The 112,708-nt window shown below is 62.1% G+C and carries 107 protein-coding genes and 3 tRNA genes (1 of these 110 cut by a window edge); 62 read left to right on the top strand and 48 right to left on the bottom strand.

Annotated features, from left to right (window positions below; translation table 11 throughout):
• Window positions 1-434, bottom strand: the 5' portion of a protein-coding gene (locus WBK19_RS04675) for a (2Fe-2S)-binding protein (protein WP_511287413.1). Its footprint begins 25 nt before the window's first position; only the first 434 of its 459 coding nucleotides appear in the window; it begins with the start codon at window positions 432-434; its stop codon lies off the left edge, out of view.
• A gap of 177 nt (window positions 435-611) precedes the next feature.
• Between WBK19_RS04675 and WBK19_RS04670 the strand changes: the two genes are divergently transcribed.
• Together WBK19_RS04670 and msrB are read left to right on the top strand one after the other, a co-directional pair.
• Window positions 612-1,565 carry an AraC family transcriptional regulator gene (locus WBK19_RS04670; RefSeq protein ID WP_511287411.1) on the top strand — a complete coding sequence of 318 codons (954 nt, stop codon included), beginning with the start codon at window positions 612-614 and terminating at the stop codon, window positions 1,563-1,565.
• A gap of 49 nt (window positions 1,566-1,614) precedes the next feature.
• Window positions 1,615-2,013 (top strand): peptide-methionine (R)-S-oxide reductase MsrB, encoded by a 399-nt coding sequence (gene msrB / locus WBK19_RS04665; protein ID WP_511287409.1) that lies wholly within the window; start codon window positions 1,615-1,617, stop codon window positions 2,011-2,013.
• 143 nt (window positions 2,014-2,156) lie between these two features.
• Here msrB and WBK19_RS04660 read toward each other — a convergent pair whose 3' ends face one another.
• The 3 genes from WBK19_RS04660 to WBK19_RS04650 all read right to left on the bottom strand — a co-directional run bounded on the left by WBK19_RS04660 (window position 2,157) and on the right by WBK19_RS04650 (window position 4,627).
• On the bottom strand, window positions 2,157-2,999 hold the full coding sequence (locus tag WBK19_RS04660; RefSeq protein ID WP_511287407.1) for a DUF5677 domain-containing protein: 843 nt from the start codon (window positions 2,997-2,999) through the stop codon (window positions 2,157-2,159).
• A gap of 180 nt (window positions 3,000-3,179) precedes the next feature.
• A complete protein-coding gene (locus WBK19_RS04655; protein WP_511287405.1) occupies window positions 3,180-3,770 on the bottom strand; it encodes a DNA-3-methyladenine glycosylase I in 591 nt (196 codons plus the stop codon).
• 53 nt (window positions 3,771-3,823) lie between these two features.
• On the bottom strand, window positions 3,824-4,627 hold the full coding sequence (locus WBK19_RS04650; protein WP_511287403.1) for an AraC family transcriptional regulator: 804 nt from the start codon (window positions 4,625-4,627) through the stop codon (window positions 3,824-3,826).
• An 88-nt stretch (window positions 4,628-4,715) separates the two neighbouring features.
• Here WBK19_RS04650 and WBK19_RS04645 point away from each other — a divergent pair, with 88 nt between their 5' ends.
• Window positions 4,716-5,924: an MFS transporter gene (locus WBK19_RS04645; RefSeq protein WP_511287401.1), complete on the top strand. Its 1,209-nt coding sequence runs from the start codon at window positions 4,716-4,718 to the stop codon at window positions 5,922-5,924.
• Between the two features lie 113 nt (window positions 5,925-6,037).
• Here WBK19_RS04645 and WBK19_RS04640 read toward each other — a convergent pair whose 3' ends face one another.
• The 3 genes from WBK19_RS04640 to WBK19_RS04630 all read right to left on the bottom strand — a co-directional run bounded on the left by WBK19_RS04640 (window position 6,038) and on the right by WBK19_RS04630 (window position 9,889).
• Window positions 6,038-8,419, bottom strand: a complete 2,382-nt coding sequence (locus WBK19_RS04640; RefSeq protein ID WP_511287399.1) for a phospholipase D-like domain-containing protein — start codon at window positions 8,417-8,419, stop codon at window positions 6,038-6,040.
• A 154-nt stretch (window positions 8,420-8,573) separates the two neighbouring features.
• Window positions 8,574-9,464 (bottom strand): radical SAM protein, encoded by an 891-nt coding sequence (locus WBK19_RS04635; RefSeq protein ID WP_511287398.1) that lies wholly within the window; start codon window positions 9,462-9,464, stop codon window positions 8,574-8,576.
• Entirely contained in the window at window positions 9,464-9,889 is a 426-nt protein-coding gene (locus WBK19_RS04630) for an acyl-CoA thioesterase (RefSeq protein WP_511287396.1), read from the bottom strand. Before WBK19_RS04630 ends, WBK19_RS04635 begins: the two co-directional genes overlap by 1 nt.
• A 174-nt stretch (window positions 9,890-10,063) precedes the next feature.
• Here WBK19_RS04630 and WBK19_RS04625 point away from each other — a divergent pair, with 174 nt between their 5' ends.
• The 23 genes from WBK19_RS04625 to WBK19_RS04515 all read left to right on the top strand — a co-directional run bounded on the left by WBK19_RS04625 (window position 10,064) and on the right by WBK19_RS04515 (window position 40,228).
• Window positions 10,064-12,394, top strand: coding sequence for a penicillin-binding protein 1A (locus WBK19_RS04625; RefSeq protein WP_511287394.1), 2,331 nt, complete (start codon window positions 10,064-10,066; stop codon window positions 12,392-12,394).
• A gap of 64 nt (window positions 12,395-12,458) precedes the next feature.
• The gene (locus WBK19_RS04620) at window positions 12,459-12,824 is read left to right on the top strand and encodes a YajD family HNH nuclease (RefSeq protein WP_511287392.1); all 366 of its coding nucleotides are present in this window, start codon (window positions 12,459-12,461) and stop codon (window positions 12,822-12,824) included.
• An 8-nt stretch (window positions 12,825-12,832) separates the two neighbouring features.
• A complete protein-coding gene (locus WBK19_RS04615; RefSeq protein ID WP_511287390.1) occupies window positions 12,833-13,246 on the top strand; it encodes a secondary thiamine-phosphate synthase enzyme YjbQ in 414 nt (137 codons plus the stop codon).
• Window positions 13,247-13,487: 241 nt separating this feature from the next.
• On the top strand, window positions 13,488-13,829 hold the full coding sequence (locus WBK19_RS04610; protein ID WP_511287388.1) for a hypothetical protein: 342 nt from the start codon (window positions 13,488-13,490) through the stop codon (window positions 13,827-13,829).
• A gap of 600 nt (window positions 13,830-14,429) precedes the next feature.
• A complete protein-coding gene (locus WBK19_RS04605) occupies window positions 14,430-16,712 on the top strand; it encodes a phage tail sheath C-terminal domain-containing protein (protein ID WP_511287386.1) in 2,283 nt (760 codons plus the stop codon).
• A 29-nt stretch (window positions 16,713-16,741) separates the two neighbouring features.
• Window positions 16,742-17,266 carry a phage tail protein gene (locus tag WBK19_RS04600; RefSeq protein WP_511287384.1) on the top strand — a complete coding sequence of 175 codons (525 nt, stop codon included), beginning with the start codon at window positions 16,742-16,744 and terminating at the stop codon, window positions 17,264-17,266.
• Window positions 17,267-17,287: 21 nt separating this feature from the next.
• Window positions 17,288-18,031: a hypothetical protein gene (locus tag WBK19_RS04595; RefSeq protein WP_511287382.1), complete on the top strand. Its 744-nt coding sequence runs from the start codon at window positions 17,288-17,290 to the stop codon at window positions 18,029-18,031.
• Window positions 18,032-18,038: 7 nt separating this feature from the next.
• Entirely contained in the window at window positions 18,039-18,842 is an 804-nt protein-coding gene (locus tag WBK19_RS04590) for a hypothetical protein (RefSeq protein ID WP_511287380.1), read from the top strand.
• The gene (locus WBK19_RS04585; protein WP_511287378.1) at window positions 18,839-20,131 is read left to right on the top strand and encodes a Pvc16 family protein; all 1,293 of its coding nucleotides are present in this window, start codon (window positions 18,839-18,841) and stop codon (window positions 20,129-20,131) included. The genes WBK19_RS04590 and WBK19_RS04585 overlap by 4 nt, the downstream gene beginning before the upstream one ends.
• Window positions 20,128-22,113 (top strand): ATP-binding protein, encoded by a 1,986-nt coding sequence (locus tag WBK19_RS04580; RefSeq protein ID WP_511287376.1) that lies wholly within the window; start codon window positions 20,128-20,130, stop codon window positions 22,111-22,113. Before WBK19_RS04585 ends, WBK19_RS04580 begins: the two co-directional genes overlap by 4 nt.
• Window positions 22,110-22,358 (top strand): hypothetical protein, encoded by a 249-nt coding sequence (locus WBK19_RS04575; protein ID WP_511287374.1) that lies wholly within the window; start codon window positions 22,110-22,112, stop codon window positions 22,356-22,358. Before WBK19_RS04580 ends, WBK19_RS04575 begins: the two co-directional genes overlap by 4 nt.
• Window positions 22,355-24,262 carry an eCIS core domain-containing protein gene (locus tag WBK19_RS04570; RefSeq protein ID WP_511287372.1) on the top strand — a complete coding sequence of 636 codons (1,908 nt, stop codon included), beginning with the start codon at window positions 22,355-22,357 and terminating at the stop codon, window positions 24,260-24,262. Before WBK19_RS04575 ends, WBK19_RS04570 begins: the two co-directional genes overlap by 4 nt.
• The gene (locus tag WBK19_RS04565; protein WP_511287370.1) at window positions 24,259-26,082 is read left to right on the top strand and encodes an eCIS core domain-containing protein; all 1,824 of its coding nucleotides are present in this window, start codon (window positions 24,259-24,261) and stop codon (window positions 26,080-26,082) included. The genes WBK19_RS04570 and WBK19_RS04565 overlap by 4 nt, the downstream gene beginning before the upstream one ends.
• On the top strand, window positions 26,079-26,732 hold the full coding sequence (locus WBK19_RS04560) for a CIS tube protein (protein ID WP_511287368.1): 654 nt from the start codon (window positions 26,079-26,081) through the stop codon (window positions 26,730-26,732). The genes WBK19_RS04565 and WBK19_RS04560 overlap by 4 nt, the downstream gene beginning before the upstream one ends.
• Window positions 26,729-27,046, top strand: coding sequence for a LysM domain-containing protein (locus tag WBK19_RS04555; RefSeq protein WP_511287366.1), 318 nt, complete (start codon window positions 26,729-26,731; stop codon window positions 27,044-27,046). The genes WBK19_RS04560 and WBK19_RS04555 overlap by 4 nt, the downstream gene beginning before the upstream one ends.
• Entirely contained in the window at window positions 27,039-28,166 is a 1,128-nt protein-coding gene (locus tag WBK19_RS04550; protein ID WP_511287364.1) for a hypothetical protein, read from the top strand. Before WBK19_RS04555 ends, WBK19_RS04550 begins: the two co-directional genes overlap by 8 nt.
• On the top strand, window positions 28,163-28,678 hold the full coding sequence (locus WBK19_RS04545) for a phage baseplate assembly protein V (RefSeq protein WP_511287362.1): 516 nt from the start codon (window positions 28,163-28,165) through the stop codon (window positions 28,676-28,678). Before WBK19_RS04550 ends, WBK19_RS04545 begins: the two co-directional genes overlap by 4 nt.
• A gap of 20 nt (window positions 28,679-28,698) precedes the next feature.
• Window positions 28,699-29,022 (top strand): hypothetical protein, encoded by a 324-nt coding sequence (locus tag WBK19_RS04540; protein WP_511287360.1) that lies wholly within the window; start codon window positions 28,699-28,701, stop codon window positions 29,020-29,022.
• Between the two features lies 1 nt (window position 29,023).
• Window positions 29,024-29,383: a GPW/gp25 family protein gene (locus tag WBK19_RS04535; RefSeq protein WP_511287358.1), complete on the top strand. Its 360-nt coding sequence runs from the start codon at window positions 29,024-29,026 to the stop codon at window positions 29,381-29,383.
• On the top strand, window positions 29,380-31,836 hold the full coding sequence (locus WBK19_RS04530; RefSeq protein ID WP_511287356.1) for a putative baseplate assembly protein: 2,457 nt from the start codon (window positions 29,380-29,382) through the stop codon (window positions 31,834-31,836). Before WBK19_RS04535 ends, WBK19_RS04530 begins: the two co-directional genes overlap by 4 nt.
• Window positions 31,833-34,955: a putative baseplate assembly protein gene (locus WBK19_RS04525; protein ID WP_511287354.1), complete on the top strand. Its 3,123-nt coding sequence runs from the start codon at window positions 31,833-31,835 to the stop codon at window positions 34,953-34,955. Before WBK19_RS04530 ends, WBK19_RS04525 begins: the two co-directional genes overlap by 4 nt.
• Window positions 34,952-37,090, top strand: coding sequence for a hypothetical protein (locus tag WBK19_RS04520; RefSeq protein WP_511287352.1), 2,139 nt, complete (start codon window positions 34,952-34,954; stop codon window positions 37,088-37,090). The genes WBK19_RS04525 and WBK19_RS04520 overlap by 4 nt, the downstream gene beginning before the upstream one ends.
• A 30-nt stretch (window positions 37,091-37,120) precedes the next feature.
• Window positions 37,121-40,228 (top strand): DUF6519 domain-containing protein, encoded by a 3,108-nt coding sequence (locus WBK19_RS04515; RefSeq protein WP_511287350.1) that lies wholly within the window; start codon window positions 37,121-37,123, stop codon window positions 40,226-40,228.
• 55 nt (window positions 40,229-40,283) lie between these two features.
• On the opposite strand, the gene WBK19_RS04510 is transcribed toward WBK19_RS04515, so the two are convergent.
• The 4 genes from WBK19_RS04510 to WBK19_RS04495 all read right to left on the bottom strand — a co-directional run bounded on the left by WBK19_RS04510 (window position 40,284) and on the right by WBK19_RS04495 (window position 42,708).
• Window positions 40,284-40,397 carry a lipoprotein gene (locus WBK19_RS04510; protein ID WP_511287348.1) on the bottom strand — a complete coding sequence of 38 codons (114 nt, stop codon included), beginning with the start codon at window positions 40,395-40,397 and terminating at the stop codon, window positions 40,284-40,286.
• Between the two features lie 153 nt (window positions 40,398-40,550).
• Complete coding sequence (locus tag WBK19_RS04505) at window positions 40,551-41,597, bottom strand: serine endopeptidase (RefSeq protein WP_511287346.1); 1,047 nt, start codon at window positions 41,595-41,597, stop codon at window positions 40,551-40,553.
• Complete coding sequence (locus tag WBK19_RS04500; RefSeq protein ID WP_511287344.1) at window positions 41,594-42,517, bottom strand: DUF808 domain-containing protein; 924 nt, start codon at window positions 42,515-42,517, stop codon at window positions 41,594-41,596. Before WBK19_RS04500 ends, WBK19_RS04505 begins: the two co-directional genes overlap by 4 nt.
• Entirely contained in the window at window positions 42,517-42,708 is a 192-nt protein-coding gene (locus tag WBK19_RS04495) for a hypothetical protein (protein WP_511287342.1), read from the bottom strand. The genes WBK19_RS04500 and WBK19_RS04495 overlap by 1 nt, the downstream gene beginning before the upstream one ends.
• Window positions 42,709-42,848: 140 nt before the next feature.
• On the opposite strand from WBK19_RS04495, the gene parE reads away from it, so the two are divergent.
• The 5 genes from parE to WBK19_RS04470 all read left to right on the top strand — a co-directional run bounded on the left by parE (window position 42,849) and on the right by WBK19_RS04470 (window position 47,996).
• Window positions 42,849-44,798, top strand: coding sequence for a DNA topoisomerase IV subunit B (parE, locus tag WBK19_RS04490; RefSeq protein ID WP_511287340.1), 1,950 nt, complete (start codon window positions 42,849-42,851; stop codon window positions 44,796-44,798).
• 8 nt (window positions 44,799-44,806) lie between these two features.
• Window positions 44,807-45,838 (top strand): phospholipase A, encoded by a 1,032-nt coding sequence (locus tag WBK19_RS04485; RefSeq protein ID WP_511287338.1) that lies wholly within the window; start codon window positions 44,807-44,809, stop codon window positions 45,836-45,838.
• A 46-nt stretch (window positions 45,839-45,884) separates the two neighbouring features.
• Window positions 45,885-46,142, top strand: a complete 258-nt coding sequence (locus WBK19_RS04480; RefSeq protein ID WP_511287336.1) for a hypothetical protein — start codon at window positions 45,885-45,887, stop codon at window positions 46,140-46,142.
• A gap of 73 nt (window positions 46,143-46,215) precedes the next feature.
• Window positions 46,216-47,052, top strand: a complete 837-nt coding sequence (locus WBK19_RS04475) for a PA4780 family RIO1-like protein kinase (protein WP_511287334.1) — start codon at window positions 46,216-46,218, stop codon at window positions 47,050-47,052.
• A 62-nt stretch (window positions 47,053-47,114) separates the two neighbouring features.
• On the top strand, window positions 47,115-47,996 hold the full coding sequence (locus tag WBK19_RS04470; RefSeq protein ID WP_511287332.1) for a patatin-like phospholipase family protein: 882 nt from the start codon (window positions 47,115-47,117) through the stop codon (window positions 47,994-47,996).
• A 130-nt stretch (window positions 47,997-48,126) separates the two neighbouring features.
• Here the strand turns inward: WBK19_RS04470 and WBK19_RS04465 are convergent, their stop codons facing one another.
• Window positions 48,127-48,693, bottom strand: a complete 567-nt coding sequence (locus WBK19_RS04465; protein WP_511287331.1) for a CAP domain-containing protein — start codon at window positions 48,691-48,693, stop codon at window positions 48,127-48,129.
• A 158-nt stretch (window positions 48,694-48,851) separates the two neighbouring features.
• On the opposite strand from WBK19_RS04465, the gene argC reads away from it, so the two are divergent.
• Genes argC through WBK19_RS04450 form a run of 3 tightly spaced genes read left to right on the top strand, consistent with a single transcriptional unit; the run spans window position 48,852 to window position 50,541 of the window.
• Complete coding sequence (argC, locus tag WBK19_RS04460) at window positions 48,852-49,790, top strand: N-acetyl-gamma-glutamyl-phosphate reductase (protein ID WP_511287329.1); 939 nt, start codon at window positions 48,852-48,854, stop codon at window positions 49,788-49,790.
• Between the two features lie 11 nt (window positions 49,791-49,801).
• Window positions 49,802-50,248: a hypothetical protein gene (locus WBK19_RS04455; RefSeq protein ID WP_511287327.1), complete on the top strand. Its 447-nt coding sequence runs from the start codon at window positions 49,802-49,804 to the stop codon at window positions 50,246-50,248.
• Between the two features lie 2 nt (window positions 50,249-50,250).
• Window positions 50,251-50,541 carry a DUF1330 domain-containing protein gene (locus WBK19_RS04450; protein ID WP_511287325.1) on the top strand — a complete coding sequence of 97 codons (291 nt, stop codon included), beginning with the start codon at window positions 50,251-50,253 and terminating at the stop codon, window positions 50,539-50,541.
• Here the strand turns inward: WBK19_RS04450 and WBK19_RS04445 are convergent.
• Window positions 50,522-51,361, bottom strand: coding sequence for a type IV pili methyl-accepting chemotaxis transducer N-terminal domain-containing protein (locus WBK19_RS04445; RefSeq protein ID WP_511287323.1), 840 nt, complete (start codon window positions 51,359-51,361; stop codon window positions 50,522-50,524). The genes WBK19_RS04450 and WBK19_RS04445 overlap by 20 nt on opposite strands.
• 99 nt (window positions 51,362-51,460) lie before the next feature.
• Between WBK19_RS04445 and WBK19_RS04440 the strand changes: the two genes are divergently transcribed.
• The 3 genes from WBK19_RS04440 to corA are packed head-to-tail and all read left to right on the top strand — an operon-like array spanning window position 51,461 to window position 55,482.
• Window positions 51,461-53,395: a B12-binding domain-containing radical SAM protein gene (locus WBK19_RS04440; RefSeq protein ID WP_511287321.1), complete on the top strand. Its 1,935-nt coding sequence runs from the start codon at window positions 51,461-51,463 to the stop codon at window positions 53,393-53,395.
• Between the two features lie 22 nt (window positions 53,396-53,417).
• The gene (locus WBK19_RS04435) at window positions 53,418-54,476 is read left to right on the top strand and encodes a DUF1176 domain-containing protein (RefSeq protein WP_511287319.1); all 1,059 of its coding nucleotides are present in this window, start codon (window positions 53,418-53,420) and stop codon (window positions 54,474-54,476) included.
• Window positions 54,477-54,516: 40 nt separating this feature from the next.
• Window positions 54,517-55,482, top strand: a complete 966-nt coding sequence (gene corA / locus WBK19_RS04430; RefSeq protein ID WP_511287317.1) for a magnesium/cobalt transporter CorA — start codon at window positions 54,517-54,519, stop codon at window positions 55,480-55,482.
• Between the two features lie 30 nt (window positions 55,483-55,512).
• Here corA and WBK19_RS04425 read toward each other — a convergent pair whose 3' ends face one another.
• Window positions 55,513-56,844, bottom strand: coding sequence for a leucine-rich repeat-containing protein kinase family protein (locus tag WBK19_RS04425; protein WP_511287315.1), 1,332 nt, complete (start codon window positions 56,842-56,844; stop codon window positions 55,513-55,515).
• Window positions 56,845-56,935: 91 nt separating this feature from the next.
• Between WBK19_RS04425 and WBK19_RS04420 the strand changes: the two genes are divergently transcribed.
• Window positions 56,936-57,280, top strand: a complete 345-nt coding sequence (locus tag WBK19_RS04420) for a hypothetical protein (RefSeq protein WP_511287313.1) — start codon at window positions 56,936-56,938, stop codon at window positions 57,278-57,280.
• A 59-nt stretch (window positions 57,281-57,339) separates the two neighbouring features.
• Here WBK19_RS04420 and WBK19_RS04415 read toward each other — a convergent pair whose 3' ends face one another.
• The 3 genes from WBK19_RS04415 to WBK19_RS04405 all read right to left on the bottom strand — a co-directional run bounded on the left by WBK19_RS04415 (window position 57,340) and on the right by WBK19_RS04405 (window position 58,971).
• Complete coding sequence (locus WBK19_RS04415) at window positions 57,340-57,720, bottom strand: DUF3597 domain-containing protein (protein WP_511287311.1); 381 nt, start codon at window positions 57,718-57,720, stop codon at window positions 57,340-57,342.
• A gap of 229 nt (window positions 57,721-57,949) precedes the next feature.
• Window positions 57,950-58,573, bottom strand: a complete 624-nt coding sequence (locus tag WBK19_RS04410; RefSeq protein WP_511287309.1) for a cysteine hydrolase family protein — start codon at window positions 58,571-58,573, stop codon at window positions 57,950-57,952.
• On the bottom strand, window positions 58,570-58,971 hold the full coding sequence (locus WBK19_RS04405) for a hypothetical protein (RefSeq protein ID WP_511287307.1): 402 nt from the start codon (window positions 58,969-58,971) through the stop codon (window positions 58,570-58,572). Before WBK19_RS04405 ends, WBK19_RS04410 begins: the two co-directional genes overlap by 4 nt.
• Before the next feature lie 87 nt (window positions 58,972-59,058).
• Here WBK19_RS04405 and WBK19_RS04400 point away from each other — a divergent pair, with 87 nt between their 5' ends.
• On the top strand, window positions 59,059-59,976 hold the full coding sequence (locus WBK19_RS04400; RefSeq protein ID WP_511287305.1) for a LysR family transcriptional regulator: 918 nt from the start codon (window positions 59,059-59,061) through the stop codon (window positions 59,974-59,976).
• On the opposite strand, the gene WBK19_RS04395 is transcribed toward WBK19_RS04400, so the two are convergent.
• The 3 genes from WBK19_RS04395 to WBK19_RS04385 form a co-directional block, all read right to left on the bottom strand.
• A complete protein-coding gene (locus WBK19_RS04395; RefSeq protein ID WP_511287303.1) occupies window positions 59,973-62,615 on the bottom strand; it encodes a cation-translocating P-type ATPase in 2,643 nt (880 codons plus the stop codon). The genes WBK19_RS04400 and WBK19_RS04395 overlap by 4 nt on opposite strands.
• Before the next feature lie 214 nt (window positions 62,616-62,829).
• Entirely contained in the window at window positions 62,830-63,648 is an 819-nt protein-coding gene (locus WBK19_RS04390; protein ID WP_511287301.1) for a hypothetical protein, read from the bottom strand.
• A gap of 34 nt (window positions 63,649-63,682) precedes the next feature.
• Window positions 63,683-64,270, bottom strand: a complete 588-nt coding sequence (locus tag WBK19_RS04385; RefSeq protein WP_511287299.1) for a tetratricopeptide repeat protein — start codon at window positions 64,268-64,270, stop codon at window positions 63,683-63,685.
• Between the two features lie 401 nt (window positions 64,271-64,671).
• Between WBK19_RS04385 and parC the strand changes: the two genes are divergently transcribed.
• Window positions 64,672-66,969 carry a DNA topoisomerase IV subunit A gene (gene parC, locus WBK19_RS04380; protein ID WP_511287297.1) on the top strand — a complete coding sequence of 766 codons (2,298 nt, stop codon included), beginning with the start codon at window positions 64,672-64,674 and terminating at the stop codon, window positions 66,967-66,969.
• Between the two features lie 57 nt (window positions 66,970-67,026).
• Here parC and WBK19_RS04375 read toward each other — a convergent pair whose 3' ends face one another.
• The 4 genes from WBK19_RS04375 to WBK19_RS04360 form a co-directional block, all read right to left on the bottom strand.
• The gene (locus WBK19_RS04375; RefSeq protein WP_511287295.1) at window positions 67,027-67,206 is read right to left on the bottom strand and encodes a hypothetical protein; all 180 of its coding nucleotides are present in this window, start codon (window positions 67,204-67,206) and stop codon (window positions 67,027-67,029) included.
• A gap of 108 nt (window positions 67,207-67,314) precedes the next feature.
• Complete coding sequence (locus WBK19_RS04370) at window positions 67,315-67,869, bottom strand: phasin family protein (protein ID WP_511287293.1); 555 nt, start codon at window positions 67,867-67,869, stop codon at window positions 67,315-67,317.
• A gap of 151 nt (window positions 67,870-68,020) precedes the next feature.
• Window positions 68,021-68,815, bottom strand: a complete 795-nt coding sequence (locus WBK19_RS04365; RefSeq protein ID WP_511287291.1) for an NAD-dependent deacylase — start codon at window positions 68,813-68,815, stop codon at window positions 68,021-68,023.
• 7 nt (window positions 68,816-68,822) lie between these two features.
• Window positions 68,823-69,227 carry a flagellar basal body-associated FliL family protein gene (locus WBK19_RS04360; RefSeq protein WP_511287289.1) on the bottom strand — a complete coding sequence of 135 codons (405 nt, stop codon included), beginning with the start codon at window positions 69,225-69,227 and terminating at the stop codon, window positions 68,823-68,825.
• Between the two features lie 224 nt (window positions 69,228-69,451).
• Between WBK19_RS04360 and trmA the strand changes: the two genes are divergently transcribed.
• The 3 genes from trmA to WBK19_RS04345 all read left to right on the top strand — a co-directional run bounded on the left by trmA (window position 69,452) and on the right by WBK19_RS04345 (window position 72,373).
• Window positions 69,452-70,540: a tRNA (uridine(54)-C5)-methyltransferase TrmA gene (gene trmA, locus WBK19_RS04355; protein ID WP_511287287.1), complete on the top strand. Its 1,089-nt coding sequence runs from the start codon at window positions 69,452-69,454 to the stop codon at window positions 70,538-70,540.
• 84 nt (window positions 70,541-70,624) lie between these two features.
• Complete coding sequence (locus tag WBK19_RS04350) at window positions 70,625-70,894, top strand: hypothetical protein (protein WP_511287285.1); 270 nt, start codon at window positions 70,625-70,627, stop codon at window positions 70,892-70,894.
• Between the two features lie 126 nt (window positions 70,895-71,020).
• Window positions 71,021-72,373 (top strand): DEAD/DEAH box helicase, encoded by a 1,353-nt coding sequence (locus WBK19_RS04345; RefSeq protein ID WP_511287283.1) that lies wholly within the window; start codon window positions 71,021-71,023, stop codon window positions 72,371-72,373.
• Between the two features lie 30 nt (window positions 72,374-72,403).
• On the opposite strand, the gene WBK19_RS04340 is transcribed toward WBK19_RS04345, so the two are convergent.
• Window positions 72,404-73,111 carry a hypothetical protein gene (locus WBK19_RS04340; protein ID WP_511287281.1) on the bottom strand — a complete coding sequence of 236 codons (708 nt, stop codon included), beginning with the start codon at window positions 73,109-73,111 and terminating at the stop codon, window positions 72,404-72,406.
• Window positions 73,111-74,265, bottom strand: coding sequence for a GGDEF domain-containing protein (locus WBK19_RS04335; protein WP_511287279.1), 1,155 nt, complete (start codon window positions 74,263-74,265; stop codon window positions 73,111-73,113). Before WBK19_RS04335 ends, WBK19_RS04340 begins: the two co-directional genes overlap by 1 nt.
• Window positions 74,266-74,687: 422 nt before the next feature.
• Between WBK19_RS04335 and WBK19_RS04330 the strand changes: the two genes are divergently transcribed.
• Window positions 74,688-75,326 (top strand): hypothetical protein, encoded by a 639-nt coding sequence (locus WBK19_RS04330; RefSeq protein ID WP_511287277.1) that lies wholly within the window; start codon window positions 74,688-74,690, stop codon window positions 75,324-75,326.
• A gap of 129 nt (window positions 75,327-75,455) precedes the next feature.
• Here WBK19_RS04330 and WBK19_RS04325 read toward each other — a convergent pair.
• A tRNA-Arg gene (locus tag WBK19_RS04325) sits at window positions 75,456-75,532 on the bottom strand.
• Window positions 75,533-75,592: 60 nt separating this feature from the next.
• Window positions 75,593-75,669, bottom strand: a tRNA-Arg gene (locus WBK19_RS04320).
• Window positions 75,670-75,734: 65 nt separating this feature from the next.
• Here WBK19_RS04320 and WBK19_RS04315 point away from each other — a divergent pair.
• Window positions 75,735-76,001, top strand: a complete 267-nt coding sequence (locus WBK19_RS04315) for a biotin/lipoyl-containing protein (protein WP_494649682.1) — start codon at window positions 75,735-75,737, stop codon at window positions 75,999-76,001.
• Between the two features lie 36 nt (window positions 76,002-76,037).
• Here the strand turns inward: WBK19_RS04315 and WBK19_RS04310 are convergent, their stop codons facing one another.
• The 4 genes from WBK19_RS04310 to WBK19_RS04295 form a co-directional block, all read right to left on the bottom strand.
• Window positions 76,038-76,379 carry a BON domain-containing protein gene (locus tag WBK19_RS04310; protein ID WP_511287275.1) on the bottom strand — a complete coding sequence of 114 codons (342 nt, stop codon included), beginning with the start codon at window positions 76,377-76,379 and terminating at the stop codon, window positions 76,038-76,040.
• Between the two features lie 207 nt (window positions 76,380-76,586).
• On the bottom strand, window positions 76,587-77,996 hold the full coding sequence (locus tag WBK19_RS04305; RefSeq protein WP_511287273.1) for a sigma 54-interacting transcriptional regulator: 1,410 nt from the start codon (window positions 77,994-77,996) through the stop codon (window positions 76,587-76,589).
• Window positions 77,996-78,556: a permease gene (locus WBK19_RS04300; protein ID WP_511287271.1), complete on the bottom strand. Its 561-nt coding sequence runs from the start codon at window positions 78,554-78,556 to the stop codon at window positions 77,996-77,998. Before WBK19_RS04300 ends, WBK19_RS04305 begins: the two co-directional genes overlap by 1 nt.
• Window positions 78,546-79,949 (bottom strand): sensor histidine kinase, encoded by a 1,404-nt coding sequence (locus WBK19_RS04295; RefSeq protein WP_511287269.1) that lies wholly within the window; start codon window positions 79,947-79,949, stop codon window positions 78,546-78,548. Before WBK19_RS04295 ends, WBK19_RS04300 begins: the two co-directional genes overlap by 11 nt.
• A gap of 355 nt (window positions 79,950-80,304) precedes the next feature.
• On the opposite strand from WBK19_RS04295, the gene WBK19_RS04290 reads away from it, so the two are divergent.
• From WBK19_RS04290 to ettA, 3 genes are all read left to right on the top strand, one after another.
• Window positions 80,305-80,874: a bactofilin family protein gene (locus WBK19_RS04290; RefSeq protein WP_511287267.1), complete on the top strand. Its 570-nt coding sequence runs from the start codon at window positions 80,305-80,307 to the stop codon at window positions 80,872-80,874.
• A gap of 77 nt (window positions 80,875-80,951) precedes the next feature.
• Entirely contained in the window at window positions 80,952-81,539 is a 588-nt protein-coding gene (locus WBK19_RS04285; RefSeq protein ID WP_511287265.1) for an N-acyl amino acid synthase FeeM domain-containing protein, read from the top strand.
• A gap of 112 nt (window positions 81,540-81,651) precedes the next feature.
• The gene (ettA, locus tag WBK19_RS04280) at window positions 81,652-83,316 is read left to right on the top strand and encodes an energy-dependent translational throttle protein EttA (RefSeq protein ID WP_511287263.1); all 1,665 of its coding nucleotides are present in this window, start codon (window positions 81,652-81,654) and stop codon (window positions 83,314-83,316) included.
• Between the two features lie 510 nt (window positions 83,317-83,826).
• On the opposite strand, the gene WBK19_RS04275 is transcribed toward ettA, so the two are convergent.
• The gene (locus tag WBK19_RS04275; RefSeq protein WP_511287261.1) at window positions 83,827-84,105 is read right to left on the bottom strand and encodes a hypothetical protein; all 279 of its coding nucleotides are present in this window, start codon (window positions 84,103-84,105) and stop codon (window positions 83,827-83,829) included.
• A 110-nt stretch (window positions 84,106-84,215) separates the two neighbouring features.
• Here WBK19_RS04275 and WBK19_RS04270 point away from each other — a divergent pair, with 110 nt between their 5' ends.
• Both WBK19_RS04270 and WBK19_RS04265 read left to right on the top strand, forming a co-directional pair.
• Window positions 84,216-85,037, top strand: coding sequence for a class I SAM-dependent methyltransferase (locus tag WBK19_RS04270; protein ID WP_511287259.1), 822 nt, complete (start codon window positions 84,216-84,218; stop codon window positions 85,035-85,037).
• Window positions 85,038-85,043: 6 nt separating this feature from the next.
• Window positions 85,044-86,936, top strand: a complete 1,893-nt coding sequence (locus tag WBK19_RS04265; protein WP_511287257.1) for a peptidase U32 family protein — start codon at window positions 85,044-85,046, stop codon at window positions 86,934-86,936.
• 20 nt (window positions 86,937-86,956) lie between these two features.
• Here WBK19_RS04265 and WBK19_RS04260 read toward each other — a convergent pair whose 3' ends face one another.
• Window positions 86,957-87,667, bottom strand: a complete 711-nt coding sequence (locus tag WBK19_RS04260; protein WP_511287255.1) for a class I SAM-dependent methyltransferase — start codon at window positions 87,665-87,667, stop codon at window positions 86,957-86,959.
• A gap of 114 nt (window positions 87,668-87,781) precedes the next feature.
• Here WBK19_RS04260 and WBK19_RS04255 point away from each other — a divergent pair, with 114 nt between their 5' ends.
• Together WBK19_RS04255 and WBK19_RS04250 are read left to right on the top strand one after the other, a co-directional pair.
• Window positions 87,782-88,501 (top strand): zf-TFIIB domain-containing protein, encoded by a 720-nt coding sequence (locus WBK19_RS04255; protein ID WP_511287253.1) that lies wholly within the window; start codon window positions 87,782-87,784, stop codon window positions 88,499-88,501.
• Between the two features lie 139 nt (window positions 88,502-88,640).
• Entirely contained in the window at window positions 88,641-89,075 is a 435-nt protein-coding gene (locus WBK19_RS04250) for a CBS domain-containing protein (protein WP_511287251.1), read from the top strand.
• 49 nt (window positions 89,076-89,124) lie between these two features.
• Here the strand turns inward: WBK19_RS04250 and WBK19_RS04245 are convergent, their stop codons facing one another.
• Window positions 89,125-89,598, bottom strand: a complete 474-nt coding sequence (locus WBK19_RS04245; RefSeq protein WP_511287249.1) for an OmpA family protein — start codon at window positions 89,596-89,598, stop codon at window positions 89,125-89,127.
• Window positions 89,599-89,647: 49 nt separating this feature from the next.
• A complete protein-coding gene (locus WBK19_RS04240) occupies window positions 89,648-90,202 on the bottom strand; it encodes a YaeQ family protein (RefSeq protein ID WP_511287247.1) in 555 nt (184 codons plus the stop codon).
• Window positions 90,203-90,293: 91 nt separating this feature from the next.
• Here WBK19_RS04240 and WBK19_RS04235 point away from each other — a divergent pair, with 91 nt between their 5' ends.
• The 4 genes from WBK19_RS04235 to WBK19_RS04220 all read left to right on the top strand — a co-directional run bounded on the left by WBK19_RS04235 (window position 90,294) and on the right by WBK19_RS04220 (window position 92,699).
• Window positions 90,294-90,824: a DUF3617 domain-containing protein gene (locus WBK19_RS04235; RefSeq protein WP_511287245.1), complete on the top strand. Its 531-nt coding sequence runs from the start codon at window positions 90,294-90,296 to the stop codon at window positions 90,822-90,824.
• A 42-nt stretch (window positions 90,825-90,866) separates the two neighbouring features.
• Window positions 90,867-91,307 (top strand): rhodanese-like domain-containing protein, encoded by a 441-nt coding sequence (locus tag WBK19_RS04230; protein WP_511287243.1) that lies wholly within the window; start codon window positions 90,867-90,869, stop codon window positions 91,305-91,307.
• Entirely contained in the window at window positions 91,301-91,516 is a 216-nt protein-coding gene (locus tag WBK19_RS04225) for a hypothetical protein (protein ID WP_511287241.1), read from the top strand. Before WBK19_RS04230 ends, WBK19_RS04225 begins: the two co-directional genes overlap by 7 nt.
• Window positions 91,517-91,622: 106 nt before the next feature.
• The gene (locus tag WBK19_RS04220; protein WP_511287239.1) at window positions 91,623-92,699 is read left to right on the top strand and encodes a GSU2403 family nucleotidyltransferase fold protein; all 1,077 of its coding nucleotides are present in this window, start codon (window positions 91,623-91,625) and stop codon (window positions 92,697-92,699) included.
• 76 nt (window positions 92,700-92,775) lie between these two features.
• On the opposite strand, the gene WBK19_RS04215 is transcribed toward WBK19_RS04220, so the two are convergent.
• The 9 genes from WBK19_RS04215 to WBK19_RS04175 all read right to left on the bottom strand — a co-directional run bounded on the left by WBK19_RS04215 (window position 92,776) and on the right by WBK19_RS04175 (window position 102,046).
• On the bottom strand, window positions 92,776-94,530 hold the full coding sequence (locus WBK19_RS04215; protein WP_511287237.1) for a toll/interleukin-1 receptor domain-containing protein: 1,755 nt from the start codon (window positions 94,528-94,530) through the stop codon (window positions 92,776-92,778).
• A 124-nt stretch (window positions 94,531-94,654) separates the two neighbouring features.
• Window positions 94,655-94,730: transfer RNA gene (locus WBK19_RS04210), tRNA-Asn, on the bottom strand.
• 100 nt (window positions 94,731-94,830) lie between these two features.
• Window positions 94,831-95,754 carry a ribosome biogenesis GTPase YlqF gene (ylqF, locus tag WBK19_RS04205; RefSeq protein WP_226399691.1) on the bottom strand — a complete coding sequence of 308 codons (924 nt, stop codon included), beginning with the start codon at window positions 95,752-95,754 and terminating at the stop codon, window positions 94,831-94,833.
• 17 nt (window positions 95,755-95,771) lie between these two features.
• Complete coding sequence (gene moaD / locus WBK19_RS04200) at window positions 95,772-96,020, bottom strand: molybdopterin converting factor subunit 1 (RefSeq protein WP_511287235.1); 249 nt, start codon at window positions 96,018-96,020, stop codon at window positions 95,772-95,774.
• Window positions 96,017-97,225: a molybdopterin molybdotransferase MoeA gene (locus tag WBK19_RS04195; RefSeq protein WP_511287233.1), complete on the bottom strand. Its 1,209-nt coding sequence runs from the start codon at window positions 97,223-97,225 to the stop codon at window positions 96,017-96,019. The genes moaD and WBK19_RS04195 overlap by 4 nt, the downstream gene beginning before the upstream one ends.
• Window positions 97,219-97,722, bottom strand: a complete 504-nt coding sequence (gene mobB, locus WBK19_RS04190; protein WP_511287231.1) for a molybdopterin-guanine dinucleotide biosynthesis protein B — start codon at window positions 97,720-97,722, stop codon at window positions 97,219-97,221. Before mobB ends, WBK19_RS04195 begins: the two co-directional genes overlap by 7 nt.
• A 17-nt stretch (window positions 97,723-97,739) precedes the next feature.
• Complete coding sequence (locus tag WBK19_RS04185) at window positions 97,740-98,957, bottom strand: hypothetical protein (protein WP_511287229.1); 1,218 nt, start codon at window positions 98,955-98,957, stop codon at window positions 97,740-97,742.
• A gap of 5 nt (window positions 98,958-98,962) precedes the next feature.
• A complete protein-coding gene (gene yoaA, locus WBK19_RS04180; protein WP_511287227.1) occupies window positions 98,963-100,885 on the bottom strand; it encodes a DNA repair helicase YoaA in 1,923 nt (640 codons plus the stop codon).
• A 249-nt stretch (window positions 100,886-101,134) separates the two neighbouring features.
• On the bottom strand, window positions 101,135-102,046 hold the full coding sequence (locus tag WBK19_RS04175) for a LysR family transcriptional regulator (protein ID WP_511287225.1): 912 nt from the start codon (window positions 102,044-102,046) through the stop codon (window positions 101,135-101,137).
• Window positions 102,047-102,173: 127 nt separating this feature from the next.
• On the opposite strand from WBK19_RS04175, the gene WBK19_RS04170 reads away from it, so the two are divergent.
• From WBK19_RS04170 to WBK19_RS04160, 3 genes are all read left to right on the top strand, one after another.
• Window positions 102,174-103,289, top strand: a complete 1,116-nt coding sequence (locus tag WBK19_RS04170; RefSeq protein WP_511287223.1) for an S-(hydroxymethyl)glutathione dehydrogenase/class III alcohol dehydrogenase — start codon at window positions 102,174-102,176, stop codon at window positions 103,287-103,289.
• A 10-nt stretch (window positions 103,290-103,299) separates the two neighbouring features.
• Window positions 103,300-104,163, top strand: coding sequence for an S-formylglutathione hydrolase (fghA, locus tag WBK19_RS04165; protein WP_511287221.1), 864 nt, complete (start codon window positions 103,300-103,302; stop codon window positions 104,161-104,163).
• A gap of 291 nt (window positions 104,164-104,454) precedes the next feature.
• Window positions 104,455-104,946: an RNase H family protein gene (locus WBK19_RS04160; RefSeq protein ID WP_511287219.1), complete on the top strand. Its 492-nt coding sequence runs from the start codon at window positions 104,455-104,457 to the stop codon at window positions 104,944-104,946.
• Between the two features lie 217 nt (window positions 104,947-105,163).
• Here the strand turns inward: WBK19_RS04160 and WBK19_RS04155 are convergent, their stop codons facing one another.
• The 3 genes from WBK19_RS04155 to WBK19_RS04145 form a co-directional block, all read right to left on the bottom strand.
• Window positions 105,164-105,907, bottom strand: a complete 744-nt coding sequence (locus tag WBK19_RS04155) for a phosphate/phosphite/phosphonate ABC transporter substrate-binding protein (protein WP_511287217.1) — start codon at window positions 105,905-105,907, stop codon at window positions 105,164-105,166.
• 418 nt (window positions 105,908-106,325) lie between these two features.
• A complete protein-coding gene (gene ppsA / locus WBK19_RS04150; RefSeq protein WP_511287215.1) occupies window positions 106,326-108,701 on the bottom strand; it encodes a phosphoenolpyruvate synthase in 2,376 nt (791 codons plus the stop codon).
• A gap of 32 nt (window positions 108,702-108,733) precedes the next feature.
• Window positions 108,734-109,510, bottom strand: a complete 777-nt coding sequence (locus tag WBK19_RS04145) for a GntR family transcriptional regulator (RefSeq protein ID WP_511287213.1) — start codon at window positions 109,508-109,510, stop codon at window positions 108,734-108,736.
• A 172-nt stretch (window positions 109,511-109,682) separates the two neighbouring features.
• Here WBK19_RS04145 and WBK19_RS04140 point away from each other — a divergent pair, with 172 nt between their 5' ends.
• From WBK19_RS04140 to WBK19_RS04130, 3 genes are read left to right on the top strand one after another with little or no spacing between them, the layout of a single operon-like run.
• Window positions 109,683-110,465, top strand: a complete 783-nt coding sequence (locus WBK19_RS04140; RefSeq protein ID WP_511287211.1) for a (Fe-S)-binding protein — start codon at window positions 109,683-109,685, stop codon at window positions 110,463-110,465.
• On the top strand, window positions 110,462-111,133 hold the full coding sequence (locus tag WBK19_RS04135) for a LutC/YkgG family protein (protein WP_511287209.1): 672 nt from the start codon (window positions 110,462-110,464) through the stop codon (window positions 111,131-111,133). Before WBK19_RS04140 ends, WBK19_RS04135 begins: the two co-directional genes overlap by 4 nt.
• Window positions 111,130-112,560, top strand: coding sequence for a LutB/LldF family L-lactate oxidation iron-sulfur protein (locus WBK19_RS04130; RefSeq protein WP_511287207.1), 1,431 nt, complete (start codon window positions 111,130-111,132; stop codon window positions 112,558-112,560). The genes WBK19_RS04135 and WBK19_RS04130 overlap by 4 nt, the downstream gene beginning before the upstream one ends.
• The last annotated feature ends 148 nt before the right edge of the window (window positions 112,561-112,708 follow it).

The following is a 112,708-nucleotide window of genomic DNA, read 5'->3' as shown; positions in this document are numbered from 1 at the left end:
TGAATGGCAGCGCGGACGCGCACATAGGTCGCGCAGCGGCACAGGTTGCCCGACATGGCAGTATCGATGTCGGCATCGCTCGGTTTGCGGTTCTGAGTCAGCAAAGCGACGGCGCTCATGATCTGACCGGACTGGCAGTAGCCGCACTGCACGACATCAAGCTTGCGCCACGCTTCCTGCACGACCTTGCCGACGCGCTCGGTATCGACCGCCTCGATGGTCCTGATCTTGCGGCCAACCACCGCCGACACAGGCGTCGAACAGGCGCGTACCGGTTCGCCATCGACATGCACCGTGCAGGCACCGCACAGCGCCTGGCCGCAGCCATATTTCGTCCCGGTCATCTGCAAGGTGTCGCGCAGCGCCCAAAGCAGCGGCGTATCGGGCGCCACATCGAGTTGATGTGCCTTGCCGTTAATAGTCAGTTTGATCATCTGCATACTCCTCGTCGGAAGGGGATCAGCAGCCATCCCGTGGCTGCTGTTTGTGCGAATAGTGTGGGCGAGGCAAGGCGGCAAGCGATAACCCAATCGTGCAGACTTATTGCCTGATCCTCCAGAACATGTCCGCAGCCTCTCGCCGGCCAGCGCCAAAACCGCTACTCTCCGGTCATGGATACTGCCGTTCTGACCACGCCTCGCCCAAATGATTCCAACGCCATGGAAAACGCCGATCTGGCGCGCCAGCGCACAGAGCTGGCCGCCATCATCGACCGTCACTGCCAGGCGGACGGCGGTGTCGACACGGCCATTCCCAACCTCAAGCTTTTCCGTGGATCGAACACCGAAGTGCCGAACTGCGCCATCATGACCTCGGTGTTCGCCATGATGGCCCAGGGCGCCAAACGCATCACGGTCGGCGACGACACTTACGACTATGATGCCCGCCATTACATGATTTCATCGGTCGATCTGCCGATTTTTGCGCGCATCACACAGGCCTCCATCGCCGAGCCCTACCTCGGCCTGGGGCTAGCCATCGACCCGCTGAAGATCAACGAACTGACTGCCGCCATGCCCAAAAATCGGGCATTTGAAGGCGTTGACCGTGGCATTGCCGTCGGCCTGCTCAGCGTCGACATCCAGAACACCGCCCTGCGCCTGGCCCGATTGCTCGATACGCCAGCCGACATCCCGGTGCTCGCCCCGATCATTGAGCGCGAACTGCTCTACCGCCTGCTCGCCGGCCCCCTCGGTTCACGCCTTCGTCAGGCCGCCGCCAGCGGCAGCCACAGCCATCAGATCGTCCGCGCCATCGACTGGCTCAAAACCAACCTCGACCAGCCGCTCAGCATCGAACGGCTGGCCAGCCTGTCGAACATGAGCCGCTCGTCGCTGCACCATCATTTCAAGGCCCTGACCGCCATGACGCCGCTGCAATATCAAAAGCAGCTACGCCTGCAGGAAGCCCGCCGCCTCATGCTGGTCAGCGACACCGATGCCGCCTCGGCAGCGCATCACGTCGGCTACGAAAGCCCCTCGCAATTCAACCGCGAATATCGCCGCATGTTCGGCGCCCCGCCGGGCCGCGATGTCGCCCAGTTTCGCCTGAGCCAAACCGCCTGAACCTACACCTGCCACGCTGGTCAGACTTGGCCACCTCAAGGAAACAAGCATGCCGAAAATCGAAAAAACCGACGCCGAATGGCGTGCCCAGCTCGATGAAACCGAATACCGCGTCGCCCGCCAGAAAGGCACCGAACGCGCCTTTACCGGCAAATATTGGGACACCCACGAAGACGGCACCTACCACTGCATCTGCTGCGGCGCCCCGCTCTTCCGCTCGGAAGCCAAGTTCGACTCCGGCTGCGGCTGGCCGAGCTTTCACACGCCGAACGACGAAAAACTCATCGACGAACACGTCGACCGCAGCGTCGGCATGCTCCGCACCGAAGTCACCTGCCACGACTGCGGCGCCCACCTCGGCCACGTCTTCGACGATGGGCCAGCACCGACGGGGGTGCGCTACTGCATCAACTCGGCGTCGCTGAAGCTGGAGAAGGATGGAGAGTGACGAGTGGGCGAGGTTCGTCGTACGACCGCAATTCGGGCAGAAGCCCGCGGTCGATCACTTGCTATTATTCGGTAGCGACGTGACCTAAGCGGTCTATTAGCTTGCCAATCGGAAGGCTTGGGAGCGTTCACTTAATGTTGCAGTTAATCGTCGCCAACCCAATCGTCTCCTGTCGTTGCCTTGAAGAGGCGTTTGAATAGTTCGTGCTCATCTAGGACCAGAGGACCAAACTTGTGGACATTGGCGAATGCGGCAATGAAGCCACTCGCAGCGTGCCCCGTTGCGGAGAGAATATCGATCATCTGCTCTTCTGTGCCGGCTAGAAACGCCTCAACAGTAGCTTCCTTGCTGCCATGAGCACTCATGAAGTAACTCATCCCGTACACAGAGCCGTGGATAATTTCAGAGGATATAGCGTAGATTCCTGCATATGCTCCCAGCAAAGCACCGCCTGATGCTGGCACAACTTTCCCTATGCGGTCGATCTTTGACGGTACGTCGAGGTTGCTCCATGAGTCTCGACCCTTGCCCGAGAACTCGGGGAAGGACTTTGCAATCGTAGTCTTGAGGTCTGGATCACTGCCTAGAGTGAACATGAAGTCACCGGTCCCTACAACGCGGTTGTCGTGTTTCCAGGCAGCGTAGGATCGGTGATTCAGGGCTCGTTGTGAGACCTCGACTGGTTGGGTTGTGAAGAAAGCAGCGTTGATGAGGCTTTCGACCACGGCACGAGCTATGGGGTATAGGTCACGTACCGCGAGGCCGGATTCGGTTGAGTTTTTCAGGATGGTGTTCAGGGATTGGCCTGCACCCATCGATACAGCGGCCGTGGCGCGTGCTTTGTCTCTTTCCAGCACACAAGCAAAGGGTTGCCCCTTGTAGAGGGTGGGCCCTTCAGACATCACATACAGGGTGAGGCGCAGCAGTTCCAACTGCCCTTGGATGACTGCACGCAGTTCAATTAGCTTATTAGCTCGCTCAGTCATGGCTCTCTCCTACGAGGGTGCGGCGCAGTATGCCATTGGTTCGGCGTCGATGAAGCTCTGTTGGTTTGTTTGGTTGTCGGACGAAAGCGGACTCTGCGTAACTTCCACTTCTGGCCAAGTGTCACACTTTGATCACCGCGTACTAAACGACGGTTTTGTCCGGTAAGCAGCAAAAACAAGCTATCGCCCGTCGTTCCCGGAAATCCCCTGCACTTCCTCGTACCGCGGGCAACTGACCAGATGATCATTGACCATCCCCGTTGCCTGCATGAACGCATAGCAAATCGTCGAGCCGACGAACTTGAAACCGGCGCGGGTCAGGGCTTTGCTCAGGGCATCCGATTGCGGGGTTTTGGCGGGGACTTCGGCCAGCGATGACCGGGCGTTTTGCACCGGCGCACCGCCGACGAAGGACCACAGGAACTCGCTGAACGATTGCCCCCCGGCGGTCAGCACCAGATAGGCCTTGGCGTTCTGGATGGTCGCGGCGATCTTGGCGCGGTTGCGGATGATGCCGGGGTCGGCCAGCAGGGCGGCGACTTTTTGCTCGTCGTAGCGAGCGATTTTGTGCGGGTCGAAGTTGTCGAATACCTGCCGGTAGTGCGCCCGTTTCTTGAGCACGGTGGCCCAGGACAAGCCGGCCTGGGCGCCTTCGAGGATCAGGAGTTCGAACAGGGCGCGGTCGTCGCGCAGCGGCAGGCCCCATTCGGTATCGTGGTACTCGCGGTAGAGGTCGAATCCTTCGCTCCAGGGGCAGCGTTCCATCGTCATGCATCCGTCAGCAAAAAATGAAGTGTAGCGGTGTCCGCCACAAGCCGACAGTGTCATGCCGGCAGTGAACTGCGTTCCTGCATGAAACGCCCCGGCGGCACGCCGAAGGCGCGCTTGAACATGGCCGAGAAGGCGGCCTGGCTGGCGTAGCCCAGTTCCGCTGCGACTTCGCCGCACGGGCGGCCGCGGCCGATCAGGTCGAGCGCCCGGGCCAGGCGCAATTGCTGGCGCCAGGCGCCGAAGCTCAGTTTCAGTTCGCTGACGAACAGGCGGGCTAGCGTCCGCTCGCTGGCACCGACGCGAGCCGCCCATTCGGCCAACGACAGCGCGGATGCGGGATCGTCGATCAGGGCCTGACACAAGGCTTGCAGCCGCCTGTCCTGCGGCATCGGCAAGCCGAGCGAAAGCGGCGGCGCGCGGCGGATTTCAGTGAGCAGCAATGCCGTCACCTGACGCTGGCGCTGCGACGCCTCCTGGCCGTCACCGTCAGCCTCGCTCAGTGCTTCGAAAAGCGCCCGCATGAGGTCGGAAACCTCGATCACCGAGCAGGCATCGAGCGGCAGCGGGGCCACTTCGGGGGCGATATAAACGGTGCGGAATTCGACTTCGCCGAGCATGAGCAGATCGTGCTCGATGTGCGGCGGGATCCACACGGCGCGCAAGGCGGGCACCAGCCAGGTCATGCCGGCCGCCGAAATGCGGATGCCGCCGCACAGCGGATAGGCCAGTTGCGCCCAGTCGTGGCGATGTGGCGGCACGTAGACATCTGCCGGCGGGCAACGCAGATTGACCGTCATCGGCAACTCGGCGGTCGGGGCGCGGCGGGGTAAGGGGTCGAAGGTGAGGTCTGTCTGCATTGCGATAATTTTTGTCCGAATGTCGCATCGCAGTCAAGCGCGCGCAAAGCTAGACTGCAATCCTTAACGTTTTACTCGGACTTTATCCATGACGACCGCTACCCTGCCCGCGCCCCAGCGCAGCGACATCGAAGTGATCACCCTGATCGGCTTCGTGCATGGCGTTTCGCACTTTTTCCACCTGCTGCTGCCGCCGCTTTTTCCGTGGCTGATGCAGGATTTCGACCTCAGTTTTACCGGCATCGGCATGACGATGACCGTGTTTTTCGTCATCTCCGGCATCGGCCAGGCGATGGCTGGTTTTCTTGTTGACCGCTTCGGCGCGGCGCGCGTTCTCGGCGGGGGCATAAGCTGCTTTGCGCTGGCCGGCGTCGTGCTGCATTTCGCCACCGGCTACCCGATGCTGATCGCCACCGCCGCGCTGGCCGGCCTCGGCAACAGCGTCTTTCATCCGGCCGATTTCACGGTGCTCAACCACCGCGTGTCGCAGGCCCGGCTTGGCCATGCCTTTTCCGTTCATGGCCTGTCCGGCAACCTCGGCTGGGCAGCGGCACCGGTCTTCATGACCGGTATTGCCACGGCCTACGGCTGGCGTGACGCGGCGCTGGCTGCCAGCCTCGTCGCCATCGCCGCCCTCGCCCTGCTGTTCTGGCGCCGGGAAACCATCAACGAGGCGCACGACCATCGCGCCCCGAAAGGCGATGAAGCGCCATCGCCGACCTTCGCCTTCCTTGGCTCGCGCGCTGTCTGGCTGTGCTTCCTGTTCTTTTTCCTGGTCACCGCGGCCTTCGGCACCATCCAGAATTTCGCCAGCCCCATCCTGCAGGCCATCTACGGCCTGTCGCTGACGACGGCAGCGCTGGCGCTGTCGACCTACATGGTTGGCGCGGCAGCCGGCATCGTGCTGGGCGGTTTCCTCGCCCAGAAAAACACCCACGAATACCTGATCTCCGGCGCGCTCGGGGTTGCCGCCTTGTTCGCCATCCTGCTCGCCAGCGACATCTTGCCGGCCTGGGCCATCCTGCCGCTGATGGGCGGCATCGGCTTCTGCACCGGCGTCGCCGGGCCGTCGCGCGATCTGCTGGTGCGCAAGGCGGCGACGGCGCGCTTTGGCAAATCGGCCTATGGCCGGGTTTATGGCTTTGTCTATTCCGGGCTGGATCTTGGACTGGCGATGGCGCCGGTCATCTTTGGCGGGATGATGGATGGGCGGCAGTTTGGCGAGGTGCTGATTGGCATCGCCGTGCTGCAGACATTGGCGATTTTTAGCGCCTTGCGCGTTGGCAAGACGGTTTAGGCGAATGGCACGGTCAACCGGAAATTTCGGCTAAAAATGAAATAGTGTCGACTGGCTTGGGGTTCCGCGCTGTCGGGGAACCCCTGCCAAATCAAATCAAAACCGCCTGACGATCAAATCGGCTGGAACAAGTCATTGAATTTCTGCTGAGCGTCGCGGCGAGCGGCTTCGCTGGCATTCGGATCAATGGCCGCCCGGGTCAGGTTGTAGGCCGCATCGAGCAACCCCAGGAAGCGGCTATCCAGTGTCTTCATCTGCTCGGCATCCAGACGCTTGTCCATGTGGTATTTCTTGAGTGTCGCGTGCAGGCTTTCCAAGTCTTCCTGGATCATGGTCGAGCGGGGCGTGCTGACAAAGTAGCTGTTTTCCCGTTTCACCCTTCCCGGCGTTGCCAGGATGTTGTCAACGAAGCTGCGATAGGCCGCGACGAGCTTGGGCGCATTGTTCACCAGCATGGCGTTGTTGGTATCCATCATGTAGCTGCGCACGTCGGCGTTGGCCGATCCGACAATCAGCTGGTCGCCGAAGAGTGAAACCTTGCTGTGCAGTGAGAGGTTATGGTTCCCGACCGGCGGCTGGTATTCGTAGTATTCAAAGCGTGCTGCCCGGCTGGTCCCATGCTGCAAGCCGGTCACCTCGGCAAATGCCTTGATGGCATGGCGCGCCAGCAAATTGACCGGGGTCAGGTCCGTGGTGGCTAGTGAATTGGTGATAACTCTTACCGTGACATGTGAACAATCCTGCTTGCCATCGACGAGGGTGGCCAGGCTGGAAGCGAGATTGGCCGGCGGGAAGAAATAGGCACTATGCAGAATGACCATCTGGGGTTGGTCGACGGTCGCTTTGCTGCAAATGCCGGAGAGCGCCTGCAGCCAGATTTCGGTGATGTGTTTGCCGTTATCGCCCTCCTGGCCAGCCTGGGCTCCGTAGATCCGAACGCGACTGGCTGGTGGCAGGCGCTTGTCGAATGGCAGGTTCTCAAGGTAGTAAAGGCGCGCCGAGGTGTCGACGGCAAGGGGCTGGCTTGGCTGGATCTTTCCGGCGTAAGCCGTCTTGTAGGCCTTGGCATTCTGCGCCATGCGCTGGGTCGCCGCTTCGACACGCTGATCCAGGCTCATGGCAGCGAGCTTGAACTTGCCATTGACGCAGGCGTCATGTTTGGCACCCGGTTTCAGTTTGGCGCAGGCGTTTTCAGCCGTCGTGTAGGCTTCCATGTTCCACAGCACATCGTTGGGTGCATGGGTGCGAATCTCGTCCAGGGTCGCCACCATCCGGTTGAAGTTCCACAGCCCGTCGAAAGCGTCTGCGATGACCTTGCCACCATCACCGGTCACGGTAGCCACCAGATCGGTGTCCATGAAGACATACTTTTCGATCAGGGGATTGGGGTGCATGTGGTAGGAATTTTCGACGTTGCGCCCGCCCAGTTGCACCCGGCTCGAATCGGCAAGCAGGAGTTTCTGGTGAGTGAAGTCGGTGATGTGGTCCCAGTCCAGCTTTTCTTCTGCACTGAACTTGCGGTCAATCGGCAGGGCTGAAAACAGCTCGTTTTTCACCGGTACGATCTGGCTGGAATACAACTGCTCTGCCATCAATAGCCCCAGGTTCGCCTGCACACGCTGAAAGACGGGGGCTGTGCGCGACTGCCAGTAGAGTTTGCCGAGCTTCTTGAGACTTTCCTTTTGCTCGGGCGTCGCCTTGCCGGCCTGGCCGGCGGCTTTGGGATCGATATTCTGTCCCTGCTCGATGGCCAGCGTCATCAGGTTGGCATTCCTGGCATAGAGCCCCGAGAGCAGCAGCCCGGAAGGCCCGGTGTTGACGTTGGAAACATTGAGGCTTGCGGCCGGCACGCCTGCAATCTGCTCGTCGGCAAACAGCTTTTCCACAGCCGCCATCTTGTCGGCGGAGCAGGCCTCTTTGGTCGCTGCCCCGGCCTGACCACAACCCATGGTCATGTAAACGGCATCCATGACGATGTTCCGCGTCGGCCGGTTGTAGAAACGTACCGCCAGGCTACCCTTGCCCGAATTGCCGCGTCGTTCCATGGCCGTGAACATATCCAGTCGCTTGTAATTGGTTTGATAGTCGGTGAGCAGGCGAACCTTCACGCCGCGCCGGGCTGCGGCGATCAGCGCCTCGGAGAGCACCGAAGAACTCTGGTCGTCGGCGTAAATGTAGTAAGTGAGGTCAAGCGTGGACTTTGCCTCCTCGACCAGGCGAATTTTGGACTGGAAGGAAGCATCGTTGTCGGTAATGACGGCCCCGTCGCTGATGGCAAGCGCCCCTGACGAAGCCTGGGCCAACAGGGTGTCATCAGTGAGCGAGGTGCGGAGAACGGGCGTCGCGCAGCCGGTCAGAAGTCCGGCCAACACCAGCGCGGGAATCATCTTATTGGTCATCATTTCCTCACAAAGTTTGAGCGCAAGTCGGCTCATGGCCGGCTGCATGGCCGCGACAACGGAATCACTGGCCCGCAGCCCTGCCTGATAAGTCATTTGGTGGATCAACCGCAGTACCTTGGAAAGGCAGTATGGCGTTTTCAAATTTTAAGTACAACAGGATAAACGGGCGACAGGAAGACACGAGGCACGGCGACCAAGCCGGGTGTGTTACAGCTTGACTACTGCAAAGGCATGGAAACGACGACGCTTAAAGCCCACGCGCCCAGGCCGGGCGCAAATGGGCGACTTCAGGGGCGGCGATCGCCAGTCGCACCTGCTCAAGCAAGCGCAGCTTGTCGGCCCCCAGCGTTCCCTTGAGCACCAGCCAGTTCGAGGCGTGATCGCTGCGAAACACCGTGCGCTTGAGTTCCAGCCCGGACAGGAATCGCTCCATCTCGACGAACAGCTCATGTTGATCGAGCGGCTCCCAGCCGGGAAAACCGGCGCGGAAACGTTCCTCGCCCTGCGGAAAGCTGACGACCAGCGTTGCCAGGTATTCCGGCTGCGTCGCATTGGCCAGTCGCGCCGAATTTTCTGCGTGCTGCTGGCTCAAAGCCTTGCCGCCGAGGCCGTTCAGAATCATCACCGACCGCGTGATGCCGGCTGCACCCAACTTGTCGAGCGCCTCGCGCGTGGTGTCAAACGTTTCGCCTTTGTCGACAGCCGCCAGCACCTGATCATCGCCCGATTCAGCGCCGACATAGACCATTTTCAAGCCGGCCGCCGCCAGTTCATCGATTTCCGCCTGCGACTTTTTCCGCAAATTTCGCGGCAGGCAATACGATGAAATCCGCCGCACAGCCGGCAGGTGCGTGCGGATCGCTTCGAGAATATTGATCAGCCGCCGAGTCGGCAGCACCAGTGCATCGCCGTCGGCGAGAAAAACGCGGCGGATGTCACCACCGTAGCGCTGCCCGGTCAGTCGAATGCTTTCGAGCACCTCGTCTTCGCTGCGCGCCAGGAATTTCTTCTGTGGCGCCGTGTACATTTCGCAGAACGTACATTTATTCCACGAACAGCCATCCGTCACCGGCAGGATTAGCGATTCCGCTTCGCTCGGCGGACGGAAGACCGGCTCGACGTAACGGATCGGAATCATCAGGCGCCGACCTTGGCAACGAAAGCCGGCGGCACCGAAACAGCCTTGCGGGCGGAGTAGTCGAAGAACATGATGCCGTGCTTGCCGCGCGCCACCTCGCGGCCACTGGCTTTGTCCGACAGGCGCCAGACGAGATCGCAGCCGTATTTGTTGAAATCGTTGGCGCCCATCTCGACGACCAGCGTTTCGCCGTGGAAGGCTTCCGAGCGGTATTGCGCCGCGACATCGGCGACGACGATACCGACACCTTCGACATCGAGTTCGGTGTAGCCAAGCGACTTGAAGAAGCGTACCCGCGCTTCGGAGACGAGCGAGATCAGCTGGGCGTTGTCGAGGTGGTGGCCGTAGTTGATGTGGCCGATATAAATGGGAATGTCGGTCGAGAAGCTGAAATGCTGGGGTAGCTCGATCTTGATGCGGGGCATGGTGGTGACGCCTGGTAAATGGGTGAATCCGGATTCTACGGACAGGATCAGGGCACGGCCAGCGGTCCACGCTTCGCATTGAGGCTAAACTAGCCATCTCGGTGGCTGGCCAGCCAGCGCCATAAACCTCCCGACAAAGACTTGTTCGCCGGGCACGCTTGGGCAGGATTTCAATTGAGTTTTCTTTCAACCGTCGTCAAATTCCTGACGCTCCCGTTGGCCACGGCCAACTATCGCCAGCAACTGCCACGCACGCTGCTCGCCATCGGTGTCAATGGCGCCCTGCTGCTCTTCGCCATACTTGCCTACATGCTGGCGACAGTGCTGCCCAGCCTGCCGCCGCTGGATATCGTGACCGACTATCGGCCGAAAATTCCGCTCCGGATCTACACGGCGGACGGCGCGCTGCTCGGCGAATTCGGCGAGGAACGTCGCGATTTCGTGCCGATCCAGGAAATCCCGCAGATCATGAAGGATGCCCTGCTGGCCATCGAGGATTCGCGCTTCTACGAACATGGCGGCGTGGATTACCGGGGTGTGACGCGGGCGCTGGTCGCCGATCTGACCGGCGGCTTCCATCAGGGCGCGTCGACGATCACCATGCAGGTGGCGCGCAATTTCTTCCTGACGCGGGAAAAGACCGTCAAGCGCAAGCTGACCGAAGCGCTGCTCGCCTATCGTATCGAGTCAGCGCTGACCAAGGACCAGATCCTTGAGCTGTACATGAACCAGATTTACCTCGGCCAGCGCACCCACGGCTTCGCCAGCGCCGCCCGCACTTATTTCAACAAGCGGCTGCCTGAGCTGACGCTGGCCGAAGCAGCCATGCTTGCCGGCATCCCGCAAAACCCGGCCAAGCATAATCCGGCGGTCAATCCTGTCCGCGCCAAGGCCCGCCAGGGGCTGGTCCTCAAGCGCCTGCGCGTACTAGGCAAAATCACCGAAGCGCAATACACCGAGGCGATGGCCCAGCCCCTCGCCATCAGCGACCGCCAGTTGCTATCCGTGCATGCCGACCATGCCGCCGAAATGGTCCGCCAGGAAATCTTTGCGCAATATCAGGCCGAGACCTACACGCGCGGCTTCAACGTGTACACCACGCTCAACGGCCCCGAACAGAACGCCGCCTACAACTCGTTGCGCAGCAACGTCCTGGCCTACGACCAGCGCCACGGCTACCGCGGGCCGGAAGATTTTGTCGACCTGCCTGATGATGCCGACGAGCGCGACGACGCCATCGACCGCATCCTGGCCAAACACCCGAACAGCGACAACCTGATCGCGGCCGTCGTCACGGAAATTTCAAGCAAGAAAGTCAGTGCCGAACCCGCCTCCGGCGACACCATCGAGGTCAGCGGCGAGGGCCTGCGCTTTGTCACCCGCGCCTTGCAGGCGAACGCCAAGGGTGGCACCCGGATTCGCGTCGGCTCGGTCATCCGGGCCAGCCGCGATGCGAAGGGCCGCTGGTCGATCAGCCAGATGCCCGAGGTCGAAGCGGCCTTTGTCGCACTCAATGCCGAAGACGGCTCCTATCGCGCCCTGGTCGGTGGCTTCGATTTTTCGCGCAAGCAGTTCAACCATGTCACCAGCGCCTGGCGCCAGCCGGGATCGAGCATCAAGCCTTTCGTCTATTCGGCGGCGCTGGAAAAGGGTTTCTCCCCGGCTACCGTAGTCGAGGATGCACCGCTCTCGCTGCCGGCCGGCGACAACGGCAAAACCTGGGATCCGCAGAACGATGACGGCTACGATGGCCCGATCAGCCTGCGCCGCGCCTTCGCCCGTTCGAAAAACGTTGTCGCCGTGCGCCTCTTGCGGTCGATCACACCGCAATACGGGCGGGATTATCTGCAGCGCTTCGGCTTCGATGCCACCAAGCATCCGGCCGACCTGACCATGACCCTGGGCAGCGGTTCGGTTACCCCCCAGCAGATGGCCGCCGCCTACGCCGTGTTCGCCAATGGCGGCTACAAAGTCACGCCGCACCTGATCGAAAAGATTACCGACAGCCGCGGCACCGTGCTGCAGGAAACGCCGCAGCCGCCCGTCCGCCAGGACGAACAGCGGGTCATCGACAGCCGCAACGCCTTCATCATGGACAGCATGTTGCGCGAAGTCGCCCATACGGGTACCGGTGCGCTGGCCGGACAACGCCTCGGACGCGCCGACGTAGCGGGCAAGACGGGAACCACCAGCGATGCCTTCGACGGCTGGTTTGCCGGCTACGCCAGCGATGTCGTCGCCGTTGCCTGGATGGGCTTCGACCAACCCAAATCACTGGGCGCCCGGGAATTCGGCGCGACGCTGGCCCTGCCGATCTGGATCGACTACATGCGCCAGGCACTGGCCGGCAAGCCAGTCGCCGAACGTTCGCCACCGGCTGGTGTCTCCTTCGTGGACGGCGACTGGATGTACGACGAATTCAACAGCGACACCGGGGTCAAGGAGCTCGACGTGGAATCGATACCGAGCATGGTCAGGGATTTCTTCAAGCGGCTGGGAATCTGACATCCCTCGTCGCAGCCATTCAGACGCCGGTTAAAATTCATCCCAATATCAACGGATTCCAACCATGAGTTCAATCGACCACAAACGCCTCGACAAGATCGTCCTTGACGCCCGCAAAGCCGCCGACACCCGCGCTGAGGGCTACCGCGAACGCGCCCTGAAAATCTATCCGTGGATTTGCGGCCGCTGCGCGCGTGAGTTCACCACGACCAATCTGCGCGAACTGACCGTGCACCATCGCGACCACAATCACGATAACAACCCGAACGATGGCAGCAACTGGGAACTGCTCTGCATTTACTGCCACGACAACGAGCACCAGAAGCAGATCGAGGCTGACCGCGGCTATACCGACACCAGCACCAAACGCGGTGGCGGCGCCACGCACAACCCGTTCGCCGCGCTGCAAGGCCTGCTCAAGAAGGACTGAGCAGCGGCATGGCCGAGCAATATCAACTCGCCATCACCACGCGGGGGCGCGGCTCGGTTGAAATAACCGACGAAGTGGCCGCCGTGGTCAGGAATGCCACGGTCAACGCCGGAATTGCCCATATTTTCGTGCGCCATACGAGCTGCGGGCTGGCCATCACCGAGAATGCCGACGCCAGCGTCCGCGGCGATCTCGAAACCCTCATGCAACGCTGGGCGCCCGATGGCGATCCGGCCTATCACCATGACCTCGAAGGCGACGACGACATGGCAGCCCATGCCCGCTCCTTGCTCACCGGCGTTTCGCTGACCGTCCCCTTCGCCGACGGCCGGCTGCTGCTCGGCACCTGGCAGGGCATCTATCTGTTCGAACACCGGACACAAGGCCATCGACGCGAAATCGTCGTAACGCTGATCGGCTGATCGCACCCCGGCATCGTGGGCGTGTACTACGCCCGGGCGTTGTCGTGATTTTGAGACAGGCAAATTTGCCGGAAATACGGCGAACTCCCGAATCCAGTCGAAATAATGTCGCCGCATAGCGACAAGCAACACCCCGTCGACAAAATAAAGTTCATAGATATCAAAGCCCTGCAAGTTGGCCCGGTAGTTGCGATGGCTAACGGAGATTCTTACCCACGCACCAAACCAGGGCAAAGCAAACATGACACAGAAGATACCGAACCTCCAGCCAGTCACCGGCTTCATGCGGCAATTCACCCTTTCCATGCTGCTTCCATTCAGCAGAAAATCGGATACCCGGCCAGCTCCCCACCCGCAGATTGACTCGTCGGTCTTTTCTCGGCCCGACCAATCCGAACTGCTCGCCATGGAAGAGGAAATCTGCCCGTTGGTCGAAGCCGAGGTCTATCTCATCTACGGCCGAAAGGCCGATGCCGAGAAGGTCCTTGCGCAGGGCGTAAGGATCGGACGGATAACGACCGGCGAGGTTGCACAATTCTGGTCGAACCAGAGCAAAGCGGCCGGCCGAAAAACATCCGACTGAAATGGCTTTGCCACGCACCAACGTTCAGAAAAATCGCCGGACGAAATTGCGTGCCGTCATCTGCAACTGCCATCGACAACAAATGACAGGTGACTTTCTTTTCGACTCCGAATATATTTCGCATGAATAAATTATTTTATTCATCGTGAATTGAACTATATTCTGGTCATCAGCGTCCACGGTCTTATAAAGCTGTTTTGCATTAGTCTGAAAGTACATTCGGATATGCTAATGCGTTTTTTTGGCATTGAAACTGCATGGCTTTCAATCTAGAAAATACCGCTGTTTAAACACACTTTTCTGACACTGCAAGAGGTTGTTCGAAGTTTCAAGCCTGACCGCCTTTGGCGGACTGGACTGAACCAGCAAAGACACTTTCACCTGCGCCACTCGATGACGCGGGGCAGACATTCAGGGCTCCGCCCTGGCGTGGCTGGACTAATCATCCGCCTCGCCCTTCGATCCCGCCTTGAGGGATTTTGGTGGTAACCCGGGTGGCCGCGGAAGCATTTTTTCCGCAGCGATCGCCGGGGCCGGCAGAAGTATCGATGAGATCGTGAATGGAATGGCCGCTGGCCGTCCCGCAGAAAGGAGCCCGTCATGCCCGTACAGCTTGCTTCCCCCGGGGTTTACATCCAGGAAGTTTCCAGCGGAGTCCGCACCATTGCCGGCGTCGCCACCTCGGTCGCCGCCTTCCTCGGCGCTGCATCCCGAGGGCCGATCAACAAGGCCACCCGAATTTTCAGCTTTGCCGACTTCGAGCGCGCTTTCGGCGGCCTCACGGCCGACTCGGAGATGAGCTACGGGGTACGCCAGTTCTTCATCAACGGCGGGACTGATGCGTGGATCGTCCGCATCGTCAAGAACGCCGCACCGGCCAGTCGGGCGTTGGTCAACGCGACGCCCATCACAGTCCTGACCGTCACGGCGCTCGATGCCGGCGAATCGGGCAACAGCATTCAGGTCCGCGTCGATTACGCGACGGCCAACCCGGACAGCACCTTCAACATTGCTTTCATCCGCAGCAGCGACGGCCGGGCCGAGCAGTACCCGAATGTCTCGATGAACTCGGCCGATGCCCGCTACCTGCCAGATCTCGTCAATGGCGTGTCGCAGCTGGTCAAGATTAGCCGGGATGTCCCCCAGCTCACCCTCAACGGCCTGGCTGCCGGCACCTCGACGAGCGGCACCCTGGCCGACGTCCAGACCCTGCTCGATGCCACCCACACTGATTTCCGTGTCGTGGTGAACGGCCTGCCACCGGTCACCGTCAGCATCACCCTGCCGGCCGATATTGCCGGCGGCACCGCAAATGCCCGCCTCACCACGCTGGCCGGCGCCATTCAGGCCAAGGTTCAAGCCCAGGCCGGCGGCAAGGCGGCGCTCTCGGGATTTACCTGCGCCCGCAGCGGCAGCACGCTGATCATGACCTCGGGTACCGGCGGCGAATTCTCGTCCGTCCGCGTCCTGCCCGGTAGCAGCAACAACGCCGCCGGCGTGCTCAAGCTCGGCGTCGCCAATGGCGGCGTCGAAGTCGATGCCGTTGCCAGCCTTCGCCCGGCGCCCCTGCCCGACCCGGCAACGCTGACCAGCGGCGCTTTCGCTGCCACCGATCTCGACGCCCTGCCCGACGCCACGCACACCAGCCTGCGCATCAGCCTCGACGGCTACGGTCCGGATGTCGTCGATCTCGGCAGCGCAGCCGCGGCCGGCGCCAACCTCGCGGCCAAACTCGGCGACATGGCTAGTCGCCTGCAGGCCGCTGTGCGCGCCCTGAAACCCGGCAATCCTGCCTACGCCAACTTCACCGCAACGGCGACCGCCACCACGCTGGTCCTGGCCAGCGGCTCGCGCGGCGCCGGTTCGGCCATCGCCGTCAGCGCCGCTCCGATCAACGACCTCGCCGCCGGCCTGCATCTGCTGGCCGGTGCCACACTGGCCGCGCCGCCAACCGATGCCTTCCTTGGCGGCGGCGCCGAAACCCCTTACGGGCCAGCCGATGTCTATCCGGCCTTCATCGGCAGCCGCGCCAATCGTGAAGGCTTGTATGCGCTGGAAGACGCCGATCTGTTCAACATCCTGGTCATGCCCGGCGTCACCGACCCCGGCGTGCTGGCCGACGCCGCCTCGTATTGCGAGGAGCGCCGTGCCTTCTTCATCGTCGATGCGCCGCCCACGGCCACCAGCGTCGCTACCATGGTCACCGCGGCTTCCGGCACCGAGCTGCCGAAATCCGATCACGCTGCAGTCTATTTCCCCTGGACCTACGTCGCCGATCCGCTCAAGAACGGCAAGCCGCGCCTGACCCCACCCGGTGGCACGATGGCCGGCCTCTACGCCCGTACCGACGGCAATCGCGGCGTCTGGAAGGCGCCGGCCGGCACCGATGCCAATCTGGCCGGCGTGCAGTCGATGGCCGTGCCGATGACCGATGGTGAAAACGGCAGTCTCAATCCGCTGGGCGTCAATTGCCTGCGTACTTTCCCGGTCTATGGCGCGATTGCCTGGGGTGCCCGCACCCTGCGCGGCGCCGATCAGATGGCCTCCGAATACAAGTACGTGCCGGTTCGCCGCCTGGCGCTCTACATCGAGGAATCGCTCTATCGCGGTACGCAATGGGTCGTTTTCGAGCCGAACGACGAACCGCTGTGGGCACAGATTCGCCTCAACATCGGCGCCTTCATGAACGGCCTGTTCCGCCAGGGCGCTTTCCAGGGCAGTTCGCCGCGCGATGCCTATCTCGTCAAGTGCGACCGGGAGACGACGACGCAGGACGACATAAATCGCGGTGTGGTGAACATTCTGGTCGGCTTCGCGCCGCTCAAGCCGGCCGAATTCGTGGTCATCAGCATCCAGCAGCTGGCCGGACAGATCCAGGTCTGATTCTGAAGCGAATAACGAGGAGATAGAAAATGGCCCAGTTCACCGTCAATGCCCAGCGCTTCGATCCCTACAAAAACTTCAAATTCCGCGTCAAATGGGATGGCCGCTACGTCGCCGGGATCAGCAAGGTTTCATCGCTCAAGCGGACGACCGAAGTCGTCGAGCACCGCGAAGGCGGCGATCCGTCGAGCAGCCGAAAATCGCCGGGGCGCAGCAAGTTCGAGGCGATCACGCTGGAGCGCGGCGTCACCCACGACAGCAATTTCGAACAATGGGCCAACAAGGTCTGGAACCTCGGCTCCGGCCTGGGCAGCGAGGTTTCGCTCAAGGACTTCCGCAAGGACTTGATCATCGAGGTCTATAACGAAGCCGGGCAACTGGCACTGGCCTACAAGATCTTCCGCTGCTGGGTCTCGGAATACCAGGCGCTGCCGGACCTCGACGCCAATGCCAACGCCGTGGCGATTCAACACATCAAGCTCGAAAACGAAGGCTGGGAACGCGACTACGAAGTCGCCGAGCCGGCTGAGCCGAGCTTTGTCGAGCCGGGCTAATTACGCGAATGGAACCGCGCCATGCGCCCGTTAAGTGCTGCTCAAGTTCTCGCCCTGTGGGACGCCGGACAGACACGCCATCCGATTGACCGCGCCCTGCTGGCACTGGCCCTCGCCATGCCGGAAGAAGCGCCCGACGAACTGGCCGACCGCCCGGTCGGCTGGCGCGAAGTCAATCTGCTCGCCCTGCGCAACGCCACCTTCGGCAGTGGGCTGGACGGCTACGCGCCTTGCCCGTCGTGTGGCGCGCTCATGGAATTCGGGCTGGATGGCGCCGCTCTGCTTGACAGACTTCCTGCGCCCGACAACAAAGCGCGCATCACACTCGATGGCCAGCAATGGCGGCTGCCGAGCAGTCGCGATCAGGCCGCGATCCTCGCCGCGCCGGACCCGGAAACGGCTGTCGATTGGCTGCTTGACCGTTGCCGGATCGAGGAAACCGATTCGAGCGAAGTTCCCACGGTCAACCGGAAAAAAGGCCAAAAATTGAAATGCTCCCCGGCGCTGATCAATAACCTCGAATCGCACATGGAAGCACTCGACCCGGCCGCCGACATCCGTCTCGGCATGCGCTGCACCGATTGCGGGCACACCTGGGACGCCGTGCTCGATATCGGCGCCTGTTTCTGGGACGAACTCGGCAGCCGCGCCCACCAATTGCTCGAAGCCGTCCATCGGCTGGCCGGCGCCTACGGCTGGCGGGAGGCCGAAATTCTGGCCCTCAGCCCGGCCCGTCGTGCGGCTTACCTGAACATGATCGGCTGAGGCGACCATGAGCGGCTTCCTCCATCAATTCGCCACCCGCAGCCTGGGCCTCGCCCCGCAGATCAAGCCGCGCGCCGCGCTGCCCTACGCCGCACCGACGGTTGAATTTTCTCCGGTTGAAATAGCCGGCCCCGCAAGCACGCCAACCATCGAGCGCCCCGAATTCGCGCCGGTACACACGGCCCGTCACCATGAACAGGCAACGGACAACGCCCTGCCGGCGCCCATCGTCGCCAGTAATCGAGAGCCCGCCACGCCCGTCGAACAGCAAACCGCGACGCCAAGCGCCAGCCAACCGCCGCGCATCTCCGCCCAGCCCTTGCCCGCCAAACCGCCGCACGAAATATTGCACAACAGCCTGGCCCTGCCACCGGCCATCGTCACAAGCCCGGTCGCGGCCGAACCAAAATATGTTGGCCGACAATCCGCCACGGCGCCAGAAACCCGCCCAGCCGAAAACGCCCAGCCAGCTTTCCCCGACCTCGAATCCCTGGTCACCCGCCTGCTTGGCGACAACCAAAGCCCTCCCGAAAAATCGCCTGAATCCACCGCGCCGCCCACCGTCATCACAGCGCGCCAAGCCAACCAGCACCCGGCCAAAATCACCACGATCCGCCCGCAACCCGGCGCGCAACGCCAAAGCCCCGCCCCGGAAGCCGACAGCGCGCCCGAAGTCCACATCACTATCGGCCGCCTCGAAGTCAATCCGCCCAGCCGCCCGGCGCCTGCTGCCCAGCCGCCATGCCCACGCGGCCCGGCGCCGCTGTCGCTGTCCGACTACCTGGCCCGCCGCAACGGAGGCCGCTCATGAGCAATGCCCTGGCCATCGCCGGCGTCACCGCCGTCATCAAGGACCTGCTCGACTCCGGGATGATCGACCAAGCGATCAGCGACACGCTCGGTGCCGGCGTCCTGGTCACCAGCATGGCCCCGGATACGGTCTCGCTCGACAACGCCGACTCGCCCCAGCTCAATCTCTTTCTCCATCAGGTCACGCCCAATGTCGCCTGGCGCAACGCTGCGCTCCCATCAATGGACGCCGCCGGCAACCGCATCACCAATCCGCCCCTCGCTCTCGATCTGCACTACCTGCTGACCGCCTACGGCCGGGCTGAATTGCAGGCCGAAGTGCTGCTCGGCTACGCCCTGCAACTGCTGCACGAAACCCCCGTGCTGCCGCGCAACGCGATTCGCCGGGCGCTCGTCCCGACCGTACTCGACGGCGCCATCCTGCCGACGGTATTCCAAAGCCTGCGCGGCGCCGATCTGGCCGAACAGATCGAACTCCTCAAGATCACCCCGTCCGCCCTCGGCAGCGAAGAAATGTCCCGCCTGTGGTCGGCCATCCAGGCGCGCTATCGGCCGACCGCCGCCTTTCAGGTCTCGGTCGTCCTGATCGAGTCGCGCAAGTCGGCGCGCAGTCCACTGCCCGTCCTCAGCCGCGGCGAAACCGACCCGGTCTCGAACCGCGACCGTGGCGTACTCGCCTTCAGCGGCCTCATCCCGCCGCTGCCGACACTCGAAGCCGTCGTTCCAGCCGGCCGCCAGCCGGTCGCCGTCCCGGGCGGCGAAGTCACGCTCGAAGGTCACCATCTCGATGGCATTGATCGCCAAATCACCTTCAGCCTGGCCGCCTTCCAGATCAGCCGCAGCCTGCCCGTCACCAGCGGCGGCCCCAACAAGCTCAGCTTCATCGTCCCCAACGACCTGCCAGTCGGCCTCTATCGCGTCGAACTGTCGGTGCAGCGGCTCGACGAAGCCAATCCCCGGCGCAGCAACCAGTTGCCGCTGGCCCTCGCCCCGGAGCCCGTGCTGCCGCCGGTCACCGCGGTCCGCAATGTCGACGCCGTAACCCTCGTCCTCGACGTCGCGCCGCCCATCCGCCCCGGCCAGATCGCGTCCCTGATCCTCGGCGAACGCGAAATTGCCGCCGAGCAAATCACCGCCGAAGCGAGCCAACTGACCTTCAAGATCGCCGACGCACCACCGGCCGGCAGCACCCATCTGGCCCGCCTGCGCGTCGACGGCTTCGACAGCCCGATCATTGACCGCATGGCGACACCCGTCGCCTACCTCGACCGCCGGATCACCCTGCCATGAACGCCCCGCTCGCCCAGGACTGGACCATCGCCAACCAGCAACTGCTGGTCGCCGAGTTCGCCCGGCTCAAGGAGCGGCTTCCACGGTCAACCGGAAATAATGCCCAAAATCAAAATGCCGAAACCGGCGCCGCCCTCGCCGACGCCCGCCAACTGCTCAACACCGAAAGCGCCATCGACTGGCTGACTACCGCCTTCGGCCTCTCCGGCTTCGAGCGTGACATCCTGCTGCTCTGCGCCGGCGCCGAAATGGACGCTGACCTCGCCCGCGCCTGCGCCCTTGCCCACGGCGACGCGAGTCGACCCTGGGCCACCTTCGGCCTCGCCCTTGCGGCACTCGAATCGCCCCACTGGAGCGCCCTGACGCCGCAACGCCCGCTCCGTCGCTGGCGCCTCATCGACATCGACAACCACGCCGGCCTCGCCGCGGGCCGCCTGCGTATCGACGAACGCGTGCTGCACTTCCTCGTCGGCATCAACGAACTCGACGCACGCCTCGCCCATCTGCTCCGCCCGGCCGTTGTCCTGCCCCGGCAGGCGGGCAGCCACGCGGCCACGACAAAAGCCGCGCTTGCGGCATTCGACACCGGGCGCGAAGGTGCCGGGCAATGGCCAGTCATCGTCCTTGAAGGCGACGACCCGACCGCCCACGAAGACATCGCAACGCGCTGCGCCGATGCCCTCGGCCTGAGTTGCCTGGCCATCCAGGCCGAAGACATCCCGCTCGCCGCCGAAGAACGCGCCGCCCTGGTCACCCTCTGGCAGCGCGAAGCCACGCTGCTCGGCGCTGCCCTGCTTGTCGTCATCGGCGATCCAGTCTCCGCTGCCGGCGAAGCGGCCCGCGCCCTCATCGAACGGGCCGGCGGCCTGTGCCTGGTAGCCTGCCCAAGCGCCCCGGCGCTGCTCATCCAAAACCTGCGTTTCCCGGTCAACAAGCCGGATGGAGCGGATCGCCGGCAACTGTGGATCGACACCCTCGGCCCCAGCGGCGCCCACCACGCCGGGCCGGAACTCGACCGCGCCGCCAGCCATTTCCGCCTCGGCAGCCGGGCCGTCCAGAGCATCGCCAAGACCCTGCAAATCAGCCTAACCATGCCCGCCGCCAGCGCAAAAGCCAGCACCGCGGCGCCCGGTCCACTGTGGAACGGCTGCCGCCAGGAAAGCCGTGGCGGCCTCGACAATCTTGCCCAACGCCTCGAAACGACGGCCCACTGGGACAGCCTCGTCCTGCCCGAAGCCCAGCTCGCCGTTCTGCGCCAGATCGCCGCACACCTGCGCCAGCGCTTTAAGGTCCAGGAAGAATGGGGCTTTGCCGCCCAGGGCAGTCGCGGCCTCGGCCTCGCCACGCTGTTCGCCGGCGAGAGCGGCACCGGCAAGACGCTCGCCGCCGAGGTGCTGGCCCACACCCTGCAACTCGACCTCTACCGTATCGACCTCTCGGCCGTGGTCAGCAAATACATCGGCGAAACCGAGAAGAACCTGCGCGTGGTTTTCGACGAAGCTGAAAATTCCGGCGCCGTCCTGCTCTTCGACGAAGCCGACGCCCTGTTCGGCAAGCGCACCGAGGTCAAGGACAGCCATGACCGCTACGCCAACATCGAGGTCAGCTACCTGCTGCAACGTATGGAGGCCTATCACGGCCTCGCCGTGCTCACCACCAATCTCAAATCGAGCCTCGATACCGCCTTCCTGCGCCGGCTGCGCTTCGTCGTCCAGTTTCCCTTCCCCGATCAGGAGCAGCGCCTCGCCCTGTGGCAGCGTGCCTTCCCGGCCGCCACGCCAACCCGCGACCTCGATCTCGACAAGCTCTCCCGCCTCTCGATGACCGGCGGCAGCATCCGCAACATCGCCCTCAACGCCGCCTTCCTCGCCGCCGACGCTGGCGAACCGGTGGGCATGAGCCACTTGCTGACGGCCGCCCACGCCGAAGCATCCAAACGTGAACGGCCGCTGGCCGATGCCGAAACGCGAGGCTGGGCATGAAAAAAATCCACCTCCACATCGAGCACCTGAGCCTGCCCGGCTACACCCCGGCCGAACGTCGCGCCTTTGTCACGGCCCTGGAGCGCGAACTCGCCGCCAGCGGCTTGGCCGGCAATACATCCTTGCCGCGCCAAGCCAACCACGAGTCGCTGCGCGTCAGTACGCCTGACCTGCAACCCCGGACTGTTGCCCGAAACGCCGTGGCTGGCATGATCCCCGGCCGGAAAGTCGGTGGCCGGACATGAAACAATTCAGCCAGGGACTACCTAAAATGGCCGACTTGCCCAGCCACCCGGCCCCGGAACGGCATGGCCGCGAGACCCAGGCAGACCGGCGCGCCGCCAACGCGCTCAGCAGCGGCATGCTCCGCGGAACCCTTTCTGCACCTCAGCGCAGCTTGCCGAACTGGCAATCGGCTGGCAACCCACTCCCGGAACAGGGCGGATATAGCCTTTCGCCGAGCCTTCGCGCCCCGTTCGAACAAGGTTTCGGCCATGACTTTTCCCAGGTCCGCATCTTCCCGGCCGGCGAAACGGCCGAGGCGGTGCGCAAAACCGGCAGCCGCGCCATCACCTGCGGTCCCCGCATTGCCCTCGCTCCCGGCCAGTGGGCGCCGGAAACGCCGACCGGCCGCGCCCTGCTCGCCCACGAACTGGCCCACGTCACGCAGCAGGCCGGCGAAGGCGTGACGCGGCTCGATCAAAAAACGCTGGACGAAGAGATCGACGAAGAACTCACAGCCAAGGCCAGCAATCCGAAAACGCTCGACCCGACGCATCGCGAATACGCCAAAACGCTGCAAGGCCACGGTTTCGACATCACCCACAACAAGGCCATGGAGTTGCTGCCGGAACCGAAAGACCCGAAAGCCAAGGCGGCCTGGAAGCGCCAGTTCCAGAAGATCGACAAGCTGGCCGGCCGCATCCTCGACCAGAGCGGCCCAAAGGTCGAACAGAAGGAAGATCGTGCCCAGATGATGGCTACCGACCTGGCCACCGCCGGTTTCATCAACGAAGCCATGGCCCTGGCCCCCAAGATCACCGACCCGGAACTGCGCAAATTCATCCATCAGGCCGTGCTCGGCCATCCCGCCAAGGTGACGGAAGCCCAGGTCACGACCATCGCCCAGGATCAGGCGACCAATGCCAAGGACCTGTCCGACCACGACCTGTTCACCCGCCTGACCACCGATCAGGGCGGCTTTGCCATGGACCTCGGCAGCGCCAAGGTCAACGCGGCGCTCAAGGTCGTCGTCAAGACCTATCCGACGGCGTCCGACCTGCCGCAAAAACTTGCGCAGATCCTCTTCTTCCACCCCGGCAGCCGCGCCGCCTTCACCACCTGGATGCTGGCCGAGAAACGCAGCGCCCTGCTCAAACAGGTCTCCGACCAGGCTTATTTCGTCGAAGATGCCAACATCCAGGCCGGTGGCAAAACCCTGCACCCGGACGCCGCGACGCTCGGCTGGGCCATCGGCAACAAGCAGCGGATCACCGTCGACGACGTGATCGCCCTCTCCGCCAAGGCCGGCACCCCGCTCAAGGCGCCTGCCGCCAACGATATCGCCACGCTCAAGACCTGGCTGGAACTGAACACCGAAAAGATCGGCCAGGCCGTCGCCAAGCAGAACCCCGGCAAACCGGAGGTGGCCGAAGCGATGTACACGCAGATCGTCGAAGCCTTCACCTGGCACGTCCCGGCCGAATCCACAGAAGACGTCAAGCCGGACAAGAGCGGACACATCACCAAGCTCAGCGCGGCCGGACCGCAGAACAGCCAGCTCAAGGTCGACTGCGATGTATTGGCCACCTACGGCGTGCGCCTGCTGGTCGCCAGCGGCTACACCCCAATCGGCTACATGGCGGTCAAACCGACCGATCCCGACCGCGCGCCGCACGCCATGGCCCTGCTCCAGCACGGCAAGGACTTCCACGCCATATCCAACAACGCAACCATGAAACTGGCTGCCACCAAGAAAGCCGATGCCCTCAAGGAAGTCCGCGACTTCGGTCTCGGCGAAGCCTACGACCCGGACCGTCCGCTGACCGGCTACGGCATCTATTACCAGGACTGCGACGCCAAAGGCACGCTGCCCGACGCCGTTCTCAACCAGGACAGCGCGGCCCGCGATGGAGGGCTGAGCAAATGAGCCAGTTCGCCCGTCCTATTCTGGCACCCATCGTGGCACCCGAGAGCCCGGCCAAGGGCGTCGTCACACCGACCCGCCCTGGGCTGCAAGCCGCCAAGGCGTCGCTGAGCAGACGCCCGGTGCCAGCCCCCGTCCTTTCCGGCGGCCAACCCTTGCCAGCCGCGCTGCGCCAGGAGTTCGAGCCCTTCTTCGGCCACGATCTGTCGCGCGTCCGCATCCATGCCGACGCGCCGGCCCGCCAGGAGGCGACGTATCTCGCCGCCGACGCCTTCGCCATCGGCCACGACATCGGCTTTGCCGCCGACCGCTACCGGCCGGACACTGTCGGCGGACGGCGCTTGCTGGCGCACGAACTGGCGCATGTGGTACAGCAAGGGTCATTGGACCCTGAATCCGGAAGCCTGCCAGGAATACTGCCGCTGCGCGCCGAACAGGAGGCCGACTCGGCGGCTATGGCATTCATGCGCGGCCAATCTATTCCCGCCATTTCCCCATTCCGTCCCGGCCTTGGGTGCGCCCCGGTGAAAACCAATGGTGGAGAGTTCGACACGGTCGTTTACGCCCCGACCAACGTTCCGCCCAAGAAAGGCGGTACCGTCGGCAAGCGGGTGGGGGCCGAAATCAAACTGCGCTTTACGCCGAATACGCTGGTCGAAGCCGATCTGATCGGGACGACCCAGACTGTGCGGAACCTCAGGAACACGAAAGCGGGCGGCACCATCGACAAGGATAACTCTCCCACCGCACACGTCGCGGCCCGTTCCTTGGGAAAAGGCGAAAGCGACCCAGGGCGCCACATCGACCAGACCGACATGGGTACAGGAAAGAAGACGGCGGCACCCAATACCAGCCCGCTCTACGCGACGAACGCCCAGCAAGGCGCGATTCCAAAGACGCTGACAGAAGGCGTGCCGGACCCCGAAACCGCCGGCGCGGACGCCGGTTACGGCAAGGCCACGTTCGGCGAACACGGCTTCCGGAAAAAGAAACCCGACGGCAGCTTCGAGGTGAAAGACGCCACGCTGTGGGACAGTCCGGCCAGCACGATCAGCTTCAGCAAGCAGGAAATTGCGATGGACTTCGAGACCTCTGCGCTGGTTCTTTCCGGCCCGATGGCCAACACCTACCTCGGCTCGGTGCAATGGGGCTGGAAGTGCGACGCCGCAGGAACGGCGACCGTTACTCCGCCGGCGATCCGACTGATTTCGCCCGGTCTGCCAAGCGGCGCCTTCGTCGACGCATCGAAAAAGTGGAATGCCGCCAAAACGGTGAAAGACCCGAAGAGCAAGAAGACGCTGGACACCGTCGACCTGCCTCTGCCGACCAGCGCCACCGAGACCAGCAACAAGCCGGCCGTGGAGCGCAGCACCGGCGAATTGCTGGTGTCTCTCGGTGCCGTCAATTCCACGCTGACAACTGCCACAGACGTGGACAGGAACGCCAAAACCCTCGAAAAGCGGGCCATCGAACAGGCCCTGGCCGGTCGCCAAACGATTGTCTATGTCAACGTCAAAAAGACCGAAGACTGGACCGGCGCCGACGAGGTCTACGCCCTGCTCAAGAGTGGCAGCAAACAGGCCAAAACCCCCGTCAAGAGCCTCAATGACGGCCAGTCCGGCAGCTTTGCCCTGCCCCTGCCCAGCCTGATGCCGGTTAACGGGCCTATCTCGGTCCAGATCTATGACGAGGACACCGGCACCTTCTTCGATCAGGACGACCTGATCGTCTACATGTTCTGGCAGCCGCCCTACGGCGCCATCCGCAACACCCGCTCGCGTGACGAAGCGGATTACGACGTAGTCGTGAGGTTCAACAAATGAGCGGTCCCTTTTCCTCCGGCTTGCTGCGCGGCGGCCTGATCCTGATCGACCCGTCCAGCGGCGCCGTGCAGCGGGTCATTTCGCTGCAGTACAACCCGGAAACGCTGACCCGAACGCTGCAAGCGCAGGCCACCGAATCGGGCGGACCATTTTCCGAACCCTTGCGCCTGAAAGGGCCGCCGACCGAAACCTTCAAGCTCGAAGCCGAAATCGACGCCACCGATCAACTCGAATTCCCCGATCAGCATCCGAAAACGGTTTCCTCCGGCATCCATCCGCAACTGGCGGCGCTGGAAACCATCGTCTATCCGGACAGCGACACGCTGATCCAGAACAACACGCTGCTCAGCCTCGGCACGCTGGAAATCGCCCCGACGGTGGCCCCGCTGACCCTCTTCGTGTGGAGCAAGGAACGTGTCGTACCGGTGCGTATCACCGATTTTTCGATTACCGAAGAGGCTTTCGACAGCGCGCTCAACCCCATCCGCGCCAAGGTCTCACTGAGTCTCAAAGTCCTCCACGTTGGCGACCTCGGTTTCAACGACAAGGGCGGCCATCTTTATATGGTTTATCAACAGCGCAAGGAACGTCTGGCGGCCGATGCCGGCCTCGGCAGCCTGGCCTCGCTGGGATTGAGTGGACTGCCATGAGCATCGAACGTTTCCCGCCCAACAGCCGCTACAACGGCGTACCAACGGCCGAACTCACCGCCCCGGACGGCGAAAAGATCGTCTATCTGCGCCGCCGCTTCATCCCCGACCCGGCGACGTTGGTCACTGTCGGCGAAGTCCAGGTCCAGGGCGGCGACCGTCTCGACCGGCTGGCCGCGACTAATCTCGGCGACCCTATCCAGTACTGGCGCATCGCCGACGGCAACGGCGCCCAGGTGCCGAGCGATCTGGAACATCCCGGCGACACGCTGCGCCTGACCCTGCCGGCCGGCCTCGGAGGCGGCGGTGCTTAAGGGTATTCACCTGACGCTGCTGGTCGGCCCGGGCGTTCCGATTCCGGCCCCGAAGCCGTTGATGGACGCACTGGAAAGCATCGAGGTCACGTCGTCGGCCGATACGCCGAGCGGCTTCCAGCTCAGTTTCGTCGTCGACAACCGCTCGCCGCTGCACACGCTGCTGCTCGTTGCCGGCGGCCAGGTGCCGTGGCTGCGCGTCATCCTCGTTGCCACCATGAACAGCCTGCCGACCGTGCTCATGGACGGCCTGATCACCCGCCAGGAAATCACCGGTGCCAACGAACCCGGCCAGAGCCGGCTGACCATCACCGGCGAAGACCTGACGGTCGCGATGGACAAGCAGGACATGAGCGGCATGCCCTATCCGGCTATGCCGCCGGCCGCCCGCGTCGCCCTGATCGTCGCCCGCTACGGCCTGTACGGCATGCTGCCGATCATCATCCCGTCACTGTTCGAGGACATCCCGATCCCGGTCGAGCGCATTCCGACCCACGAAGGCACCGACCTCGCTTACGTCCGCGCGCTGGCCAGGGAAGCCGGCCACGTCTTCTACATCGAACCCGGCCCGCTGCCCGGCGCCAATGTCGCCTACTGGGGCCCGGAAATCCGCCTCGGCATGGTCCAGCCGGCGCTCAATCTGGGCATGGACGTGCACAGCAATGTCGAAGCGCTGTCCTTCGCGGTTAACCAGTCGGGGGCTGAACTTCCCATCGTCTTCATCCAGAACCCGATCACCAAATTTCCGATTCCGCTACCCATCCCCGACGTCAGCCTGGCCAACCCGCCGCTCGGCCTGATTCCGCCAATGCCCAAGAGCATCAAGCTGATGAAGGAAACCGCCAAGCTGTCGCCCATCGCGGCGCTCGGCAAGGGACTGGCCGCGGCCGCCGGTTCCTCGGCCGATGCCGTAACCGGCGACGGCAGCCTCGACGTGCTGCGCTACGGCCACGTCCTGAAAGCCCGCCAACTGGTCGGCGTGCGCGGCGCCGGGCTGTCCTTCGACGGCCTTTATTACGTCAAGAAAGTCAGCAGCAAGCTCAAGGCCGGTGAATTCAAGCAGAGCTTTTCACTGGCCCGTAACGGCCTGATCTCAACCCTTCCACTGGTGCCGGCATGAGTGAAAAAACGCGCCATTACGGCAAATATCGCGGGGTCGTCCTCAACAACATCGACCCCATGCAGATGGGCCGCATCCAGGTCCAGGTGCCCGATGTGCTCGGCCCGATGCTGTCATCGTGGGCCATGCCCTGTGTGCCCTTCGCCGGCATCCAGAGCGGCGTCTTCGTCCAGCCGCAGATCGGCGCCGGGGTCTGGGTCGAGTTCGAGCAGGGCGATGCCGATTATCCGATCTGGGTTGGTGGTTTCTGGGGTTCGGCCGCCGAAGTCCCGGCGCTGGCGCTGGCCGGCCTGCCGGTGTCGCCGAGCATCGTGCTGCAGACCGGCAACCAGAACACCCTGATGATCTCCGACCTGCCCGGCCCGACCGGCGGCATTCTGCTCAAGACGATGACCGGGGCAATGATTTCAATCAGCGAAATCGGCATCACCATTTCCAACGGCCAAGGCGCCACCATCATGCTCACCGGCCCGACGGTGAACATCAACAACGGCGCCCTGACGGTGATCTGAGAGAAAGGGACAAGACGACCATGCCCGGATTCATCCTCCACCTCGGCGCCACCGTCCTCTGTGCCCACGGCGGCCAGGCCACGCCCAGCGCGCCCAACCCGCGCGTCCTGCTCTCCGGCCAGCCGGCCACGACAATGGGCCCACCCTACATGATCGCCGGCTGCGCCATGCCGCCACCGACCGCCGGCAATGGCCCCTGCGTCACCGGCCAGTGGCTGATGGGTGCCACCCGCGTTTTGATCGGCGGCCAGCCGGCCCTGCTTCAGGCGTCGCCGTCCATCTGCACGCCGACCGGCACGCCGATGACAGTCGCCGTGACGCAAACTCGCGTGATGGGAACCTGAGATGAGCCTCCATTTCCCATTCCAGCCCGATCAGCGCGGCCGCAGCGGCGAGGCCGACAACGACGCCCATCTGCGCGACATGATCGAACAGGTGCTGTTCACCGTCCCCGGCGAACGCGTCAATCGGCCCGATTTCGGCTGCGGACTGCTGCAACTGGTCTTCGCGCCCAACAGCGACACGCTGGCCGCCGCCGTCCAGATGACGGTGCACAGCGCCCTGCAACAATGGCTGGGCGACCGCATCGTGGTCGAAGGCGTCAATGTCGAGCACGACGAAGGCACCCTTGCCGTCGACGTCCAGTACGTCGTCCGCCGCGGCCAGGAACGCCGGCTGACCCGCTTCACCAGGGGCGCCCCATGAATCGCCAGTTCCGCAGCGACAACCCGCGCCGCCTGCAACTGCTGCGCGACCAGAACCCGGTCGGCAAGAACGGCATCGATTTCGTCGAGATCACCTCGCTCGACCAGCGCAGCCTGCGCGTCGTCTGCGTCCATCCGGTCAGCGGCATCAGCTGCGCCAATGTCCATATCGACGGCGGAGTACGGGTTACCGGCATAAAACTGGCTGCCGAACCGGTCATCAACGGCCGGGAAATCCGCCTCAAGGTCGAACAGGCTGGCGATTTCTCGTGGTACACCTTGAGCCTGATCGACCCGGCCGACGCCGAAGCACCGGCCCCCGGCTTCGACATCTGCCTGTCCACCATCCGCATCAATTTCAAGGCAGGCTGCCCCTCCGAATTCGACTGCGCCGACATTCAGGATTGCCCGCCGGTGACGCCGCCCGAGCCGCGCCTCGACTATCTGGCCAAGGACTATGACAGTTTCCGCCGCCTCATGCTCGACCGCATGTCGCAACTGGTGCCCGGCTTTGCCGAACGCAGCCCGGCCGACTTCACGGTGGCTCTGGTCGAGACGCTGGCCTATGTTGGCGACCATCTTTCCTACACGCAGGATTCCGCAGCCACCGAAGCCTACCTTGGCACCGCCCGCCGCCGTACCTCGCTGCGCCGCCATGCCCGGCTGCTCGACTACCCGCTGCACGATGGCTGCAATGCCCGGGTTTTCGTGACTGCTACGGTCGACGCTGATGCCGAGGCAAAAACCATCCCGGCCGGCACCGCGCTGCTCGCCGCGGCTGGCACCGGCGACCCGGTCCGCCGCACGGACTTGCTCGACCAGTTGCCGCTGCCTGGCATCGAAGTCTTCGAAACCCTGCACGATCAGGTCCTGCACGCCGCCCACAGCGAAATCGCCATCCACGACTTTGCCGACCCGGCCTACTGCCTGCCACGCGGTACGACGGCGGCGGCCCTGGTCAACACGCCGGCCCTAGCGCTGGCCGCCGGCGACGTGCTGATCCTCGAAGAAGTCCTTAGCCCGACCACCGGCAAAGTTGCCGATCTCGATGCCAGCCATCGCCACCCGGTGCGCCTGACCGCCGTCAGCCCCGGCCACGACGACCTGACCAACACTGACCTGCTGCTCATCAACTGGCACAACGAAGATGCACTGCCCTTCCCACTCTGCGTCAGCCACGAATTCGAGATCGGCGGCGCCCTCGTCAAGCAGGCCATCGCCGTCGCCCGCGGCAATGTCGTGCTGGCCGACCACGGCCTGACCCGGCCCTGGCAAACGCTGGAACCGCCCGAGGTGGGCGATGGCGGAGCGGCGGCCCTGCGCCTGCCCTACCGGCCGCGCCTGAAGGAATCCGGCCTCGCTTTCGCCGAGCCCTACGATCACGACGTAGCGACCAACGACCAGCAGCCGCTCTCGACCAGCCGCGTCCTCACGCAGGAGCCCCGCCGGGCACGGCCTGCCGACATGATGCTGCTGGCTGACGATTCCAGCCTGTTCGGCGACCAGCCCGACCCGAATGAAACGCCGTGGACACCGGAACGCGATCTGCTCGGCAGCGAGCGTTTCGCCCGCGAATTCGTCGTCGAAACCGAAAACGATGGCAGCGCCTGGCTGCGTTTCGGCGACAACCAGTTCGGCGCCGCGCCGATCACCGGCCAACGCCTGCTCGCCCGCTACCGGCTGGGCGGCGGCCCGCAAGGCAACGTCGGTGCCGAGGCGATCAGCGCCCTGATCAGCGACGATGCCAACCTGATGCTGGGCATCCAGTCCCTGCGCAACCCCTTGCCAGCCGTCGGCGGCGCCGAGCCGGAAACGCTCGACGCCATCCGCCTAAACGCCCCGGAAGCCTTCCGTACGCAGGAGCGTGCCGTCACCACCGACGACTACGCCCGCGCCGCCGAGCGCCATCCCGATGTGCAACGGGCCGCTGCCCGCCTGCGCTGGACCGGCAGTTGGTACACCGTTTTTCTGATGCTCGACCGCCGCGCCGGCAAGCCAGTCGACGCCGCATTCAAAGCGACCATGCGCGCCTTCCTCGAACGTTTCCGGCTGGCCGGCTACGACTTCGAATTCGCCGATCCGGTGCATGTCCCGCTCGATATCCAGCTGCAGATCTGCGTCGCCAGCGGCTACTTCGCGGCCGACGTCAAAGCCGCCCTGCTCGAAGCCTTCACCGCCGGCGTCGACCGCCATGGCCGGCCCGGCTTCTTCCACCCCGACGGCTTCACCTTCGGCACGCCACTCTATTTGTCCGCCGTCGTCGCCCGGGCCATGGCCGTGGCCGGTGTCGCCTCGGTCGACATCCGCCGCTTCCAACGCTGGGGGCGCAGCGCCAAGGGCGAACTGGCGGCTGGCGTCATCACCGCCGATCAGCTCGAAGTCCTGCGCGCCGACGGCGACCTCAATTTCCCTGAAAACGGCCAGATCAGCTTCATTGTGGAGGGCGGATCATGAGCACTTCCGACAATTGCGGCTGCTGTGCCGGCGTCACGCCGCTGACGCCAGTCGATGAAATCCAGCCCCCCGGCCAACCAGCGTTGGCACTGCGCGTCGGCACCCATGGCCGCTTCCGGCAGAGCATGCTGGCCGACCTCGCCGACGAGCCCGCCCTCGAAAATCTGACCACCCGCGCCAGCGACGACCCGGCCATCGCCCTGCTCGACAGCTGGGCCGCCGTGCTTGATGTGCTGAGTTTCTACCAGGAGCGCATCGGCAACGAAAACTACCTGCGCACCGCCACCGAACGCCGCTCGGTCCTCGAACTGGCCCGCGCCATCGGCTACGAACTGCGCCCCGGCGTGGCGGCCTCGACCTGGCTCGCCTTCACACTCGAAACCGCGCCCGGCGCCCCGCTCGAAACCCGCATCGACATCGGCGCCCGGGCCCAGAGCGTGCCCGGCCAGGACGAAACGGCGCAGACCTTCGAGACGCTCGAAGCGATCGACGCCAAGGTCCGCTGGAACGCGCTGCCCGTGCTCGCCGCCGAAACCGTGTCGCCGCGCATGGGCCTGCGCACCATTTATCTGGCCGGCACCGCGACCCGGCTGCAAGCGGGCGACGCCCTGCTCATTGTCGGCGACGAACGCAGCAAAGACCCCGGAAACGAAAACTGGGATTTCCGCCGCGTCACCCGCCTGCGCGAAGTGCTGCCGGCCGACCCGAGCGACCCGAAGGACATCGGCTACACCGTCGTCACGCTCGATCGCGGCCTTGGCAAACCCTGGCATGGCGTCCATCCGGCCCGCACCAATCCGCGCTGCTACGCCCTGCGCGCCCGCGCCCACCTGTTCGGCCACAATGCCCCCGACTGGCGGGCGATGCCGGCCAACCTTCGCGCCACCTACCTGGGCATGGCCGACGACGCCAAGCCGCCGATCAGCCAGCATCCGGAATGGCCAGGCTTCACGCTGGCCGACATTTCCGATCCACCGGCCGGCAACGCCAGCGGTACCGGGCTGCTTGGCCAGTACTATCGTGGCAAGGGATTCCGCGAAGCGATCCTGAGCCGTACCGATGCCACCGTGAATTTCGACTGGAGCATCGGCAGCCCCGATCCAGCCGTGCCGGCTGACCATTTCTCGGTGCGCTGGTCCGGTTGGGTGGAAGCGCCGAGCAGCGGCCAGTTCAACTTTTTCGTTACTTCCGACGACGGCTTGCGGCTGTGGATCGATGGCGAACTCGTCATCGATTTCTGGATCGATCAGGGCTTCACCGAACGCACCGGGTCGGCCCGTCTGCAAGCCAATCACAAGCACGACATCCGGCTCGAGTATTACGAGAACGGCGGGGCTGCCGCCTGCAAACTGGAATGGTCCGGCCCCGGCGTCGCCAGAGCCGTCATCCCTGCCACCCGCCTCTATCCGCGCGATATCCATACCATTCACCTCGACGCCAGCTACCCGAAATGGCTGGCCGACGGCTGGGCCGTGATGTCCATCCCGAATTACGAAGAGGTCTATCGCATCGTCAGCACCGAGGACGACGCCCGAGCCGACTTCACCGTCTCGGCCACCGCCACCCGCCTGACGCTAAGCGGCGAAAACCTGCGCGACACCTTCAACGACCATGTCCGCAGCACGACGGCCTTCGGCCAGTCGGAGCCGCTCGACTGGGCCACCCGGCCGCTCTCCGGGTTCCTGCAAGGCCACCTGATTGACCTCGCCGGCTACGAGCCGGATCTGCCGGAGGGCCGCTGGATAGCCATCTCCGGCCTCGTTCTGGCCGATGTTCCGGCCAATGCCAAGGCACTGAGCCGGCTAAAGAAAGGCGACCCGCTGGCATCCATCCGCATCGCCCGCGACCGCAAAACCGCCGATTTCGAATTTGAGGATTTTTTCCGGTTGACCGTGGCACTCGCTCCGACCGCCGAAATCGTCCGCATCCAGCACAACGACAGCAGCAACGGCCACACCCAGCTGCTGCTCGACAGCGATCTGACGCACGCCTACCTGCCGTCCACCGTCCGCATCAACGTCAACCTTGCCCCGGCCAGCGCCGGCGACAGCAAGCAGATGCGCATTCAACCCGAGCCCCTGGGCAGCGGCGACGGCAGCCGCAGCCTGCAACGTTTCGCTCTGCGCCAGGGGCCGCTGACCTACATCACCGCAGCGACGCCGAGCGGCACGGCAAGCACGCTGGAAATCCGCGTCGATGGCCTGCTCTGGCAGGAAGCGCCGCACTTCACCGCGCCCGGCCCGACCGAGCGCGCCTACACCGTCAAGCTCGCCGAAAACGGCAGCGCCACCGTGCAGTTCGGCGACGGCGTGCACGGCACCCGCCTACCCACCGGCAGCGGCAATGTCGAAGCGCGCTATCGCGTCGGCCTCGGGACGGCCGGCAACGTCAAGGCCGAGCAGATCAGCATGCTGCTCTCCCGGCCGCCCGGCCTCAAAGCCGTCACCAACCCGGTCGCAGCCAGCGGCGGCACCAATGCCGAAGCCGGCGACGAAGCCCGGCGCAACGCCCCGCTGCGCGTCCGCACACTCGACCGCATCGTCTCGCTGCGCGACTTCGAGGATTTCGCCGCCGCCTTCACCGGCATCGGCAAGGCCCAGGCCGTCTGGCTGTGGGACGGCGAACAGCGCATGGTCCACCTGACCGTCGCCGGCACCGACGGCGCCCCGCTCGATCCGAATGCCGCGCTCTACCGCAACCTGCTCGCCGCCATCGATGGCGCCCGGCCGCCCTACCAGCCGCTGCGCGTGAGCCCCAGCCGCGACCTGCGCTTCGGCCTGACCGCCGGGCTGTGGATTGCGCCGGACTACGAAGCCGAGAAAGTTCTTGCCGCCGCCGGCAAAGTGCTCGAAACAGCCTTCGGTTTCGCCGCCCGCGCCTTTGGCCAGCCGGTTACCGGCAGCGAGGTGCTGGCTGCGCTGCAAGGCGTCGCCGGCGTCATCGGCGCCGATCTCGACAAACTGATTCAAGTCGAATCGGGACTCACCGTCCTCACCTCGAACGGCCCCGATGGCAGCATCCCGGCCCGTAGCGCCCGCTGGCAGGGCAACAGCCTGCAACCAGCCGACCTGATGCTGATCGACCCAGCGGCCGTCACCCTCACGGAGCGCACGTCATGAAACTCGACGCCGATATCCTGCTCAGCCTACTGCCCGCCTTCTACCGCGAGCGCGACGCCGAAGCGGGCGACCCGCTGCGCGCCCTGCTCGGCGTCATCGCCCGCCAGGGCGCGCTCGTCGAAGCCGATATCGAACGGCTCTACGACAACGCCTTCATCGAAACCTGCGAAGACTGGGTAGTGCCCTATATCGGCGACCTGCTCGGCGTGCGCGCCCTCTATCCGGTCGGTGGCACCGCCGCTTTCGGTCCGCGCGCACTGGTCGCCAACACCCTGCGCCTGCGCCGGCGCAAGGGCACGGCGCTCGTTCTTGAAGAACTGGCCTTCGACACCACCGGCTGGCGCGCCCGTGCCGTCGAGTTCTTCGAACGGGTATCGACTACCCAATATTTGAATCATCTGCGGCCGCATTCCCTGCGCACGCCGGATCTCCGGCAGGCACGGCCGCTTGACCGCATCGACGGCCCATTCGGCAGCGAAGCGCACACTGCAGACATCCGCGCCCTGCCGGCCGGCCGCTACAACCTGCCGAATGTCGGCCTTTTCCTCTGGCGCCTGCAAGCCTACCCGGTGCAGCGCGCCACCGCCCGCCCGGCGACGACGCGGCCTGGCTTCTACACCTTCGACCCGCTCGGCCTCGACCAGCCGCTGTTCAACCGGCCACGCACCGAGACGGACATCAGCCATCTGGCCGAACCAATCAACGTCCCGGAAGTGCTGCACTGGCGCGACCTGCACGCCGAACTCGAAGCCCGCCGACAAGCCCTGACAGACGGCGAAGACCCCGACGACCAGTATTTCGCCGAAGCCGGCGGCGGCCCGGTGCTGCGCGTCTGGATCGACGACAGCGAAGTGCCGGTCGAACACCTGGTGATCTGCGACCTCAGCCCGATTCCCACGGTGGTGCCGGAAGACTGGCGTCACCCGCCAGCCACGCTCACCGTCGCCGCCCGCAAGGCCGGCCGACCGGACATGACTTTCCCGGCCGCCGGCGGCATATTGGTCGGTATCGACCCACGGCGCGGTCGCCTGGCCCTGCCTGAAGGCGTCACCGCGACCAGTGTCGAAGTCAGCTACGCCTACGGTTTCCCCGGCGACATCGGGGCCGGCCCCTACGACCAGCGCCCCGGCCCGGGCGACAACGATCCGCTGGCTGCCCTGCCCGCAGCGGCCGATTTCGACGTCGTCATCCACATTCCCAACGCCGCGACGCCCACCCTCGCCTCGGCCTTCAACGCCCCGGCCAACCCGGCTGATGCGGTGAACCGCGTCGTCGCCGGAAAACGCACGCTGCTCGTCCTCAACACCGATGCAACCGAAGCCGTCGCGCCCGTACTCGACCTGCCCGACAGCCACCTTGCCATCCAGGCCGCACCCGGCCGGCGCCCGGTGCTGGTCGGCGACTTTTCGCTGCAAGGAAACGCCAGCACGCGGCTCAGCCTGGGCGGCCTGTTGCTCGACGGCGCCCTGAATCTGCAAGGCGCGTTGCACGCCGTCACCCTGCGCCATTGCAGCCTGGTACCGTCCAAAGGCGGTATCGCCCACACAGGAACCGGCACCGACCTCACGCTGAGCCTGTACCGCTGCCTGAGCGGCCCGCTACGCTGCAACCGGCCACTCGCCGCCGTCGCGCTGCGCGACTGCCTGATCGATGGCGAAGGCGGCAACATCGCGCTCGATGTCGATGACAGCCCGCTCACCGTCATCGCCTGCACCCTGCTCGGAACGACGGCGGCCGGCCGGCTGGAGGCCAGCAACTGCCTGTTCGACGGACTGGTCACCATCGCCCGCCGCCAGGAAGGCTGTGTCCGCTACAGCTACCTGCCGCCAAAGTCCGTGACGCCGCGCCGCCATCGCTGCCAGCCAGATCTGGTCATGACCGATTTACCTACCGCCGACGCCGCCCGCGAAGCAACGCGTGTCACGCCCGCTTTCACCAGCACCCGCTTCAACACGCCGGCCTACGGCCAGCTGACGCGAACCACCGCCCCGGAAATCCGGACCGGCTCCGACAACGGTGCCGAGATGGGTGTCTGGAACCTGCTCCAGCAACCGCAGCGCGAAGCCAATCTGGCGCTGGCGCTGGACGAATACCTGCGTTTCGGCCTCGAAACGGCCGCGATTTTCGTCAATTAGCCCCACTAGACAAAAACCGGGAGAGACACAATGAAAGCCGACCTCAGCCGCGCCACCTTCGACAAGGCCAGACGCTACCGCAGCGTGCGGATGCAACAGGGCCGCGTGCAGCTAGACGCCGATTTCAACGAGCAGCAGGACATCCTCAACCATCGTATCGAGATCGAGACGCGCGACAGCCTCGGGCCGGTTGCCGTGCCCATCGACAATCCCGGCTTCGGCCTGACGCCGGCCGGCACCGATCTGGGCATCTCGGCCGGACGCCTCTACGTCGATGGTCTGCTCTGCGAAAACACGGCCGCCACGACGGTCGCCGACCAGCCCGACCTGCCCGACACCGCTTCTCCAGTGCTGCCGGCGGGTGCTTCGCTGCTGCCACTGCCGCCCGTCGGCGTCACGGCGGCGAGCATTACCGGCGTCGTCGTCTTCAGTGCCGGCAACGCCGTGGCCCCGCCTGACGGCACCTATCTCGCCTACCTCGAAGCCTGGCAGCGCCATCTGAGCCCGCTCGATCTGCCGGTGGACGACACGAGCATGCGCGAAGTGGCGCTCGGCGGGCCCGATACCTGCACCCGTGAGAAAACCGTCTGGCAGGTCAAGCTACTGCGCGCCGGCGAACTCGATGCGCCGCTCACCTGCCTGTCGAATATTGCCGCCTGGAGCACGTTGACCGCGGCACCCGATGGCCGTCTCGCTGCCCGGGCCGAAGCCAGCATCCCACCCAAGACGCCCTGCCAGTTGCCGCCGGAAGCCGGCTACCGCTTGCTCGAAAACCATCTCTACCGCGTCGAGATTCACGACGATGCGAGCGTCACCGGCAAGGCCCGCTACAAGTGGTCGCGCGACAACGGCAGCCTGGCCAGCCGGGTCGTCCGCTGGCTCAACGACCCGATTGCCAACGAATTCGAGGTTGCCAGCATCGGCCGCGATGATGTGTTGGCCATCACCGCCGGTTGCTGGGTCGAGTTTTACGACGACACGCACGAGCTGCTCGGCCAGCCCGGCCCGCTCGTGCCGGTCATCCGCACCGAAGGCAATGTCGTCACCGTCGACCTGACCAAGCTGATCGGCCATGCCCTGGACCAGGCTATGTTCCCACGCAATCCACGTGTCCGGCGCTGGGATGGCATGGCCGAGATCAGCCCCTCGGCCATCAACTCGGCTACCGGCTGGGAGGAACTGGCGCAGGACGGCATTGAACTCAAGTTCGCGCCAGGCCGCTACCGGATTGGCGACTACTGGCTGATTCCCGCCCGCACTGCCACGGCGGCCATCGAATGGCCGCAGGAAAATGGCAAGCCGGCCTTTCTCTCGCCGGCCGGTGTTTTACGCGCTTTCGCCCGCCTGGCCCTGCTCGAATTCAAGGCTGGCGCCTGGATCCTCAAAGCGGACTGCCGCCCGCTTTTCCCCAGCCTGACCGAGCTGACCCAGCTCCATTACGTCGGCGGCGACGGCCAGAGCATCAAGACCAATCCGTCCAACACGCCGGCCCTGGTCGCGCTGCCCAGCCCGCTGCAGGTCGGCGTCGCCAACGGCCAGTTCCCGGTCGTCGGGGCGCGGGTCCGCTTCACGGCAAGCGATGGACTGTTGCCCAATGGGACGAAAATTCAGGAGGTCGATACGCTGGCTGACGGGGTTGCCAGCATCGCCTGGTCACTCGACTCCGATCCGGCCAAACCCGTCCAGCACGCCACGGCCGAGTTGCTGGTTGCCGGCCAGATCGTGGCCGGGCGTTATCTTCCGGTGCATTTCAGCGCCCAATTGGCGCTGGCTAGCGGCGTCGCCTACGACCCCACCGCTTGCCCTGACCTGGTGGCGGCCGAGGCCTACACCGTGCAGGACGCCATCGACACGCTGTGCAAGCGCCCGCTGGGTGACGGTGGTTGTTGCGTCACGGTCGGCCTGACTGGCGAATACGAGACGCTAGATGGCGCCCTGCGCGCCCTGATCACTGAAGACCGCCGCGACATCTGCATTTGCCTGCTACCCGGGAACCACCGGTTGGCCGACGACCTCAGCCTGACCGGGACGTCACGCCACCACATCTGCATCCACGGCGCCGGCCCGGCCAGCCGACTGGTCCTCAAGCAGCAAGAGTTCAAGTTCGACGCCTTCGGGTCGCTGAGTTTGAAGGACTTCACCCTGGTGAACTGGGGGAGCGAAAGCAATTTCACCTTCCTGAAATGCCACAACATCAACTTCAGCCATGTGGAGTTCTTTGGTACATCAACGACCGGCAACAGCTTGCTGCAAATTGCCGGTAGCGCGCGTCTACTGATTGAAGACTGTACCGTTTTCGCCCTTGCTACAGAGAACAACAACGAAAAACTGGATTTCGTTCTCCAGCGCGTCCCCAGCCTCGCCGCGAACAGGAATGCCTTCGGCCCCACCGCCATTCTTGATGGCAGCCTGAACGAGGCCTCCGAAGCCATCGCCGCCCTCAGCGCGGCAGACCGCAAGAAAATGGCGGCCGAGATCAGCACCCTCCTGCGCAGCAATGACCTGGTGAACCTCAGTAGCCGCGAACAGACCAGCCTCAACAACCTGCGCGTCGTCGTCAGCCGGAATTCAACGGCGGCCGGCCTGAGCAAGGCCCTCGATCAACTCGCCGACGCCCTGCGTGCCGCCACCCCGGCCTTTGCGCTGGCGCTCGACGACACCGATGATGCCAGCCTGATCAACAACCGGGTGCGTGGCCGGATCACACTGTTCGGCGAGTCCGACGACTTGCCCGACATCAACACCGACCAGTTGCAACGCCTGAGCGCGGCACTCAAGGCAGGGGCCGTGACTTTCGATGACAGCGGCACTCTGGTCGTTGAACGAAACGAGCTTCAGGGCCTGCGGATCAGCGGCAAAGCCTGGGCCAAGGTGATCGACAGCGCCCAGGGAAGCATCCCTGTCTGGCACAACCTGCAGGTCACCAACAATCGCATCGACAGCGAGGAAGATCACTATCCGGGATTCAATTGTGCCTTCAACGGCAACACGCTGGAACCGCAAGGCAACGTCGGGCTACTGCTGGCCAGGCAGGCCAAGGTCATCGGCAATTTCGCCGACAACGATTTCAAACTTTTCGTTGGTGGTGCCAATCCGGAGAGTTTCGGCAACGGCGGCTTGAATGTGGTGCCGATTTAAAGCGCATTGTGCAATGGCCAGCCCGTCAAGGCTGGCCATTTGACGACTTTTCCACTTACCGGCGGTGGCCGTAATGGCCATGGTGACCGTGGTGGCCAACCGGGACGAATATCGGGAAGCAGCCGCTGAGCGTAATCGCAACAAGCAGGCCGGCAATAATTCTTTTCATCACTTATCTCCTTTGGTGGGGTAGTAAGTGAATAACGCAGGACGGCTGCAAGGAACCGACGTCGTTTTGTTACGACTTGTAAGCGTCCGGCCAGGATTTCAATTTTGGGCGTTTTTCCCGGTTGACCGTGGAAGCCGACCGGCGGGCAAAAAATCAGCCGGCGCCGCCCTGAGCCGCCGCACCGCAGGCGTGGCAGAAATGCGCGAAGGCGCTCTTGCGCTCCTGGCAGCGACCACAATGGTCGAACAGGCAGATGCCGCAATGCGGGCAGAAATCGATGGCGGTGTTGGTCAGATCGACCGGCCGCTCGCAGCCAGGGCAGACTTTCTTGGCCAGCCGGGCCAGCGCCGTGTCGTAGCTCAGTTCCTTGCGGCGCTCGACATCGGGCATGGCCTCGGCCTGCTTCTGTTTTTCGAGGTAGCGATTCAGCGCGATGATGGCGTAGCGGCCGACCAGCACGGTGATGACGATACCGACCGCGTAGCGCACGTAGCCACCGTAGCTTGGCAGGTAAGGCACGAGCTCAACGAAGAAGGCGAACAGCGCGAAGTATATGAAACCCCAGACGAACGGCCACCATGTGCTCTGGCGCTTTTTGGCGAAGAGCCAGCCAGCGATGACTAGCAGCGGCAAAGTCAGCGCTAGGCGATAGCCGAAAACGCGCAATTCCTGGCTGCGCTGCTCGGCGAACAGCTTTTCAGAGGCGGAGCGTTCCAGTTCGCGCAGATCGCGCTGTGCGCGGTCTTCGGCCTGACGGGCGTCGAGTAAATCTTGCTGCTCGCGCTCGACATTCGACAGCGCCTTGCGTTCGAGAATCTTGAGCTCATCAAGCGCCTGCGTGCGTGCTATCAGTTCGGCGTCCTGCTCCGGGCGCTTGGTGGCGTGCCGCGTCGCCAGCCAGTTATTGAAGGTGTCACGGGCAGCAGCCGAGTTGGCACGGGCGCCATTGAGTTTCAGTTGCGCCTGATCGTGGGCATCCTGCGCCACCTGGCGTTTTTCCTGCATCGCCTTGAGTTCGGCGCGCAGCGGCGCGGCGGCCTGCTGGTCGATGAAATCGTCGAGCGTGACGCGGTGCTCGACCTTCGGCAGGTTCTCGACAATCGTCCCGCCCAGCCCGATCAGGAAGCTGGCAAAAACGAAGGCGACGATCCACAGCCCGAAACGAAACCACTTTTCCGACAGACGCAGCGCCTTGCTCATGCCTCAACTCCCTTGAATTTCGCGCGTACGGCCGAAAACGCCAGCATGCCGAGCAAGGCGACGGCGCCGGCAACGACGCCAACGACCGCATCGAGCGACATCGAAACAACGCCGCTCATCATCCCGGCCATTTCAGCCACCTGTTCGATGCCATGGTGGACCGGCGGAATACCGTGCGAAAGGATGCCGCCGCCAACCAGAAACATCGCTGCCGTGCCGACGATGGTCAGCAGCTTCATGAGTTTCGGCGCCGCCAGCAACAAGCCCTTGCCGATGACTTTCATGACGCCGTGTCCCTTGAGCAGCAGCCAGGCGCCAACGTCGTCCATCTTGACGATGCCGGCGACGATTCCATAAACACCGATGGTCATGATCAGCCCGATCCCGGCCAGCACGGTCAATTGCGTGGTGAAGGGCTGCGCTGCGACGGTGCCCAGCGCGATAACAATGATTTCGGCCGACAGGACGAAATCGGTGCGAATGGCGCCCTTGATCTTTTCCGCCTCGAAAGCCGCCATATCGACCGTTTCATCGGCTACCGCGGCCAGTTCCTCGGCATGGTGAGCTGCGTCCTCGTCCGCACTATGCAGCCAGGGGTGGGCCAGTTTCTCGACCCCCTCGAGGCACAGGTAAATGCCGCCGATCATGAGCAAGGGAGTTACGGCCCACGGTATGAAAGCGCTGATCGCCAGGGCCGCCGGCACGAGGATCAACTTGTTTTTCAGCGAACCGACACAGACCGCCCAGACCACCGGCAATTCGCGTTCAGCCGCCACGCCGGCGACCTGCTGCGCATTGAGCGCCAGATCGTCGCCCAGCACGCCGGCTGTTTTCTTGGCAGCTACCTTGGTCAATACGGCCACATCGTCGAGAATCGTGGCAATGTCGTCGATCAGGACGAGCAGGCTGGCACCGGCCATCAGGATTCCCGGCCGTTAAAACTATCGAGCGAAAATTCGCGAATCCACGAAGCTCGCCGATCGATGGCCGAACGGCGGTCGGTCATCACCCGACCATCGCGGGTCTCATACGGCGGCGGCGAAATGTGCGTGCAGACGCGGCGATCAGCGCGACGCTGCTGCTGTGTGGCTTCGGACATTTTATTTTCCATGAAAGTCTCCTCGGCAAATCCAGAGGGAATTGCAATTATGCCATGGCGCATAAGCCGTGCGCTTGTCCAGAAAACGGCTAGAATCCTGCCCGCAATGCCTTCCACGGTCGACCGCCTTTTTTGCCCAAAATTCAAAGCGAATGTCTGAATACTCCGCCTCCTCCATCCGTGTCCTGAAAGACCTGGAACCCGTCAAGGAACGTCCCGGGATGTACACCAGGACGACCTGCCCGACCCACATCGTCCAGGAAGTCATCGACAATGCCGCCGACGAGGCGCTGGCCGGCTACGCCAAGAAAATTTCGGTTGCCATCCGCGCCGATGGTGTCATCGAAGTCAGCGACAACGGCCGCGGCATTCCGGTCGAAATCCACCCGGAAGAAGGCCGGCCGGCGGTCGAACTGGTTTTCTGCAAGCTGCACGCCGGCGGCAAGTTCAACAAGACCGAATCGGGCAACGCCTACCGCTTCTCGGGCGGCCTGCACGGCGTCGGCGTCTCGGTGACCAATGCGCTGTCGATCCGGCTTGAAGTCGAGATCAAGCGCGGTGGCAGCGTCCATCACATCGCCTTCGGTGCCGGTTTCGTCACCGAACCGTTGAGCCGCATCGGCGATTGCGGCCAGCGCAACACCGGCACCACGGTGCGCATCCAGCCCGACCCCAAGTATTTCGATTCGCCCAAGATCAACTTGGCCCAACTCGAGCACCTGCTGCGCTCGAAGGCCGTATTGATGCCGAACGTCACGGTCGAACTCGACATCGAAGGCCAGGAAAAGAAAACCTGGTGCTACCAGAACGGCATGGCCGACTACCTCAACGAAATGATGGTCGGCACGCCGGTAGCGCCGATTTTCGTAGGCGAGAAATATGTTGAAAGCGCCAACGGTTTTGCTGTCGGCGAAGGCGCCACCTTTGCCATGGCCTGGTTCGAGGAAGGCGGCGGCAAGCCGGAAAGCTACGTTAACCTGATCCCGACGCTCGATGGCGGCACCCACGAAGCCGGCCTCAAAGCCGGGATCTTCGAGGCGGTCAAGACCTTCGCCGAACACCACGCCATCCTGCCGGCCAAGGTCAAGCTGGCGCAGGAAGACGTCTGCGGCCGCATGACCTACCTGCTCTCGGCCAAGGTGCTCGACCCGCAATTCCAGGGCCAGACCAAGGAAAAGCTGACCAGCCGCGACGCCTACAAGCTGGTCACCCAGATGGTGCGCGACCCCTTCGAGCTGTGGCTCAACAGCCACGCCGATTTCGGCAAAAAGATCGCCGAACTGGCCGTCAAGGCGGCGCAGAACCGCATGAAATCGACCCAGAAGGTCGAGAAGAAGAAATCGTCGGGCATCGCCACCCTGCCCGGCAAGCTGACCGACTGCGAATCCGACGACATCGCCCGCAACGAAGTATTCCTCGTCGAGGGCGACTCGGCCGGCGGCTCGGCCAAGCAGGGCCGCGACAAAGAAACCCAGGCCGTCCTGCCGCTACGTGGCAAGGTGCTCAACACTTGGGAAGTCGACCGCGACCAGCTATTCAAGAACAACGAAGTGCACGACATTTCCGTGGCGGTCGGCGTCGATCCGCACGGCATAGAGCAGATCGACACCGTCGATGTCTCCGGCCTGCGCTACGGCCGGATCATCGTCATGTCCGACGCCGACGTCGATGGCTCGCACATCCAGGTGCTGCTGTTCACGCTCTTCCTCAAGCACTTCCCGGCCCTCGTCGAGCGCGGCCACATCCACGTCGCCCAGCCACCGCTATTTAGAGTCGACGTCGAAGCCCGCGGCCACACACGCAAGGTCTATTGCCTCGACGAAGCCGAAAAGCTGCAGACGCTGCAAAAGCTGCGCGACGAAGGCGTTTCGGAAAACAAGATCACCGTCTCCCGCTTCAAGGGCCTCGGCGAAATGAACCCGGATCAGCTCTGGGAAACCACTTTGTGCCCGGACACCCGCCGCCTCGTCCCCTTCCAGGCCAGCCGCGAAACCATCAAGCAAATGACCGCCACCTTCACCCTGCTCATGGGCAAGGGCGAAGCGGCCGGCCGCCGGGCCTGGATGGAAAAGGACGGTGGCCTGGTCGAGGCCGACGTCTGATACTGGACATGAAGCTGCAGGTATCCGCCCTACTCTTGTGCGCATCCCTGCCGCTGGTCGCCAACAGCCAGTCGCTCGACGATTGCCGGCGCATCGCCGATCCCGCAAACCGTCTGACCTGTTACGACGCATTGGCGAGTCCGCCAGCCGCCGCGCCGCAAGAAAAACCGACAGCCAAGTCTCCGGAAACGCCGGCCACCGCCAACCCGAAAGACCCTGTTGCCAGCGACTCGCTGCTCGGAACGGCCTGGGAACTCGACGCCGACAAGCGCGGCCACAAGCTGCGCATTCGTCCCTACAAGCCGGTCTATATCCTGCCCGGCTTCCATACCAGCCGCACCAACCCTTTTCCCGCATCGCCTGCTGTCGGACACACCAGCACTACCGACACCGAGCAGGCCAGCGACGAAGCCAAACTGCAGATCAGCCTGAAGACAAAACTGGCTGAAGATTTGTTCGGCAACAATGGCGATCTCTGGTTCGGCTACACCCAGTCTTCGCGCTGGCAGGTCTATTCGGCCGGCTCTTCGCGCCCGTTCCGGGAAACCAACCACGAGCCCGAAGTCATGCTGGTCTGGCGTACCGATTACACACTCGGCGGCTGGCGGGCCCGCTACCTGTCTCTCGGTGTCAACCATCAGTCTAACGGCCGTTCGCTACCATTATCGCGTAGCTGGAACCGCGTAATTGCCGGCATAGCCCTGGAAAACGGTTACTGGACAGCCACTTTCCGCCCTTGGTGGCGCATTCCGGAAGCCGGTGAACAAGACGACAACCCGGACATTTCGAACTATCTCGGCCGGGCCGATCTGCAAATCGTCAGAATCTGGGGCAAGCAACAGTTTTCCCTGCTCCTGCGCCATAGCCTGCAAGACGGCGGCAACAATCACGGCGCCCTACAGCTCGACTACGCCTTCCCGCTTTCCGGCAGCCTGCGCGGTCACCTGCAATGGTTCACCGGCTACGGTGAAAGCATGATCGACTACAACCACCGCGCCAATTATTACGGCGTCGGTGTTTCCTTGCTGGAGTGGTATTGATTGCCAGGCTCCGGCAGCGCCACCAAACCTTGCTCAGGAGCAACACATGCTGAAATCAATGAAGACGCTCATTGCAGTTGCCCTCGCCATTGCCCTCGCATTTGCCCTCAACCCCTCGGCAGAAAAGCATCGCGACAAGATCAAGACAGCCATCGCCGAGCGGAGCCAGGTCGAGCGCGTTCTGGGCATCGGTCATCTGACTTCGTTCGTTTCCCAGTACCATTCGCTTGGCGTCGCGTCCTACACGACGGTCAACGAAAAAGTCACTTCAATCGGCGTTTTCGGGATGGTTTTCGTCCCGTAGCAATACGCTGGCAGAGGCCGCACCAGTCATTTCCACCGCTTAGTTGGCCCACGCCAGAAAATCAAAACAGTTCATGAAAACCCCGAAAAGACTCACCACGCTCGTTGAAGAAGGCCTTGTAGACGAGGTGATCGGGCAGTTGATGAGCGGCAAGGAAGCGACCGTCTATATCGTGCGTTGCGGCGAGCACATTCGTTGCGCCAAGGTTTACAAAGACGCCAAGCAGCGCAGCTTCCGCAAGGCGACCTCCTACCAGGAAGGCCGCAAGGTCAAGAACAGCCGGCAGGCACGGGCCATGGAAAAAGGCAGCCGCTACGGGCGCCAGATGCAGGAAGAGGTCTGGCAGAACGCCGAGGTCGACGCGCTGTATCGCCTGGCCGCCGCCGGTGTTCGCGTGCCGCAGCCCTATATCTGCTTCGATGGTGTGCTGCTCATGGATCTGGTGGTCGATGCCGATGGCGGCGCGGCCCCGCGGCTGAACGATGTCGCCCTGAGCGAAGCGGTGGCACTCGAGTTTCACGCCATGCTGGTCAACCAGGTGGTGCGTATGCTGTGCGCCGGGATCATTCACGGCGACCTTTCGGAATACAACATCCTCGTCGATGAAAACGGGCCGGTCATCATCGACCTGCCGCAAGCCATCGATGCGGCCGCTAACAGCACCGCAGCCGAAATGCTTGAACGCGACGTCAACAATCTGCGCAGCTATTTCAGCGCCTTTGCCCCCTCTTTGGCCGATAGCCAGTACGGCAAGGAAATATGGGCGCTCTACGAGGGCGGTTTGCTCCAGCCGGATCAGGTTTTGACGGGCCAGGTGGAACTCGACGAAAGCCTTGCCGACGTCGATGCCGTGCTGATGCAAATCGAAGAAGCAATCAAGGAAGACGAAATCCGTCGCATGTGCCAGTAAACTCCAGCCTTTGTCGTCGCAATACCAGGAAACAGATCGAAGCTGCCCGCTCCGCCAACAAAATGCCCAATCCAACCACGCCTCTCTGCTTTGCCAACCGCCGTCGCCTGCTGAGCGCCAGCCTGCTCTTGCTCGGTGGTTGTTCCATCCTCCAGCCTACCAAGCCGGCGGCCCCTCCCCGCCCGAAAATCGGACTCGCCCTCGGCGGCGGCGCGGCGCGGGGGTTTGCCCATATCGGCGTGATCAAGATGCTCGAATCGCACGGCATCGTTCCGGACTACGTGGTCGGTACCAGTGCCGGCGCGGTCGTCGGTTCGCTCTATGCGGCCGGCTACGACGCCTTCGCCATGCAGAAGATCGCCCAGCAGCTCGACGAAAAAATCTTCGCCGACTGGACGCTGGGCGGGCGCGGCTTGCTCAAGGGCGAAGCCTTGCAGGACTTCATCAACCAGCACCTGCACAATCGTCCGCTGGAAAAACTCGGCAAGCCCTTCGCAACCGTAGCCACCGACCTCAACAGCGGCGAACGTGTTGTTTTCCGGACCGGCGACACCGGCATGGCTGTGCGCGCCTCGGCGGCCGTGCCGGGCATCTTTCAACCGACCCAGTTTCGCGGCAAGAGCTATGTTGATGGCGGGCTGACCAGCCCGATCCCGGTGCTGGCAGCGCGCGAAATGGGCGCTGACTTCGTCATCGCCGTCGATATCTCGGCCAGAGCCGAAGGCCAGCCGGTCGACAGCATGACCGCCATCATCTGGCAGACGACGACCATCATGGGCAGCGCGATCGGCACCAACGAGCTGCGCGGTGCCGATATCGTCATCCGGCCAAAGCTGCCCTACGTAAAATCCTGGGACTTCACGGCGCGCAACGACGCCATGATCGAGGGCGAACGCGCAGCACAAATGGCCCTCGCCGCCATCAAGCAAAAACTCGGACGCTGACCGTTCGCTATAGCCTTAATGTCACCAATTTTTCATAACTGGTATTTATAGCTAGCTTGCGCTTCATCCAGCAAGGAGAAGAAATGAAAACGGGCGCCATTAGCGCCCGTTTTCCATACTTATGAAATACTCATCTAGCACGACGCCGGGCGACAGCGCCCAGCAGACTCAGGCCGGCCAGCAGCATGGCATAGCTTTCCGGCTCTGGAACCGGCATAGCGACAAGCGTGCCGAAATCCTGAGTCCAGTAGGTAGGATAGACAGAACCGGGTGAATAGACGTAGCCGATGCCGATGCCCTGATAAGAAGCATTGAGAATATTCATCCTGTGCCCATCACTACCCATCCACGCGTTGACAACCGCGTCCGGTGTCAAATAGCCGGCTGCAACGTTTTCACCGATACCACCAGACGGGTAATAGCTAAAAATCCGGGTCGCCCAGTCTGTGCCATCGCAACTATTATGCTGGAAGCAGGAATTGGTCGCCATATCGAGCGAATGAGCCTCGGCAGCAGCCTGCAGGCGAACGTCAAACGCCAGGGCCGACAAGCCTTCTTTGGCACGTTCAATATTGACGAGAGACAATACATCCGCCTCGAAGGCATCGATGGTAACAACCGGCGCACCAACAGCGGCCATCGCTTGGCCGCTGAACGCCGCAGAGAATGCAAGTGCCAGAACTGCAAGTTTGTTCATAATTTCCCCTTGGTAGCAATTGAACGAATTATGCCATTTCGCTGCCATATTATGTAAATCAAATATCCATGAACGACATCCCAATCCCAACGGCTGTCCGCAAGCACCAAATATCTGCCAGAATTCAAACCTTGAACAACCAATCCCAGCATCCCGCCATGACCTACAACGTTTTTGTCGACGGCCAGGAAGGCACGACCGGCCTGCAGATCAATGAATACCTCGCCAAGCGCAGCGATGTCGTGCTGCTCAAGATCGACGCCGACAAGCGCAAGGATCTGGCCGAGCGCAAGCGGCTGATCAACGAATCCGACGTCACCTTCCTCTGCCTGCCGGACGAGGCGGCCAAGGAGTCGGTAACGCTGGTGGACAATCCGAACACCTGCATCATCGATGCCTCAACGGCGCATCGTATCAATCCGGACTGGACCTTCGGCCTGCCTGAACTGGCGCCGGGCCAGCGCGCGAAAATCCGCGCCAGCAAGCGCATCGCCAACCCCGGCTGCCACGCCAGCGCCTTCATCCTGGCCCTGCGTCCGCTCGTGGCGGCCGGCCTGCTGCCTGCCGCCACGCAGATCGCGGCCAATTCCATCACCGGTTATTCCGGTGGCGGCAAGTCGATGATCGCCCAGTACCAGAGCCCGGAACGTATCGATGCCCCGCGCCCCTACGGCCTTACCCTGGCCCACAAGCATCTGCCGGAAATGCAGGCGTATACCGGGTTGACCGTGGCACCGATCTTCCAGCCCATCGTCGGGCCGTTCTACAAGGGTCTGGCCGTCACCGCCTACATTCACCCGCAGCAATTCACGCGCCAGGCGACGCCGGCCGATGTGCAGAAGATCATCGCCGACTACTACGCTGACGAGCCCTTCATCCGCGTCCTGCCGGTCGATCTCGAAGCGACCACCGATGGCGGTTTCTACAACGTTGAAGCCAACAACGACACCAACCGCGTCGATATCGCTGTCTTCGGCAACGATGAGCGCATGCTGCTCATCGCCCGCCTCGACAACCTCGGCAAGGGTGCCTCGGGTGCCGCCGTCCAGGCGATGAACGTGCATCTGGGCGTTGAGGAAAGCCTCGGGCTGATCTGAGCTCCGCGCATATGACCAGCGCCGTCCTGACTCGCCTTTGCCTGATGATCACGCTGGTGGTCTCAGGCTTGCCTGCCACGGCGCAATCGATCCTGCTCGACCCGGTCAGGGCGACCTACGGCAATCCCTGGGTCACACCGTTTCCGAAAGGCTCAAGCGCAAGCCCCCTCGATGCCAAGGTGCTCGTTACTACGAGCGCTCTGCCGGCCCAGGGTGAATACGAGCCGCTTGGCGCGCTCTACGTTCAGTCGCGCTGGCCCGGCGGCACAGGCAAGGCAACCAAACTTCTGGCCGAACAGGCAAAGGGCATGGGGGCGAACGCCATCGTTGAAGCGCGGGTCTGGCAGGCGCTGGCCTTCCCGGCAGTGGTCGCGCCGCACGGCAGCGGCATCGCCGTGCGCATCAAAGACGATGATTTGCTGCGTAGCCTGGCCAATTCAACCAGCACTTGGGAATAGTCATGAATGTCGTGATCGGTCACATCACCGTCAAGGATGCCGACAAATGGGCCAACTACCGCAGCCAAGTACCGGCAACATTGGCCCCGTGGCAGGCCGAACTGGTTTTTCGCGGTGAGACACTGGCCGTATTATGCGGTGAGCATCACCACAGCGATACGGTCGTCATCCGCTTTCCGAATGCCGAAGCAGCCAACGGCTGGTTCAACTCGGCGGCCTATCAGGCACTCATTCCGCTGCGCATGGAAGCGGCCGAGGTCGATCTGATCAGTTTCAGCGAAGCAGGCGCGTAGCCTCGTTGTAGTCCCGGGCGTACTGGGCACTGGCCAGATCGAGCACCTGGGCGATCCTTTCGCTGCTCGTCGCAACGTTCTGCACGGCCTTGCCATCGCCGCGATCGGCAACGCTCAACCGGTTGATGGCGCTATCGAAAAATATCCATTGATTTTTGGCCAGGCCGATGGCGTCGCGGCTGGCTGGTGAGTTTTCGCGGGCCGTATCGAGTTCGCTGAGGCCGGTCGAAAATTCCTTGCGTGCCTGCTCGATGTCTACAACCACCCCTTGCGAGAGATTGCCACCCTGGGCCAGCAGGTAGAGCCGGGCCAGACGCTGCGACAGCATGTTGAGGCGCGAGGAGAGGTCAATCAGGCGACCGACCGGCGTTTCCCCCTCGGCTTCGATGAGCATGCTCAGCTTGCCGGTATGGATCATCAGTTCGTCGGCCAGTTGATTGACCCGCTCAGTGCTGGCCGGGCCGGGCGCCAGTTTCAAGGCTGCGCGCATTTCCTGCCAGAGCGCATCGCAACGTGTCAGCACCCGCCGGACATTCGGCTTCTTCACAGAAGCCCCGAGGCGACCGAATTCGACATCGATCTCGCTCGTCGCCCCGTCGATCAGCTGCCTGGACTGCGCCGCGTTCAGGCCCATGCCGGCCTGCTGGTAAAGCTTGGCCAGGCGCTGCGACTGCATGCGCAGGCGACCGGCGCTGACGATATCGCCGGCAACCAGCCCGGCCCCGTTCTCTTTTCCAGCCGCCAACACGCCGTGTGACAAGGCCAGGGATGAACATGCAACGATCAGGAGCAGCGTGCGAACGGCTTTGAATGGCAGCATCTGGAAACAATGTTGAGAGCGTGAAAGGGCCGGCATTGAAACACGCCAAGGTTTCAGTCCCTTTACAAGCGCGCCGCTTCCCCTATCATTCGCCCCACCATGACTGCCGCCTCCCCCCGCATCCTGAGCATCATCCCGCCGATGACCCAGCTCAACACGCCCTACCCGGCGACCGCCTACCTGACCGGCTTCCTGCGCTCGCGCGGTTTTCAGGCCGAGCAGACCGACCTGGCCCTGGCCCTGGTCCTCGAACTGCTCTCGCCAGCCGGCCTGCCGAAGATCAAGGCGGCAGCCGAGGCCATCCCCGGCAAGAAGCGTTCGAATACGATCAAGATTTTCCTCAACGAGTTCGACCGCTATCTGGCCTCCATTGGCCCGGCCATCGCGCTGCTCCAGGGCCGCGACGGCTCGATCGCGCACCGCATCTGCACGCGGGCCTTCCTGCCCGAAGGGCCGCGCTTCGCCTCGCTCGACAATTATCTCGATGAAGACGGCGGCGACCCGCTGGCCTGGGCTTTCGGCTCGCTTGGCGTACAGGACCGGGCGCGGCACCTGGCCACGCTCTACCTCAACGACCTCGCCGACGTGCTGCGCGAGGCGGTCGACACCCGTTTCGAGTTCGTCCGCTACGCCGAGTCGCTGGCCCAGAGCCAGGCCAGCTTCAATCCGCTGGCCACGGCGCTGGCCGCACCGCCGACGCTGGTCGATACCACCCTGAAAAACCTGGTGATTTCTGTGATCGGGCGCGCCCCGAAGGAAGTCCCCTTGGGGGATAGCAATCCGGACATCGTGCTGATTTCCGTGCCCTTCCCCGGCTCGGTCTATGCCGCCTTCCGCATCGCCCAGACGATCAAGGCTTACCGGCCCGACATCATCACCGTGCTCGGCGGCGGCTATGTCAATACCGAGCTGCGCGAATTGGCCGAGCCTCGCGTTTTCGATTACTTCGACTACGTCACCCTCGACGACGGCGAAAAGCCGCTGCTCGCGCTGTTCGAGCACCTCGCCGGCCAGCGCCCGCGCCTCAACCTCATCCGCACCTTCACCCGGGTCGACGGTGCCGTGCGCTACTTCAACGCCAGCGAGCCAGACATCCCCTTCGAGGAAGTCGGCACGCCGACCTGGGATGGCCTGCCGCTCGACCGCTACCTGTCGCTGCTCGACATGCTCAATCCCATGCACCGGCTGTGGTCCGATGGGCACTGGAACAAACTGACCGTCGCCCACGGCTGCTACTGGAAGAAATGCAGCTTCTGCGACGTCAGCCTCGACTACATCGGCCGCTACGACGCGGCCAGCGCCAAGGTTCTGGTCGACCGCATCGAGCAGATCATCGCCGAAACCGGCCACACCGGTTTCCATCTCGTCGACGAAGCTGCCCCGCCGAAAGCCCTGCGCGCCCTGGCCGAGGAACTGCAGCGACGCAACCTGGCCATTTCATGGTGGGGCAACATCCGCTTCGAAAAATCCTTCACGCCCGAGCTTTGCCTGCAACTCGCCGACAGCGGCTGCATCGCCATATCCGGCGGGCTAGAAGTCGCCTCCGACCGCCTGCTCGAGCTCATGAAAAAAGGCGTCTCGGTCGATCAGGTCGCCCGCGTCACGCGCGCCTTCACGGATGCCGGGGTGCTCGTCCATGCCTACCTGATGTACGGCTTTCCGACGCAAACGGTCCAGGACACGGTCGACGCCCTCGAATACGTCCGCCAGCTGTTCGCCGAGGGCTGCATCCAGTCCGGCTTCTTCCACCGCTTCACGTGCACGGTGCATTCGCCTGTCGGCCAGAACCCCGCCGAATACGGCATCAAGCTGCAACCCTTGCCGCCCGGCAAATTCGGCAAAAACGACGTGCATTTCATCGACCCCACCGGCGTCGATCACGACCGCCTCGGCAAGGCGTTGAACAAGGCGCTGTACAACTACATGCACGGCATCTGCCTGGACCAGGATGTGCGGAGCTGGTTCGACGAAAAAGTGCCGCGCCCGACGGTGGCACGGCACCGGATTTCACGGGCACTCTCGGCACCGAACTGATTTCCCCGGAAAGGGCAAACGCATGTTTCATCCATCCCGTTTTTCCCTGGCAGCCATCGCGCTGTTCCCATTTGGCGCGCAGGCCGCCGAAACCTTGCCCGGCCTCAGTTTTTTCCATAACGACTGGGAAATTGTCTGCGACAACACGCGGACCTGCCGGGCGGCGGGTTACAGCGCAGACGGCGAGGATCGGCGCGTTTCCGTCCTGCTCACCCGCGCCGCCGGCCCGGGCGAAGCGGTCCGGGGGCAGCTGATGCTGGGCAGCTATGGCGAGGAGGACGAAGCCTTGTACGCCTCGCAGCCCAAAAATATCAAGCTGACCCTGCGCATCAACGGGCGCCCAATCGGCCGGGTCACCGTTCCGCAAGATTCCCTGGTTGCCGATCTGCCGCCCCAACAGGTCGCCGTGCTGCTCACGGCCTTGCGCGGCAAGACGACCATCGAATGGTCATCGGGCGGCAACGCCTGGCCACTTTCCGGGGCAGGGGCCGCGGCCGTGTTGCTGAAAATGGACGAGTTCCAGGGACGACTCGGCACACCGGGCGCCATCATCCGCAAGGGGTCGCACGGCGAGGACAGCGTGCTGCCGCCCTTGCCAGCCCAGGTTGTCGTTGCGGCCCCCTTGCCCAAAACCTTGCCGGAAGACGCCAAGCTAGCCAAAAGCAAAAGCCTGCGCAAAGCCTTGCGCACCGCCATTGGCAAGGACGACGATTGCCCGGACTTCGATGACGAAACGCTGGCCGCCGAGGGACTCGCCATCACGCGCCTGAGCAGCACCCAATTGCTGGCCTCTGCCCGGTGCTGGATGGGTGCCTACAACGCCGGCTTCGGCTATTGGGTCATCAATGCCCAGTCGCCGTTTCATCCCGTGCTCGTCACCTACTCCGGCTCCGATTTCAACGGAAGCGAGATTTCTTCCATGCAAAAAGGCCGGGGCCTGGGCGACTGCTGGTCGTCGGATAGCTGGATCTGGGACGGTAGCCAGTTCGTGCATACCGAATCATCAAGCACGGGCATGTGCCGGCTGATGGCGCCGGGCGGTGCATGGTCCCTGCCGCAGATCGTGACGAAGGGCCGTTAGAGATGTTCAGGAGCTATCTAAAATTACGGGGGTTAAAAGCATGCTGATCAACTGCGTCGCCTACGAAAACGGCTCACGCCTGGCCGACATGGCAGTCGAGGAAATCAGCGACTATCTGGCCAAGCCGGATTGCTTCGTCTGGGTCGCACTGCGCGATGCGACGGCGCAGGAGCTGGATCAGATGCAGGAGGAGTTTGCCCTGCACGAGCTGGCCGTCGAGGACGCCCGGCACGGTCACCAGCGACCGAAGATCGAGGAGTATGGTGATTCGGTGTTCGCCGTCATGCACCTGCTCGAAGAGGTCGATGGCGAGTTCAATGTCGGCGAGGTCAATGTCTTCGTTGGGCAGAACTACGTTCTGTCGGTCAGAAACCATAGTCAGCAGGGTTTTCTCGGCGTGCGCGAACGCTGCGAACGGGAGCCGCACCTGCTCAGCCATGGATCGGGTTTTGTCCTCTATGCCCTGATGGATGCAGTCGTCGATCGCTATTTTCCGATCATGGACCGGCTGGAGTCGGAACTCGAAGAAATCGAGGAGCAGATTTTTGCCAAGGGTGCCGCCCGCAGCAATATCGAGCGTCTTTACGATCTGAAACGCAAGATCACCTTCCTAAAGCATGCCGTAGCGCCGATGATGGAAGCCACCGGCAAGCTCTCGGGCGGCCGTGGGCCGGCAGTCTGTGCCAATAGCCGCGACTACTTTCGTGACGTCTATGATCACCTCGCCCGTATCAATGCTTCGCTGGACAACATTCGGGACACCATTGGCACCGCCATTCAGGTCAACCTGTCGATGGTGACCATCGAAGAGAGCGAGGTGAACAAGAAGCTGGCGGCGTGGGCTGGTATTTTTGCCGTCGCCACCGCGTTTGCCGGCATCTGGGGAATGAATTTCAAGGCGATGCCCGAACTGCAATGGGAATACGGTTACCCGATGGCGCTTCTGGCCATCTGTGGGGCCTGCGTTGCTCTTTATGCCAAATTCAAACGCGTCGGCTGGTTATGAGGGTGAATTGATGGCCGATCAAAGAGGCCGTTAGCCCGGCATCAACGCGCCAAGCACCGACACAATTTCGGCGAACAGCGGTCTGGCTGAGACATTTTCCTGCGCGCATTCGGCCTGCAAGGATTTCAATTTTTCGACTTTTTCCCGGTTGACCGTGGAATCGGTGTTGGGCGAGGAAAACGCCAGCAATTCTTCGAGCAAACACGAAAATGCCCGGACCTCAATGCGTTGCAAGGCCTTGGCGACGAGCGGGTCATCCTGCGGCATAAACGAGGCCGCACCGAAGTCGCCGAGCATGGCCAGCCCATCGGCGCCATGCAGGATATTGTGGCCATACAAGTCGCCATGCGTGATGCCCTGGGCGTGCAGGTGTTCGGCTGCCGAGGCGATGCCAAGGGCGATGCGAATAGCGGCATCGAGATCGAAACTGGCCTCCGCCGGATAAACGTCGCGCGTGCAGGAATCCAGACTGGGTGGCCCGGCAAGATTGCGGAAATCGCTGTCGATCAGCGCCATGACCAGCCCGTGTGCAGCCTCCGGGTGCGCTGCCAGTTTGCCGAGCACAGGAATCAGATTGGGATGTGCACCGGCGGTCATGCAGGCATTCATCTCGTTGAGCGGCAGGCCGTCGCTCGTCATCGCGCCCTTGAATAATTTGAGCGCCACCGGCTGCGCGCTGCCGGCCGAGCGCCATTCAGCATGATGAATGACGCCCGAAGCGCCCTCGCCCAATTGATGGCTGACATGCAGATCGTCCCAGTGAATTGGCGAGACGCAGCTCTGAGCCGGCACGTCCAGGCAGAACGGATTGCCGGCGAAGGCCAGCCAGGATAGTTTCGGCAGAGACAACAGCCAGTCAGGCAAGGCCGAAAGCTGGTTGGCGGCAATCCGCAGCAATTCCAGCCTGGTGCAATTGGCCATCTCGGGCGGCAGCGAGCGCAACTGGTTGCCGGCCAGCATAAGCTTCTGCAAACGGGTGCAGCGGCCGATTTCCGGTGGTAGTTCGGCAATCCGGTTGTCAGTCAGAATCAGCCAGCGCAGTTTGGGTGGCAAGGCCGCTGCCGACGCCTGCCGAATCCGGTTGGCCTTGAAGCCGACCATTTCCAGCTCGGCGCATTGCCCGAGCACCGCCGGCAATTCGGTGAAACGGTTGTCGGAGCAAAACAGAATGCGTAGCTTGCCTAGCCGTGGCAGATCGTCGGGCAATGCCGACAGCCCATTCCCCGACAAATCAAGAATCTCCAGCGTATCAGCCAGATCGAAAATCTCGCGCGGGAATTCAGTCAGGTCGCAGGCCAGTTTGATGCGCCGGCTCCCGGCCAGCTTGCCGGCGCACAGGTCTTCAAGGGTGTTCAGTGGCATTCGGGGCATTCCGCCGGGCGGCCGTGATAAGGTGCGGCAGGATAACAAAAGATGGTGACAAATGACTTGGGAGAAGCCTGCGAGCCCATCCATGACCGAACGCGGCATGCGCGTCGCGCTGATTTTTGCGCTGGCCGCCGAGCGCCTGACCGCGTTCTACGAATACGGCCAGTGGCTGACCGAAGCCCAGGGCGCCAGCCTGGCCGCCGACTGGCTGTCGCGCTCGAAAAACAAGATGCCACTCAACGAGCGCCGGCAACTCTCGGGCCTCAGCGACGAGCTCGCCCGCCAGATCGAGAGCAGCCTGTCGCGCGAAGCCGGCATGTACACGGCCCACGAAATGATGGAATCGCTCGACCCCAACCATCATTCCGAAATCGCCGAATCGCTGATGGTGGAGTGCGAACGGCTGCTCGACGAGAGCCTCGCCGGCTAAGCCAGCAAAGAAAAAGGCCCGCCAAAAGCGAGCCTTCATGGTGAAACCGGGCCAGTTGCTTACAGCAGTTCAGCCGGAATATTGCCGCCGTTTTCAGCCAGCTTCTGCAGCACGGTTTTGTGCAGCCACATGTTCATCTGCGCCGAATCGCCCATCTTGTCGGCCGGGCAGCCGAGTTCGGCGGCCAGTTCCTTGCGCACCGCCAGGCTGCTGTCCAGACCGAGCAGTTTGAGCAGATCGACGATGGAAACCTTCCAGTTGAGTTTTTCCGGATTGGCTTTGGCCAGCGCTTCCAGCTTGGCCACGACATCGACTGCGCTGATCGCTACCGGCGCGGCAACGACGGGTGCCTCAACGGCGGCCGGTGCAGCCTCGGCGACCACTTCCGCCTTGTCATCGCCAAAGCCCAGTTTGGCCAGAATATTGCTGAAAATTCCCATGCTATTTCTCCTGTGCGACCGATTGAACAAATGGATGGCCGGTCATGAATCGACCGAGCGTGAGTTCATGTTAGTTGCATTCGACGACAGGTTTGGTGAATTTATATGAAGGGACTTTTACAAATCCCAACCTTTCGGCAATGAGCCTCCGTGGCTGGGTCACATTTCATTTTTGGCAGATATTTCCGGTTGACCGTGGAAGCCACGGCCAACCGGCTTCGGCCTGCCGTCAGACCACTTTCATCGCCGCCAGCGTTGCCACGTCGACGATTTCGGCAATCCTGTCCCCTAGCCCGGCGAGCACGCCAGCGTGTACCGTCGCTGCCGGAATCGTCTGGCCATCCGGCCCCGGCAGGTCGCGCGTGGCGCTGGCCTCGGCCACGACGCCGACCCGATAGCCGCGATGGAAGGCTTCGCGGGCGGTTGAGTCGACGCAGTTGTGGGTCATGTAGCCGGCGATGATCAGCGTTTCGACCCCGCGCGTTTGCAGTTCATCGTGCAGGCTGGTGCCGGTGAAGGCCGAGGGCAGATGTTTATGGATGACAGCCTCACCCTCGCCCGGTGCCAGGCCGGCGATGGGCGCCGCGCCTTCCGAATCCGGAGCGAAGATCGGTGCAGTGGCCTGCGCACGGTGCAGGACGTGGATGACGGCGATGCCGGCCCGATCCGCCCAGGCGCGCAACTGGCGGGCGGCGTTACTGGCGGTTGCCTCGTCAGGCAACGCCAGCGGGCCGTTGCGGTATTCGTTCTGGTAGTCGATGAAGACGACGGCGGTTTTGGCGGCGTCCAGCGTCGCGTCGGCGTGCAGGCTGGGCGGGACGCCGGCGATCTGGCGCAGGGTGCGGGCGGTCATGCTGCTTCTCCAATCAGTTGCCCGGCCTTGCGCGCTGCTTGCGTTTGACCGTCGTAGCCCCAGCTTTCGGCCGGCAGTTCGTGCAGCGCGACGTAAATGGGCGCAGTGCTGGGGCCGATTGCCACGGTCAATAGGGATTTTGCGGCAAAAATGAAATCGGCCTTTTCGGCCGCGCTGTTGGTGCCGGCGGTAATCAGCGCCTGCAGGCTGGCCGCGACGCCAACAGCCTGTCCGTTGGCCGTGAAGGCGCTGGCCGGCACCTGCGTGACGCTGACCACGGTGAGCGCCGCTTCCTTGCGCAGGATGCGCTGCATGAGGCGCGTCGTTTCCTGCTGCAAGTGCTGAATGGTGCTCGGCGCAAGGCTGGGGCCGGCCAGGGTGATGTTGATCAGGGGCATGGTTTTCTCCGTTTGAAGTGACGCCTGCATCATTTCACCGGGCGTTTATCGATACAATCCACCATCCGTACAACAGTTTGTTGCCACATGGAAACAATCAACCCGCTCGATCATTTATCCGACCTTGCCGTTTTTGTCCGGGTCGTCGATACGCAAGGTTTTTCAGCGGCGGCGCGGGCCATGGGCCTGACCAAATCGGCGGTCAGCAAGCGCATCAATCGGCTCGAAAAGCAGCTCGGCCTGCGCCTTCTGCAACGCACGACGCGCGCCATGTCGCTGACTGAAGCCGGCCGCGTGCTCTATGAGCGCGCCGCGCAGGGCGTCGCCCTGCTCGACGAAAGCGCCCGCCTGGCCGCCGGTCTGGTCGAGGCGCCACGCGGCACCTTGCGCGTCACGGCCTCGGTGACTTTCGGCAAACTCTGCCTGGCGCCGCTGATTCCCGAATTCCTCGCCCGCTACCCGGAGATCGAGCTGCAATTGACACTGCTCGACCGCTTCGTCGATCTCGTCGACGAAGGCTACGACGTCGCCCTGCGCCTGACCCGCACACCGCCCGATCAGGTTGTCGCCAAGGCGCTGATGCCAGTGCGCTACCGGCTGTGTTCCACGGTCAACGCGATAAAAGGCCAAAAAATCGAAACCCCGGCCGACCTCGCCGGCTACAACTGCCTGCATTACGGCCTGCGCGAATTCGGCAACGAATGGCGTTTCCAGCGCGGCAATGAGGAAGCGAAGGTGCGCGTCACGAGCAACGTCGTGGTCAATAACAGCGAGGTGGTGCGCGACCTGCTGCTCGCCGACATGGGCATCGGACTGGTCTGGAACTACGCCGTCGACCGCGAAATTGCCGATGGCCGGCTGGTGGCCCTGCTCCCCGATTGGACACCGGTCGGCCCCTTCGGCCAGACGGCGTGGGCAATCTGGCTACCGCAAACGCATCTGCCGCCGAAGATTCGCGTGTTTGTCGATTTCCTCGCCGAGCGCCTGCGCGAGACGCCGGCCTAGCCGCGTCGGATGAACCACTTGCGCGTTTCTTCGGCCAGCCCGAGGAAGAGCGCAAAAGGCAGGGCGTAGAGAAAAACGTCGAGCGCCAGCGGCGCCGTGCCGAACAGGCGGTTGCCCCACGGCGTGTAGAGAATCGCCGCCATCAAAGCCACTTCGCTGGCCAGCCCGGCGAGCAGCCAGCGGTTTTCGAATAGCGGGAAATGCCAGGCTGGCAGGCGTGGATGGCGGCAGACGAAGAGATTGACCATCTGCGCCAGCACGATGGCCATCAGGCAGGCCGAGGTGGCCTGCAGGTAGCGCGGATCGCCGAGCGCCAGGGTTTCGCCGTACTGCCAGCCGAAGCCGTGCAACACGAAGAAGAAGGTGGCGAGCGCGCCCAGGGCTTCGAGCGGGCCGAGGAAAAGGTAGGCCCGGGCGAGCAGGCCGCCGGAGAGCAGGCGTTCGCCGCGCGGCCGTGGTGGGCGCTGCATGACGTCGGCCGACGGTTTCTCGGCGCCCAGGGCGAGGGCCGGCAGCATGTCGGTGCCAAGGTCGACGGCGAGAATCTGGATCACCGTCAGCGGCAGCGGAATGCGGAAGAGCACGAAGGCCAGGTAGGGAATCAGCTCGGGAATGTTCGAGGTCAGGATGTAGGTGATGAATTTGCGGATGTTTTCATAGACCGCCCGGCCCTCCTCGATGGCATTGACGATGGTGCCGAAGTGGTCGTCGAGCAGTACGATGTCGGCCGCCTCGCGCGCCACGTCGGTGCCGGAAAGGCCCATGGCGATGCCGATGTCGGCCATGCGCAGGGCCGGGGCATCGTTCACGCCGTCGCCGGTAACCGCGACGATCTCGCCCTTGGCCTGCAGGGCCTGGACGATGATCATTTTCTGCTCGGCGGTTACCCGGGCGAAGATGACCTCGGGCGCATCGAGGGCGATTTGCAGGCTGGCGGCGCTCATCTGGCGGACTTCATCACCGGTCATGACGCGCGGCGATGCGCTGCGGATCATGTCGATTTCGCGACCGACCGCCAGCGCCGTGCGCGGATGATCGCCGGTACACATGATGACGCGCAGGCCGGCCGAATGGCAGCGGCCAACCGCCTCATGAACATCCGGCCGGGGCGGGTCTTCGAGGCCGATCAGGCCGCACAGGGCCATACCCTCTTCGTTCGGCATCTCGCCCGCCGCCAGCGGCTTCCAGGCGCAGGCAATGACGCGCAGGCCGCGGCTGGCCATGTCTTCGTGGGCCAGCCGGAAATTTTCGCGCGCTTCGGCATCGAGCGGTTTGATGGCATTGCCGGCCAGCCAGGTCGTGCATAGCGGCCACAGACTTTCCGGCGCGCCCTTGCAGAGCAGCACGCCACTGCCATCCGGCTCGCGGCTATAGACCGACATGCGCCGCCGCTCGGCATCGAAGGCAATTTCGCCGGCGAATTGCCAGGGCATCGGCAGTTCGCCGGCAAACTGCCAGAGCGCAATCTCCATCGGGTCGCCATTGGGTTGTCCATCGGAAAATTTCAGGCTCTGGCAATAACGGGCAACGCCGCGCAGGTGCGGCTCGCGCGCCACCGGCCAGCGCTCGGCCGCGAGGTGGTGGCGACCGCCGGCAAACCATTCGCGCACGGCCATCCGGTTCTGCGTCAGCGTACCCGTCTTGTCAGTCAGGATCACCGTCGCGCAGCCCATCGTCTCGACTGCCGGCAGATGCCTGACCAGCGCATGGCGTCGGGCCATGCGCTGGGTGGCCAGGGCCAGCGATAGCGTCACGGTCGGCAGCAGGCCTTCCGGCACGTTGGCGACGATGATGCCGATGGCGAACATCATGTTGGCCCAGAAAGGCAGGCCAATCGCCTGGCCGAGCAGGAAGAACACAATGCCCAGCCCGAGCGCCAGCATCGCCACCAGCCGGGATACCCGGCGGATTTCGCCTTGCAGCGGCGACTCGGTATCGCCGGTCGATTGGGTCAGGTGGGCGATGTGGCCGAACTCCGTGTGCATGCCGGTGGCGTACACCACGGCGCGGCCCTCGCCGGAAACGACCAGCGTGCCGGCCAGCAGCAGGCAATGGGCAGCCAACGGGTCGACGGCGGCGGCAGTCTCGGCGGCTTCGCTGCGCGCTTTCGGATAGGTTTCGCCGGTCAGCGTCGACAGATTGACGCGCAGCCCCCAGCTTTCGACCAGCCGGCAATCGGCTGGCACCTTGGCGCCTTCGATCAACAGCAAAATATCGCCCGGTACCAGTTGCTCGGCCGGAATGTCCAACTCCTGCCCGTCCCGACGTACCTTGACGCTCTGCGGCAGGAGCTTTTCCAGCGCCGCCAGCGCCTGCTCGGCGCGATAGGTCTGCCAGAAGGAAAAACTGCCATTGACCAGAATGACGCCGAGAATGGCCAGCCCGAGCTCGAACATGCCCTCGCCCGGCTGCAGATAGGCGGCAGTGAAGGCAAGAATGGCGGCGAACCACAGGATCAAGGCAAAAAAGTGGGTGAACTCACCAAGCAGGCTCAGCCACCAAGGCGTACGCGCCGCCGCCTCGACGCGATTCTGGCCGAACGCCTCCAGCCGGCGCGCAGCTTCCCTGACGCTCAGACCATCGGGAGCGCTGTCCAGCGCAGCCAATGCCTCGGCCGGCGACTGCCGGGCGATCTGCATGCCGGAATGCTCCATGACCAAGCCCGAATCTGTTGTTTCAGTCCTTTATTCATAGCACCCGGATGGCATTCGAGCCAGCCAATTCCGGGTTTTGCGACGATTCCCACGGTCAACCGGAAAAATTCGCAAAAAATGAAATGAAAAGGCGCCGATGAAACGGCGCCCTTTTTCCGGAGACATTCGTCACACTCACCGAGCGGTGAGCGTTTTTCGATCAATTCACCTTCAGCGTACCGCCTCGACCCAGCCCGCCCTTGACGTCCTGCGCCTTGTAGTTGCGTAGCGAGATGACCATGCTGTTGTAGGCATCGACGAAGGCCGCGACGGTCGCCTTGCCTTCCGGCGTCTGCGAGAAACCGCCCAGGCCACCGGCTGCTCCGCCACCAAAGGCGCCGAGCACGGCACCGAAGTTGGTCGCCGTCGAATTGCCTTCGGAAATGGCAATCTGCACCGACGAGCGAATGTCGAACAGCGACAGGGTGACGACTGAAACCTTGCTTTCCATGCCGGCACCGATTACCTGGCCACCGCGACCACCGAGCAGCGCGCCGCCAACAGCACCGGCCAGACGGCCAGTCGGCGACTGATCGACAATAATCGACGGCTCCATGAAATAGTCTGCCGCCACGCGCTGGCCCTTCTGCTGCTTCGAACCGGCCCGGTATTCACCGGAATTGCGCTGTTTGTCCGTAATCGCCGACATCTTGTTGTCCAGGCGCTCATTGCCGATGGAGGTAATGACGAAACAGTTCGACTGCTGCACGGCCAGGCGGATCAGCGGCTCGATGGTGGTTACCTTGGTCGCCCGGCCAAAGGCGCCGTACCAGTCCTTGTTGCGACCATCATCGACGGCCAGCGTACCGAGCGGCGCCGGGCAACGCTCCAGGCTCGGATTGGCCCCGACGCTGGTGCCGCCCGCCGCCGCACCGGTGGCCGCCGTCGGCGCATTGCCGGTCTGAACCATGCCACCGCAACCAGCGAGCATCAAGGCTGCCGCAGCACTGACAAAAAGAGGGGAATTCTTGGCGTTCATGATTTTCAACTTTCTGTTGGGTCATTAAATCGGTTCAATAATCGTCACGGTAGTACCAGCCGCTGTTGTTCCAGTACCAACGGTAGGTGTAGCGGCTTTGCCAGTACTCGCGCAAATACACACGCTGCGTATCCACCCAGCGGCGATAGGCAACTTCGTTCTTTTTGGCTGTGCTTGCCTGGGCAAGCAGCTTTTTGGCCTCCTTGTCGCCCCGTCCGGCGGCGATGGACAACCATTTTTCGGCCTCGGCCGGATCGGAACCCATTTCCTCCAGGCCCATCAGATAGAGCTTGCCGACTGCCGTCTGCGCCTTGCGGTCACCCCGCTCGGCCGCATCGCGCATCCATTGCAGCGCCTGGTAGCTGTCCTGGCGCACGCCATCGCCGCGGAAATAACGCAAGCCCAGATCATAGGCAGCGCGTGGATCCTTTTCGGCTTTCGCCTTCAGCGCAGCCAGGCGACGCTCGGCCTCGGGATCTCCGCCGGCGTTCGGGTCAAAAGTAGTGGTACTGCGCGGACGATCGGAACAGCCGGTATCGTCACAAATACGGATGGTGCGTTCAGGCTCTGCTTGCGCAAACACCGACACACAAAAGAAGGAAAAAAGGAGAATCAACCGCATGGGACAACTCCAAAAACGGCGGGTCGCCGCCCGAACTCGAAAAAATAAACGTGATATGTTGTTTTTATCGTCAATAACTTAGACAAAAGTCATATCCATATCGATTATCTCCAATAGATACAAACTGGGCAAGCGATACAACGGCCTTGCCGGGCTGCCGATCGTTATCTGCCACGGCTCAACGGAGAACAGACCGCATGACCGATACAGCATCTGCCACTGTTTCGGTTACCATCCGCACGCACCTTGTTTTGACCGCGCCGCAAAGACAGAATTCCATGACCGACCAGCTGAAACTTTTCGACCCGAACGCCCCGCTTCCTCCCGCCGATACGCAACTCGCAGCGAGTCCGGCATCACTTCCGGCTGCCGAGAACGCAGCGGAAACCGACCCCCCAGTCATGAACGAATCCCCTGCTGGCGAAGCGGGCGACATCGATCCGCCGGATTTGCCGCCATCGGCCTCCGGCCCGGCCGGCGACATTCCATCACCGGCCGACTACGCCGCCCGCCGCTACCTCGAATACGCGATGAGCGTCGTCACCGGCCGCGCCCTGCCCTCGGCCGCCGACGGCCAGAAGCCGGTGCAGCGCCGCATTCTCTACGCCATGCACCGGATGGGCCTGTACAAGAGCCCGCGCCACGTCAAGTCGGCCCGCGTCGTCGGTGATGTGATCGGTAAATACCACCCGCACGGCGATTCGTCGGTCTACGACGCCATGGTCCGCATGGCGCAGGACTGGAGCCTGCGTTACCCGATCGTCGATGGTCAGGGCAATTTCGGCTCACGCGACGGCGACAACGCCGCTGCGATGCGCTACACCGAAGCCCGCCTGACGCCGATTGCCGAACTGTTGCTGGCCGAACTCGACGAAGGCACGGTCGACTGGAAGCCCAACTACGACGGCGCCAACGACGAACCAGCCCTGCTCCCGGCCCGCCTGCCCTTCTGCCTGCTCAACGGCGCTTCCGGCATTGCCGTCGGCATGGCCACCGAAATCCCGGCCCACAACCTGCGCGAAGTGGCGAATGCTGCGGTCAACCTGATAAAAGACCCGAATTTCACCGAAGAACAGGTGCTGGCGCTGATCCCCGGCCCGGATTACCCGGGCGGTGCACAGATCATTTCGACGGCTGAAGAGATTGCCGCCACCTACCGCAGCGGCCGCGGCAGCCTGCGCGTGCGCGCCAAATGGAAGATCGAAAACCTTGCCCGCGGGCAATGGAAGCTGGTCATCACTGAACTGCCGCCGGGCGTCTCAACCGCCACCGTGCTCTCGGAAATCGAAGCCTGCTCCAACCCGGTCGCCAAGGAAAAGGCCGGTAAGAAGGTCTTCACGCCAGAACAACTCAATCTGAAAGCGGCCTTCCTGTCGTCAATTTCGGAAAGCGGCGTGCGCGACGAATCGGGCAAGGAACACGCCGTGCGCCTCGTCATCGAACCCGCCTCATCGCGTCAGGGCCAGGATGACCTTGTGCGCATGCTGCTCGCTCACACCAGCCTGGAAACCAACGCCTCGATCAACCTGACTATCCTCGGTGTCAATGGCACGCCGCGTCAGGCGTCGCTGTACAGCATGATCGCCGAATGGTGCCGCTTCCGGCTGGCCACCGTCGAACGGCGCACGCGTCACCGCCTGACAGCCGCCGAAAAGCGCATCCACATCCTGGAAGGCCGTTTGGCCGTCCTGCTCGACATCGACAAGGTAATCAAGGTCATTCGCGAATCGGACGATCCCAAGATCGATCTGATGGCGCACTTCAAGCTGTCCGAAATCCAGGCCGAAGACATCCTCGAAATCCGCCTGCGCCAGTTGGCGCGGCTGGAAGGCATCAAGATCGGCGAGGAACTGGCCAAGCTGCGCGAAGAAGCTGCTGGCCTCAACAAGCTACTTGATTCCGAAACCGAAATGCGCGCCTGCGTCGCAGCTGAGATCGAAGCCGATGCGAAGAAATACGGCGACGACCGCCGCACCTTCATCGAAGCCGCCGACAAGGTCACCATGTCGGACGCCAAGACCGTTTCCATCGTCGATGAACCAACCACGCTGATCGTCTCCAAACATGGCTGGCTGCGCTCGCGTCAGGGCCACAACATCGACCCGACGCAACTGAGCTTCCGCTCCGGCGACGAACTGCTGGCCTGCCTGCCCTGCCGGACGGTCGATAACCTGATCCTGCTCGACACCAAGGGGCGCGCCTACTCGATTCCCGCCTCGGACATCCCCGGTGGCAAGGGGGACGGTATTCCGGCCACCTCGCTGGCCGATTTCCAGGATGGCGGCAAACCCTGCCTCGCCGTGGCGATCAAGAACGAAGCACTCTATCTGGTTGCCGCCAGCGGCGGCTACGGCTTCCGCTGCCAGGGCGCCGATCTCCTGTCACGCGGCAAGGCCGGCAAGGCCTTCATGACGCTGTCCGAAGGCGAACTGCCGGTTGTTTTCGCGCCGGCTCCGCTCGGTGAAATCGCCTGTGTGACCAAGGACGGCCGGGCGCTGGTCTTCAACATCGACGAAGTTCGCCAGTTGCCGAAAGGCCGTGGCCTCAAGCTGATTGACGCCGATCCCGGCAAGACGGGGTTGGAAGAAATCGTTCCGATCGTCGATGGCGTTGCCGGCAAACTCAAGGGCGAGCGCCTGGAGATCTGTCGCGGCAACCGCGGCGGCAAGGGCAAGCCAATGAAAGCGCCGCGCAAATAAGAAAAACCGGGCGGGCTCGATATTGAGCCGGCCCGGCTGTCTTTTCAGCAAGCCCGATCAGGCGGCGGCGTCCGCCGAATGCAGGGCTTCAACCTCTTCGTGCTCCCATTCCTTGATCGTATCCGAAACAAGGCGGGCCTTTTCGTGGGCATCCGGCTGGTGGTGATGCGCCTCCTCGAAAACCTCAAGGGCCTCGTGGATGGCTTCAGCCTTGGTGTGGGCGTGAGTGTGTGGCATGGTGATAATCCTCCCCGTGTTGCAATGAAAAAAGCCCTTGGTCACCAAGGGCTTTTTTATCAATAACCGCAGACTGGCTCCGGTTCTTGACGACAAGAAGCGCTGAACTTAGGCAGCCTTCTTGGAAGCCTTCGGAGCGGCGACAACGTTGGCAGCCTTCATCGTGGCGCTGGTAGCAGCAGCAACGCTGGCTTCGGCAACTTCAGCAGCCTGCTTGGCAGCCTTGTTGAGGCCTTCGTAGGCTTCGTTGGCGGACTTGATCGCGGTCTTGACGGCAGCGACGGCCACTTCGGAACCAGCCGGAGCGGAGGCCAGAGCCTTTTCGACCATGCCGGAAACCTTGGCGGCGTTTTCAGCAACCTTGGCTTCAACTTCCTTGGCCAGCTTGTCCTTGGTTTCGCCAGCGATGGCGATCACGTTACGCGAGTATTCCATGCCCTTTTCGATGGACGGCGAAGCCAGTTCCTTCTGGATGCTGACGAAAGACTGGACATCCTTGGCGCCAAGCAGAGCATTGACGTTGGACATGGCGCCTTCGAAAACGGAACGGGCAGCGGCCAGATTCAACAGGGCCAGACGCTCGATGCCATCAAAGGTGGTGTTGGCGAAGAACAGGACGGAATTGATGCCGGACTTGGCGAAATCTTCGGGTTTGGTGAACATGGTGAATCTCCTGAGGTTGGGGTGATTTATTCGCCTTGGCCTTTTGTTGCACCGCAGCATGGTTCCATTTTAACTACAGGGAAACACTTGTCAACAGCTTTTTGTGCACTGCACCAATTTCCCGAATAATGTGTGGGAAATTCCCAACCATTCAGGTGGTACGCGGCTCCAGCCCGAGTCTTTCGAGGATCGCGGTCATCGCTTCGGCGGCGCCAAGCGGCAGATAATAATCGACGATATCGGTGAGCATGGTTCGCGACGGATTGATTTCCACAGTCGGAATACCGCTGCCGGCAGCGAGAACGACCGGCTGGGTAATGTAGGGAAAGATGCTCGACGTCCCGATGGTAAAAACGATGTCAAAACCTTCCTGAAAGGCATCGATGAAACGGTCCAGCGGCTCCTCCGGCAAAGCCTCGCCGAAAAGCACAACCCTCGGCCGCAGGACAGCACCACACAACGGGCATAGCGGCGGCACTTCCCGGCCGCTCAGGTCGGCGGCGGCTTCCTCATGGCTGCACTCGGTACACTCCAGTTCCTGCAGGTTGCCGTGAATCTCGACAATTTCGCGGCTTCCGGCCTGACGGTGCAGGCCATCTACGTTCTGCGTAAACACCATGACCCGGTCGAGATGCTCGTCCAGAGTGGCAATGGCAAAATGAGCAGCGTTTGGTTTGGCGCCACGGCAGTTTTCTTCAATCTGGATCAGGTATTTCCAGGTAATGTCCGGACGCATTGCAAAGACATCGCCAGACAGCGCGTCCTCGATCCGCAAGCCCTCTTCGGTTGCCTCGCTGTCGTACAGACCACCAACACCGCGATAGGTCGGCAAACCGGAATCCGCAGAAATGCCGGCACCGGTTATGAACAAGGCGCTCCTGGCATGGCGAAGATGTTCGGCCACGGCATCGAGGGCAGCCTCGACGGAGGCTGAATACGGCTTCATCGGCGGCTTACTGGATCAGGAATCGGGTAAACAAGGCTTCCTTGACCCCGGTTTCCTCATCTTCATGGATAGCGTGGTTCGCAAGTTCGACGATCTCTTCGATCAGCTCCTTCTTGCCCTCCAGCGTCCGTAGCTTGGCCACATCCTTGCCCGACAGCAGCAGGATGATCCCATGCTGGATCTTCGGCTTGTAGGCGGCGATGGCGCCGGCGGCTTCGGGAACGGCGGGTTCCAGGATCAGCCCGAACTGCAGATAGTTTTCAGTACCAAGATTGACCGTGAACACCATTGGCTCCGGCGCGGCGCCACCACCGCCGTGATCACTGGCCAGCGAAGGCAAGGGCATAAGCAGCGCCAAAACGAACAGCAGGGGCGCGACAAGGGCATTCACAATTCGGGGAGCAACGTTCATGACAATCCTAAAGATGGTTGATGTCCCATCGGGAGACCCGGACTTTATACCGGCTGAAAACCAAAAAAGCCACCATGACGGTGATCTACGACAGTCCATCGCCATTTCAAATCCCCGCCAGGCGCAATACTCCCCCTCACCGGCAGACCAGCGTATATTTCGCCCTTCGCTCACGGTCGCCACCCCGAAATACGGCTTGGCACCGCCAAAATACTTGCTAAATCATGCCTCTTCCCAGTTACGACCCCGCCACCTATCCGGCCCAGCTCGCCGCAAAACTCGCCCATTTCGAGCATACCTTCGCCCCGCTCGGCGTAAAAAATACGGTCGCCCATGCCTCGATGCCGCTGCATTACCGGCTGCGCGCCGAATTCCGCATCTGGCACGATGGCGACCGGCTCGATTACGCGATGTTCGACCCGGAAGACCCGAAGGTGCCGATCACGCTCGACACCTTCCCGCCCGCAGCCGAATCGATTTGCGCGCTGATGCCGCGCCTTCGCGACTGCCTTGCTGTCAGCCCAATGCTGCGCCGCAGCCTGTTCCAGGCCGACTTCCTCGCCACACTGAGCGGCGACATGCTGGTCACGCTGATCTATCACCGCACGCTGGATGAGGCCTGGGAGGCTGCTGCCCGCGAAATGGCAGCCGAACTCGGCATCCGCGTCATCGGTCGCAGCCGCGGCCAGAAGCTCGTGCTCGACCGCGACTGGGTGCTCGAAGAACTCGAGCTCAACGGCCGCCAGCTACGCTACAAGCAGGTCGAAGGCAGCTTCACCCAGCCCAATGGCGGCGTCAATCGCCAGATGCTCGGCTGGGCCTGCCAGCAGGCGGCCGGGATTGGCGGCAATCTGGTCGAGCTCTATTGCGGCAACGGCAACTTCACCATCGCGCTGGCGCCGCTCTTCGACCAGGTGCTGGCCACCGAAGTCAGCAAGTCATCGGTTCATGCCGCGCAATTCAACCTGGCTGCCAACAACGTTGAAAACGTTGCCATCGCCCGTATGTCGAGCGAGGAGTTCAGCGATGCGCTGGCCGGCCGCGAAGAATTCACGCGCCTGAAGGACATCGATCTCGAGCCCTTCCGCCACGCCACGCTCTTCGTCGACCCGCCGCGCAGCGGGCTGGATGCCGTGACGCTGGAACTGGCCCGCGGCTTCGACCGCATCTTGTACATATCCTGCAACCAGCAGACCCTGCTCGAAAACGTGACAGCGCTGCAAGACACGCACCAGATCGCCGCTTCCGCCGTTTTCGATCAGTTCCCCTACACGCACCACCTGGAGTGTGGCCTGCTGCTGACGCGGCGGTAATCATGCTTCACGCTTGTCAGCCTGCCGCCGGCCGGCTGCTACCCAGTGGCGGTGACCAACACCGCCACGCACCCGAGCCCCCCCATGAAAAGAACCGATCTCTACAAAAGCCTCGCCAGCAAGATTGACAGGAACATGAAACAGGCGGGAACGCCCGACCGTTTCGGCCAGGGCGCCGTCCTCGACCGCAAGGAACAGCGCAAGCTCGACCAGGCCAAGGGTCTCATCCCGTTCGCCGTCAAACTCGATGCCGAATTGGCCGAACAACTGCGCACGCTGGCCGAAACCAGCGAAGGCGGCATCAACGAAGTGGTCGACATGCTGCTGCGCAAAGGCCTCGCCGCTGGCGTTTAAACCCTCGCTGCTTCACAGTGATGCGTCATTCCCGCGTTCGCGGGAATGACTTGTTCAGCTTGCCCGAACTAACGCTTGCCACACCAGCGGGTTAAACTCGCCCCTATGAAATTACCTGCCCTGCCCATGACCTTCTCCGCCCTCGGCCTCGCCGAAACGCTGCTCCAGTCCCTCGAAACGCTAGGCTACAAGACGCCGACGCCGATTCAGGAGCAAGCCATTCCCGCCATTCTCGAAGGGCGCGACGTGATGGCCGCAGCCCAGACCGGCACCGGCAAGACCGCCGGCTTCGCGCTGCCCATCCTGCACAGTCTGGCCAACGATGGCATCAAGGTCGGCAGTAATTCGGTGCGCGCCCTCGTCCTCGTGCCGACGCGCGAACTGGCCGAACAAGTCCACGCCAGCTTCCGCCAGTACGGCGAACACACCAGCGTCAGCACCTACGCGGCCTACGGCGGCGTCAGCATCAACCCGCAGATGATGCGCCTGCGCCGCGGCGTCGATGTCCTCGTCGCCACCCCAGGCCGCCTGCTCGATCTCTACAGCCAGAACGCCCTCAAGCTCAACAAAGTGCAAGTCCTCGTCCTCGACGAAGCCGACCGCATGCTCGACCTCGGCTTCTCGAACGAACTCGACGCCGTCTTCGCCGCCCTGCCCAAGAAGCGGCAGACCCTGCTCTTCTCCGCCACCTTTTCCGAAGTCATCCGCAGCCTCGCCAAGGCCCGCCTGCGCAACCCGCTGACCATCGAAATCAGCCCGCCGAACAGCACCGTCAAGGCCGTCAAGCAGTGGATGGTGCCAGTCGACAAGAAGCGCAAAACCGAACTCTTCCTGTTCATGCGCAAGGACCGGCGCTGGGGCCAGGTGCTGGTTTTCGTCAAGACCAAGCGCGGCGCCGACGAACTGGTCGGCATCCTCCAGGCCAAGCGCATCAAGGCCGATGCCATCCATGGCGACAAGCCGCAACCGGCTCGTCTGCGTGCGCTGGAAAGTTTCAAGGCCGGCGAAATACAGATTCTCGTCGCCACCGACGTCGCCGCCCGCGGGTTGGACATCGACGACTTGCCGCAAGTCGTCAATTTCGACCTGCCCATCGTCGCCGAGGACTACATCCACCGCATCGGCCGCACCGGCCGCGCCGGCGCCACCGGCGAAGCCATCTCGCTGGTCTGCGCCGACGAAGCCCCGATGCTCGCCGCCATCGAAATTCTGCTCAAGCAAACCCTGAGCCGCGAAGAAGAACCGGGCTTCGAACCGGACCACCGAATTCCACTGACCGGCGCTGCCGCAATCGCCGCGAAGAAGATCAAAAAACCCAAGGTGGCCGGCGGCCGAGGCGGCAAAAGCGCACCGAGCAACTGGGTCGGCTTCGATGACGCCCCCAAACGCCCCGGCGCCCGTCCCGCAGCCCGTCCGGGCGGAGTGCCACGGTCAACCGGAAAAACCGGCCAAAAACAAAATCGCTCCGGCGGCCGCTGAACGAGAAATCAGGGCCGGGGAGCCTGCCGGTCAGCGCTTTTCAGGCACCTCGATGAAGTGCTTCTTCAGCCAATCGCGGTCGAGTTCCCAGCTCACATCCTTGATCCCCGGCTGGGCCAGCACAATCGCCCGCGCCTCGGACTGAACCTCAGCCAATAACTTTTCCGCCGCAATGAAAGCCGGATCGTTCGGGTTCTTGGTATCGATCTCCGGATAGAGAACGGCCAGCGCCTTGAAGGCAGGAACATCAAAATTGCGCGGCGTGCTGACCAGCGCAGTCGCGCCATTGACCTTCATGACCCGGAATTTGTACGGATAATTCTTGAGCTTCGGGCTGGCCTGCGCCTCGATCGCGCGGGTCAGTTCGCGCGACCGTGAATCGGGCGCCTGGATAAACCAGTCAAGACCAACCAGAAAAATCAGTACAGCGATAACCCAGTAGCCTTTTTTCAACTCAATTCCTCTTCCAGAAGGTTGGATGCAGCCTCGGTTCCCATGCACGGCGCCCAACAAGCGCAAAATATTAGCAGTTGCTAATAACCAATAGGGATTTTCCGGAAGCAAGCCAAACCTTGATTCCAGCCCGCCTAGGCGCAATTCCACGGTGAACCGGAAAAAATGGCCAAAATTGAAATAACTTTGTCGGCAACTGAACGACAAGCCAAGACTGAAATAACAAATGGCGCTCCAACAGAAGCGCCATTTTGATGTCCGACGGACTCCCTGCCAATACGCCATCAACCAAGGGCTTCTTCCACATTCAGTTCGGAAACCACCCGGTTGCGCCCCGCCGCCTTGGCCAGATAAAGCGCCTCGTCAGCGCATTGCAGCAAGTGCTCGATATCGTAGCCATCGCTCGCCACGCCGACACTCACCGTGTTGCCAACCTCTACACCACCACTGAGTATCGGTGTCGCCGCATAGGCCTTGCAAAAGCGTTCAGCCAACTCCGTTGCTTCGGCCAGCGTGGTATCCGGCAAGAGTATGGCGAACTCCTCGCCGCCCATCCGCCCGCACACATCCGATTTACGCAGGCTGCGCCGCAACTGATCTGCCAGCGCGCACAACACCCCGTCACCAACGGCATGACCATACTGGTCGTTGATCTGCTTGAAATAATCCGCGTCGATCATCGCAATGCTCAACGGCAACTTGTTGCGCTCGCAATAATTGGCCAGCGTCTGCCCGCGATCAAAGAAAGCGCGGCGGTTGTCCAGTCCGGTCAGATCATCCGTATGCGCCATCAACTCGGCTTTCTGCTTGGCCGCCGACAACCGGTGGGTCAAGGCGAAATTTTCTCCCTGCGCCCGCGACAAAACCGTACTAGCCCGCACCAGAAGGCCCATATACAGCAACGCCGCGACGCCCAGACTGAGCTTCATCGGCTGCCCGCTGAGCAGGAACAAGCCTATCGTCGGCAGCAGAATCGTGCCCATCGCCCCGACCACCATGTAACGCCGGGCCGAATAATGCGAGAAAGCCCCCGCCGCCATCCCGAGCAGGAACATGAACTCGATGAGCTGATGAACCAGCGCACTTTCGCTGCTGATCCACAGGATACCAAACCCCCACAACGACGTGGTGATGAACAACGTGACAGCGTAACTGCGCTCCCACTCCAGAATCTGCAGCCCTTCCGGCCGACGGCGACGATGCAGCCAGAACAGGGCCCAGCGCATAACCCCACCAGCGCAGACAACCGCCAGCCAGCCAATCAGCAACTCGTGCCGAACCCCATCCCAAAGCATCTGACACAGCACCACGGCCACAACGACACTCAGGAAGATGGCTGGAAACGATTGCTGATAAAGCAGATGCAACTGATCTGCCCGGACGCGCACAGCCAGATCAAGGTCGTCGTCCTGCGGAGGGGTGGCATCCAACTTATTCATGGGCCCACGACTATGCGGGGGTGTCAGGGTCCAGTCAAGTGATGACACTGTTCCAAATGGCTATAGACGGCACTACGCTTTCACGACACTCGTCAAGGAAGGCCAGCGCATCGGCATTAGTTTCCTCGCCAACCCGGGAATGAAATCGACTGTGTTGCAGCGCGTGTTTGCTCAGTACAGGTTTGCAGACAACGCCGGAGCGACTTTCGAAGCCCGCCTGCTCCACTAATCCGGACCATCGGTTCCAGAGCCGGACAATTGCCGGTCAAGCATCTTCACCCATTCGTCGATCTTCGCTCAACAAAGAGATGCGTCCATTTCATTGCCATACATCAAAATTTGAATAAAAACCTCAAATTAATGACAACCAAAATCGGTTTGGTGCGTTATACGCCCATAAAGCAAGTATTTTAGGTATATCAGTGCGCAAATTTCTATTCATCGTTTTGACCTCCCTGGCCGCCATGAGTGTGCACGCTTGGGAACCGTCGACTGATGATTCCCATCCGGAAGGCACGTTTGCCCAGCCGCCCTATGGCGAGGCTTTGGTCACCATAGCCCCTGTGCCGATGCCGGCCATGGTAACGGAACTGACCAGTTATTCCCCGCGGAACGCACATGGGCAGGCTAGAAGTGCCAAAGCGGCCAAGGTGGCGAGAGCAAAGTCGATGCTATCCCGCTCCGCCCGCGAGCAGATGGCACTGGCCAGCACGGCGCTGGCCAAAGCGGACGACCATGAGCGACTCGACGCTTCAAATGATCAAGATGACGAATCGGGCATCGACGATCAGGATCTCCATCGCTCCTTCAGCCAACCCAGGGTCGTCAAGAAGCTTGGTCAAGCCGATGCTGACGAACAAACTGTCATCGATCTCCCTGAGCACATCAAACTTCGCCTGTTAATGGCACGAACAAAGGCGGTCGAGGCTTACATCCTCAGCCAGGCAGGCAAGACTTCGAATACCGCCGATGAGGATTTGTCGGATACGGTAAAGGTTCGTTTGCTCATGGCGAGAGTCCGCTCAGTGAAAGCGCATACGGACAAATTCGGCGCCGCTTGATGTCGCGTTCGGCTCTGCCTCTGGATTGATGTCCTGAATCGCTAGCGCGCAGCCAGCAAACATTTCCCCGCCACAAAAAGCAAAAAGGCCAATCAGAGATTGGCCTAAACGCTTTGGAATGCAGATTTTTGGTGCGCCCGGAGCGATTCGAACGCCCGACCCCTTGGTTCGTAGCCAAGTACTCTATCCAGCTGAGCTACGGGCGCACACCTAAACTGCTTTTTACTGATTTGCCGAAATTTTCAACCTTCGACGGGTTGTTCTGCTGGTGCGCCCGGAGCGATTCGAACGCCCGACCCCTTGGTTCGTAGCCAAGTACTCTATCCAGCTGAGCTACGGGCGCACTGTCAGAGCGGCGCATTATACGGACACCGGCGTAGAATGCAAGGTTTCCGCCGAAAAAAGCTGATGTCTTTCTCCTTCGTTCGCATGCCGAAATACCCCGAGTGCTGGTCGAGTTGCGGCTCGTGCGCGAGCGGTGACATCTTCATTCTGGAGTTGCTGGTCAAGATCGGCGACATGGTCGAACGTGACGACAATATTCTGACGCTGGAAACCGGCAAGGTGGCGCTGGATATTCCCAGCCCGCACGCCGGCCGGGTGGTTCAAATTCACGTCATAGAGGGCGATACAGTCGCCGAAGGGGCCCTACTGGTAACTCTGGAATCAGTTTGAGCAGCGCCTTCGGAAAGCTTGATTCGCCCCCTCCCCTTACTTTGGGAGATCGACCTCCATGGCGTTGCGCACTTCGCGCACGCCGCGCACCCCGCTGGCGAGGTCCAGGGCCCGGCGCAACGCATGTTCATCGGGCACGGAGCCGCCGATGGTAACGACGGCCGATTTGGCAAGAATGCGGAACTGCGAGCCGGCCAGGCCGGCATCAGTGCGCAGCATGGTTTCGACCTTGTCGACGAGCGCAGCATCCTGAGCTTCAGTGTTGGCAATCATGGCGGCCAGCACTTGCGGATCATCGGTGGCAAAGGCGGAAAGGCCAAGGCCGGCGAAGGTGGCGGCGGCGGTCATGCAGGCGACCATAAGGTGACGTTTGAACATGGCTATTCCCTTTTATTGTTGATTGCCATTAGCCTAATGCGAAGTCCGTGCCAGTAATTTATTTTTAATTTGAATCAATAACTTACTATTTAATTGCATTCGTGGCGACTGGCATTCCGTCGTGCGGTAACGACAGTGTTTTTGCCACGTGCGGAAATCTCCGGGAACGGGACATTCGCGCGCAGGCGGGAATGTCAGCGCTATTTTCTAAGGCGCTACTGCCTTCTCTCCACCTGAGGGCGGGCTATCGCCTTCACTGCGGAACATGGCTGGCGTCAGATCGTGTTTCTGCAACAGGCGATAGAACTCGGTCCGGTTGCGTTCGGCCAGACGGGCAGCGTCGGCGACGTTGCCGTCGGTCAGTTTGAGGAGCTGGACGAGGTAGTTGCGTTCGAAGCGCTGCTTGGCTTCGGCGTAGTTCAGGGCGTCCATGACCGGCACGCGCAGGGCGCGCTGGACGAGGGTCAGCGGGATAAGCGGCGTCGAGGTCAGCGCGCAGCTTTGTTCGACGACATTGAACAGTTGCCGGACATTGCCCGGCCAGGCGGCCGTGGCCAGCGCTTCGAGCGCTTCAGGGGCGAAGCCGTTAACCGGTTTGCCGTATTTACCGGCGAGCAGCTGGACGAAATGCAGGGCGAGCAGCGGGATGTCTTCGCGCCGCTCGTCGAGGCGCGGCAGGTTAAGCGACACGACGTCGAGACGGTAATAGAGGTCTTCGCGAAACTGGCCCTGGGCCATGGCCAGATCGAGGTCGCGGTGGGTCGCCGAGAGCAGCCGGACATCGACCGGCTCGGCCTTGGTCGTACCCACCGGCCGCACGACGCGTTCCTGCAGCACGCGCAGCAGCTTGACCTGGAGGGCGAGCGGCATGTCGCCGATTTCGTCGAGAAAGAGCGTACCGCCATTGGCGGTCTGGAACAGGCCAACCCGACTGGCGCCAGCGCCAGTGAAGGCGCCCTTGGCGTGGCCGAAGAGTTCGGATTCGAGCAGTTGCTCGGGAATGGCGCCGCAGTTGATGGCGACGAACGGTCCTTTGGCGCGCGGGCTGGCGAGATGGATGGCGCGGGCCAGGACTTCCTTGCCGGTGCCGCTTTCCCCACGAATCAGCACGCTGGCGTCGGAGGCGGCGACCATGCGCGCTTCGGCCATCAGTTCGGCCATTTTGCTGCTACGAAAGACGACGCCGGCCATCCAGGCATCGTCGCCCTTCCCTGCCAGGCGCGGCTCGTCACCGGGATGTGAGGTCGGCGCCGAGAGTTGCAGGGCACGGTCGATTTTTTCGAGCAGGATCTGGCTGTCGAAGGGCTTGGTCAGGTAGCCGAAAACGCCGCGCGAGGTGGCAGCAACGGCATCGGGAATATTGCCGTGGGCGGTGAGCAGGATGACGGGCAGCGTTGGCCGGGTGCGGCGGATTTCTTCGAACAGCGCCAGGCCGTCCAGCCCGGGCAGGCGAACGTCGCTGACGACGACGCGCGGCGGATCAACGGCAATCTGCGCCAGCGCCTGTTCGGCCGAGCCAACGGCGGTGATCCGGAAACCCTTGGCGCGCAGGCGCATGGTCAGCAATTTGAGGATATCTTCGTCGTCATCGACGACCAGTACGTGGGCGCCGGCCATTACCGCTTGCCTCCATTCGGGCTGACCACGCGCGGACGCGGAATCAGCGTTTGTTCGATATTGGCCAGACTGTCGAGTTTTTCCTGCAGCTCGGCGGTCTTGCGCTGGCTATCTTTCAGTTGCTGGTTCAATAACAAGCCCTGTTTTTCCAGCTGGCTTTCGAGCTTCATGCGTTCCTGATAGTTGTCGGCAAGCTGCCGGGCCAGAGGGTGGAAAGAAACCGCCGCCGGTTCAGTCGACTTGAGCACGCCTTCGAGTAGAGCCAGTCCCTTGCCCAGATCTTGCTGGACGCGCGGATGGCCGAGCAGCAAAGCCATCCTGACCTGCGTGAAGGTCGTCTGCGGCACGGCAGCCAGCACCGAGCGTTCGCGTCCAAGCTCGGCCGGCGTCATGCGCGACAGGCTCTGGTTATAGAGCAGCGCAGCTTCCGGCGTGGTCTCCTCCAGATGCATTTTCCTGGCCAACGGGCCGGAGGCGCAGCCTGCCACGGTCAACCCGAAAAAAAGGCCAAAAATGAAAACCGCCAGACGGCGGGAAAACGTCGGGAATCTACTGCTCATCAGGTATTTCCACACAAAAATGGGCGCCCGCAGCTTGCGGGAGGAGATACACCGTGCCGCCCATCGCCCGCACCAGCTCGCGCACGATGGAGAGACCGACGCCGCTGCCCTGGCGTGGCGCCGGTGGCGAACGCTGGCCCTGGACAAAGGGCTCGAAGATGCGTTGCCGGTCCTCTTCGGCGACGCCCGGCCCCTGATCGATACACTCAAAGCGCCAGAGCCCTTCAACGTGGCTGACCGAGAGACGGATTTCGCCGTTCTCGGGGCTGAAATCGATGGCGTTGGACAACAGGTTGTCGAGCACCACCGTCATTTTCTCGGCATCGAGCATGGCCGTTTCCTGGGAGGACTCGATGATGATCTTCAACTGCCGCGACTGGCTATGCAGTTCGCGGCGCTGGACGACGTTGCTCAGCAGTTTACGCAGCCGGGTCGGGGCAATTTGCAGGCGGCGCGCCTCGAAGGCGGCGGCATTGAGCGTCAGCAGGCTCTCGATTTGCTGCTGCAGGCTGATCACGTTGTGCTGAAGGATATCGACCACCTCGCGCTGCCCTGCCGCCAGCGGCCCGGGGACTTCCTCGCGCAATAGCGAAACGCCTTCCTTCAACGCCGTCAGCGGGGTTTTGAGTTCGTGCGAGACATGGCGCAAGGCCCGCTCGCGGTCGGCCTCCAGCTCACCCAGCCGCTGGCGCAACCAGTCCAGGCGCTTGCCGAGCTGGCGCAAATCGGCCGGACCGCCGACCGTGATGGCTTCGTCGAAGCGGCTGGCCCCCAGCCGGATGATCGCCTGCTCAAGATGGCGCACCGGACGCACCAGCCACCAGCCCATGGCCAGGGCGACGAGCAGTGCGCCACAGAGGGCCAGGGCGATGCGTCCGCCGAGACGCAGCCGGTTGGTCTCAAGATCGTCAAGCGACTTGCGATTCTGCGCTTCGATCCAGCGCTGCCCGGCCTGCTTCAACAGGCCGTCAAGCTCGGCCATACGGGCCAGCAGGGGAATGATCTCGGCTTGCGGAATATTCTGATCAAGACCGCTGCGCAATGCCTCGGCCACCATGCGCCAGCCCCCGAGCAGGGGCAGGAGTGGTTCGGCGGCCAGGGTATCGAGCCGATCGACGACCGCCAGCGACTGGCTGAGGTGCTCGTCGAAACGCTGGCGGAAGACCGGGTTGTCGAGCACCAGATATTGCCGCGCGCTGCGTTCGATATCGACCGTGCGCTCGCCGAGTTCCTGAATCGACGCCGTCAATTGTATGGCCTGCTCGCTGCTGCGCCGGCTTTGATCGACCAGCCGCTCGACAACCAGCCAGCTTTGCACTGCCGCGCCGCCCAGCAGCAAAACGATCAGGGCAAAGCCAAGCAACATCCCCTGACGAAAGGAAATTCGATTCATCGGCGCTCTATGTCTAAAAAGTGGAGTTTAAACCGCCATGTCAGCGAGCAAGAACGAAGACCCTTCTCAAAAACACGCTTCACGGCATTCCAAAAACACATTTAATTCCATTAATATCAATAACTTACAAATATGTCGCAATTTCACGACAAGCATATCAACTAGAGTAACTGCCTTTCCCGGTAAAACCAAAAATACCTGTCGTAATTTCACGACAGATTGCGACTCCCAATCACGATCCAACTTTAAACAATATTCGCAATACACTGATTTAACTAACATTTAATTACATGGCACGCTTATCGCAATGGAGTCCCGGTCAAGCACTCATCGCAACCTCAGAACGGGAGTCACCATGTTCAACAAACCGATCCTCAACAACCGCAATGACGCCATCACCCGCAAGGAGGTCAATAACATTCTGGGCGGTACCACCGCACCCCTCAAATCTCCGGCGACGGAAACCAGTGCAGTGCCAACAACGGCCGCTGCTGCCCCGGTCGCCCAGCCGGAAAGAACCGAATCGATGTCTGAAAACGTCATGGGCGCCCGCCTGATCGTCGGCCCCGACGTCAAACTGAAAGGCGCTGAAATTCTCGATTGCGACACGCTGGTCGTCGAAGGCCGCGTCGAGGCCACGATGGATAGCCGGGTGATCCGCATCGCCGAAAATGGCTCGTTCTCGGGCAAGGTCAGCATCGATATCGCCGAAATTCACGGCAGCTTTGAAGGCGAACTGACAGCCCGCTCGCAACTGATCATCCACGCCACCGGCAAGGTCACCGGCAAGATTCGTTACGGCAAGCTGGTTATCGACGAAGGCGGCGAGTTGTGCGGCGACATCAACGCCCTGTCGGCCGAAAAGCCGACCCCGTTTCACCTCCGTGACGAACCGGTCAAGCCGCTTAGCGCCATTGCCAGTTGATTCCATTATTTATTGATCATAGAATGCCGTCTATGCAAAAAGTCATACCTTCTAGCTCCAGGCTCCTTCCCGGTTTCATGTCAGCATCGATGCTGCCGGAGCAGCTTGGCGCATCGCTCGGTTCCGGCGAGGCTTTTGAACCGCCGGAGATCAAGGTCGCCCCGGCTGTTACTTACCACCAGCATCGCGCCTGCAGTGCTCTGGTTCGCCGCATGTACGCCTGGCGCGGCTACCGGATTTCGCCGCCGCGGCAACTGATCGAAGATCCGAATCACGCTACGCTGGGGGCCTGGATGGACGGCGAACTGGTGGCGACACTGACCGCTTCCCGCGACTCCAGTGCCGGACTGCTCGCCGACAATCTCTATGGCGAAGAGCTGGCAACCCTGCGCAAGCCATCCCGCGTCATCAGCGAAGTTACCCGACTGGCTGTCGATACGGACTGCCACGACCCGGAAATTTTGAAATCCCTTTTCCGGTCGAGTTATCAATACGCCCGGGCCATTTTCGGGGTAACCGATGTGGTGGTTGAAGTGAATCCCCGCCATGCCTCGTACTACCGTCGCGAATTTGGTTTTTCGCAGATCGGCACCGTCCGCACCTGTCCCCGAGTCGATGCGCCGGCCGTGCTCCTGCACCGTCCGCTGGGCAATCTTCACTTCTAGTTTCCACCCCCCAACGCAAATGGCCAGCCCCCGAGCTTCGGGAGGCTGGCCATTTGCGTTGAAGGGCCGTAGACTCGCGCATCATTAATATTTACGACTACAGGTAGGTTCAATGGCTCAATACGTAATGTCCATGCTGCGCGTCAGCAAGATCGTCCCGCCCAAGCGTCAGATCATCAAGGATATTTCCCTCTCCTTCTTCCCCGGCGCCAAGATTGGTCTGCTCGGCCTGAACGGCTCGGGCAAATCGACCGTGCTCAAGATCATGGCCGGCGTGGACAAGGAATACGACGGCGAGGTGCAGCATCTGGCCGGCGTCTCGATCGGCTACCTGCCGCAGGAACCGCAGCTTGATGCCGCCAAGACCGTGCGCGAGGAAGTTGAATCGGCCATGGGCGAAGTCATGCAGGCCCAGGCCAAGCTCGACGAGGTTTACGCTGCCTACGCCGACCCGGAAGCCGATTTCGACAAACTGGCCGAAGAACAGGCCCGCCTTGAAGCCATCATCGCCACCGCCGGTTCCGATACCGAAGCGCAGATGGAACTGGCCGCCGACGCGCTGCGCCTGCCGCCCTGGGATGCCGTGATCGGCGTTCTTTCCGGTGGTGAAAAGCGCCGTGTCGCCCTGTGCAAGCTGCTGCTCGCCAAGCCCGACATGCTGTTGCTCGACGAACCAACCAACCACCTCGACGCCGAATCGGTCGAGTGGCTCGAACAGTTCCTCGTCCGCTTCCCGGGCACCGTTGTCGCGGTCACCCACGACCGCTACTTCCTCGACAACGCGGCCGAGTGGATTCTCGAACTCGACCGTGGCCACGGCATTCCGTACAAGGGCAACTACTCCAGCTGGCTGGAGCAGAAGGAAGCCCGCCTCGAAACCGAAAACAAGCAGATCGACGCCCACATGAAGGCGATGAAGCAGGAACTGGAATGGGTGCGCAGCAACCCGAAGGCCCGCCAGGCCAAGTCCAAGTCCCGTATCGCCCGCTTCGAAGAACTGTCGAGCCAGGAATACCAGAAGCGCAACGAGACGCAGGAAATCTTCATCCCGGTCGGCGACCGCCTGGGCGGCAAGGTTATCGAGTTCAACGGCGTCACCAAGTCGTTTGGCGACAAGCTTTTGATGGACAACGTCAGCTTCACCATCCCGGCCGGCGCCATCGTCGGCATCATCGGCCCGAACGGTGCCGGTAAATCGACGCTGTTCAAGATGATCACCGGCCAGCAACAGCCGGATTCCGGTACGGTAGACATCGGCCCGACAGTCAAGATGGCCTACGTCGATCAATCACGCGACTGCCTTGATGGCAGCAAGACCGTGTTCGAAGAACTGGCCCAGGGCAGCGACATCCTGCAGATCGGCAAGTTCGAAATGCCGTCGCGCGCCTACATCGGCCGCTTCAACTTCAAGGGCGCCGATCAGGGCAAGCAGGTCGGCAATCTGTCCGGCGGTGAACGCGGTCGCCTGCACCTGGCCAAGACGCTGATGACCGGCGGCAACGTCCTGCTGCTTGACGAACCGTCCAACGACCTCGACGTCGAAACCCTGCGCGCGCTGGAAGATGCACTGCTCGAGTTCCCGGGCTGCGCAATGGTCATCTCGCATGATCGCTGGTTCCTAGACCGCATCTGCACGCACATCCTGGCCGCCGAAGGCGATTCGCAGTGGAATTTCTTCGAAGGCAACTTCCAGGAATACGAGGAAGACAAGAAGAAACGCCTTGGCGAAGAAGGTGCCAAGCCGAAGCGGATCCGCTACAAGCCGATTACCCGCTGATTCTGAGCATTTCCCATGTCCTTACTTACAGAGCTTGCCGGTCTCGCCGAACTGGAGACCATGAGCGATTACAAGGTCAAGGACCCTCACCGGGGTTGGGCCGTACTGAGCATGTTCGGCCCAACCTCCGAGACCGACGCCGAAGGATTCTGGCGGTTTCAGAGAGGATGCGAGGAAGGCGAAACCATTGAGCGCTTCTTGAACCGGTATCAAGGATGTGTGGAACTGGCGCTAGTCTCTGCCGAAGAAGTTGGCTTGGAATACACGGGGACCCCAGTCCACGGAAAGAACGTCTTGGTAGTACGCCCCGTTCCTCGCCTTTGACGCCATATTCAAGATCGAACGATCGCCTTCCGATTCGCCCACAGCCGAGATTCGGCTCGGATTCTCCAGGACTACGGGCCGTTTTTTGGCCTTACCGTAGCATTGATGCAAAACGGGCGCCGTTGCGGCGCCCGTTCTTCTTTCGTGCCCCGCCGAAGCGAGGCTCAAAACTGGTATGTGCGGATATTAGTGCTTCAGGCTGGCCGAGAAAACCGCCTTGCTCTTTTCGGAAAACTGGAATTCGTTGAAAGCGCGAGCAATTTCGGCTTCGTTGCGGCCTTCGGATTGATCTTCGAAGCTGATGCCGATGACCTTGCCGTTGGCAGCCAGGGTCTGGAAGGCGAAACGCCAGCGTTGTGCTTCAGCCAGCCGCTCGCGCAGTTCGGCTTCGTTGGAAATGGTAATACCGGCTTTCTTCAGGGAATCCAGGAATTGTTCGAAGGATTCGTTGCTCAGACTGCCCATTTATATCTCCGTAGTTATGCGGTGTTTGATCACCATGAGCCGAATAACGACTCGACTTTGATTCGGTTGACACGAAAGTGATAGAAATTTGAATGCGATAATGTCGCCCCATGAAGAAGCCAAATACCACCGTCGAGATTCCTGAAATCCGTCCCGGGCAGTCCATCGAACTGCTCAAGGAACTCCACATCCTCACCCGTGACGGCAAGCTCAATCAGGACACGCGGCGCAAGCTCAAACAGGTCTATCACCTCTACCAGTTCATCGAACCGCTGCTGGATGGCGCCGAGACACTGGTCGACCATGGGGCCGGCAAGTCGTATCTCGGTTTCATCCTCTACGATCTATGTATCAAGAATCGCGCCACCGGCGAGATCATCGGCATCGAAACGCGCCAGGAACTCGTCGAAAAATCCCGCGAATTGGCCGCCAGGCTTGGCTTTGAGCGTATGCGCTTCCTTGCCTGCACGGTCGAGGACTCACTGACCGCAGCCGAGCTGCCGGCCAGCGTCGATGTCGTGACAGCGCTACACGCCTGCAACACGGCGACCGACGACGCCATCCGTTTCGCCCTGACCAAAAATGCCCGCCATATCGTCCTCGTCCCTTGCTGTCAGGCCGAAGTAGCCGCCACGATGCGGGCCAGAAAGAACGAATCGCTGTCGCAAAAACCGCTGTCCGAACTTTGGCGACACCCCATTCACACCCGCGAGCTCGGCAGCCACCTGACCAACGTCCTGCGCTGCCTGCTGCTCGAGTCGCACGGCTACGACGTCACCGTCACCGAGCTGGTCGGCTGGGAACATTCGATGAAGAACGAGCTGATCATCGCCAGCAAGCGTGGCAGCCCGCGCAAAAACGCCCGCGAACGCGCCGAAGCCATCCTGCGCGAGTTCAATATCGAAGAACTTGCCCTGCGTTTCACGTACTAAGTCGCCATGACTCGAATTCAACACCCGCTCGAACTCCTCGCCCCGGCCAAGAACGCCGATTTCGGCATCGAAGCCATCAAGCACGGCGCCGACGCTGTCTACATCGGCGGCCCGGCTTTCGGCGCCCGTTACGGTGCCGGCAACGACGTCGCGGAAATACGACGCCTGTGCGATTTTGCCCATCGCTACCGCGCCAAGGTCTTTGTCGCGCTCAACACCATCCTGCGCGACGACGAGCTTGAAGACAGCCGCCAACTCGCCTGGCAACTTTACGAAGCTGGGGCCGATGCGCTGATCATCCAGGACATGGGTTTGCTCGAACTCGACCTGCCGCCCATCCAGCTTCACGCCAGCACGCAGACCGACAATCGCAACGCCGACAAGGTGAAGTTTCTCGAAGATGTCGGCTTCTCGCAGGTCGTTCTGGCGCGCGAATGCAGCTTAATCGAAATTATTAAGATTGCTTCGCAAACCAATGTTTCATTGGAATATTTTGTTCACGGCGCGCTGTGCGTTGCATTCAGCGGCCAGTGCTACATCAGCCAGGCCCACACCGGGCGCAGCGCCAACCGCGGCGAGTGTTCGCAGGCCTGCCGCCTGCCCTACACGCTGGTCGACGACAAGGGCAAAACGATCACCGAGAACCAGCACCTGCTCTCGATGAAGGACAACAACCAGACCGCCAACATGCTCGATCTGGCCCGCGCCGGCGTCTGTTCCTTCAAGATCGAGGGCCGGCTCAAGGATCTCAGCTACGTCAAGAACATCACCGCGCACTACCGCGGCCTGCTTGACGAGATCATCGCCAACAATCCCGAATTCACCCGCGCCTCGAGCGGTCGAAGCACCTACACCTTCACGCCGCAGCCGGACAAGACTTTCAACCGCGGCTACACCGACTATTTCGCCAACGACCGTCAGGACGACATCGGCGCCTTCGATTCGCCGAGTTTCGTCGGCGAGTTGATCGGCGAAGTTGTCGACATCGGCGACGGTTCTTTCACCGTTAACGCCGAAAAGCCCTTCAACAACGGTGACGGCGTCTGTTTCTACGACGCCCACGGCGAAGTCGTCGGCATGCGCATCAACCGGGCCGACGGTAAAACCCTGTTCCCGGCCGAAATGCCCGAAGAACTGACCGCCGGCGCCAGCCTCTTCCGCAACCGCGACCAGGAATTCGAGCGTTCGCTGGAAAAGGAATCAGCCGACCGCCGCATTTCAGTCAAACCGGTGCTGACGGAAACCGAAGACGGCTTCACGCTGACGCTGACCGACGAAGATGGCGTGATTGCCACGGTCAACCGGAAAATTGGGCCAAAATCGGAATGGCAACTGGCCCAGAATCCCGAGCCGGCGATGGCCAAACTCAAGGAAAACCTCGGCAAATTCGGCAACACGATGTTCGTCGCCGAGCCGGTTGAACTAAAGCTCAGCCAGACCTGGTTCATGCCGGTCAGCGCCATCAACGCCTTGCGCCGCGAAGCCACCGAACAGCTCGAAGCCGCCCGCATCGCCAGCCACCCGCGCCCGCCGCGCGCTGTGCCGGCCGCCAACCCGGTGCCCTACCCGCAGGAAGAGCTGACCTACCTCGGCAACGTCTTCAACGCCAAGGCCCGCCAGTTCTACGAGAAACACGGCGTCAAGCTGATCGAGGAAGCCTACGAGGCGGGCAACGAAAAAGGCATGGTCTCGCTGATGATCACCCGCCACTGCCTGCGCTACAGCTTCAACCTCTGCCCGAAGGAAGTGAAGCACCTCAAGCCGGACCCGATGACGCTGATCAACGGCAACGAAAAGCTGACCCTCAAGTTCGACTGCAAAGCCTGCGAAATGCACGTCGTCGGCAAGATGAAGAAGGGCGTGACGCTCAACCTCGGCAGCATCCGCCCGGCTGCCTGATCACCGGCCAAGCCGGCCGCTCAGGCCGGCTTGCGGAGCAGATCGACGCGCTGCGGATTGAGGAAAGTGGCGCCGTCCGGCCCCATGAAGGATTCGAACTTTTCCTGCACCTGCCGGTAGAGTTCCGGGGCCAGTTGGTGATCGGTGTGCGTGACCTGGATCATCCGGGTATCGAACTGGGCAAAACTCTCGAAATAGCTGCGGGTGTTGAAGAACATCTGTTTTTCGAGATTCAGGCTGCCTGAGTCCACTGCCTTGCAGATCGCGGCAAAGGCCGCCTCGCGGACCTGTTGCTCGTTGTGAAACAAACGAAAAACCTCGTTCAGATCGCCAGCAAAGACCGGTTCGGAGATCCACGCCACACCGCCCGGTTTCAGCACGCGGGCGATCTCGGCCAGGGCGCGGTCCATGTCGGCCACCGGAACATGGTGCAGCGACTTGAACATCAGCACGATATCGACGCTGGCATCATCGACCGGAATCGCCTCGGCGCCGCCATGGCTGAAGCGCACCGTTGGCAGATCGGCAATTTCCAGATTGCGCGCATGCTGGATGGTGTCGACTTCGAGGGCAATGATTTCCCGCGGCCGCCCGGTTTCCGCCAGAAACCGCGTCTTTTCAGCCTTGCCGCAGCCCAGTTCGAGGATACAGACGCCATCGAGCGGCAGTTCTTCGAGCAAGAGTTTCATTTCGTTGCACAGCGTGGTCTGGGCGGGATCAGCGATCTTCATGGCACATCCGGAAAATTTGGCGAACCCGAATTTTAGCGGATGCTGATGCAGCGGCGCGCGCCATGACTGAAAAGCGGCGCTATAGTCACGCCTGTCGCACCGCACCCGCTCACCATGAAACCCACTCCCTGCCCGTCCTGCCGTCAAACCATGACCAAGCACCGCTTCGAGCGGCTGCATCACGGCGAAGTCATACTCGACATGTGTTTCGCCTGCCAAGGCATCTGGTTCGATGAATTCGAGAGCGTTCAGATCACGCCGGGCGGTATCGTCGAGCTGTTCAAGCTGCTGCACGAGCACCACGACGACCAGCGCATACCGCTGCGCGATCCTCTGAAATGCCCGCGCTGCAGTGAAAAACTCCTGCATGGCCTCGACGTGGCCAAACATGGCGGCAAATTCAACTACCACCGCTGCCTGCAAAAACACGGCCGTTTCACCACCTTTGCCCAGTTCATGATCGAAAAGGGCTTCGTCCGCCAGCTCAACCCGGCTGAAATCGACGAACTGGCGGCCAAAGTCGGCATCATCCGCTGCATGGGCTGCGGCGCCCCGGTCGATATCCGCCGCGACCACGCCTGCGGCCACTGCCGGGCGCCGATCACCATCCTCGACCCTTCCGCCGTCGAACTGGCGCTAAGCCGCTACCAGCATGCCGAAGTACGCCGCACAACGCGCGACGTCGAAGCGCTCGGCGACGCCATCGTCATGCGCGAACGTGAAAAATCGCGCCAGAAACGCCTGAAACAGGAACCGGAAAACGCCGGCATCATCGACGCCATCGACTTGCTGGCCGCCGGCGCCGAGTTTGTCTGGACGTTGATCAAGCGCTAAGCCGAAGGCTGTCGGCCTTCTCCTGCCGACAGCCCCCATCCATTTCGCATTGAGCATCGCCGCCGGCGAACTTAGGTAGCTACCCCATGTCCTAGATTGATGCTGCAAATTTACTCAACCCGAAGCGAAAGGATCCAACATGCCAAACCGCCTGGTTAGTGAAGTCATCAAAGGACGGCCATTCCCCACCACAGCCACCGGCACCACCGTGCGTGAAGCCGCGATCATCATGAAGGAATGGCATTCATCGGCAATTCTCGTTGTAGACAAAGGCGTTCTCGCCGGCATTTGCACCGAACGCGACATCGTTTTTCGTGCAGTCGCCAACAACTGCGACCCGGCCAATACCGCAGTCAGCACCATCATGACCCGAAACCTCCAGACCGTCGGCCTCGACAAGCCTTTCGGCCATGCCCTGCACCTCATGTACGAAGGCGGATTCCGGCACATTCCCGTCATTGATGAGGCCGGCCACCCGGTCGGTTTGCTGGCAGCGCACGATGCGCTCGATATGGACGGCCTGCAGATGGAACAGGATCTCGTTCGGCGCGAAGAAATCACCGTCATTCTGTAAACGAAAAAGGCGAGCCATTCAGGCTCGCCCTGCGCCAGACACAAAACCCTTACTGGACGCGGATTTCCACCCGCCGCCCCTCTTCCGGGCTGCCCGTACCGAGCGTCGATTCCGGCTTGCGGAACTTGATCCGCTCGGCGGCAACGCCGCCGGCCACCAGCGCATCGCGCACCGACTGGGCGCGGTGCTTGGCCAGCTGGGCATTTTGGGCCGGATCGCCGGAAGTGTCGTGGAACCCGGAAAGCAGCACGATGGCGTTCGGGTTGGCCGCCAGGGCCTCCTGCGTTTTGGCGACGACGCCCTTGTCCGCCTCGTCGAGCACGGCAGCGCCAAGGGCGAAATAGACCTTGGCCAGCGCCTCGCCAACCGGTGCGATCTCGCCCTGCTCGGCAACCGGCTTTGCCGCCGCCTGAACGTTCTTGCCGGCGCTCGCCCCATAAACCACCGCCACAACGGCCAGCACGATCCCGGCCAACACCCCGACGATTACCGCGGTTGATTCGTCTTCATCATTAGCAGCCATAGTCACCTCTCAAGAAAGTTGCTCGGAGCCACAAAAACGTCTTCGGATTCTATGCCGAATCGCTATCGAAGAGAACTCTCGGTGCCAGCTCGACGTGTTCCTGATCGCCGCCCAGCCAGATCACCCCATCCTGAATCGTGCATTGCAGGCGCATGCCGCGTGCCGCCAGCGCAGCCAGCGCCTTGCCCTCCTCCACGCTCAACGACAGCACGCGCAGATTCTTCTGCCCCGACACCTTGCCCTGCGTCTGTTGCCACCACATTTCAGCGGGCCGCCCGCCATAACTGAGCACCATCACATGCCGCGAGCGGTTGCAGGCCCGGCGAATCGCCTTCTCGTCAGGCAGCCCGACGTCGATCCAGCGCTCGACGCTGCCCGTCGGATCAAGCTCCTGCAGGTCCGCCTCATCCTCCGTCGCCGATAGGCCGCGCCCGAAAGTCAGTGTCTCCGACGCATTCAGCGCAAAGGCCAGCAGGCGAACCATCATTCGCTCATCCGTTTCCGAAGGGTGGCGGGCGATGGTCAGCGTGTAGTCGCCAAAATGCGAACGGTCGAGGTCGGCAAGCTGCAATTCGGCCTTGAAGATGGTGGATTTGAGCGCCATGCCGGTTCCCGTAAAAAGCGCGGATTATCCCATGACGCATTCCCCAAAGCAGACTACGATTATCACTAGCCAATCTTCAGGAGATTCCGTCATGAGCCCGTTGCGCATCCTTCCCCTGTTGCTCGCCAGCCTCTTCGCCGTTCAGGCCGATGCCGCCGATGCCCCGCGCCGCAAATCCGGCCTGTGGGAAATAAAGACCCAGATGCCCGGCATGCCCTCGCAAGGCCCGATGCAGATGTGCGTCGATCAGGCCAGCGATAACGTCATGCAGGAACGCGCCAAGGAAAAGGTCAATTGCCCGGTCATGGACGTCAGCCGCGGCGCCGGCAAGATGACCATTCACGCCGTCTGCAAACACGAAGGCGTGACCAGCACCAGCGATTCAGTCATCACCGGCGATTTCGACTCGGCCTACCGCAACGACATGGTGATCCGCTACGAACCGCCGCAGCACGGCATGAAAGAGATGAAGATGGTTCAGGAAGCTCGCTGGCTCGGCCCCTGCAAGGCTGGCCAAAAACCGGGCGACGTCATCATGCCCGGCATGCAGAAATTCAACATGCAGGAAATGATGAACGATCCGCAAGTACGCGAAATGATGAAGCGCCAGCAAAAGCAGTAAAGCGCCCCATATAATCAGCGTTTTCTAATACATGAGATTGCCATGCGCCCCCTGCTCCTAGCCTGCCTGATCGCCGCCACCAGCTTCGCCCACGCCGAAGTCATCGACATCGACAACGCCCAGCTCGACAAACTGCGCCAAAGCGGCGTCCCCGTCGTCGACATTCGCCTGCAATCGGAATGGGAAGAAACCGGCATCGTCGGCGGCAGCAAACTCCTCACCTTCTTCGACGAAAAAGGCCGCGCCGACGCCCCGGCCTGGCTCGAAAAGGTCAAACCCTTCGCCAAGCCGAACGAGCCGGTCATCGTCATCTGCCGCACCGGCAACCGGACCAAGGCCGTCAGCCAGTTCCTCTCGCAACAAGCCGGCTACGCCACGGTTTACAACGTCAAAGCCGGCATCAAGGGCTGGATAGGCGCCGGCGGCCCGGTCGTCCCGGCAACGCAAACCATCGCCTCCTGCAAGGCCGCGAAAACTTGCTGAACCACGCCGTCGACCGCAAACGGTGCGCCAGTTGCGAGCACTGGAGCGGTTGGCGCCAACCCGGCAACGAGCCGGGAACCGTCATCATCGAAGCCGAAACCTCAGAAGGTCTCTGCATTGGCGGCGGCTGGGACAACTCCGAACGCCGCGCCCGCTCGGCCTGCGGACATTGGCGGATTTGGCAGGCGCTGGATCAGACGCCGCCATAACCCAGCATCCCGCTTGCTACGGTCAACCCGAAAAAATGCCAAAAATTGAAATCGGGTAGCGCAAGCATTTATACTCACTTATAAATCATGTGCGTATAATCCCACTATGAAACGACTTTCTGAAACCTGCGCCACCTTGTATGCCGACCTCAAGGACCGTGCCTGCGGGGATTCGGGCCGGCTGCCTCCGGGCGGCGCGTTCACCAAGAAAACCGTCAACGGGGGAATCTACTGGTACTACCAGACACCTCAGGTCGACGGGCAACGGCGGCAAATCTCGCTGGGCAGGGAATCCGACGAATTGCTGGCAAAAATCGACCAGTGGCGGACAGCGCAGTCAGATGCCGCAGGCTTGAGCGACGCGCGCAAACGACTCGTCGCCATGTTGGGCGTCGGTGGTGCCCATCTGGAGCCAGGGCGCCCCGCAAAATTGCTGTCACGCATGAGCCAGGCGGGCCTGTTTGACGCCGGCGGCGTCCTCGTTGGCTCCTTTGCCTTCGCTTGTTACGGGAACATGCTGGGAGTCTCCTTCGGCTCGGCCTTGATGCGAACAAGCGACATGGACTTCTCCCTGGAGCGGGAACTCGATATCGGTCTCCAGCGCTCAATACCGGACGATCTTCGGCTAGCCGAGCCGGCCCTCAAGTGGCCGCCACAACTGCTACCAAGCGCTCCCCCCTTCAACCTTATTGCCCCTGACGGCTTCAAGGTCGAATTCTTGACCGCGCAACACGCTGCGACAGAGCGAACACCCGTGCTCATTGAGCGCTTCTCAGTTCACGCAATGCCGCTTCCTTACATGGACTACCTTCTCAACCAAACCCAGGATGCCGTGCTCCTCAACGGTGCAGGAATCCCGGTAAAAGTGCCGGATCCAGCGAGGTTCGCACTTCACAAACTGGCCGTTTCCCAGCTGCGTCCGGTAGGTGAGAAAACAAAATCCGATAAGGACATACGCCAGGCTGAGCAACTCCTGGAAGTACTACTGGCAGACAACCCGGGTTCCGCGATGCTCGCAGCCGACGCCGTCAACGACCGGGAAGACCTTCTCGGAAACTTGATCCTCAAGGGTGCAAGTCGCTTACCACCAGAAATGCGGGAGTCCTTACGCGACTGGGTTCACGAGAAGGTTTGGGATGCTGAGCTTGGCAAAGCCATCCCTGGAGAGCCGCAAGAACGATGACTTCCGGCTGAAGTTCACGGTCAACCGGAAAAAATGGCCAAAAATCAAATGTCTCTGAACCCCTTTGGCTGCAATGTCAATATTTCAACAGCCGTTGCAGTGCACTTACTGCATAGTCGTTACCTTGATCGGCTGCCAATTTATACAACGTAATCGCCTCGGCGTTGTCCTTCGACAAACCGCCGCGGCCACCCTCGTACATTCTCCCAAGGAACACCTGCCCAAGCGCTGAGCCCTGATCAGCCGCCTTGCGGTACCATTTGACCGCCTCAGCTTCGTCCTTCAACAAACCGCCCAGGCCATCCCTGTACATGGTCCCAAGGGAGGTCTGCCCACGCGCATCGCCCTGATCTGCCGCTTTGCGGTACCATTTAACCGCCTCGACTGCATCCTTCGACAAACCGCCTAGGCCAAGCTCATACATTAACCCAAGGGCAGCCTGCCCGTCCGCGGAGCCCTGATCCGCCGCCTTGCGGTACCACCGGACCGCCTCTGGCTCATCCTTCGACAAACCGCCTCGGCCAAACTCGTACATCATCCCTAGGTACGCCTGCCCGTCCTCCGAGCCCTGATCTGCCGCCTTGCGGTACCACTTGACCGCCTCAACTTCATTCTTTGACAAACCGCCTTGGCCAAGCTGGTACATAACTCCCAGGTTCACCTGCCCAAGAGCATGACCCTGATCGGCCGCCTTACGGAACCACTTGATTGCCTCGGCTGCGTCCTTTGACAAACCGCCTCGCCCCTCACTGTACATAACCCCCAAGCTCACCTGAGCATTCGCATTGCCCTGATTGGCCGCCTTGCGATACCACTTGAGCGCCTCGGTTTCGTCCTTTAACAAACCGCCTTGGCCATCCCTGTACATGGTCCCAAGGTACGCCTGCCCACGCGCATTGCCCTGATCGGCCGCCTTGCGATACCACTTGAGCGCCTCGGCTGCGTCCTTCGACAAACCACCTTGGCCGTGCTCGTACATAAACCCCAGATTGGCCTGCCCATTCGCATCGCCCTGCTCGGCCGCCTTGCGGTACCACTTTAGCGCTTCTGCTTTATTTTCGGCATGGCCATTACGACCGTAGAAGTAGCTATCAGCGAGGGCAGCGAATGCTGTGGCATCGTTTAGGGTTTCAGGAAGAGAAACTGCCGCTGGCTTGGATATATTGACTGGCGCCGGTATCGGTTCTTGCTTGCCACCGATCCACCAAATAACCGCCACGCCAAGCACAGCCGCGACAATGACGAGAATCCATTTACTTGGCTTTGGGCCAAAAGGCGGCAAGGGACCTTCGGGCAACTCAGCATTCTCGGCGGCTTTTCCGGCAAGGTCGCGCTGCTCTTGAGCAATTTGACTCGCATGTGCTGATACAGGGTGCAGTACCGCATCGACCGCTATCGCTAGATGCTTTCCGCGCAATCGCTCCATTGCCTCATCGAAGAAATCAGCCGGAATGGTCAGCGCCTGATAACGACGTAGCGGCTCCAAAGAACCACGTAGCTGCTGAATCGCAATGGGCGAATCGAAAGTGAATTCGTTTATTAAAAGAGGCACAACATTGCGCTGGGCCTCAAGCGCAACTTCGATCTCCCGGCGCAGCCAGTCGGCCGGGTCGGTGCAACGTACAAGTGCAGTCGGAGTCAGCAAAAGGATGAAGTGAGCGCGTGCCCGAATGTTTTCGACGATAGCGCGTTCAAAATCACCACTGGCAATACCATCATAATCGATGAAAACGTCGTAGCCATGTTGGGTAAGATCCTTGAAAACCGCCAACGCTGGCCACCGATCCGCTCGTCGATAGCTTATAAAAACAGTTTTTTCGGGCCGCGCCATGCCTGCCAGAACCTCTTGTATTTGTCATGGGATTATTAAGACTAGCATGTTTTTGGCAATAGCGAAGGCGCCCTGAAAAAGCAAAAAGCCCAGTCTTTTGAACTGGGCTTTTTGCTTGTATTTTTGGCTCCCCGACCTGGGCTCGAACCAGGGACCTACGGATTAACAGTCCGGCGCTCTACCGACTGAGCTATCGAGGAACGGTACTGTCGGCCTTGCGGCTGACAGGGCGCGGATTATATACAAATCCGCTGAGAGGCTGCAATAGAGAGCGTCTTGCAGCGGAAAATAAATTGAAAATCAGGCTTTTCCGTCGTCGACCGCAAGATCCGGATTCACCGGCAGTTTGCCCGCGGCCTTCAACTCGGCTTGCCGGGAAGCCCGGAGCGCTGGCGTTTCCAGGCTGATGCGCCCAAGGGCGCCGGAGCGGTAGTCGAGGATCAGGATGGCGGCGGCTCTTTCCATGTCCAATTCGCCGCCCCGCCCCTTGATGACGCAGCCGCGCTTTTTGGCGATGGCTTCGATGACGCCGACGGCATCCATGCCTTCGGTGGCAAAGCCGTAGCGCGCCATGAGCAGCTTGGGGTAGACCTCGAGCAGGTAGTTGGCGAGCCAGGTGCCGACTTCTTCGTCAATGTAGGCATTGATGCCGACGGCGTGGCTGGCGGCGAGCATGAGGCCGTCGATGGGATGGTCGATCTTCGGCCAGAGCATGCCCGGGGTGTCGTAGAGCGTCAGGCGGTTGCTGATGTCGATGCGTTGCTGGGTCTTGGTGACGGCCGGCTGGTCGCCGACGGCGGCGACTTTTTTCTTGACCAGCGCGTTCATGAGCGTCGATTTGCCGACGTTGGGGATGCCCATGATCATCAGGCGCAGCGGCTTGACGGCGTCGTTGCGGTGCGGCGCCAGCTTCTGGGCCAGACCGGGGATGCGCGCCACGTCGCTGGCTTTCTTGCAGGAGATGGCGACCGCCTTGACGCCGGGCTGGGCGTCAAAATAAGCCAGCCAGGCCTTGGTCGCTTCGGGGTCGGCCAGATCGGCCTTGTTGAGCAGCTTGAGGCAGGGGCGCTGACGGAAGACGCGCAGCTCGTGGATCATCGGATTGCTGCTCGCCTGCGGCAGGCGGGCGTCGAGGACTTCGACGACGACGTCGGCCACGGCCAGCGTTTCGCCGGCCTTCTTGCGGGCCTGGGTCATGTGCCCGGGGAACCATTGGATGGACATTTATATTCTTTCTATTTTCAGCCGCCGGTGACCGGCGGGAAGAAGGCGACTTCGTCGCCGTCCTTTATTGTGGCATCGAGCTTGGCCATGTCCTGATTGACGGCGCAGCGCAGGTTTTTGGCCGTGGCCAGCTGGTCGCGCCCCTGCCCGACCAGCCAGTCGCGCAGGTTGCCGACGGTGGCAACACCAGCCGGAAGATCGACCGTTTCGCCGGGCAGCCCGAGGGTTTCCTTGAGGCCGGCGAAATAGAGAATGCGAACGGTCATGACAGCAGTTCCGAGAACGGGATGAAGCGCACCAGATCGCCACGCTTGACGGCGTGCTTCGGCGGGTTGTCGACCAGCCCGGTACCCCAGGTCAGCGACGACAGCACGCCCGGCCCCTGGTTGGGGAAAATCTCGACGGTGCCGCGCTCGCTGAGCCGGGCGCGCAGGAATTCGCGGCGGGCGTCGGGCTTCGGCCAGTCGAAGTCGGCCGGCAGATTGAGGCCGTGCGGCAGCGCATCGGCAATGCCTTGCAGGCGCAGCACGAAGGGGCGGACGAAGATCATGAAGGTGACGATGGACGACACCGGGTGCCCGGGCAGGCCGATGAACCAGCTTTCGCCACCGGCCTCGCGGCGCACGGTGCCGAAGGCGAGCGGCTTGCCGGGCTTGGCGGCGAGCTTCCACATCTGCAGTTGGCCTTCGACTTCGACGGCCGGCTTGACGTGGTCTTCTTCGCCGACTGAAACGCCGCCGCTGGTGACTACCAGATCGTTGTCGGCGGCGGCGCGGCGCAGGGCGGCGCGGGTTGCTTCGAAATCGTCGGGCACGGCGCCGAGGTCGCGGACTTCGCAGCCGAGCGATTCGAGCAGCGCGCACAGCGCGTAGCGGTTGGAGTTGTAGATGCCGCCGGGCGGCAGCGGGTCGCCGGGCTGGACGAGTTCGTCGCCGGTGAAGAAAACGCCGACGCGCACGCGACGGAAGACAGGCAGTTGCGGCAGGCCGGCGGCGGCGGCCAGGGCGACGTCCTGCGGGCGCAGGCGAATGCCGGCAGCCAGGATGTCACCGCCGGCCAGAAAGTCTTCGCCGGTCGGGCGGATGAAGGTGCCGGCACGCGGCACTTCGTTGAAGGTGACGCCAGCATCCGTGGCCGTGGTTACTTCCTGCATGACGACGGTGTCGGCGCCGGCCGGGATCGGCGCGCCGGTGAAGATGCGGGCGGCGCTGCCGGGCTGCAGGGGCACGGGCACCGATCCGGCCGGGATGCGCTGGCTGACCGGCAGGCTGGTGCCGGCAGCAGAAACGTCGGCGGCGCGCACGGCGTAGCCATCCATCGCCGACATGGCGCAGGGTGGCACGGAGATCGTCGATTGCACCGCAGCGGCCAGGACGCGGCCAGTGGCGGCGGCCAGCGGGATGTGGCGGATTTCTTCGACCGGCTTGGCGGCGGAGAGCAGTTTGTCGATGGCTTCTTCGTAACTCAGCATCGGATTTCCAGGTTCAGGGTAGCGATCAGAAAGTTGGCAATGGCCGCCACATCGTCAAGCGGCAGCACCGGCAGCGTGGTCGTCAGCGCCTCGTTGCTAGCGACACCGACGATGTCATCGCGCTCGGGAAAGAGCGGCGGCGTTCCATTGGCAGAGCGATAGACTTCGAGCTTGGGCACCGGTTCATCCTTGAAGCCTTCGATCAGGACAAGATCGCAGGGCGACAGGTGGCCGATCAGTTCCTTGAGCGTGGGCTCCACCTCGGCCCGCCGCTCGTGCATCAGCGCCCAGCGGTCGCCGCAGGAGAGCAGCACCTCGGTGGCGCCGGCTTCGCGGTGGCGGTAGGAATCCTTGCCCGGCTTGTCGATGTCGAAACCATGGTGGGCGTGCTTGATGACCGACACCTTGAAGCCACGCGCCGTCAGCTGGGGGATGAGCTTTTCCAGCAAGGTCGTCTTGCCGGAACCGGAATAACCGGCGATACCGAAAACTTTCATGGGCGGATTTTAACCGTTCAGGCGACGAAAACCGGGGCGAAACCGCCGCCCGGCGTCCGGAAATTGGTGGTTTGGCCTTGGTAGAGGCGGGCCGCGACGAGCTGGATGCGGCCGGCGTAGACGTAGCAGCGGATGTCGGCTTTCATGGTTGCCACTCCTCCCCCTTCAAGGGGGAGGTTGGGTGGGGGATGGGTGTTGCTTGCCTCATTTGCCCCATCCCCACCCCGGCCCTCCCCTTGAAGGGGAGGGAGATTTACTTCGTACTCCGACGGTAGCGCGATTTCCTGGGCAATGTAGCCGCCGTGCAGGATTTCCTCGAAGACGCGCTTGGTCAGCTTGTCGCCGCGGTAGGCGGCGCGGCTACCGAAACCGGCGGGCGGCTTGAAAAACCAGCGTTTGCGTTCGGCCCAGAATCGCTCGCCCTGCTCCGGTGTCACGGCAACGGTTTTCGGGATGCCGGCGAGCAGGGTCTGGCGGATGGATTCGTCGACACCCAGCGCCTGCAACGCGGTGTCGTCGGAGAGCTGCATGAGGTTGCGCTTGTCGGCATACAGCGCGTGGGCGCGCGGATGCGGCGTGATGACAACGCCACCCGATTCAAAAATTGAGCGAATTTTCCCGTTGACCGTGGCATCGAGGGCAAAGTCGGTCAGGCGGTTGTAAATCAGGTCGACCGGCAGGCCGGCATGCAGAAGCTGCTCGCCGTCGCTCTCAAATTCGCCCGGATCGGCCACCACGGCGGCGATGCCGTGCTGCTCGAACAATTCCTTGAAGAGCGCGAATTCGGGGGCGAGAAACTGTTCGGCCGGGTTTTCATCGACGATGGCGATGCGGCGCAGCGGTGCGTCGCCGCGTTCCAGATGCCATTCCTCGCGGAACATGGCGACATATTCTTCGCGAATCCGCGCGCCCTCTTCCACGTGGCCATGCGAAGCGAGCAGGTAGGCGTTGAGCAGACCACCGCCAGCGTTGGTGTTGATCTCGATGAGCTTGGGGCCGGTTTCGGTCAGGTGAAAGTCGTAGCCCATGAACACGCCGTGCGACTTGACCGGCAGACGGGCGATTTCCGGCGCCTGGGCCAGCGCGTGGGCCTGATAGGCCGGCATGGCGATGACCGATTCGATGGCCGTGATGATGTCAGCCATGGCCTGCATCGGCCCGGTGGCAATGGTGATGTCGGCGCTGGAGAAGAACTGCGGCTGCTGCGCGCGCATTTGCTCGAAGATGGTTTTCATCCGCTTTACCGGTTGGCGAAGAAATCGAGGACGACCTGCAGTTCGCGGGTCCGTTTCATGGGTGGCAGACTTTGCCAGACGCGGCGGCCATAGGGCTTTGATATGAGTCGTGGATCGCACATCATGAGCACGCCCTTGTCGTTCTCGTCGCGGATCAGCCGGCCGGCGCCCTGCTTGACGTTGATGACGGCGCGCGGCAACTGGTATTCCATGAAGGCGTTGCGGCCTTCCTTTTTCATCTGCTCGATACGCGCCGAAAGCACCGGGTCGTCGGGGGGCGCGAAGGGAATCTTGTCGATGACGACCAGCGACAGCGCTTCGCCGCGCACGTCGACGCCTTCCCAGAAGCTCTGGCTGCCGACCAGGATGGAATTGCCGTGGTGGCGGAAGCGTTGCAGCAGATCGTTCTTGCTGCCCTCGCCCTGAACGAGCAGCGGCATATCGATGTTTTCGTCTTCGAGCTTGGCCTTGAGCAGTTCGTGCGTGCGGCGCATGGCGCGCAGGCTGGTGCACAGGAAGAATGCCCCGCCGTTGGCCGCCTTGACGGCCGGCCAGGCGGCGTCGACGACGGCATCGGTGTAGTTCCAGGCGTTCGGGTCGGGCATGCCGAGCGGCGCGTAGAGGATGGCCTGCTTGTCGTAATCGAAGGGGCTGTGCCAGCAGGCGGAATCCGGCTCGCCAAGGCCGAGTTCGGCGCAGTAGTGGTGGAACTTGCCCTGCACGGCCAAGGTGGCTGACGTAAATATCCAGGCCCGCGGATGGCCGCCCATCTGTTTGCGGAAAATTTCGGCGACATTGAGCGGCGTTGCGTTAAGCTGCAGCGAATGCGTGAAGGCTTCGGCCCAGCGGACATAGCCGGGTGTCGGGTTCTGCCACTGGCCGAGGTGCTGGACAAGTTCGGTGGCGCGCTGCCAGCATTTCTCGAGGCCTTCGGCGCGCTCGGCCTGCGTTTCGAGCAAGGCGGCGAAGGCGACTACCTCGGCTTCGAGGGCTTTCAAGGCGATTTCAAAATCGGGCTTTTCTTCCAGTTGACCGTAGGAGAAGCGGCCGCTGTCGACGCCAACCGCCAGGCGCAGATCCTTGGCGGCCTTTTCGACTTTCTTGCTGGTTTCCGGCAGCGCCAGGCAGTCGCGGGCGTTGGTTAGCGCTTCGGCGCGGACGTCGCGTGCCAGATCGAGCACCTGCGCAGTTGAAATGCTGTCGCCGAAGAACAGCGTCGCCACTTCCGGCAACTGGTGGGCTTCGTCGAAGATGACCGTGTTGCAGGCCGGGAGCAGTTCGGCCATGCCTTCGTCGCGGAGCATCACGTCGGCGAAGAACAGGTGGTGATTGACGACGACCAGATCGGCCGCCATCGCCTCGCGCCTGGCGAGCATGACGAAGCACTCCTTGTAGTCCGGACATTCCTGGCCGAGGCAGTTGTCGCGCGTCGAGGTAGCGTGGCTCCATACCGGCGAATTCTCTGAAACCTCGATGCACTCGGCCTTGTCGCCGCTCTGCGTGGTCTTGGCGAAGACCGAGATGCGGCGGGCGTCGGCAGCATCCTCGCGGGTCAGGAAACGACCGTCGGCGATGGCGTGTTGCAGGTGATAAGGACAAACGTAGTTGGCCCGGCCTTTGAGCAGCGCGATCTTGACCGGCGCCTTGAGGGCGTCGCGGACCATCGGCAAATCCTTGTTGAACAGCTGGTCCTGCAAGGTTTTGGTTCCGGTCGACACGATCACCTTGCCGTTCGACTGCAAGGCCGGGACGAGGTAGGCGAAAGTCTTGCCCGTGCCGGTGCCGGCCTCGGCGATGAAGACCGAACAGCCTTTGATGGCGGCGGCGATGCGCTCGGCCATGTCGAGCTGCTGTTCGCGGATGCGATAGCCGCTGATGGCCCGGGCGAGCGGGCCTTCGGGAGAGAATATTTCCGGGAGGGAAGACAAGGGAAGAAGCCTGAAAAATCAGGGCCGAATCTTAGCAGATGCGGGGTCTGCCGAGGGAAAAGGCGGGCTGTCAGGCAATCGCATGAAGCTCTACTCCCTCCCCTTCAAGGGGAGGGTCGGGGTGGGGATGGGTTAGCGGAGTTCCAGGCCATAACCCATCCCCCACCCTGCCTCCCCCTTGAAGGGGGAGGAGATCTTGCATCCTGCACTCTTACGATTGCCCGAGGCTCTCTGGCTACAGGAAAAACCTCACACCGTTTGATCACCAGCCAGAACCCGATATTCCGGACACAACGCCAACCCAGCCTTCAACGCATCCACCAGCAAACGGACCTTGGGCAGCGAATAGCGCCGTTGCGGATAAATGGCCCAGACAGCGGTATTGGGTGGTTGGTTGGCCTCGAGCAGGGAAACCAGCTCGTCCCGGCGCAGGGGCTCAAGAACGTAATAATCCGGCAACTGGCACAGGCCGAAACCGCGCAGCGCGGCGTCGAGCACCGCCTGACCGCTGTTGCACCGCCAATTACCACTCGGCCGGAACTGGAACTCGCGCCCGTCGTGCTGAAAGTTCCAGATGTCGCTACTGCCGATCAGGCAGTTGTGCTGGCCCAGTTCAGACAACGTATGCGGCCGGCCGTATTTTTCGAGGTAGGCCGGCGCGGCGCACAGATACATGGCACGCGGTGCCAGCCGGGTGGCGACCAGACTCGATTCGCTGAGCCGGCCGAGACGGATGGCCAGGTCGAAGCCTTCGTGCACCATGTCGAGGGTGCGGTTGGTCAGCTCGATTTCGACTTTCAAAGCCGGGTAGCCGGCCATGAATTCATTGACCAGCGGCACGATGAAGCGCTCGCCGTAGGCGACGGCCGCGGTCATGCGCAGCAGGCCGGTCGGCGCGCTGTGCAGGTCGCCGATGGTCAGGAAGGCTTCGTCGCGCTCCTCGATCAGGCGCTGGCAGCGGGCAAGGAAAGTCTGGCCGGCTTCGGTCAGCGAGACACGGCGCGTCGTCCGGTAAAGCAGCCGCGCCTGCAGGCGTTCTTCGAGCAGCGCCACCTGCCGGCTGACGTGCGACGACGACAGGCGCAGGCGCTCGGCGGCGCGCGAGAAGTTGCCGCACTCGGCGACGGCGACGAATTCATCCAGCCCTTCCCAGCGACTCATTTTCGGCGCCCTCCCCGGCGAAGTCGATTATCCCTACACGACAACAATCATTCCTTGAATGACAATTTATCCGCAACCAAGCGCTAATTATACTTAGCACCATTGTTACCGTTCCGAGAGTTCCGCCATGTCGATCAAGTCCCGCGCCGCTGTTGCCTTTGCTGCTGGTCAGCCCCTGCAAATTGTCGAAGTCGACGTCGAAGCGCCCAAGGCCGGCGAGGTTCTGGTTCGCATCATCGCTTCCGGCGTCTGCCACACCGATGCTTTCACCCTGTCCGGCGACGATCCGGAAGGCATCTTCCCGTCCATCCTCGGCCATGAGGGCGGCGGCATCGTTGAAGCCATCGGCGAAGGCGTCACCTCGCTGGCCGTCGGCGATCACGTCATTCCGCTGTACACCGCAGAATGCGGCAAGTGCAAGTTCTGCCTGTCGGGCAAGACCAACCTCTGCCAAGCCGTGCGCGCCACCCAGGGCAAGGGTCTGATGCCGGACGGCACGACGCGTTTCTCCTACAACGGCCAGCCTATCTACCACTACATGGGCTGCTCGACCTTCTCCGAATACACCGTGTTGCCGGAAATCTCGCTGGCCAAGATTCCGAAGAGCGCACCGCTCGAAAAAGTCTGCCTGCTCGGCTGCGGCGTGACCACCGGCATCGGCGCCGTGCTCAATACTGCCAAGGTGGAAGAAGGCGCTACCGTCGCCGTCTTCGGGCTGGGCGGCATCGGTCTGGCGGCGATCATCGGTGCCAAGATGGCCAAGGCGTCGCGCATCATCGCCATCGACATCAACCCGGCCAAGTTCGAAATCGCCCGCAAGCTCGGGGCCACCGACTGCGTCAATCCGAAACATTTTGACGTCCCGATTCAGGAACTCATCGTCGAAATGACCGATGGCGGCGTCGATTACTCCTTCGAGTGCGTCGGCAACGTGGACCTCATGCGCGCAGCCCTCGAGTGCTGCCACAAGGGTTGGGGCGAATCGACCATTATCGGCGTGGCCGGGGCCGGCCAGGAAATTTCCACCCGACCGTTCCAGCTCGTCACCGGTCGCGTCTGGCGCGGTTCAGCATTTGGTGGCGTCAAGGGCCGCACGGAGTTGCCGGGATATGTCGAGAAGGCGCGCACCGGCGAAATCCCGCTCGACACCTTCATCACGCACACCATGCCGCTCGAACGGATCAACGAGGCCTTCGACCTGATGCACGAAGGCAAGAGCATCCGCACCGTCATTCATTTCTAAGGCACTGGCCATGACGCTCGAAAACCTCTCCTGCCAGAAAAGCGCGGGCGGCTGGACCAAGCGCTATCGGCACCGCTCGACGACGCTCGGCTGCGACATGGCGTTCTCGGTTTATCTGCCGCCGCAGATCGAAAGCGGCGATAAGCTGCCTGTGCTCTACTGGCTGTCCGGCCTCAGCTGCACCGACGAGACTTTCATGCAGAAAGCCGGCGCCCAGCGGATTGCTGCCGAACTCGGCATGGTCATCGTCGCCCCCGACACCAGCCCGCGCGGCGATGATGTGCCGGGCGACCCGGACGGCGGCTGGGATTTCGGCCACGGTGCTGGCTTTTACCTGAACGCGACGCAAGCGCCGTGGGCGCAACATTACCGGATGCACGACTACGTCGTGCACGAGCTACCCGCGCTGATCGAGGCCAGTTTTCCGGTTTCCGACAAGCGCGGTATCAGCGGCCATTCGATGGGCGGCCATGGCGCGCTGGTCTGCGCCCTGCGCAATCCGGGGCGCTACCAGTCGCTGTCGGCTTTCGCCCCGATCTGCAACCCGATGGCCGTCCCTTGGGGCGAAAAGGCTTTCTCCCGCTACCTCGGCGAAGACCGTTCGCAATGGCGCGAATGGGACGCCAGCCATCTTCTGGCCAATGCCGCGGAAAGGCTGCCGATACTGATCGACCAGGGCGACCGCGACCAGTTCCTGACTATCCAGCTCAAGCCGGAGGTGCTGCAGGTCGCTGCCCTGGCCGCCGGGCACCAGCTCGATTTGCGCATGCAGCATGGCTACGACCACAGCTACTATTTCATCGCCACTTTCATTGAAGACCACTTACGCCATCACGCCTGCGAACTCGGGGCAAGCGGCCTGCTTATCGACTGATTGACCGCGCTGCCATCGGCCAGAAAGCCGATGGCAGCGTGCTCGGCAGCGGCGCAATATGGCAAAGCACACAACGACACGCACTGTTGCAATCTGTTACTTGAGGTCGGCGGGCAAGTCCCTTATCTTGAGCACATGCGCTGACCAGACATCAGCCCTGACGGCCCTACCCACCTCCCCCTCCCCGGGCCGTCCAGAAAGCCTCGCACTCCCCCCGGTGCGAGGCTTTCGCCTTTTCAGGGCAGCACTTTCGGCTATCCTTCCAGCCAACGCATTCGCCCACCAGCCAGCATGTCGAAAAGACGAAAAAAAAAGATTGTCCGTGTCATCCACCCATCGGTGAGCCCGCTCCCCTTGCGACTCGCCCCGCTCTACGCCGGACACCTGCAGGTCTTCAGCGATGCCAGCCAGAAACGACATGGCGGACTGGCCGCCGTCCTCTTTGCCACACCAGACAGCGACGCGATAATCAGGTCGCGCACAGTGCCTATCATCGGCAGCAACGAACTGGAACTGCAGGCCACCCTGTTTGCGCTGGAACAGGCCCGAGACTTGTTCCCCGGCCGGCTGTTGGCCTTGTTTTCGGACAATCAGGATGCAGTGATTCGACTGAACCGCGGCAAGACCGAGGGGCTGGAGCAGGACCCCGCGTTGCGGCAGATGCTCGGCCAACAGGAACTAGTCGACACTCTGGCCAATGCATCCGTTTGCTGGATCAAGGGACACGGCAGTTGCCGGGGCAACATCCTGGCCGATCTGCATGCGGCGAGGGCCGCGAGCTAGCGTCAAAACCGGTGTTGCCGGGCCGGAACCGCCGGGATTGGCGCAGGCTGGCGGCCGGGCGCACACCAGACTCTCATTTTGGATAAGAAAAAGGCCGGGATCGCTCCCGGCCTTTTCATTTTTGGCTCTTTTTCCCGGTTGACCGTGGAAAGGAAAAAACCAATGCTGCGATTCGTTATGCATTGACCAGCACCTGGGGTGCCTGCCGGGTTTATCGTCAGACGCCCAACCATTCAAGCAACTTGCGCAGGCGGCCCTCTTCGGTCGTCACGAAACTGGTTATCCCGAGTCGCTTCAGAATTTGGCTACCGCTATCCGTACTGCCCATTTCGTTCAGCGCGCGCTGCATCTTCCCGATCTGCTCGGCACTGACGCGGTGTGAGGCCACCAGTGGCATATAGGGTTGCGACCTCGATTGATGCAAAATCCGGTGCTCGCCCTTGACCCACTTCGCGTAGGCACCAGAGTAAGAAGCAATGCCGCCGACATCAGAAATTCTGTTCTCGATAGCAAACGGAATCGCCCCCTGCTCACGCACGTAGGTGACTCGCTCATTCTCGATTACAACGCCCTGATCACGAAGTTCGGCGCGGCAAAATCGGGTCATGTACGCCTTCGTCTCCGGCAAGACAAAGGCCTTGCCCTTCAGATCAGACACTGTCTTGATCGGCGAATCCTTGTGCACTATCAGAACGCACTGGCCATCCGGCTTCGCCGTGGCAACGAAATTGTAGCGGTAGTCGCGCAAGCCACGGGCCGGGTAATCCGAGGGACGGGCAACAACCAGATCGTACAGGTCATCCTTCATTCCCTTTTCCAGGGTTGAAAACTCGCGAACAAAAGCCACCTTGATTTCGGCGTTGATGGCACGACCGAGAATATCTGCCAGTGGCTGATATTTCGTGCGGGCAGTTTCAGCGTCAATACCGCCAGAAGTGCCCTCACTGACGGCGAAAACCAATTGTTTCCTCGCTCCGCTCTCCGCATATGTTGCAGGGGAAAGCAAGGCAAGAAGGGCAAAGCCAAAGGTAAAAATGAGTCGCATCCGAATGTCTCCGTGGGTAATAAATTTGGCTATATATTCAGATCATTTGTCGCCAATTTGCCCGCAAAGAATAAACGAAAAACCCATTTTCCATATGTTGATTTTATCATTTAATACAAAATTATTTCGATAAGATACGATATTCAATAAAATCAATAACCGAGCCAACCTAAAGGAAGGACCCAGAGCGATAGCCCAGTTCATTTGCTGACACTGTCCATGGGTACCTTGATCCCGCAAATAGCGCTCAAAAAAAAGGCCGGGATCGCTCCCGGCCTTTTCGTTTTTGGCTCATTTTTCCGGTTGACCGTAGCAAGTACGGCCAACGCGGTAATCAGGCCTTTCTGTGGCTCGCCAGTTGCGTCCAGGTGTCGACCACGGTATCCGGGTTCAGCGAGATGCTGCTGATACCTTGATCCATGAGCCATTCGGCCAGGTCGGGGTGGTCGGACGGGCCCTGGCCACAGATGCCGATGTATTTGCCCATCTTGTTGGCCGCGGAGATGGCCATGGCGAGCAGCATCTTGACGGCCGGGTCGCGCTCGTCGAAGAGGTTGGCGACGAGGCCGGAGTCACGGTCGAGGCCGAGCGTCAGCTGGGTCAAGTCGTTGGAGCCGATCGAGAAGCCGTCGAAGATTTTCAGGAAGTCTTCGGCCAGCAGCGCGTTGGACGGGATTTCGCACATCATGATCAGCTTGAGATCGTTCTCGCCCTGCTTGAGGCCATGCTCGGCCAGCAGATCGACAACGCCCTGGCCTTCGCCGACGGTGCGGACGAACGGCACCATCAGTTGCACGTTGGTCAGGCCCATTTCTTCGCGGACCTTCTTCATGGCGCGGCATTCCATCTCAAAACAGTCGCGGAAGGACTGGGCGATGTAACGCGAAGCGCCACGGAAACCGAGCATCGGGTTTTCTTCTTCCGGCTCGTAGAGCTCGCCGCCGAGCAGCTTGCGGTACTCGTTGGACTTGAAGTCGGAGAGGCGGACGATAACCGGGTTCGGCCAGAAGGCGGCGGCGATGGTAGACACGCCTTCAACCAGCTTTTCGACGAAGAATTCCTTCGGCGAGGCGTAGCCACGGGCGCGGCGCTTGATTTCTTCGCGTTTCGAAGCTGGCAGACGCTCGACATCGAGGATGGCCTTCGGGTGGATGCCGATGACGTTGTTGATGATGAACTCGACGCGGGCCAGACCGACGCCGGCATTCGGCAGTTGGGCGAATTCGAAGGCCAGTTCCGGGTTGCCGACGTTCATCATGACCTTGACCGGGACGTCCGGCATGGCGGTGATGTCACGCGAGGTGACTTCGAAGTCGAGGCTGCCGCGGTAAACGTGGCCGGTGTCGCCTTCGGTACAGGAGGCCGTGACGATTTCGCCTTCGGTCAGCGTTTCGGTCGCGTCACCGCAGCCGACGATGGCCGGGATACCCAGTTCGCGGGCGATGATGGCGGCGTGACAGGTCCGGCCGCCACGGTTGGTGACGATGGCGGAGGCGCGCTTCATGACCGGTTCCCAGTTCGGGTCGGTCATGTCGGCGACGAGCACGTCACCTGGCTTGACCTGGTCCATTTCCTTCGGATCCTTGACGATGCGGACCGGGCCGACACCAATCTTCTGGCCGATGGCGCGACCGGAGGCGAGCACCTTGGAGAAGGACTTGAGCTTGAACTTTTCGACCTTGCCGGCGCCCGCTTGCGATTGCACGGTTTCCGGACGGGCTTGCAAAATGTAGAGCTTGCCGTCGATACCGTCCTTGCCCCACTCGATGTCCATCGGACGACCGTAGTGCTTTTCGATGATCATGGCGTAGCGGGCCAGTTCCATGACTTCGGCATCGTTCAGCGAGAACTGGTGACGCAGCGATTCTTCGACATCCTCGGTGATAACTGACTTGCCGGCGACCTTTTCGGTGGAGAAGGTCATCTTGATCATCTTCGAGCCGAGGTTGCGGCGCACGACGGCGTGTTTGCCGGCAGCGAGCATCGGCTTGTGCACGTAGAACTCGTCCGGATTGACGGCGCCCTGAACGACGGTTTCACCGAGGCCGTAGGAAGACGTAACGAAAACGGCATCACGGAAGCCGGATTCGGTGTCGAGCGTGAACATCACGCCAGCCGCGCCCTTGTCGGAGCGAACCATGCGCTGGATGCCAGCGGAGAGAGCGACGTCAGCGTGCACGAAGCCCTTGTGCACCCGGTAGGAAATGGCGCGGTCGTTGTACAGGGAAGCGAAGACTTCCTTGATCGCGTGCAGGATGTTTTCGAGGCCGACGATGTTCAGGAAGGTTTCCTGCTGACCGGCGAAGGAAGCATCCGGCAAGTCTTCAGCGGTGGCCGAGGAGCGCACGGCGAAGGACATGTCGGTGGTGGAATCGGCGACCAGGCGCTGGTACTGCTCGGTGATGGCGATGGTCAGGTCCATCGGGAACGGGGTGTCCATGATCCACTGGCGGATCTCGGCGCCGGTCTTGACCAAGGTATTCACGTCGTCAACATCGAGGGCGTCGAGCACGGCATTGATCTTGGCGTCGAGGCCGGACTGCGCCAGGAAATCGCGGTAAGCCTGCGCCGTCGTGGCAAAGCCGCCCGGGACGCGGACACCGGTATCGGCCAGCTGGCTGATCATTTCACCGAGGGAAGAATTCTTGCCGCCGACTTTGTCGACGTCGTTCATTCGGAGTTTTTCGAAAGGTAGGACGAGCGGTTCCATGGGGGTTCCTTACAGGAAAGTTGAATTGAAAATCAGGAAGTGGAGTCGGAAAAATCAGGGCTCAGGCGACGCGCGGCGGTTTCGCGGCGGGCGACGCTGCGCAGCGTCTGGGCCAGTGTTTCGCGGACGAAATCGATATGCGTTTCGGCGGCAGAGCGGGCGGCTTGCGGCTTGCGGCCGACAATTGCATCGTAGATGGCCGCGTGCTGGCTCTTGAGCAAGTTGCCGGCTGCCGGCACGGTTTTCAGTTCGCCGAGATTGAGGCGGATGTTGTCGTGCATCAGGCGCAACAGGGCCGATGATAGATGGCCGAGCAACGCATTGTGGGCAGCCTCGCCGACGGCCTGGTGAAAGGCGATGTCGGCTTCGGAGCGCTGATCCATGTTTTCGTTGGTAAAGGTCGCGTTCAGTGCGGCGAAGCGCTGGCCGAGACGTGTAAGGTCGGCTTCGGTGGCGCGCTCGGCGGCCCACTCTGCGGCCTGGCCTTCGAGCATGCGGCGGAATTCGAGCATGTCTTCGCGCAGGTTGGGATGGCTCCCCATCATGTCCTGCCACGGGTCGAAAAAAGTCGCTTCGAGTGCATTGGTGACGTAAGTGCCACCGCCCTGCTTGCTCTGTACCATGCCCTTGGACGCCAGCTTCTGGATGGCCTCACGCAGCGATGGACGCGAGACGCCAAACTCGGTCGCCAGTTCGCGCTCCGGCGGCAGCCGGTCGCCCGACTTCAGCGAGCCTTCCAGGATGCGACGCTCCAACGAAGCGGCGACGGCATCGGAAATACGCGGGACCTGCACTTTATTGAGGGGCATCGGGCTCGGCATGATTGGTAAGACCAACACATTCTAATCAGCGTTTCGGTAAAGCGCAAGTGTAGGATATTCCCTTAGTTCATTGACTAAGTCACGGTATTCACGTAAATTTTCACCTACACGAATATTGGTCTTACCATTTTACCGTTAAATAATTCACAACGGAGACAAGATGAAACAAGCGGAATCCGCAGTGCCACGGCCTGACGACGTTTATTTTTTTGCCACCTGCGTCGTCGACCAGTTCTTTCCCGGCGCCGGGATGGATGCCATCACGCTGCTTGAACGCGAAGGCATCCGCGTGCATTTCCCGGAAGAGCAGACCTGCTGCGGCCAACCGGCTTATACGAGCGGCTTTCCCGACGAGGCACGCAAGGTGGCGGCGCATCAATTGACGCTGTTTCCGAACGACTGGCCGGTGGTTGTACCGTCCGGTTCCTGCGCCGGCATGATGAAGCATCACTACCCGACGCTGTTTGCCGCCGACCCGGTGCGCAAGGCCCAGGCTGAAGCCCTCTCGGCGCGCATCTATGAGCTGACCGACTTCCTAGTCAATGTCTTGAATTTCCAGCCCGAAGACAAGGGTGGCGACTGCACGGTCGTGCTACATACCTCTTGCTCGGCGCGTCGTGAAATGGGCGTGCATCTGACCGGGCGCAAGTTGCTCGGCGGCCTTGGTAAAGTGACCGTAGCACAGCAGGACCACGAATCGGAGTGCTGCGGTTTCGGCGGCACCTTCTCGGTCAAGCAGCCCGAAATTTCCGGGGCAATGGTTGAGGATAAGGTCAAGGCCCTGAAGGCGACCGGCGCCGAGCGCGTCGTCAGCGCCGATTGCGGCTGCCTCATGAATATCCTCGGCCACGCTGCCTGGAAGGACAAGCAGGCCGGGCTCTCAAAACCCACCCTTCCCGGCGAACACATCGCCAGCTTCCTGTTGCGGAGGACTTCGAAATGAGCGCCCGTGACCGCATTCTTTCGAAATTGAGGGCAAAAATGCCGTCGACCGTGGCAGCCCTGCCCGACGTCGCCGGCTGGTTTGCCACGCATCGCGCCGTCGAATCGGCGGCCGACAAGGCCAGTCGCTTCCGTGCCTGCATCGAACTGGCCCACGCCGAAGTGCACACCGTGACGCCGGCCAACTGGCTGACCACCCTGCGCGAAGTGTTGGGCACCAAGGGTCTCGACAAGATCCTGGTCAGCGAGGAAACAACACATGGCTGCGCCGTGCTTGATGAGTTCCCGGCACACGGAATCGATTGCCAAGTTTACGACATGGCCATCGAAGCCTGGAAAACCGAGATGTTCAACGCCACCCCGGCCAGCCTGACCGCCGCCCGCGCCGCCATCGCCGAGACCGGCACGCTGATCCTGTGGCCCGATGCCGCCGAGCCGCGCCTGATGTCGCTGGTACCGCCCGTTCATTTCGTACTGCTGGACGCCAGCAAAATCTACAACACCTTTTTCGAAGCGATGGAGGCGGAAGGCTGGGCCAATGGCCTGCCGACCAATTCGCTGCTCATCTCCGGCCCGTCGAAGACTGCCGACATCCAGCAGACGCTGGCCTATGGCGCGCACGGACCGAAAGAACTGGTTGTACTAATGCTGACGGAGGACGAGCAATGAGCGAACACATCCTGACGTTCAAGCCCGCCGAAGGCTTCCGCGCCCGCTCCAAGGCCGTTGTCGACAATCCCTTCCTGCGTCAGAGTTTCCGCGGCGCCATGGATTTCCTGATGAGCAAGCGCGCCGCCCAGTTTCCCGATTCGGAGGAACTTGAAAGCCTGCGCACGCTGGGCGAAAGCATCCGTCAGTACAACCTTACCAAGTTACCGACCCTGCTCGAACAGCTCGAAGCCAACCTGACGCGCAACGGCATCCAGGTCCATTGGGCCGAAACGCCGGACGAAGCCAACGCGATCATTCTCGGTATCTGCCACGCGCGCCATGCCAGGCTGATGGTCAAAGGCAAGTCGATGGTCAGCGAGGAAATCGAACTCAACCACGCCGCCGAAGCGGCCGGCATCGGCGCGCTGGAATCAGACATGGGCGAGTACATCGTCCAGTTGGCGGGAGAGAAGCCGTCGCACATCATCATGCCGGCCATCCACAAAACGAAGCAGGAAATTGCCCAACTCTTCGCCGAAAAAGTCGAAGGCATCGATTACACCGACAACGTCGATGCGCTGATCCAGATCGGCCGCAATGTGCTGCGGCAGAAATTTCTGGAGGCTGACATCGGCCTTTCCGGCGTCAATTTCGCCGTCGCCGAAACCGGCACGCTGTGTCTGGTCGAGAATGAAGGCAACGGTCGGATGTGTACCACGGCGCCGCCGGTGCATATCGCGATCACTGGCATCGAGAAGATCGTCGAAAAACTCGAACACATTCCGCCGCTGCTTTCCCTGCTCACCCGCTCGGCGACCGGCCAGAACATCTCGACCTACTTCAACATGATCTCCAGCCCGCGCCAGGCTGGCGAGAAGGATGGGCCGAGCGAAGTACACCTCGTGCTGCTTGATAACGGCCGTTCACAAGCCTACGCCGACGAGCAGTTGCGCAAGACGCTGCAATGTATTCGCTGCGGGGCGTGCATGAATCACTGCCCGGTTTATACGCGTATTGGCGGGCATGCCTACGGGACAACTTATCCGGGGCCGATTGGCAAGATCATCTCGCCGCATATGCTGGGGCTGGAGGCGACTTCGACGATGGCAACGGCTTCGTCGCTGTGTGGGGCTTGCGGCGAAGTTTGTCCGGTGAAGATTCCGATTCCGGAGTTGTTGATGCGCTTGCGGGAGGAAGCGTTTACCGCGCCGCATGCGAATCCTTCGATGGTTGGCCAGGGGGCGGGGTATAGCTGGTTGATGACTTCCGTCTGGAAGGGATGGGCGGCGGTGTATCGGTCGCCTTCTTTGTACGGTGTCGCGACTTGGTTGGGGAGTCGGTTTAACTGGCTGACGCCCTCTCGTCAGGGGGCGTGGACCTCGGTTCGGGTGCCGCTGAATCCGGCCCCTAAGCGGTTGCGGGATATGTTGCGGGAACGCGGTTGATGTTTTCCCTTGCCAATTGGCATGGGGTTCCGCCTTGCTGGCGGGCGTTTCGAGTAGCGCAGGGAACCGGCGCAGCCGGCACCGACCCAGGGTCGCCTTCTTCTTTGGCTACTTTCTTCTTGGCGAAGCAAGAAGAAAGTACGCCCGC

It is taken from the genome of Azonexus sp., assembly GCF_049652925.1.
Classification (GTDB): domain Bacteria; phylum Pseudomonadota; class Gammaproteobacteria; order Burkholderiales; family Rhodocyclaceae; genus Azonexus.
Note: the sequence above shows the minus strand (reverse complement) of the source record. Positions and strands in the feature narration are given on the sequence as shown.

Bases quoted from the DNA above. Each gene is read 5' to 3' on its own strand.
- WBK19_RS04560 (WP_511287368.1), top strand. From the start codon at position 26,079: ATGAGCGGTCCCTTTTCCTCCGGCTTGCTGCGCGGCGGCCTGATCCTG.
- WBK19_RS04270 (WP_511287259.1), top strand. From the start codon at position 84,216: ATGAAGAAGCCAAATACCACCGTCGAGATTCCTGAAATCCGTCCCGGG.
- argC (WP_511287329.1), top strand. From the start codon at position 48,852: ATGACCTACAACGTTTTTGTCGACGGCCAGGAAGGCACGACCGGCCTG.
- WBK19_RS04520 (WP_511287352.1), top strand. From the start codon at position 34,952: ATGAAACTCGACGCCGATATCCTGCTCAGCCTACTGCCCGCCTTCTAC.
- WBK19_RS04245 (WP_511287249.1), bottom strand. From the start codon at position 89,598: ATGGCTGCTAATGATGAAGACGAATCAACCGCGGTAATCGTCGGGGTG.
- WBK19_RS04295 (WP_511287269.1), bottom strand. From the start codon at position 79,949: ATGAATCGAATTTCCTTTCGTCAGGGGATGTTGCTTGGCTTTGCCCTG.
- WBK19_RS04455 (WP_511287327.1), top strand. From the start codon at position 49,802: ATGACCAGCGCCGTCCTGACTCGCCTTTGCCTGATGATCACGCTGGTG.
- WBK19_RS04240 (WP_511287247.1), bottom strand. From the start codon at position 90,202: ATGGCGCTCAAATCCACCATCTTCAAGGCCGAATTGCAGCTTGCCGAC.
- fghA (WP_511287221.1), top strand. From the start codon at position 103,300: ATGACGCTCGAAAACCTCTCCTGCCAGAAAAGCGCGGGCGGCTGGACC.
- WBK19_RS04635 (WP_511287398.1), bottom strand. From the start codon at position 9,464: ATGATTCCGATCCGTTACGTCGAGCCGGTCTTCCGTCCGCCGAGCGAA.
- WBK19_RS04495 (WP_511287342.1), bottom strand. From the start codon at position 42,708: ATGGAAAATAAAATGTCCGAAGCCACACAGCAGCAGCGTCGCGCTGAT.
- WBK19_RS04505 (WP_511287346.1), bottom strand. From the start codon at position 41,597: ATGAGCAAGGCGCTGCGTCTGTCGGAAAAGTGGTTTCGTTTCGGGCTG.
- WBK19_RS04135 (WP_511287209.1), top strand. From the start codon at position 110,462: ATGAGCGCCCGTGACCGCATTCTTTCGAAATTGAGGGCAAAAATGCCG.
- WBK19_RS04375 (WP_511287295.1), bottom strand. From the start codon at position 67,206: ATGCCACACACTCACGCCCACACCAAGGCTGAAGCCATCCACGAGGCC.
- WBK19_RS04405 (WP_511287307.1), bottom strand. From the start codon at position 58,971: ATGCCCCTGATCAACATCACCCTGGCCGGCCCCAGCCTTGCGCCGAGC.
- WBK19_RS04290 (WP_511287267.1), top strand. From the start codon at position 80,305: ATGTTCAACAAACCGATCCTCAACAACCGCAATGACGCCATCACCCGC.
- WBK19_RS04605 (WP_511287386.1), top strand. From the start codon at position 14,430: ATGCCCGTACAGCTTGCTTCCCCCGGGGTTTACATCCAGGAAGTTTCC.
- WBK19_RS04590 (WP_511287380.1), top strand. From the start codon at position 18,039: ATGAGCGGCTTCCTCCATCAATTCGCCACCCGCAGCCTGGGCCTCGCC.
- WBK19_RS04485 (WP_511287338.1), top strand. From the start codon at position 44,807: ATGAAGCTGCAGGTATCCGCCCTACTCTTGTGCGCATCCCTGCCGCTG.
- WBK19_RS04655 (WP_511287405.1), bottom strand. From the start codon at position 3,770: ATGACGATGGAACGCTGCCCCTGGAGCGAAGGATTCGACCTCTACCGC.
- WBK19_RS04650 (WP_511287403.1), bottom strand. From the start codon at position 4,627: ATGCAGACAGACCTCACCTTCGACCCCTTACCCCGCCGCGCCCCGACC.
- WBK19_RS04630 (WP_511287396.1), bottom strand. From the start codon at position 9,889: ATGCCCCGCATCAAGATCGAGCTACCCCAGCATTTCAGCTTCTCGACC.
- WBK19_RS04415 (WP_511287311.1), bottom strand. From the start codon at position 57,720: ATGGGAATTTTCAGCAATATTCTGGCCAAACTGGGCTTTGGCGATGAC.
- WBK19_RS04360 (WP_511287289.1), bottom strand. From the start codon at position 69,227: ATGAACGTTGCTCCCCGAATTGTGAATGCCCTTGTCGCGCCCCTGCTG.
- WBK19_RS04310 (WP_511287275.1), bottom strand. From the start codon at position 76,379: ATGTTCAAACGTCACCTTATGGTCGCCTGCATGACCGCCGCCGCCACC.
- WBK19_RS04480 (WP_511287336.1), top strand. From the start codon at position 45,885: ATGCTGAAATCAATGAAGACGCTCATTGCAGTTGCCCTCGCCATTGCC.
- WBK19_RS04230 (WP_511287243.1), top strand. From the start codon at position 90,867: ATGCGCCCCCTGCTCCTAGCCTGCCTGATCGCCGCCACCAGCTTCGCC.
- WBK19_RS04410 (WP_511287309.1), bottom strand. From the start codon at position 58,573: ATGACCGCCCGCACCCTGCGCCAGATCGCCGGCGTCCCGCCCAGCCTG.
- WBK19_RS04335 (WP_511287279.1), bottom strand. From the start codon at position 74,265: ATGAATAAGTTGGATGCCACCCCTCCGCAGGACGACGACCTTGATCTG.
- WBK19_RS04140 (WP_511287211.1), top strand. From the start codon at position 109,683: ATGAAACAAGCGGAATCCGCAGTGCCACGGCCTGACGACGTTTATTTT.
- ppsA (WP_511287215.1), bottom strand. From the start codon at position 108,701: ATGGAACCGCTCGTCCTACCTTTCGAAAAACTCCGAATGAACGACGTC.
- WBK19_RS04400 (WP_511287305.1), top strand. From the start codon at position 59,059: ATGGAAACAATCAACCCGCTCGATCATTTATCCGACCTTGCCGTTTTT.
- WBK19_RS04510 (WP_511287348.1), bottom strand. From the start codon at position 40,397: ATGAAAAGAATTATTGCCGGCCTGCTTGTTGCGATTACGCTCAGCGGC.
- ettA (WP_511287263.1), top strand. From the start codon at position 81,652: ATGGCTCAATACGTAATGTCCATGCTGCGCGTCAGCAAGATCGTCCCG.
- WBK19_RS04215 (WP_511287237.1), bottom strand. From the start codon at position 94,530: ATGGCGCGGCCCGAAAAAACTGTTTTTATAAGCTATCGACGAGCGGAT.
- moaD (WP_511287235.1), bottom strand. From the start codon at position 96,020: ATGACCGTTCGCATTCTCTATTTCGCCGGCCTCAAGGAAACCCTCGGG.
- WBK19_RS04300 (WP_511287271.1), bottom strand. From the start codon at position 78,556: ATGAGCAGTAGATTCCCGACGTTTTCCCGCCGTCTGGCGGTTTTCATT.
- WBK19_RS04275 (WP_511287261.1), bottom strand. From the start codon at position 84,105: ATGGGCAGTCTGAGCAACGAATCCTTCGAACAATTCCTGGATTCCCTG.
- WBK19_RS04305 (WP_511287273.1), bottom strand. From the start codon at position 77,996: ATGGCCGGCGCCCACGTACTGGTCGTCGATGACGACGAAGATATCCTC.
- WBK19_RS04565 (WP_511287370.1), top strand. From the start codon at position 24,259: ATGAGCCAGTTCGCCCGTCCTATTCTGGCACCCATCGTGGCACCCGAG.
- WBK19_RS04345 (WP_511287283.1), top strand. From the start codon at position 71,021: ATGACCTTCTCCGCCCTCGGCCTCGCCGAAACGCTGCTCCAGTCCCTC.
- WBK19_RS04465 (WP_511287331.1), bottom strand. From the start codon at position 48,693: ATGAACAAACTTGCAGTTCTGGCACTTGCATTCTCTGCGGCGTTCAGC.
- WBK19_RS04575 (WP_511287374.1), top strand. From the start codon at position 22,110: ATGAAAAAAATCCACCTCCACATCGAGCACCTGAGCCTGCCCGGCTAC.
- WBK19_RS04370 (WP_511287293.1), bottom strand. From the start codon at position 67,869: ATGTTCACCAAACCCGAAGATTTCGCCAAGTCCGGCATCAATTCCGTC.
- WBK19_RS04500 (WP_511287344.1), bottom strand. From the start codon at position 42,517: ATGGCCGGTGCCAGCCTGCTCGTCCTGATCGACGACATTGCCACGATT.
- WBK19_RS04530 (WP_511287356.1), top strand. From the start codon at position 29,380: ATGAATCGCCAGTTCCGCAGCGACAACCCGCGCCGCCTGCAACTGCTG.
- WBK19_RS04595 (WP_511287382.1), top strand. From the start codon at position 17,288: ATGCGCCCGTTAAGTGCTGCTCAAGTTCTCGCCCTGTGGGACGCCGGA.
- WBK19_RS04235 (WP_511287245.1), top strand. From the start codon at position 90,294: ATGAGCCCGTTGCGCATCCTTCCCCTGTTGCTCGCCAGCCTCTTCGCC.
- msrB (WP_511287409.1), top strand. From the start codon at position 1,615: ATGCCGAAAATCGAAAAAACCGACGCCGAATGGCGTGCCCAGCTCGAT.
- WBK19_RS04160 (WP_511287219.1), top strand. From the start codon at position 104,455: ATGTCGAAAAGACGAAAAAAAAAGATTGTCCGTGTCATCCACCCATCG.
- WBK19_RS04365 (WP_511287291.1), bottom strand. From the start codon at position 68,815: ATGAAGCCGTATTCAGCCTCCGTCGAGGCTGCCCTCGATGCCGTGGCC.
- WBK19_RS04660 (WP_511287407.1), bottom strand. From the start codon at position 2,999: ATGACTGAGCGAGCTAATAAGCTAATTGAACTGCGTGCAGTCATCCAA.
- WBK19_RS04170 (WP_511287223.1), top strand. From the start codon at position 102,174: ATGTCGATCAAGTCCCGCGCCGCTGTTGCCTTTGCTGCTGGTCAGCCC.
- WBK19_RS04395 (WP_511287303.1), bottom strand. From the start codon at position 62,615: ATGCAGATCGCCCGGCAGTCGCCGGCCGAGGCATTGGCTGCGCTGGAC.
- WBK19_RS04615 (WP_511287390.1), top strand. From the start codon at position 12,833: ATGGCCGAGCAATATCAACTCGCCATCACCACGCGGGGGCGCGGCTCG.
- WBK19_RS04645 (WP_511287401.1), top strand. From the start codon at position 4,716: ATGACGACCGCTACCCTGCCCGCGCCCCAGCGCAGCGACATCGAAGTG.
- WBK19_RS04585 (WP_511287378.1), top strand. From the start codon at position 18,839: ATGAGCAATGCCCTGGCCATCGCCGGCGTCACCGCCGTCATCAAGGAC.
- WBK19_RS04445 (WP_511287323.1), bottom strand. From the start codon at position 51,361: ATGCTGCCATTCAAAGCCGTTCGCACGCTGCTCCTGATCGTTGCATGT.
- WBK19_RS04220 (WP_511287239.1), top strand. From the start codon at position 91,623: ATGAAACGACTTTCTGAAACCTGCGCCACCTTGTATGCCGACCTCAAG.
- WBK19_RS04580 (WP_511287376.1), top strand. From the start codon at position 20,128: ATGAACGCCCCGCTCGCCCAGGACTGGACCATCGCCAACCAGCAACTG.
- WBK19_RS04640 (WP_511287399.1), bottom strand. From the start codon at position 8,419: ATGACTTATCAGGCAGGGCTGCGGGCCAGTGATTCCGTTGTCGCGGCC.
- WBK19_RS04475 (WP_511287334.1), top strand. From the start codon at position 46,216: ATGAAAACCCCGAAAAGACTCACCACGCTCGTTGAAGAAGGCCTTGTA.
- WBK19_RS04390 (WP_511287301.1), bottom strand. From the start codon at position 63,648: ATGAACGCCAAGAATTCCCCTCTTTTTGTCAGTGCTGCGGCAGCCTTG.
- WBK19_RS04570 (WP_511287372.1), top strand. From the start codon at position 22,355: ATGAAACAATTCAGCCAGGGACTACCTAAAATGGCCGACTTGCCCAGC.
- WBK19_RS04420 (WP_511287313.1), top strand. From the start codon at position 56,936: ATGACCGAACGCGGCATGCGCGTCGCGCTGATTTTTGCGCTGGCCGCC.
- WBK19_RS04315 (WP_494649682.1), top strand. From the start codon at position 75,735: ATGTCTTTCTCCTTCGTTCGCATGCCGAAATACCCCGAGTGCTGGTCG.
- WBK19_RS04185 (WP_511287229.1), bottom strand. From the start codon at position 98,957: ATGAAAACCATCTTCGAGCAAATGCGCGCGCAGCAGCCGCAGTTCTTC.
- WBK19_RS04195 (WP_511287233.1), bottom strand. From the start codon at position 97,225: ATGCTGAGTTACGAAGAAGCCATCGACAAACTGCTCTCCGCCGCCAAG.
- WBK19_RS04385 (WP_511287299.1), bottom strand. From the start codon at position 64,270: ATGCGGTTGATTCTCCTTTTTTCCTTCTTTTGTGTGTCGGTGTTTGCG.
- WBK19_RS04130 (WP_511287207.1), top strand. From the start codon at position 111,130: ATGAGCGAACACATCCTGACGTTCAAGCCCGCCGAAGGCTTCCGCGCC.
- trmA (WP_511287287.1), top strand. From the start codon at position 69,452: ATGCCTCTTCCCAGTTACGACCCCGCCACCTATCCGGCCCAGCTCGCC.
- WBK19_RS04350 (WP_511287285.1), top strand. From the start codon at position 70,625: ATGAAAAGAACCGATCTCTACAAAAGCCTCGCCAGCAAGATTGACAGG.
- WBK19_RS04600 (WP_511287384.1), top strand. From the start codon at position 16,742: ATGGCCCAGTTCACCGTCAATGCCCAGCGCTTCGATCCCTACAAAAAC.
- WBK19_RS04285 (WP_511287265.1), top strand. From the start codon at position 80,952: ATGTCAGCATCGATGCTGCCGGAGCAGCTTGGCGCATCGCTCGGTTCC.
- WBK19_RS04260 (WP_511287255.1), bottom strand. From the start codon at position 87,667: ATGAAGATCGCTGATCCCGCCCAGACCACGCTGTGCAACGAAATGAAA.
- WBK19_RS04145 (WP_511287213.1), bottom strand. From the start codon at position 109,510: ATGCCCCTCAATAAAGTGCAGGTCCCGCGTATTTCCGATGCCGTCGCC.
- WBK19_RS04515 (WP_511287350.1), top strand. From the start codon at position 37,121: ATGAAAGCCGACCTCAGCCGCGCCACCTTCGACAAGGCCAGACGCTAC.
- WBK19_RS04670 (WP_511287411.1), top strand. From the start codon at position 612: ATGGATACTGCCGTTCTGACCACGCCTCGCCCAAATGATTCCAACGCC.
- WBK19_RS04535 (WP_511287358.1), top strand. From the start codon at position 29,024: ATGAGCCTCCATTTCCCATTCCAGCCCGATCAGCGCGGCCGCAGCGGC.
- parE (WP_511287340.1), top strand. From the start codon at position 42,849: ATGTCTGAATACTCCGCCTCCTCCATCCGTGTCCTGAAAGACCTGGAA.
- WBK19_RS04555 (WP_511287366.1), top strand. From the start codon at position 26,729: ATGAGCATCGAACGTTTCCCGCCCAACAGCCGCTACAACGGCGTACCA.
- corA (WP_511287317.1), top strand. From the start codon at position 54,517: ATGCTGATCAACTGCGTCGCCTACGAAAACGGCTCACGCCTGGCCGAC.
- WBK19_RS04250 (WP_511287251.1), top strand. From the start codon at position 88,641: ATGCCAAACCGCCTGGTTAGTGAAGTCATCAAAGGACGGCCATTCCCC.
- ylqF (WP_226399691.1), bottom strand. From the start codon at position 95,754: ATGTCCATCCAATGGTTCCCCGGGCACATGACCCAGGCCCGCAAGAAG.
- mobB (WP_511287231.1), bottom strand. From the start codon at position 97,722: ATGAAAGTTTTCGGTATCGCCGGTTATTCCGGTTCCGGCAAGACGACC.
- WBK19_RS04545 (WP_511287362.1), top strand. From the start codon at position 28,163: ATGAGTGAAAAAACGCGCCATTACGGCAAATATCGCGGGGTCGTCCTC.
- WBK19_RS04425 (WP_511287315.1), bottom strand. From the start codon at position 56,844: ATGCCACTGAACACCCTTGAAGACCTGTGCGCCGGCAAGCTGGCCGGG.
- WBK19_RS04525 (WP_511287354.1), top strand. From the start codon at position 31,833: ATGAGCACTTCCGACAATTGCGGCTGCTGTGCCGGCGTCACGCCGCTG.
- WBK19_RS04265 (WP_511287257.1), top strand. From the start codon at position 85,044: ATGACTCGAATTCAACACCCGCTCGAACTCCTCGCCCCGGCCAAGAAC.
- parC (WP_511287297.1), top strand. From the start codon at position 64,672: ATGAACGAATCCCCTGCTGGCGAAGCGGGCGACATCGATCCGCCGGAT.
- WBK19_RS04620 (WP_511287392.1), top strand. From the start codon at position 12,459: ATGAGTTCAATCGACCACAAACGCCTCGACAAGATCGTCCTTGACGCC.
- WBK19_RS04255 (WP_511287253.1), top strand. From the start codon at position 87,782: ATGAAACCCACTCCCTGCCCGTCCTGCCGTCAAACCATGACCAAGCAC.
- WBK19_RS04435 (WP_511287319.1), top strand. From the start codon at position 53,418: ATGTTTCATCCATCCCGTTTTTCCCTGGCAGCCATCGCGCTGTTCCCA.
- WBK19_RS04540 (WP_511287360.1), top strand. From the start codon at position 28,699: ATGCCCGGATTCATCCTCCACCTCGGCGCCACCGTCCTCTGTGCCCAC.
- WBK19_RS04340 (WP_511287281.1), bottom strand. From the start codon at position 73,111: ATGGCGTATTGGCAGGGAGTCCGTCGGACATCAAAATGGCGCTTCTGT.
- WBK19_RS04610 (WP_511287388.1), top strand. From the start codon at position 13,488: ATGACACAGAAGATACCGAACCTCCAGCCAGTCACCGGCTTCATGCGG.
- WBK19_RS04450 (WP_511287325.1), top strand. From the start codon at position 50,251: ATGAATGTCGTGATCGGTCACATCACCGTCAAGGATGCCGACAAATGG.
- WBK19_RS04440 (WP_511287321.1), top strand. From the start codon at position 51,461: ATGACTGCCGCCTCCCCCCGCATCCTGAGCATCATCCCGCCGATGACC.
- WBK19_RS04175 (WP_511287225.1), bottom strand. From the start codon at position 102,046: ATGAGTCGCTGGGAAGGGCTGGATGAATTCGTCGCCGTCGCCGAGTGC.
- WBK19_RS04470 (WP_511287332.1), top strand. From the start codon at position 47,115: ATGCCCAATCCAACCACGCCTCTCTGCTTTGCCAACCGCCGTCGCCTG.